This window comes from Bacteroidia bacterium (assembly GCA_040880525.1).
Classification (GTDB): Bacteria; Bacteroidota; Bacteroidia; order CAILMK01; family JBBDIG01; genus JBBDIG01.
In genome coordinates this window covers 1-115343 of the sequence record JBBDIG010000026.1, presented here as the reverse complement: position 1 = coordinate 115343, position 115343 = coordinate 1, and the positions used below count along the sequence as shown (strand labels likewise).

94 protein-coding genes and 1 pseudogene (1 of these 95 running past the window's edge) are annotated in these 115343 nt (G+C 45.6%); 60 read left to right on the top strand and 35 right to left on the bottom strand.

The genetic code is table 11. The features are described 5' to 3' along the window. The 3 genes in view from WD077_07800 to wecB are tightly spaced (at most 53 nt apart) and all read left to right on the top strand, a layout consistent with a single transcriptional unit that may run on beyond the window. A protein-coding gene (locus WD077_07800; protein MEX0967126.1) for a formyltransferase family protein crosses the window boundary here: on the top strand, window positions 1-748 show its 3' portion. It extends 50 nt beyond the left edge of the window; only the last 748 of its 798 coding nucleotides appear in the window; its start codon lies beyond the left edge, outside the window; it ends in the stop codon at window positions 746-748. Further along, window positions 745-1872, top strand: coding sequence for a DUF354 domain-containing protein (locus WD077_07795; protein ID MEX0967125.1), 1128 nt, complete (start codon window positions 745-747; stop codon window positions 1870-1872). Before WD077_07800 ends, WD077_07795 begins: the two co-directional genes overlap by 4 nt. Window positions 1873-1925: 53 nt before the next feature. Further along, entirely contained in the window at window positions 1926-3059 is a 1134-nt protein-coding gene (gene wecB, locus WD077_07790) for a UDP-N-acetylglucosamine 2-epimerase (non-hydrolyzing) (protein ID MEX0967124.1), read from the top strand. A 208-nt stretch (window positions 3060-3267) separates the two neighbouring features. On the opposite strand, the gene WD077_07785 is transcribed toward wecB, so the two are convergent. Continuing rightward, the gene (locus tag WD077_07785) at window positions 3268-3651 is read right to left on the bottom strand and encodes an RNA-binding protein (GenBank protein ID MEX0967123.1); all 384 of its coding nucleotides are present in this window, start codon (window positions 3649-3651) and stop codon (window positions 3268-3270) included. A 126-nt stretch (window positions 3652-3777) separates the two neighbouring features. Beyond that, window positions 3778-5568 carry an ABC transporter ATP-binding protein gene (locus WD077_07780; protein MEX0967122.1) on the bottom strand — a complete coding sequence of 597 codons (1791 nt, stop codon included), beginning with the start codon at window positions 5566-5568 and terminating at the stop codon, window positions 3778-3780. Window positions 5569-6251: 683 nt separating this feature from the next. Here WD077_07780 and WD077_07775 point away from each other — a divergent pair. Next, complete coding sequence (locus tag WD077_07775) at window positions 6252-6431, top strand: hypothetical protein (protein MEX0967121.1); 180 nt, start codon at window positions 6252-6254, stop codon at window positions 6429-6431. Between the two features lie 752 nt (window positions 6432-7183). Here the strand turns inward: WD077_07775 and WD077_07770 are convergent. From WD077_07770 to WD077_07755, 4 genes are all read right to left on the bottom strand, one after another. Further along, window positions 7184-7714, bottom strand: coding sequence for a hypothetical protein (locus WD077_07770; protein MEX0967120.1), 531 nt, complete (start codon window positions 7712-7714; stop codon window positions 7184-7186). After that, the gene (locus WD077_07765) at window positions 7704-7928 is read right to left on the bottom strand and encodes a hypothetical protein (protein ID MEX0967119.1); all 225 of its coding nucleotides are present in this window, start codon (window positions 7926-7928) and stop codon (window positions 7704-7706) included. The genes WD077_07770 and WD077_07765 overlap by 11 nt, the downstream gene beginning before the upstream one ends. A gap of 175 nt (window positions 7929-8103) precedes the next feature. Continuing rightward, complete coding sequence (recJ, locus tag WD077_07760; GenBank protein ID MEX0967118.1) at window positions 8104-9813, bottom strand: single-stranded-DNA-specific exonuclease RecJ; 1710 nt, start codon at window positions 9811-9813, stop codon at window positions 8104-8106. 180 nt (window positions 9814-9993) lie between these two features. Then, window positions 9994-10221 (bottom strand): hypothetical protein, encoded by a 228-nt coding sequence (locus tag WD077_07755; protein ID MEX0967117.1) that lies wholly within the window; start codon window positions 10219-10221, stop codon window positions 9994-9996. On the opposite strand from WD077_07755, the gene WD077_07750 reads away from it, so the two are divergent. The 6 genes from WD077_07750 to WD077_07725 all read left to right on the top strand — a co-directional run bounded on the left by WD077_07750 (window position 10221) and on the right by WD077_07725 (window position 15975). Beyond that, complete coding sequence (locus tag WD077_07750; protein ID MEX0967116.1) at window positions 10221-10424, top strand: DUF4160 domain-containing protein; 204 nt, start codon at window positions 10221-10223, stop codon at window positions 10422-10424. The two genes, WD077_07755 and WD077_07750, sit on opposite strands and share 1 nt — an antisense overlap. 9 nt (window positions 10425-10433) lie before the next feature. Then, a complete protein-coding gene (locus WD077_07745; protein MEX0967115.1) occupies window positions 10434-10670 on the top strand; it encodes a DUF2442 domain-containing protein in 237 nt (78 codons plus the stop codon). Window positions 10671-10737: 67 nt separating this feature from the next. Further along, complete coding sequence (locus WD077_07740) at window positions 10738-12384, top strand: T9SS type A sorting domain-containing protein (GenBank protein ID MEX0967114.1); 1647 nt, start codon at window positions 10738-10740, stop codon at window positions 12382-12384. Continuing rightward, window positions 12353-13336: a T9SS type A sorting domain-containing protein gene (locus WD077_07735; GenBank protein MEX0967113.1), complete on the top strand. Its 984-nt coding sequence runs from the start codon at window positions 12353-12355 to the stop codon at window positions 13334-13336. Before WD077_07740 ends, WD077_07735 begins: the two co-directional genes overlap by 32 nt. A gap of 316 nt (window positions 13337-13652) precedes the next feature. Then, window positions 13653-14579 (top strand): methionyl-tRNA formyltransferase, encoded by a 927-nt coding sequence (fmt, locus tag WD077_07730; protein MEX0967112.1) that lies wholly within the window; start codon window positions 13653-13655, stop codon window positions 14577-14579. Between the two features lie 76 nt (window positions 14580-14655). Then, window positions 14656-15975 carry an SUMF1/EgtB/PvdO family nonheme iron enzyme gene (locus WD077_07725; protein ID MEX0967111.1) on the top strand — a complete coding sequence of 440 codons (1320 nt, stop codon included), beginning with the start codon at window positions 14656-14658 and terminating at the stop codon, window positions 15973-15975. Window positions 15976-16097: 122 nt separating this feature from the next. On the opposite strand, the gene WD077_07720 is transcribed toward WD077_07725, so the two are convergent. Beyond that, window positions 16098-19343 (bottom strand): T9SS type A sorting domain-containing protein, encoded by a 3246-nt coding sequence (locus tag WD077_07720; protein ID MEX0967110.1) that lies wholly within the window; start codon window positions 19341-19343, stop codon window positions 16098-16100. Window positions 19344-19850: 507 nt separating this feature from the next. Beyond that, window positions 19851-22469 carry an alanine--tRNA ligase gene (gene alaS, locus WD077_07715; GenBank protein MEX0967109.1) on the bottom strand — a complete coding sequence of 873 codons (2619 nt, stop codon included), beginning with the start codon at window positions 22467-22469 and terminating at the stop codon, window positions 19851-19853. Between the two features lie 162 nt (window positions 22470-22631). On the opposite strand from alaS, the gene WD077_07710 reads away from it, so the two are divergent. The 7 genes from WD077_07710 (at window position 22632) to WD077_07680 (ending at window position 31759) form a co-directional block, all read left to right on the top strand. Continuing rightward, on the top strand, window positions 22632-23951 hold the full coding sequence (locus WD077_07710; protein ID MEX0967108.1) for an alkaline phosphatase D family protein: 1320 nt from the start codon (window positions 22632-22634) through the stop codon (window positions 23949-23951). 126 nt (window positions 23952-24077) lie between these two features. After that, window positions 24078-24752 carry a response regulator transcription factor gene (locus WD077_07705; protein ID MEX0967107.1) on the top strand — a complete coding sequence of 225 codons (675 nt, stop codon included), beginning with the start codon at window positions 24078-24080 and terminating at the stop codon, window positions 24750-24752. A 147-nt stretch (window positions 24753-24899) separates the two neighbouring features. Continuing rightward, a complete protein-coding gene (locus WD077_07700; protein ID MEX0967106.1) occupies window positions 24900-26147 on the top strand; it encodes a T9SS type A sorting domain-containing protein in 1248 nt (415 codons plus the stop codon). Between the two features lie 99 nt (window positions 26148-26246). After that, window positions 26247-27149 (top strand): CbiX/SirB N-terminal domain-containing protein, encoded by a 903-nt coding sequence (locus tag WD077_07695; GenBank protein ID MEX0967105.1) that lies wholly within the window; start codon window positions 26247-26249, stop codon window positions 27147-27149. A 5-nt stretch (window positions 27150-27154) separates the two neighbouring features. After that, the gene (locus WD077_07690; GenBank protein MEX0967104.1) at window positions 27155-28534 is read left to right on the top strand and encodes a 4Fe-4S binding protein; all 1380 of its coding nucleotides are present in this window, start codon (window positions 27155-27157) and stop codon (window positions 28532-28534) included. After that, window positions 28531-30801: a TonB-dependent receptor gene (locus WD077_07685; protein MEX0967103.1), complete on the top strand. Its 2271-nt coding sequence runs from the start codon at window positions 28531-28533 to the stop codon at window positions 30799-30801. The genes WD077_07690 and WD077_07685 overlap by 4 nt, the downstream gene beginning before the upstream one ends. After that, complete coding sequence (locus WD077_07680) at window positions 30791-31759, top strand: HmuY family protein (protein MEX0967102.1); 969 nt, start codon at window positions 30791-30793, stop codon at window positions 31757-31759. Before WD077_07685 ends, WD077_07680 begins: the two co-directional genes overlap by 11 nt. Window positions 31760-31937: 178 nt before the next feature. Here WD077_07680 and WD077_07675 read toward each other — a convergent pair whose 3' ends face one another. Next, on the bottom strand, window positions 31938-33182 hold the full coding sequence (locus tag WD077_07675) for a competence/damage-inducible protein A (protein ID MEX0967101.1): 1245 nt from the start codon (window positions 33180-33182) through the stop codon (window positions 31938-31940). Window positions 33183-33240: 58 nt separating this feature from the next. Next, the gene (locus tag WD077_07670; protein ID MEX0967100.1) at window positions 33241-35883 is read right to left on the bottom strand and encodes a putative LPS assembly protein LptD; all 2643 of its coding nucleotides are present in this window, start codon (window positions 35881-35883) and stop codon (window positions 33241-33243) included. A gap of 168 nt (window positions 35884-36051) precedes the next feature. On the opposite strand from WD077_07670, the gene WD077_07665 reads away from it, so the two are divergent. The 6 genes from WD077_07665 to ftsY all read left to right on the top strand — a co-directional run bounded on the left by WD077_07665 (window position 36052) and on the right by ftsY (window position 39836). Beyond that, window positions 36052-36840, top strand: a complete 789-nt coding sequence (locus WD077_07665) for an N-acetylmuramoyl-L-alanine amidase (GenBank protein MEX0967099.1) — start codon at window positions 36052-36054, stop codon at window positions 36838-36840. Between the two features lie 276 nt (window positions 36841-37116). Further along, on the top strand, window positions 37117-38100 hold the full coding sequence (locus WD077_07660; GenBank protein MEX0967098.1) for an MlaD family protein: 984 nt from the start codon (window positions 37117-37119) through the stop codon (window positions 38098-38100). Window positions 38101-38190: 90 nt separating this feature from the next. Then, window positions 38191-38430 carry a 50S ribosomal protein L28 gene (rpmB, locus tag WD077_07655; GenBank protein MEX0967097.1) on the top strand — a complete coding sequence of 80 codons (240 nt, stop codon included), beginning with the start codon at window positions 38191-38193 and terminating at the stop codon, window positions 38428-38430. A 3-nt stretch (window positions 38431-38433) separates the two neighbouring features. After that, window positions 38434-38616, top strand: coding sequence for a 50S ribosomal protein L33 (rpmG, locus tag WD077_07650; protein ID MEX0967096.1), 183 nt, complete (start codon window positions 38434-38436; stop codon window positions 38614-38616). 8 nt (window positions 38617-38624) lie between these two features. Next, on the top strand, window positions 38625-38774 hold the full coding sequence (locus WD077_07645; GenBank protein MEX0967095.1) for a DUF4295 family protein: 150 nt from the start codon (window positions 38625-38627) through the stop codon (window positions 38772-38774). 81 nt (window positions 38775-38855) lie between these two features. After that, window positions 38856-39836, top strand: a complete 981-nt coding sequence (gene ftsY / locus WD077_07640; protein MEX0967094.1) for a signal recognition particle-docking protein FtsY — start codon at window positions 38856-38858, stop codon at window positions 39834-39836. A gap of 13 nt (window positions 39837-39849) precedes the next feature. On the opposite strand, the gene WD077_07635 is transcribed toward ftsY, so the two are convergent. From WD077_07635 to WD077_07625, 3 genes are read right to left on the bottom strand one after another with little or no spacing between them, the layout of a single operon-like run. Continuing rightward, on the bottom strand, window positions 39850-40773 hold the full coding sequence (locus tag WD077_07635; GenBank protein MEX0967093.1) for a lysylphosphatidylglycerol synthase transmembrane domain-containing protein: 924 nt from the start codon (window positions 40771-40773) through the stop codon (window positions 39850-39852). After that, window positions 40742-41698, bottom strand: a complete 957-nt coding sequence (locus WD077_07630; GenBank protein ID MEX0967092.1) for a glycosyltransferase family 2 protein — start codon at window positions 41696-41698, stop codon at window positions 40742-40744. The genes WD077_07635 and WD077_07630 overlap by 32 nt, the downstream gene beginning before the upstream one ends. Then, a complete protein-coding gene (locus WD077_07625; GenBank protein MEX0967091.1) occupies window positions 41695-43308 on the bottom strand; it encodes a glycosyltransferase family 39 protein in 1614 nt (537 codons plus the stop codon). The genes WD077_07630 and WD077_07625 overlap by 4 nt, the downstream gene beginning before the upstream one ends. 248 nt (window positions 43309-43556) lie before the next feature. Between WD077_07625 and WD077_07620 the strand changes: the two genes are divergently transcribed. From WD077_07620 to WD077_07580, 9 genes are all read left to right on the top strand, one after another. Further along, window positions 43557-45251 (top strand): T9SS type A sorting domain-containing protein, encoded by a 1695-nt coding sequence (locus WD077_07620; GenBank protein MEX0967090.1) that lies wholly within the window; start codon window positions 43557-43559, stop codon window positions 45249-45251. A gap of 351 nt (window positions 45252-45602) precedes the next feature. After that, a complete protein-coding gene (locus WD077_07615) occupies window positions 45603-48398 on the top strand; it encodes a Calx-beta domain-containing protein (protein MEX0967089.1) in 2796 nt (931 codons plus the stop codon). Between the two features lie 193 nt (window positions 48399-48591). Then, a complete protein-coding gene (locus WD077_07610) occupies window positions 48592-49293 on the top strand; it encodes a phosphoribosyltransferase family protein (GenBank protein MEX0967088.1) in 702 nt (233 codons plus the stop codon). 139 nt (window positions 49294-49432) lie between these two features. Then, window positions 49433-50800 (top strand): right-handed parallel beta-helix repeat-containing protein, encoded by a 1368-nt coding sequence (locus WD077_07605; protein ID MEX0967087.1) that lies wholly within the window; start codon window positions 49433-49435, stop codon window positions 50798-50800. A gap of 11 nt (window positions 50801-50811) precedes the next feature. Then, window positions 50812-51450: a hypothetical protein gene (locus WD077_07600; GenBank protein ID MEX0967086.1), complete on the top strand. Its 639-nt coding sequence runs from the start codon at window positions 50812-50814 to the stop codon at window positions 51448-51450. Between the two features lie 10 nt (window positions 51451-51460). Continuing rightward, window positions 51461-52054, top strand: coding sequence for a DUF3575 domain-containing protein (locus tag WD077_07595; GenBank protein MEX0967085.1), 594 nt, complete (start codon window positions 51461-51463; stop codon window positions 52052-52054). Between the two features lie 60 nt (window positions 52055-52114). Next, on the top strand, window positions 52115-53095 hold the full coding sequence (locus tag WD077_07590) for a Gfo/Idh/MocA family oxidoreductase (GenBank protein ID MEX0967084.1): 981 nt from the start codon (window positions 52115-52117) through the stop codon (window positions 53093-53095). Window positions 53096-53118: 23 nt separating this feature from the next. Beyond that, window positions 53119-53952 (top strand): hypothetical protein, encoded by an 834-nt coding sequence (locus tag WD077_07585; GenBank protein MEX0967083.1) that lies wholly within the window; start codon window positions 53119-53121, stop codon window positions 53950-53952. Continuing rightward, the gene (locus WD077_07580) at window positions 53945-55363 is read left to right on the top strand and encodes a sugar transferase (GenBank protein ID MEX0967082.1); all 1419 of its coding nucleotides are present in this window, start codon (window positions 53945-53947) and stop codon (window positions 55361-55363) included. Before WD077_07585 ends, WD077_07580 begins: the two co-directional genes overlap by 8 nt. A 74-nt stretch (window positions 55364-55437) precedes the next feature. Here WD077_07580 and rimM read toward each other — a convergent pair whose 3' ends face one another. The 4 genes from rimM to WD077_07560 form a co-directional block, all read right to left on the bottom strand. Continuing rightward, entirely contained in the window at window positions 55438-56001 is a 564-nt protein-coding gene (gene rimM, locus WD077_07575) for a ribosome maturation factor RimM (protein MEX0967081.1), read from the bottom strand. 9 nt (window positions 56002-56010) lie between these two features. Then, window positions 56011-56604: a 30S ribosomal protein S16 gene (locus tag WD077_07570; protein ID MEX0967080.1), complete on the bottom strand. Its 594-nt coding sequence runs from the start codon at window positions 56602-56604 to the stop codon at window positions 56011-56013. A gap of 169 nt (window positions 56605-56773) precedes the next feature. Then, window positions 56774-57154 carry a DUF3276 family protein gene (locus WD077_07565; protein ID MEX0967079.1) on the bottom strand — a complete coding sequence of 127 codons (381 nt, stop codon included), beginning with the start codon at window positions 57152-57154 and terminating at the stop codon, window positions 56774-56776. 69 nt (window positions 57155-57223) lie between these two features. Next, on the bottom strand, window positions 57224-59320 hold the full coding sequence (locus WD077_07560; GenBank protein ID MEX0967078.1) for an HDIG domain-containing metalloprotein: 2097 nt from the start codon (window positions 59318-59320) through the stop codon (window positions 57224-57226). 98 nt (window positions 59321-59418) lie between these two features. On the opposite strand from WD077_07560, the gene WD077_07555 reads away from it, so the two are divergent. The 8 genes from WD077_07555 (at window position 59419) to WD077_07520 (ending at window position 67398) form a co-directional block, all read left to right on the top strand. Next, window positions 59419-60603 (top strand): acetyl-CoA C-acyltransferase, encoded by a 1185-nt coding sequence (locus WD077_07555; GenBank protein ID MEX0967077.1) that lies wholly within the window; start codon window positions 59419-59421, stop codon window positions 60601-60603. Between the two features lie 63 nt (window positions 60604-60666). Next, window positions 60667-61608 (top strand): hypothetical protein, encoded by a 942-nt coding sequence (locus tag WD077_07550; GenBank protein MEX0967076.1) that lies wholly within the window; start codon window positions 60667-60669, stop codon window positions 61606-61608. Between the two features lie 183 nt (window positions 61609-61791). Continuing rightward, the gene (locus WD077_07545) at window positions 61792-62523 is read left to right on the top strand and encodes an NYN domain-containing protein (GenBank protein ID MEX0967075.1); all 732 of its coding nucleotides are present in this window, start codon (window positions 61792-61794) and stop codon (window positions 62521-62523) included. Window positions 62524-62667: 144 nt separating this feature from the next. Continuing rightward, complete coding sequence (locus WD077_07540) at window positions 62668-63246, top strand: RNA polymerase sigma-70 factor (protein MEX0967074.1); 579 nt, start codon at window positions 62668-62670, stop codon at window positions 63244-63246. Between the two features lie 56 nt (window positions 63247-63302). Next, the gene (locus tag WD077_07535; GenBank protein ID MEX0967073.1) at window positions 63303-64352 is read left to right on the top strand and encodes a FecR domain-containing protein; all 1050 of its coding nucleotides are present in this window, start codon (window positions 63303-63305) and stop codon (window positions 64350-64352) included. A 4-nt stretch (window positions 64353-64356) separates the two neighbouring features. Beyond that, window positions 64357-66045 carry a hypothetical protein gene (locus WD077_07530; GenBank protein ID MEX0967072.1) on the top strand — a complete coding sequence of 563 codons (1689 nt, stop codon included), beginning with the start codon at window positions 64357-64359 and terminating at the stop codon, window positions 66043-66045. Between the two features lie 62 nt (window positions 66046-66107). Next, window positions 66108-66317 (top strand): hypothetical protein, encoded by a 210-nt coding sequence (locus tag WD077_07525; protein MEX0967071.1) that lies wholly within the window; start codon window positions 66108-66110, stop codon window positions 66315-66317. Window positions 66318-66714: 397 nt separating this feature from the next. Further along, entirely contained in the window at window positions 66715-67398 is a 684-nt protein-coding gene (locus WD077_07520; protein MEX0967070.1) for an FkbM family methyltransferase, read from the top strand. A gap of 34 nt (window positions 67399-67432) precedes the next feature. On the opposite strand, the gene WD077_07515 is transcribed toward WD077_07520, so the two are convergent. Continuing rightward, the gene (locus WD077_07515; GenBank protein MEX0967069.1) at window positions 67433-68092 is read right to left on the bottom strand and encodes a TylF/MycF/NovP-related O-methyltransferase; all 660 of its coding nucleotides are present in this window, start codon (window positions 68090-68092) and stop codon (window positions 67433-67435) included. A 301-nt stretch (window positions 68093-68393) separates the two neighbouring features. Here WD077_07515 and WD077_07510 point away from each other — a divergent pair, with 301 nt between their 5' ends. Continuing rightward, on the top strand, window positions 68394-69596 hold the full coding sequence (locus WD077_07510) for a hypothetical protein (protein ID MEX0967068.1): 1203 nt from the start codon (window positions 68394-68396) through the stop codon (window positions 69594-69596). Window positions 69597-69763: 167 nt separating this feature from the next. Here the strand turns inward: WD077_07510 and murF are convergent, their stop codons facing one another. From murF to WD077_07495, 3 genes are all read right to left on the bottom strand, one after another. Next, window positions 69764-71050, bottom strand: a complete 1287-nt coding sequence (gene murF / locus WD077_07505) for a UDP-N-acetylmuramoyl-tripeptide--D-alanyl-D-alanine ligase (protein ID MEX0967067.1) — start codon at window positions 71048-71050, stop codon at window positions 69764-69766. Window positions 71051-71145: 95 nt separating this feature from the next. Further along, window positions 71146-72273 carry a ferredoxin--NADP reductase gene (locus tag WD077_07500; protein MEX0967066.1) on the bottom strand — a complete coding sequence of 376 codons (1128 nt, stop codon included), beginning with the start codon at window positions 72271-72273 and terminating at the stop codon, window positions 71146-71148. Window positions 72274-72431: 158 nt separating this feature from the next. Further along, window positions 72432-74189, bottom strand: coding sequence for a long-chain fatty acid--CoA ligase (locus WD077_07495; protein ID MEX0967065.1), 1758 nt, complete (start codon window positions 74187-74189; stop codon window positions 72432-72434). A 248-nt stretch (window positions 74190-74437) separates the two neighbouring features. On the opposite strand from WD077_07495, the gene WD077_07490 reads away from it, so the two are divergent. The 4 genes from WD077_07490 to WD077_07475 all read left to right on the top strand — a co-directional run bounded on the left by WD077_07490 (window position 74438) and on the right by WD077_07475 (window position 78672). Then, a complete protein-coding gene (locus WD077_07490) occupies window positions 74438-75082 on the top strand; it encodes a response regulator transcription factor (GenBank protein MEX0967064.1) in 645 nt (214 codons plus the stop codon). Window positions 75083-75095: 13 nt separating this feature from the next. Then, window positions 75096-75518: a hypothetical protein gene (locus tag WD077_07485; GenBank protein MEX0967063.1), complete on the top strand. Its 423-nt coding sequence runs from the start codon at window positions 75096-75098 to the stop codon at window positions 75516-75518. Window positions 75519-75631: 113 nt separating this feature from the next. Then, complete coding sequence (locus tag WD077_07480; GenBank protein ID MEX0967062.1) at window positions 75632-77596, top strand: tetratricopeptide repeat protein; 1965 nt, start codon at window positions 75632-75634, stop codon at window positions 77594-77596. 128 nt (window positions 77597-77724) lie between these two features. Continuing rightward, the gene (locus WD077_07475) at window positions 77725-78672 is read left to right on the top strand and encodes an NAD(P)-dependent alcohol dehydrogenase (protein ID MEX0967061.1); all 948 of its coding nucleotides are present in this window, start codon (window positions 77725-77727) and stop codon (window positions 78670-78672) included. 66 nt (window positions 78673-78738) lie between these two features. Here WD077_07475 and WD077_07470 read toward each other — a convergent pair whose 3' ends face one another. Beyond that, window positions 78739-81387 (bottom strand): DUF5686 and carboxypeptidase regulatory-like domain-containing protein, encoded by a 2649-nt coding sequence (locus WD077_07470; GenBank protein ID MEX0967060.1) that lies wholly within the window; start codon window positions 81385-81387, stop codon window positions 78739-78741. A 256-nt stretch (window positions 81388-81643) separates the two neighbouring features. On the opposite strand from WD077_07470, the gene WD077_07465 reads away from it, so the two are divergent. The 4 genes from WD077_07465 to WD077_07450 all read left to right on the top strand — a co-directional run bounded on the left by WD077_07465 (window position 81644) and on the right by WD077_07450 (window position 85371). Beyond that, the gene (locus WD077_07465; GenBank protein MEX0967059.1) at window positions 81644-83569 is read left to right on the top strand and encodes an alpha/beta fold hydrolase; all 1926 of its coding nucleotides are present in this window, start codon (window positions 81644-81646) and stop codon (window positions 83567-83569) included. A gap of 249 nt (window positions 83570-83818) precedes the next feature. After that, a complete protein-coding gene (locus tag WD077_07460) occupies window positions 83819-84223 on the top strand; it encodes a rhodanese-like domain-containing protein (GenBank protein ID MEX0967058.1) in 405 nt (134 codons plus the stop codon). Between the two features lie 46 nt (window positions 84224-84269). Further along, window positions 84270-85160 carry a sterol desaturase family protein gene (locus tag WD077_07455; protein MEX0967057.1) on the top strand — a complete coding sequence of 297 codons (891 nt, stop codon included), beginning with the start codon at window positions 84270-84272 and terminating at the stop codon, window positions 85158-85160. Continuing rightward, window positions 85144-85371, top strand: coding sequence for a hypothetical protein (locus WD077_07450; protein MEX0967056.1), 228 nt, complete (start codon window positions 85144-85146; stop codon window positions 85369-85371). The genes WD077_07455 and WD077_07450 overlap by 17 nt, the downstream gene beginning before the upstream one ends. 12 nt (window positions 85372-85383) lie before the next feature. Here the strand turns inward: WD077_07450 and WD077_07445 are convergent, their stop codons facing one another. From WD077_07445 to WD077_07435, 3 genes are read right to left on the bottom strand one after another with little or no spacing between them, the layout of a single operon-like run. Beyond that, window positions 85384-86703, bottom strand: a complete 1320-nt coding sequence (locus WD077_07445) for a TlpA disulfide reductase family protein (GenBank protein ID MEX0967055.1) — start codon at window positions 86701-86703, stop codon at window positions 85384-85386. A gap of 19 nt (window positions 86704-86722) precedes the next feature. Continuing rightward, window positions 86723-87628: a hypothetical protein gene (locus WD077_07440; GenBank protein MEX0967054.1), complete on the bottom strand. Its 906-nt coding sequence runs from the start codon at window positions 87626-87628 to the stop codon at window positions 86723-86725. A 3-nt stretch (window positions 87629-87631) separates the two neighbouring features. After that, the gene (locus WD077_07435) at window positions 87632-88174 is read right to left on the bottom strand and encodes an RNA polymerase sigma factor (GenBank protein ID MEX0967053.1); all 543 of its coding nucleotides are present in this window, start codon (window positions 88172-88174) and stop codon (window positions 87632-87634) included. Between the two features lie 144 nt (window positions 88175-88318). On the opposite strand from WD077_07435, the gene WD077_07430 reads away from it, so the two are divergent. Further along, window positions 88319-88906 carry a YdeI/OmpD-associated family protein gene (locus tag WD077_07430; GenBank protein MEX0967052.1) on the top strand — a complete coding sequence of 196 codons (588 nt, stop codon included), beginning with the start codon at window positions 88319-88321 and terminating at the stop codon, window positions 88904-88906. A gap of 167 nt (window positions 88907-89073) precedes the next feature. Here WD077_07430 and gltX read toward each other — a convergent pair whose 3' ends face one another. The 7 genes and pseudogenes from gltX to WD077_07395 all read right to left on the bottom strand — a co-directional run bounded on the left by gltX (window position 89074) and on the right by WD077_07395 (window position 99000). After that, window positions 89074-90600 (bottom strand): glutamate--tRNA ligase, encoded by a 1527-nt coding sequence (gltX, locus tag WD077_07425; GenBank protein ID MEX0967051.1) that lies wholly within the window; start codon window positions 90598-90600, stop codon window positions 89074-89076. A 221-nt stretch (window positions 90601-90821) separates the two neighbouring features. Further along, window positions 90822-92105, bottom strand: coding sequence for a lysophospholipid acyltransferase family protein (locus WD077_07420; protein ID MEX0967050.1), 1284 nt, complete (start codon window positions 92103-92105; stop codon window positions 90822-90824). A gap of 197 nt (window positions 92106-92302) precedes the next feature. After that, window positions 92303-92731: pseudogene (gene rhuM / locus WD077_07415) on the bottom strand (RhuM family protein). Between the two features lie 257 nt (window positions 92732-92988). Next, window positions 92989-93453, bottom strand: coding sequence for a ribonuclease HI (gene rnhA / locus WD077_07410; protein MEX0967049.1), 465 nt, complete (start codon window positions 93451-93453; stop codon window positions 92989-92991). A gap of 50 nt (window positions 93454-93503) precedes the next feature. Beyond that, window positions 93504-96752, bottom strand: coding sequence for a M1 family metallopeptidase (locus tag WD077_07405; protein ID MEX0967048.1), 3249 nt, complete (start codon window positions 96750-96752; stop codon window positions 93504-93506). Window positions 96753-96873: 121 nt separating this feature from the next. Then, the gene (locus WD077_07400) at window positions 96874-97962 is read right to left on the bottom strand and encodes a mannose-1-phosphate guanylyltransferase (GenBank protein MEX0967047.1); all 1089 of its coding nucleotides are present in this window, start codon (window positions 97960-97962) and stop codon (window positions 96874-96876) included. A 72-nt stretch (window positions 97963-98034) separates the two neighbouring features. Continuing rightward, window positions 98035-99000: a KpsF/GutQ family sugar-phosphate isomerase gene (locus WD077_07395; GenBank protein ID MEX0967046.1), complete on the bottom strand. Its 966-nt coding sequence runs from the start codon at window positions 98998-99000 to the stop codon at window positions 98035-98037. 412 nt (window positions 99001-99412) lie between these two features. Between WD077_07395 and WD077_07390 the strand changes: the two genes are divergently transcribed. Then, window positions 99413-100129 carry a hypothetical protein gene (locus WD077_07390; GenBank protein MEX0967045.1) on the top strand — a complete coding sequence of 239 codons (717 nt, stop codon included), beginning with the start codon at window positions 99413-99415 and terminating at the stop codon, window positions 100127-100129. 4 nt (window positions 100130-100133) lie between these two features. Here WD077_07390 and truA read toward each other — a convergent pair whose 3' ends face one another. Next, on the bottom strand, window positions 100134-100892 hold the full coding sequence (gene truA / locus WD077_07385) for a tRNA pseudouridine(38-40) synthase TruA (protein ID MEX0967044.1): 759 nt from the start codon (window positions 100890-100892) through the stop codon (window positions 100134-100136). 53 nt (window positions 100893-100945) lie between these two features. Then, window positions 100946-102145, bottom strand: coding sequence for an acetyl-CoA C-acyltransferase (locus WD077_07380; protein MEX0967043.1), 1200 nt, complete (start codon window positions 102143-102145; stop codon window positions 100946-100948). Window positions 102146-102277: 132 nt separating this feature from the next. On the opposite strand from WD077_07380, the gene WD077_07375 reads away from it, so the two are divergent. The 3 genes from WD077_07375 (at window position 102278) to WD077_07365 (ending at window position 103983) form a co-directional block, all read left to right on the top strand. Beyond that, the gene (locus tag WD077_07375) at window positions 102278-102784 is read left to right on the top strand and encodes a DUF4293 domain-containing protein (GenBank protein MEX0967042.1); all 507 of its coding nucleotides are present in this window, start codon (window positions 102278-102280) and stop codon (window positions 102782-102784) included. Between the two features lie 177 nt (window positions 102785-102961). Then, window positions 102962-103519: a YceI family protein gene (locus WD077_07370; protein ID MEX0967041.1), complete on the top strand. Its 558-nt coding sequence runs from the start codon at window positions 102962-102964 to the stop codon at window positions 103517-103519. A 29-nt stretch (window positions 103520-103548) separates the two neighbouring features. Next, complete coding sequence (locus tag WD077_07365; protein ID MEX0967040.1) at window positions 103549-103983, top strand: nuclear transport factor 2 family protein; 435 nt, start codon at window positions 103549-103551, stop codon at window positions 103981-103983. A 12-nt stretch (window positions 103984-103995) separates the two neighbouring features. Here WD077_07365 and lepA read toward each other — a convergent pair whose 3' ends face one another. After that, window positions 103996-105783: a translation elongation factor 4 gene (lepA, locus tag WD077_07360; GenBank protein MEX0967039.1), complete on the bottom strand. Its 1788-nt coding sequence runs from the start codon at window positions 105781-105783 to the stop codon at window positions 103996-103998. Window positions 105784-106183: 400 nt separating this feature from the next. On the opposite strand from lepA, the gene WD077_07355 reads away from it, so the two are divergent. The 6 genes from WD077_07355 (at window position 106184) to WD077_07330 (ending at window position 115244) form a co-directional block, all read left to right on the top strand. Further along, on the top strand, window positions 106184-111469 hold the full coding sequence (locus WD077_07355) for a PKD domain-containing protein (GenBank protein MEX0967038.1): 5286 nt from the start codon (window positions 106184-106186) through the stop codon (window positions 111467-111469). A gap of 85 nt (window positions 111470-111554) precedes the next feature. Beyond that, a complete protein-coding gene (locus tag WD077_07350) occupies window positions 111555-112142 on the top strand; it encodes a TetR/AcrR family transcriptional regulator (GenBank protein ID MEX0967037.1) in 588 nt (195 codons plus the stop codon). Between the two features lie 64 nt (window positions 112143-112206). Next, window positions 112207-113205: a 1,2-phenylacetyl-CoA epoxidase subunit PaaA gene (paaA, locus tag WD077_07345; protein MEX0967036.1), complete on the top strand. Its 999-nt coding sequence runs from the start codon at window positions 112207-112209 to the stop codon at window positions 113203-113205. 49 nt (window positions 113206-113254) lie between these two features. Further along, window positions 113255-113626, top strand: a complete 372-nt coding sequence (locus tag WD077_07340; GenBank protein ID MEX0967035.1) for a 1,2-phenylacetyl-CoA epoxidase subunit B — start codon at window positions 113255-113257, stop codon at window positions 113624-113626. After that, window positions 113619-114386, top strand: coding sequence for a 1,2-phenylacetyl-CoA epoxidase subunit PaaC (gene paaC, locus WD077_07335; GenBank protein MEX0967034.1), 768 nt, complete (start codon window positions 113619-113621; stop codon window positions 114384-114386). Before WD077_07340 ends, paaC begins: the two co-directional genes overlap by 8 nt. Before the next feature lie 246 nt (window positions 114387-114632). After that, window positions 114633-115244, top strand: coding sequence for a hypothetical protein (locus WD077_07330; GenBank protein MEX0967033.1), 612 nt, complete (start codon window positions 114633-114635; stop codon window positions 115242-115244). Window positions 115245-115343 lie beyond the last annotated feature (99 nt).

Below are 115343 nucleotides of genomic sequence, written 5' to 3'. Positions count from 1 at the left end.
TTTTAAGGAAATACTGGAAAAGCGTCACAATGACGTGGTTGGCCTGGCAGTGCCGCAGGGAGACCGGCTCACCATCGGGAAGAACCGTAGCAAAACCACCTACCTCCTCAGCCTGCTGCTGATTATGGGACTGCCAAGCTTTATGAAGTATTCGCTGATTACGTATGGCTATAAGCTGAAAAAGAAGCTGAGCGGAAAAGTGCCGGGCGTAAATGACCCGTCCATTATTGCGGTGGCTAAGGAATATGGCATTCCGACCCATGAAATAAAGACACCCAACAGCAAAAGCTTCCGTGCAATGCTGCGGGAGTTGAAACCGGATGTGATTATTAACCAGAGCCAGAGCATCATCAAGAAGGAACTGTTGGAAATCCCCACGATTGGCGTATTGAACAGGCACAATGCGCTTTTGCCCAAAAACCGCGGAAGGCTTACACCATTTTGGGTAATGAAAAAAGGAGAGAAAGAGACCGGGGTTTCCATACATTTTGTGGATGAAGGCATTGATTCGGGACAGATCGTGGTGCAGGAAAAATTCCCGGTAGAGAAAGATGACACGTTTAATACGATTGTAAGGAAAAACTATACTTTGGCAGCTAAGGCCATGCTCAAGGCATTGGATGTGCTTGAGCGGGGAGACTATAAATTATTGGATAATCCTGATGATGCCGCCACATATAATACGGTACCCACTTTTAAAGATGCATTGCAATACCGGGCAAGCCGGCTAAAAAAAGCTTTCTCATGAAGATTGTATTTCACCTTGCCCACCCAGCCCATTTCCATCTGTTTAAAGAAGCTATCCAGGACCTGCAAAAGCGTCATGAGGTGATGATCACCTACAATGAAAAAGACGTTTTGGAGAACCTGCTGGCAAGTTCATCGCTGAAGCAGTACAGCGTTAAGATCAAGGCCACTACCAACACCTCATCTAAGCTGGGGCTGATGACGCAGTTCCTGAGCAAGAATCTGGGGTATTACAAAACGGTGAAGAATTTTAGACCAGACCTTATGCTGGGGACTTCCATTATTATTTCGCTAATGGGGAAGCTTCTGGGCAGACCGAGCGTAATTGTAAACGAGGATGATTTTGATGTGGTGGCAAAAACAGCCAATGTAGGGTATCCATTCGCCAATTATATTCTTTGTCCGCACGTAGTACGTACCACACGTTTTGATACTAAGTCGGTGAAATATAAAGGCTATCATGAACTGGCGTATTTGTCACCCAAATATTTTCATCCAGACAGAAAACTGATTGAACCGCTATTTGATGGCCAGGAGAAATATTTCATTTTACGCTTTGCCAAACTAACGGCACACCATGATGAGGGTAAAACCGGTATGACCCCTGAACTGACCGAGCGCATTATTTCGTTGCTGAAACCACGCGGCAAGATCTATATTACCTCCGAACGGGAGTTGGAGCCGCAGTTTGAGCCATACCGCATTTCTATTGATCCCATGGATATGCACCATGCCATGTATTTTGCGAGCATGTATATTGGCGACAGCCAGACAATGGCTGCGGAGGCTGCGGTGTTGGGCACACCATCCATCCGCTTCAATGATTTTGTGGGTAAGCTAAGTTACCTGGACGAGCTTGAGTTTCAGCACCATCTTACCTTTGGCATTCCTACCTCTGAACCGGAGAGACTTGTGAGCCAGGTTAAGGAATTATTGAACATTCCCGATATAAGGGAAATATGGGCTAAACGAAGACAGGAAATGCTGGCCGAAAAAATTGACGTTACAGCCTTCATGATCTGGTTCATTGAAAATTACCCAAAAAGTGCCCAGCAAATGCTGGCCGACTCGCACACCCAGAAACAATTTATGGAACAACCGGCAACTTTCCAGATCGCAAGCTGAACCGGGGTTGCAGAAGTCAAATTGTTTTTTCCTAAAATTTAAAATTCAATATTTTGAAAAAGATCATCTCAGTAGTAGGGGCACGGCCCAATTTCATCAAAGTTGCTCCGCTTCATAAAGCATTCGTTAAAAATCACTCGCAGAAGGTTCAACACCTCATCTGCCATACCGGGCAGCATTTTGATAAAAAGATGAGCGACATATTTTTTGAGCAGCTCGGATTACCGAAACCGCATTTCCACTTAGGAATAAGCGGAGGCTCCCACGCACAACAGGTAGCACAGATCATGATGGCTTTTGAAGAAGTGCTGCTGAAGGAAAAACCTGACCTGGTGCTGGTAGTGGGTGATGTAAATTCAACAATGGCCTGCACTGTGGTAGCTTCCAAGCTGCAAATTCAGGTGGCGCATGTGGAAGCCGGACTACGCAGCTTTGACCGAACCATGCCCGAAGAGATCAACCGGATGGTAACCGATGTTCTCGCAGATTATCTTTTCGTGACCGAACCGAGCGGAATGAAGAACCTTGCGAATGAAGGAATCAGCGATGAAAAAGTATTCTTTACGGGCAATGTAATGATTGACAGCCTGGTTGCGCTTACACCAAAAATTGACGCTTCAGAAATTTTCGACCAACTGAACATTAAGCAGGGTGATTACATCCTCGGAACCTTTCATCGTCCGGCCAATGTGGATGATCCTGAATTTTTGCAGAAACTGGTAACCACGTTAAATTATCTGGCAAAATTTAAGAAACTGATTTTCCCAGCTCACCCACGGACCACGAAGCACATGAAAGCGAATGGGCTTTATGACAAGCTTGACAAAAATGTGATCTTGACAGAACCCATTGGCTACATTGATTTTCTTGCCCTGGTAAAACATGCTGACCTGATTGTGACTGACAGTGGCGGCATCCAGGAAGAAAGCACCTTTTTGGGTGTGCAGTGCATTACGGTACGGGACAACACTGAGCGACCCGTAACGGTGGATCTGGGGACAAATCAACTGATTGGGACCAACCTGGATGCGGTGAAGAAAGCGGCTGAGGGGGTGCTCTCAGGCAATCGCAAATCCGGCAGAGTGCCGGAATTATGGGATGGGGAAGCGGCTGGACGAATCACGGAAATTCTTGTGAATGTATTGACAGGCAATGCGAAACCTGCCAATAGCACAGTTCGCGTTTAGTGTTTGCAAAGATTCCCCGCCGATTTCCCACGGCTTTGAAAGCAAGATAGTGCAAAGCAAAAAAGGCTTTTACCAGCCAGTGCCGGTAAAAGCCTTTAAGAATTAATTTGTAGGTTATTTCAGAAATTGTTTGAAGTTCTCCCTCAAACTTTTCCTGGCCAGATCACTTGCCGCAAAACTTAGCAGCAAGCTCCTATCGCAAATACGATTAGTATCTTCTGTCGTTGCCGCCTTTGTTGTAGCCACCGCCACCACCGCCTTCTCTGCGGCCATAGCCACCGCCACCACTGCCGCCACGGCTGCCACCGCCACCGTAGCCACCACCACCACCGCCTCTGCGGCTGTCGGGTTTCCTTTCTTCGGCTTTGTTGACCACGATTTCACGGCCTTGTACTTCAGAGCCGTTCAGTTCTTCAACTGCCCTTTGTGCGTTGTCGTCATCGGGCATTTCTACGAATCCAAAACCCTTGCTTCTGCCAGTGGCTTTGTCTGTAATGATCTTCGCTGATGATACTTCACCATACTGTTCAAATAGTTCCTGCAGTTCGTTTTCTCCTAAGGAGAAAGGGAGGCTGCCACAAAAAATGTTCATTGTAAATGCGTTTACGGAGTTAAAAATATATACGAAGATAATTCTTCTTATATGAGAAATTACAAGTTGACAATTTAGTTCATAATTTTTTTCGTTTACTGACGCAATGAACGAGGAAAACACCTGTCAACCCCAGCTTTCCTGATTGGTTTCAACAATATCTGTCTCATGTCCGGAACTCCGCTCTCCTATCTGCTGGCGCCACATGGCATAATATAATCCCTTCTTGTCCAGCAAATCCAGATGCTTTCCGGACTCTACGATCCTGCCCCGCTCCAGCACATGGATCTGATCTGAATGCATTACCGTGCTCAGCCGGTGGGCAATGAGAATTGTAATATGATCCTTGCGCTCTGAAACATCACGTATGGTTTGGTTGATCTCCTCCTCAGTAATAGAATCGAGCGCTGAGGTAGCTTCATCAAAAACCAGGAGCGTGGGATGACGAAGTAATGCGCGGGCAATGGAAAGCCGCTGCTTCTCACCGCCCGATACCTTTACGCCTCCTTCCCCAATCACGGTATCCAGCCCTTTATCAGCACGGGCAAGTAAATTCTGGCAGGCCGCTTTATTCAGCACTTCCAGAATCTGGTCATCGGTAGCATTGGGTTGAACGAAGAGGAGGTTTTCCCGGATCGTCCCTGAAAACAATTGTGTGTCCTGTGTTACAAAGCCAATCTGTTCCCGCAATTCCTCCAGGCTCACAGCATTGTAGGAATGGCCATTGTACTTTATATCGCCTTCTCTGGGATGATAAAGCCCAACTAGCAACTTTACTAAAGTGGTTTTGCCCGACCCTGAAGGACCCACAAACGCTATGGTCTCACCCAGCCTGGTGCTAAATGATATTCCATTCAGGGCCGGCTGGCGGGCAGTTTGATGCTGAAACACAACTTCGCTGAATTCAAGTTCATTCACAGCCTCCAGCTTCACCGGCTTCGCTGGCCTGGGTTCCACCGGAGATTCGATAATTCGTTTGAAGTTAGCCAGTGAAACCTCCGCTTCACGGTAAATATTGATAATATTACCCAACTCCTGCAATGGCCCGAAAATGAAAAATGAGTAGATAAAAAGTGCGAAAAACTGCCCGGTGGTAATATCCTCTGAGAAAATGAGAAACAGCATAAAAAAGAGGATCACATTCCGCATCAGGTTTACAATGGTGCCCTGGATGAAACTGAGGCTGCGCAGATATTTCACCTTCTTTAATTCGAGGATGAGTATTTTATCGGTGGTGGAATTGAGGCGGGTGATTTCCTGCTTGCTAAGTCCCAGGCTTTTCACCAATTCAATGTTCCGGAGCGATTCGGTTGTACTTCCGGCAAGCGCGGTGGTATCCCCCACTATTCGCTTCTGTATTTTTTTGATGCGCTTGCTCAGCACCGAACTGAGATAGCCGAGTATGGGGATCATGGAGAAATAAACGGGGGCGATGACCCAATAAACATTGATGGCATAAACCACCACGAAAATGATCCCCACTAGAGAGGTAAAAAGTACATTGATCATCGCGGAGATCAACTTCTGAACATCCTCCCGCACTTTTTGGATAATTCCGAGCGTTTCGCCACTGCGCTGGTCTTCAAACACCTGATACGGCAATTCCAGAGAATGGCGAATTCCATCATTATAGATCTGCGCCCCCAGTCGCTGGGTAATGGTATTCACATAAAAATCCTGGAAGGCCTTGGCAATTCGCGAAACCATAGCAGCACCCATCGCCAGCAGAATCAACAAACCCGCTCCTCTGATAAATTCGTCAACAGTCTGATCACCAAAATCAGTGACATAGCCATCAATAATGCGCTGGAATATGAGCGGATCAATAAGAGAGAAAAGCTGATTGACGGCTGCCAGGAAGAGAGCCAGGAGTATAAGTTTCCAATAATTGCGGAGGTAGGAGAGAAGTAGCTTCATCTCATTTTGAATATGGCTGATGGGTGAAATTCAATCCGGGCGGCATGGCACAAATCCTACCACCCGGCCAGCGTTAATAAAAGCTGCTTCAATTGTCAGTTCCAGGCGTGTTGCCATAGACAAGAACAGCAACATTGGCAGAAAACCACAACACATAAAAAGGCCCGCAATGAAGCAGGCCGTGCTATTACAAGAAGGAAAATTTCGTTACTACTTTTCGGAAGCATTGTTTTCCATGCTCATTTCAAGCTTTTTAAGTTCAGCCAAAGACAACTCTACTTCCACCAGCGTTTTGGTAAGGCTCACCAACATGGGTTTTGCTTCGCTCTGTTGGGCTTATTTACCACAGGGGAGATTAGGTTGGAACCAGCCGGGGCAATCTACCCCAAGTCTTTCCTTTGCCTCCCGCAGTCATAGAAGCTGCACAGCCTTCTTGAACCAATAATGCCGATAACAGAACAGCGTTTCGATGACAATAGCGAACAACTTCAAACCCTATCTGCTGATGACATGATTGCACGCAAAAGATCTCACGCAAAGACGCTAAGGCGCAAAGAAAATATGCTCTGCGGCTTTGCGCTTTTGCGAGCAATAAAAAACTTAGCGCCTTTACGCCTTGGCGAGAAATAAAAACACTATTCATACACATCTTGCTTCAGTTGGGTTAAGAAGCCTTCGAGGACTTGCGGGATAAGTTTAACGACCAGAAATCAGGTACCAGCTCTACTGGGTATACTTTTTTTGCCGGTACCTTAATGGCCAATTCAGAAAAGAAAATTGAAGACCGTTCTATCCAACAATATGATGAAGCCATTCAGGGCTATGAAAAGAAATTGAGAGAAAACCGGGAAAAGCCCTACTAACGTATTTCGTTACTTGGCAGAGCGAAAATATTGGATAGGAAATTTTAATCGGAATTAGTTCTAATTACACACCCATACTCTACACACACTTCTTAATCACATTGACCTTAAAAATTATGATCAACCAACTATCCCTGGCAACATTATCATCCATCTTCATTTTAGCGCTATTGGCTGTGTTTGCTCTAACTTGGATAATTTACAGGATCAAAAGGGTTCTTTTTTATGGCGCAGGCCGTTTTCACAATATTGTTCTCTTATTGTTTTCTTCAACTATTTTGATTTTGAGTGTCATTCAACCGTATATCCTTGAATATTATCCCCGATTTGATTCACCACCCTACAAATCCTATTTGACTATTAATCCAGCAATAAGTTATCTAACAAGAATAAAATTCATCTATTGATGCCGCCCGGGCCGTAAAGTCAAAGGTATCGCCCAATTCAACAGGTAAATTCTCAACATAGAACAGACTATCATGATATATACCACATGTCCTGTAGTAAGATAGGATTATAGTGCTTGCCATCAGAATACCAGGCTTCGATCAAGTGATTTAGATCTTGCATTCGGGTTTGTTGAATTCAACCCCTTACTCCTATGCTGAAACGATTTAAATCCGTGGTATCCGATCTCTGCCAAAACAAAGGTGTTACAGAGCAAAAAAGTGTAATGAGTAGTGGAGCTATAAACTGATTTTTCATCCACGTGCTTAAAAAAAATCTATTGGTAAATAACCAACTTCCTTAGGTTAATTTCTTTTAGTGGCTTTGAAATTTAACTTGGTAGCATCCTCTTTACTTTGGGTCCGGATATTATAATATTCCAACCGGCAGTTATATTGATTGCCCCCTATCCATTCCAATCGTAGGAAACATTGGCTAGAATTATATACAAAATAACCGAATTTATATCCAAAGGATGCATCGGTTACACTAATCCCATAAACCTTCTTATAGCCCTTGGGAATGTTGTCAAGATAGAAATAGGGAGTAGATGATAAGCTGTCGTTGAACTCGCGAAAGATCGTAAATGTCCAGGTTTTTGTGGGATCATCCGGATCGGCAGCATCGAAATGAAAAAATTCATCGACTCCCGGTATAAAATCACCTCCTGAGTAATCCACTCTTACCATATTCTTAGTTACTGTATCCACACCATCATCATCGTAACAAGGATCGTAATTATCACATTCAGGAAACCTTGGGTCATCGCATTTATTGCAGCCTGAAAAACCGACCCAGGCAACACATAACCAAAAGAGAAAATACCTATTCATCATGGCTTTCAATTTTCCCCAGAAGAAGCAAAAGTTGCTTTTCCAATGCTTCAATCTTCTTTTGCTGGGCAATGGTGTAAAGTGTCAACTCCTCAATCTCCTGCTGCTGCATGGTCTGCATTTCAACTTCATCAAACCTTTCTTCTAAAACCTCTTGCTCTGCAGGCATACCCGGCAAATGTTTGTTCAGTTCCAAAGGTGATACTAATAAGTCCATGTAATAAATGATATTAAAAATATTTCTGCGAATCAAAGATCAGAAAAAAAGAACTTGAAGAGGCGCTGATACTTCGTTGTTCTCCAGAAGGAATATGCCAATGCCCAAGAATATTCATGACTTCGCGTTTCCACATTTAAAGGTAATAACCAGATGTGCCAAAAAATTACACGCTTCATTCCACCCCCACCTGCACATCCTTCAGGTTCAATTGCAGCGACACCTTTCCGTTCCACTCATTTCTTTCCAGCGTAAAACAAATGTCGTAGTGGGGCGCGGTGGTGATTTCATCGAGCAGAATTCCCATCTTAAAACCGATGGCGCTGAGGTGGCGGCCCCCGCCCGTATCAATACAAAGCTTCAGGTGTTTGTCGCCCACCAGCTTTGGCGGGTAGCGGTTTTTTACCTGGCGGGCCACAAATACGGGGCGCATGTTTTCGGGGCCAAACGGGCCGAACCTGTGCAGCGTTTTAAGCAACCGATGCGTTAAATCCTTTGTTTTTACTTCCGCATCAAATTCTATTACAGGAACCAGTTGTTCCCCGGTGATCTGCTTCGTGACCACCTCTTCAAAACGATCGCGGAACTCCTCAATCCGTTCCTTCTTTAGCGTCATGCCTGCGGCTGCGCGGTGTCCGCCAAACTGCTCCAGCAAGTCGCTGCAACCCGAAATTGCTGTGTAAAGGTCGAAACCGCGAACACTCCGTGCGGAGCCTACTGCCATTCCATTCGATTCGGTGAGCAGCACCGTAGGCCGGTAGAAGTGCTCAATGAGCCGTGAAGCAACGATACCAATTACTCCTTTGTGCCAGGCAGGGTTAAACAGCACGGTGGACTTTCGCTGCATCAAATCTGTGCTGCATTCTATCACCTCAATGGCCTCCTCCGTGATGGATGCATCGTAGCTCTGGCGGAGGGTATTCTTGTCGTCCACTATTCTCGCAATGGCCAACGCCTCATCAATATCTTGCGAACAGAGCAACCGCACGGCTTCATTGGCGTGGGCCATTCTTCCCACGGCATTTATGCGCGGCCCAATCCTGAAGACGATATCGCCAATGCTAAGCGGAGGCAATGTGCCGCTTATCTCGAGCAGTGCCTCCAAACCGGGGCGTGGGCTATGGTTCAGTATCTCAAGGCCGAAATGGGCCAGAAGGCGGTTTTCGCCTGTGAGGGGAACAATATCAGAGGCGATGCTCGTCACCACCAGGTCCAGGTAGCGGTGTATCTGGTCGTCAGGCAACTGCTTTTCTGAGAGCGCCTGCACCAGCTTGAAACCAATGCCGCACCCGCTAAGCTCTTTGTAGGGATAAGGGCAATCCTCCTGCTTGGGATTGAGTATCGCCACGGCACCTGGCAGTTCCTCGCCCGGGGTATGATGGTCGCATATTATAAAGTCAATGCCCAGGCTTTTTGCGTAATCAACTTTTTCTACTGACTTTATTCCACAATCCAAGGCAATGATCAACCCGATGCCATTGTCGTTTGCATAATCAATCCCTTGCGTGGAAATGCCGTAACCTTCCTTTTGCCGGTCCGGTATGTAATAGGTAATTTTCTCAGAAAATTGCGAAAGAAAAGTGTAGACCAGGGCCACCGAGGTTGTGCCGTCCACATCATAATCGCCATATACCATTATTGGATGATTGCCTTGAATGGCGTCTGCGATCCGCTCCACGGCCCGCTCCATGCCCTTCATCAGAAAAGGATTGTGGAGTGCACTGTAATCTGGCGTAAAATATTGCCGAGCCTCCTCAAAACTTAGCAGGTTGCGGTGCGCGATGAGGGTTGATAACAACGGCTTTATACCCAACTCCCTGCTGAGTTTCTCCACCAGCAGTTTATCGGGTTCCGTTTTAGGTATCCATTTCTTTTTAAGGAGCACGGTGGGTGTTTTAGGTTAATAAACTATTTGATTTGGCACTTTTGAATAAGGGGCAATAAAGATACAAAGGTTATAGTTTTGCCGCAAACCGAAGCCATGCGCATTACATTCGTTGGTACAAAACCATAGGCCTCCCATTGTCATGGGTAACGATAGCGAGAAAACATAGTTGGTTCGGAATCATGGCTGAAGGTCGGTCAGGTACGCCAGGATTTCTCCCGTTGGTAGAAATGACAAAAAGGTTGTGGCGAGGTAGGTAGCCGCGTAGGGTACGAGCGGATGCTCGCACCAGATGTGATTTTGAAAATACAAGTAAGCATTTCCTAAAAATTTGTATGAGCGGCTCCCTCCATAGATCAGGAAGTTGCTTAAATTTGAAAGGCCAGTGCAACTTACCCTGCGGGACAATGCCCACGATTAAGACTAAAAATGGTTTCAGGTTTTTCATTTACGCAAACGATCATCCTCCGGCATCTATTTATGTTGAAAAGGATGGCGAGACAGCAAAATTTTACCTGGCGCCCATTGAAATTGAAAGCTCAAGGCGTTTCAATGCATCAGAGCTTCGCAAAATTCGGGTTTTTAGAGAGGAGGATTTTGAAACATTTTAAAACCATGGAATGAATATTTTAATCATTAAGAAATCGGCCAATGACGCAGGACTTAGCTTCACAGCGCATAAAATGATTATTGAGCTTGAGGACGGGCGCGAACTATCCGTGCCGCTGGAATGGTTTCCAAAGCTTCGCAATGCTTCTGCCGAGGAGCTGAATAATTGGCGTTTTATTGGAGGAGGGGAAGGAATTCACTGGCAGGCCTTGGATGACGATATCTCTGTCGGTAATCTACTGGAGTAGGTAAAGCCACAGAGGGACTGAATATTCTGATCTTTTGTCTTTTCTTCTTTAATAAAATTACCTGGCTGTGAAATATATATGGGTTTTCTTATTGTTCTTTAGCCTCAATGCAAATGCTCAAAACACTTGGTTTAAGTTGTTGCCTGGGTGGCGAGCCAATAATAATGAAGTATCAGGAGACACATTAATTACATTATGTCCAGGAGATGTTGGATTTAAGCTGATAACAAATATAAACTACTCTGATTTAAATAGTGGGGAACTATTATATACCGACACATTAGATTATGCCGTAATTTCAGGAGACACACTAACTAGTAATGAATACCGTACACCCTGGTTAAGTTATTACGATTCCCAAACCCATGTTTTAAGTTTAGGCTTCGCTTATCTGGATTCAATTAATAACGGGTTAAAGTGGCAATCTTCAATCTTTGCGGCTAATCCATTCAGGAAGCTCCCTTACATGTTAAACCATGATACATTCGACACTAAGATATTGCAGTATACGAAAATTAATGATAAATTTTATGCAATCGTAAATTGGGAGCAAAAATTTGGGAGTTTAGGCTCTACATATAGCTATAAATTATTACGATTAGAGGAAAATGAAGATCCAATACTATTAAAACAACAAATAACCAATAAAATATGTGCAGGATGCCATGAGGTAGAGTTTGACCGGGTGAAAAGTGACAATCAGGATAAACAAAATATTTTTTTGTTGGAATACGATCAGTGGGATTTTGCAGGAGGCCCCCAATCCTGGCAGGCGGACGTTACCAAAATGGATACTGCTGGCAATACCATCTGGAAGTGCCGGCCCAATAACAACGACAGTGTGAATACCACCCTTTTCCAAATGGTGCAAAAGTCGGATGGCAACCTGATATGTGCCTGGAATAATTTTTATCACCCACCCCATAAACATCCCACAAAAGATAACCCTTATGTGGATGTTAATGACAGTGCAACGGTATGGTTTGCAGAAATAGATTATATTACAGGGAAGGTGCTTTGGAGGAAAAATATCAGAAAATATTTAGCCTCACGTAAACCCGACACGGCCCCCGACAGGCACCAAAGCGTTTTCATTTATGACGCCCAGTTGGTTTCTAATAATAGTATTGTTTGGGTGGGTCGGAGATTAAGGGTGGATTGGCCTGCCCCTGTCTATTGGAAGTATTTGCCGGTTATCTTTAAAACGGGCCTTTCCGGCAATCCTATCTGGTATCGTGAGTATGAAATGTATCCCGGAGACACCGGGGACAAAGGCATGCAAGTCTACAGTTTTACCCAAACACCTGACAAGGGTTTTATTTTAACAGGTGAATACCTGAACTATGGAGGCCAGCTTACCAATGGCGAGTTCTGGCAAAAGGCGGCCATCCTGAAACTGGACAGCTTAGGCTGCCTGCAGCCCGGCTGCCAGCTTGCAGACGGCATTTCTGAAACACCCCGACCACAGCAGCTTTGCCGTGTGTTCCCCAATCCGGCCAGCCAGCAGATCAATATCGTCTTCCCGGAAAACCAGCCATTTAATTGGGAAATACGGCTCACGGATGCAATGGGCCGATCGTCAGCAGCATCGCCAGCAGGTAGCTTCCGCCATTCCATTCCTACCGCCCATCTTCCCCCGGGAATTTATTTTATACACCTTAAAAACTCAAAATCCAATCATTATGAAACGCATAAGATTATTATTAGCCATTAGTTTTTTGCTGCTCTCTTTTTCTGCCAATGCTCAAACCTTCTATAAGGATAGCACCGTTTGGTATGTATTCAGGTATCAACCAAGTATTTCACCGGGTAGCAGCTATTTTCCTTCATTTTATAAAGAAGAAATCAAGCTCGATTCCATCTCGGCCCTAAATGAATATTATAGCGTTGTCAGGAGGCCATTTACAACTACCTCACATATAGAAGATTCTCTTACTTATCAATTAAGAGTGAGTGATTCGGTAATATATTTTAACGGGGATATATACGTAGACTTTGATTCAATACAAGCTTTTAAAAACCTGAAAATATTCGATTTCAAGCTTGAGAAAGATGATACAATAGAAATTGCCATTCCCGGTTGGTGGAAGTGCAATTATCTTATAGATAGCATTACGTTTGATCCCACTGGAATGCCACTATCGTCTAAAAGATATTTTTTTCCCCAGGGTAGGATTAATTCCGGGCCATGTAATTCTTCCATGTCTTTCAGCAATCAAAGAATTTCGATGAGCAGCATAGGCTTTGATACCGGCCTGCTACCATTCCGTATTAGTGGTATAGGTCCTGCTGAAGAGCTTAATCTTATTTCCGCCTGTCACAAAAGTGAATTGCTCTATGGTGATTCCGTAACTTATTTCTACCACGGTTTTACTGCTTTTTGTGATGAAGATTCCGTTGCGGCTCTGGCGGAGCGGATAGTTCGTGACGATATTGAGGAAACCGTAGTAAAAAAAATTACTGTTTTCCCCAATCCTGTTTCAGAAAAAATCCATGTCAAAAACCTTTCACAAGCCCAGTACGAAATATTTAATGTTTTAGGAAAAAGGGTAAGGGCCGGTAATTATGAAAATGAGATTAACGTTGCGGAATTAAAGCCCGGAATATTTGTGTTAAAAATTACACGGGACGGCACTGATTATTTCGGCAGGTTCATTAAACAATAATAGAAGTAGTCTAACCGGAGGCTGTCCACGCACGCCAGGATTTCTCCCGCTGGTACCCATGACGGATGTTGTAAAGGCACTCAGAATCAGGCTCTTTCTTGGCTCAGTAGCGTAGGGTTTAAACCCTACGCTACTGAGTGTGTAGGCACATGCATCCTGCCAGACCTGTCATTAAATCTTTCATTTTTAATGCCTTAAAATAAATACTCGAAATGACAGAAAGCGGGTGGTGGGGTGGATGGATGGAACGTAAACGGGAAAATGTTTAATTTCTAAGAAGATACAAAGGTTATAGTTTTGCCGCAAACCGAAACCCATGCGCATTGTATTCGTTGGTACTCCTGATTTTGCCGTTCCTGCCCTTGAAGTGTTGCTGCGGCACCGCTACCCGGTTGTGGGCGTTGTTACTGCGCCCGACCGCCCCGCTGGTCGCGGCCTGGCTTTGCAGGAATCAGCGGTAAAGAAATTTGCCAGCGCCCACGAGTTGAATATCCTACAGCCCACCAACCTCAAAAGCCCGGAATTTCTGAAAGAACTGCGCGCTTTAAATGCCGACCTTCAAATTGTGATCGCATTTAGGATGATGCCGGAAGCCATGTGGGCCATGCCCCGGCTGGGAACGTTTAACCTGCACGCTTCCCTGCTGCCCGATTATCGTGGGGCAGCGCCAATTAATTGGGCAATTATTAACGGGGAAAAAGAAACCGGCCTTACCACCTTTTTTCTGAAACATGAAATTGACACGGGCGATATCCTCTTCCGCGAGCGACTGGAAATAGGCCCCGAAGAAACGGCTGGCGAACTTCACGACCGCCTCATGACGAAAGGCGCTGACCTGGTGCTGAAAACGGTGCAGGCAATTGAAGGTGATACATTGAAACCCACGCCCCAGCATTACACGGGAAATGAGAAGAAAGCACCCAAAATTTTCAAAGAAGATTGCCGTATAGATTGGGGCAGGCCGCTGGAGGAGGTCCATAATTTTATCCGTGGGCTTAGCCCGTACCCCACCGCCTGGACGCATCTGGAAGGTAAGATGTTTAAGATTTTTATTGCCAGAAAGGAATTGGCAGACCATGATCTTAAACCTGGGACAATCGCTACGGATGACAAGCAATATTTAAAAGCGGCAGTAAAAGGTGGTTTTATTAATATAATTGAAGTGCAGTTAGCGGGAAAGAAAAGAATGGACATTGGAGGTTTTTTAAGAGGATATACTGACCGGTTCACGAGATTTCAATGACGTAGAGACGCAGAATTCTTCGTCTCTGCGTCATTGAAATCCTTAACTTTCCCGCTTAATTCAAAATTCCAATGCTATGAAATTGTCCGTTAGAATTCTGTCAACCCTTGTCTCATTGCCCCTTTTGATGATGAGCTGCACGCAGGCATACCAGGTCAATAAACCCACAAAGGAGGAAAAGAAGGAACTGCGGGAAATTGCTTCCACCATGAAGAAGCAGAACAGGTCTTTAACCAAAGAAGCCCGTGCCTATTTTGAGGGTATGCGATATATCCCGGCCGGCAGCTTTGTAAAGGGTTATCAAAAAGGAGAGCTAACAGCAGATAAGAATGATACGACCCTGATTTTAGGAATCACGCCTGCAGAGCAAAGCGTTGCCGCCTTTTACATGAGCCAGCATGAAGTGACAAATGGAGAATATCGGCAGTTCGTGCATTGGGTTCGTGACTCAATTGCCCTTACGCTGCTGGCACAAAAGGATCCTTCCTATTATGCCGATGCGGATAAAAAGACTCTGGACTGGCAGCGCAGAAAAGAACTGTGGAAGGGAAATCCCGTACATGATGAAGTACTTGCTTCTATGTTGAGGGATGACGTTCCGGAGTCCAAAGGCAGAATGCTGAGCTATAGCGAAATGCGCTACAGTTATACCGAGAGCGGAGAAGCCGTGAGCATCGTAGCTTATCCTGATACCCTGGTGTGGATCAAGGATTGGAAAAAGGCCGTCAATGAACCAATGGCGCACAGCTACTTCGGGCATGAAGCGTATAATGATTATCCTGTGATTGGAGTGACATGGCAGCAGGCAAACGCCTATTGCCGCTGGAGAAGTGTTCAATTCCGGCATGCCGCGGCTAAAGGACGGGATGCCGGAGCACTCAGAGAATTCAGGTTGCCCACTGAGGCAGAGTGGGAATATGCAGCTTTGGCACAAATAGGTCAAGTCCCGGAACAGAAGTCCTTCAAACGCATTTTTCCCTGGGATGGTGTTGACACCCGCGACAATAGTGGCAGGTACAGGGCAAATTTCGGTAACATCGTGGCACAGAATGGCCTCACGCTGAAGTGGTACATCGAGGATGGGGGCCTTTATCCCGTTGCTGCTAAGCCACAGCGCAGCACCTTTAAAACTTACCGGCCCAATGATTATGGGCTCTATAATATGGCCGGCAACGTAGCCGAATGGACTTCCGATATTCCTTCCACCGAGACCCAACTACCTGAAGTCGTGCAGCATAATTCACACGTTCTATATAAGAACCCACAGCCCCGCATCGTCAAGGGCGGCTCCTGGGCAGATGGTCCGGCCTACATGCTCTGCGCCAGTCGCGAAGCTTTTTCGGAAGATCGCCCCAGCAGCAGGATCGGGTTTCGGGTCGTGATGGGGGTGGAGTAACGGGTAAAGACATAGTGAAATAATATAAAATATTTGATCGTGACTATATCTCAACTTTTTTAACTCCGGTGAGCTGACTTTTGTAATGCGCGCCTCCTGAAATAATTCAGTTAACCGCTTTGTTACTGCACCACAACCTTCACCACAGCTCTTTCTTTATTTGAATTGAATATTTCCAAAAAATAAATTCCGGGTGCCAATTCTGATACATTGCCTGTAAAGTGATCATTAATTAATTCAAGTTGCAGGACTTTTTTTCCAATTGCATTTTGAAGTTCGACAGTGTGCAACAATGTTCCGTTTTGGGGTATAGCGGTCAAGGTACCGCTTACTGGATTCGGGAATACTTGCACATTGCGCATCCACGGCATTTCATTGGTGGAAAGCGGATCAATGATCACTTGTAAAGTATCCGTATTCCAGCAGCCATTGGCTCCGGTGCCTCGCGCAACTACAAGATAATTGCCTTGACCCGTAGGATAGGTGTGCAGCGGGTTTCGCTGGACAGTATCATGGCCATCGCCAAAATCCCAGTGAATGCCAGCAAGCGAATCCGATGAAGTGAGATTGAATTGCATGCTATAAGTTGAAACCGGAGTAACAGTCGCCATAATTTGCGGACGGGGCAAAACCTCAATTTCCGAAGTATCGCTGTTTGCGCATAAACCTGTATAGGAATAGATAATCTGATGTTTTCCGGTACCTGCATTTGAGGGCATAAACCAATTGCCCACGATGCCCGGCCCAGTCCATGTGCCACCTGCCGGCTGACCAGCAAGAGCAAGGGGTGGTTCGTTAATGCATATAGCGGTATCGGCCAAAGCATTCACCTCCGGCAGGTCATGGACGGTAGCCAGCAGGCTATCTGAGCTTGAACAGCCCGCTGCATTTGTGAAGCTATAGGTAAGGTAAAAGCTTCCCAGACCTGAAAGTGAAGGATAAAAATTTCCTGACACTACAGAGGAGCCCGACCACGTTCCGCCCGCAGGTTGAGGGCTTAACGGCACAGGCCAGCCGTCTTTGCAGGCGGATAAACCATTGCCTGCATTTACCTGCGGTACTGCGTGTACTGTTGCCCAAAGCGTGTCGCGGCTTACGCAACCATTGGAATCTGAAAAAACATACCGGAGTGGATGTATACCAGCCCCTGCAAATTGCGGATAAAATATACCTGAATTAACAGCCTTTCCGGTCCAGGCCCCACCGGATGGTTGTCCTGTCAGCTTCACCGTATCTTCATTTAAGCATCGTGAAAAATCAGCTTGCACAGTAATGGATGTTGGCTGATGCACGGTAACCCGGATTGTATCAGAAGCCATACAGGAGAGAGAATCGGTTACTGTGTAGACCAATTCGGAAATGCCCACTCCGGCCTGAGCCGGGCTGAAATTCCATTGTACTCCTGAACGGATCACACCCGGACCCGACCAGACGCCCTGGACCGGGCTTCCGCCAAGCATCACCATTCCCGAATTTTCGCAAACATAAAAATCCTGGCCTGCCGAAACCACAGGGTCAGGGGCTTTGGCCAGCCGAACGGAATCTGTACTGCTACAACCATTCGTGTCTGAGTAGGAATAATAAAACCAGTCTCCGAAAGTGGCATGAGCAAGTTCAAGCATGTTGTTGCTAACTCCGGGGCCGACCCAATTGCCCCCTGCGGGTGAGGCAAAAGGCGCAAGATCAATTGTATCGGAGACACTGCAAGTCTCCAGCGGGCTGAGCGTTAGTGCAGGAGGTGCCAGCGTATAAACCATAAGTTGATCACTGCCTTTGCAACCCACCGAATCGGTTACTTCCAGAGTAATGCTTTTTAAGGTTGTTATTTTTCCCTGATATATTTCCGAAGTCAGAGAATCGGGCAGCCACAGATACTCATACCCCCCATTTCCTGTGAGTACAGTAGGCACGAGGAATGCCCAGCCATTCCAGCATACAGCCGTATCAGGCCCCACTGAGACCGTAACTTTCTGATAGTGAGGAATAAATACGCTATCGGAGAAAATGGCGGAACATGAATGATGCTCCGCTTCCAGATAAAATGGCTCCCATCCTCCCGAATCAAATTTATGTGTATGATTTTCCCCCTCTAAAGTAAAGGTATCAACTCCCCAAGTGTAATCCATATTGGGCAAAACGGGGGCATCGAGCTCTACCTGGCCACATCCGAGTGCCCGGGCCGAATAGGTTACGGCCGGCATGGAATCCAGATTAATATGCAAGTCGCCAAAGAACAAATTATTGACGGGGCATGCATTATCTTTTGCAATGATTCTGATATTGTATCTTCCGGGTGCGGTGTTTTTGGGAATCCACTCCAAATGTCCATAGACAGAATCGCCTGAACCGGTGTAGGTGATAGATGCTCCCGGCATCAGACCCGAATGCAACACGCGTACGGTATCGGCTGAATCTCTGTCGGTTATAAGAAAATCAAAGTTCAGTGTATCTCCTTCGCATACTCGGGCAGATGATGTTCCGGAAAATCTCGGAGTCTCGTTACCACCAGGAGAATTTATTACAATTTGTTGCCACTCGCGCCTGGTACTCCCAATTTTTATCCCATTCCGGTATTCAGTTACTTCCGTGGCAAACCAGGTGGATTGCTGTTGCATAGGTCTGAACATGAGATCTCCTGATTCGGGCCATAGATATAAGCCCCGGCAAAGTTGTAGAGAGGGCGGGCCAGGAAACGGTATCCCTGTATTTAAGGGCCAATCATAACTGTAGAGACTGTTATAGACAAGGGGGGAAACAGAATCCTGTAAGGACGGCACAAGAGAATATACCAGTGAATCACCATCGGCATCAGTACCCTGGAAATTATAAATATAACATTGGCCGGATACTATTAAAAACTCCGGATCATTTTCTAATACCGGGGAACTATTAATAAATGTATCGCAGGAATTTATATCACAAAAAGTATAAAGAGGACCGCTAGTATACGAGTCACCACTTCTGCAACATTCACTAAAACTTACCCTGAAGCTGCAACCGCTCCGGGAAGAAAGATCAATGGTATCTTTATAAATATGCTTTTCAATGCCATAAGCAAAAGTTGAAGTATCTAATTGACAGCGGTTTTGAACGCTGGTACATTGCCCGGTTACATCCGCTGAAAATATTTTGTAAAGGGAAACAGTGTCAGTAAAAGCATGCGCGACATCCGTACCCTGCAGCTTCACTTCTATGGTATCACCGAGCGCAGTACCATTACAATCCGTAAAAATGATGGCCGTGATTTCAAAAGAATCATTCCCCAGCGATTTCCATCTAAGTTCTGAGCTTAGTATCGTTGCAGCACTGGCTTGCATCGAGGCCGCTATAAACAAGAATAACAGGAACAGTTTGTAGATAGGATTCATGGACTATTTCGTTAAAGGATCAAGGTGTCAACACCCATCTCAAACAGCGGGCTGTAGCACATTAGTTTCATACTTCGAAAGTAAGGTGAAGAAACTTATCCGGCATTAGAATTTTGCGGCTCAGTGACAGCCAGAAACTACACCCTGTATATATCGGCCCGGTTCAATGGCCATTATTTTATTTAATTTTATCAGGTTTTAATTTAAATATTTTAAGCTTTATGTCTTATTAATAAAATATAAAAAACAATGTATTATTTAAGCACGAACTTAGATGTGTTTTGGTTAATCAGGCGCGGCTATCAAACCTACAAGGTTTTTGGAAACCTTGTAGGTTCTGGCGTAGTATCATACCGTTTGTAACTAAAGTGGCAATTTACTTAATTGAATTTTTGCTTTGTTTATCCCAGTGGCGCCCTCATGGAAAGAGAAGGATTAGATGCAAATTCACCAATCCATAACGAGAAGCAAATGCAGGCATACTCTGCCAGAGACGGCATAATGACATCAGTCGCCACCCACCATCTCCCGTCCCTGGGCAAGAGCCCGATCCACACCTTCGGGATCTTTGCCTCCGGCTGTAGCAAAAACCGGTTGCCCTCCCCCACCGCCTTTTATTTCCCTAGCGATTTCGCGGATGATATTTCCGGCATCGAGGCTCTTTTCTTTTACAAGTTCATCAGGAATTGCCAGCCAGAGATTGGCCTTGCCTTCAGTCCCCGCTCCCAGGAGGATTACGGTGTCTTTCAGTTTGTTTTTTAATTCAAAAACCAGATCCTTGACGGCATCTACGTCCGCTCCTTCCAGCTTCTCGCAGATAATCCGGTAGTTGCCGTGCAGCGGTTTCACTTGCTTTTCCAGCATTTCGCGCAGCGTACCTGCTTTTTCTTTTTGCAAAACTGCCAGTTGTTCCTGTAGCGTTTTGTTTTCATTCTGAAGATTCTCCAATGCAGGAATCAGCTTTTGCGGGTTCTTCATGGCAATATATGCGCTGGCCAGTTCATCCTCTTTATTATACATCCATGCCTCGGCATAGCGACTTGCCACCGCTTCAATTCTGCGCACTCCGGCTGCCACAGCACTCTCACTGCGAATGCGAAACAGGCCAATACGGCCGGTATAGCCAACATGAATTCCTCCGCACAATTCCACCGAATCACCAAACGTGATGACGCGCACGGTTTCGCCATATTTTTCGCCAAAGAGCGCCATTGCCCCGCGCTGTTTCGCTTCTTCAACGGGAACCGCCCGTTCTTCCTGCAACGGAAGGTTAGCCCTTACCTTTTCATTAACGAACTGCTCTACCTGCCGCAGTTCCTCATTTGTTACTTTATTAAAGTGTGAAAAATCGAAGCGGAGATAGTTATGCGTAACCAGTGAACCCCTTTGCTGCACATGCGTACCCAGGATGCTGCGAAGCGCCTGGTGGAGCAAGTGTGTGGCGCTGTGGTGGCCGGCAGTATCCAGCCGTTTGGGTTCATCCACGATGGCCGTGAATTTCTGCTCCGGATTTTCGGGCAGTTGATCCACTTCATGCACGATCAGTTCGTTCTCGCGATAAGTGTTGCGAATCGGCAAGCTGTACCCGTTGCTGCTGATAACGCCCGTATCGCCTACCTGACCACCGCCTTCAGGATAGAATGGCGTTTGGTCTAAAACGAGTTGGTAAAATTCCTTGTTTTTCTGCCTTAGCTTGCGGTAGCGCAATATGCTCACCGGGGCCGCCAATACATCATATCCCACAAACTCATTGGATCGCTGATCATTCAGCACCACCCAATCGGTTTCTTCTTTAGCTGAAGCTGTCCGGGAGCGGGATTTTTGTTCTTCCAGTTTCGCTTCGAAACCTTTTTCATCTACATCTTTTCCGGCTTCTATTGCCATTAACCGGGTAAGGTCAATGGGAAAACCGAATGTGTCATAAAGCTCGAATGCAAAAACACCTTCGATCATTTTTTCATGGCGCTTCTCTACATATTGATTGAATAGTTTAGTACCAACCGCCAGTGTCTTTAAAAAACTCTGCTCCTCCTCCTTTATCACCTTCTCAATAAAATCCTTCTGTTTTGCCAACTCCGGGAAGACATCGGAAAACTGCGATGCCAACACCTCGCATAGTTCAAAGAGAAATGGCTCTTCCGCACCGAGATAGCGGTAGCCATAGCGCACAGCCCTGCGCAATATCCTGCGGATGACATAGCCTGCACCGGTATTTGACGGCAACTGCCCGTCAGCAATGGTGAATGAAATCGCACGGATATGATCGGCCACCACGCGCATAGCTACATCCACCATTTTGTCTGCGCCATACTTTTTCCCAAAGCGCTGTTCCAGATGGCGGATCAGCGGAGTAAATACATCACTGTCATAGCTGGAGGTTTTGCCTTGCATCACCATGCAGAGCCGCTCAAAGCCCATTCCGGTATCTACATGCTTTTCCGGCAGATTTTCCAGCTTCCCGTCTGTGCGTCTGTTGAACTGGATAAAGACCAGATTCCATATCTCGATGACCTGCGGATGGCCCTGGTTTACCAATTCGCGGCCTGGGACTTTACGCTTCTCCTCCTCCGTTCGCACGTCAATATGAATTTCAGAACTGGGACCGCAGGGGCCTGCATCGCCCATTTCCCAAAAGTTGTCGCGCTTGTTACCCATTAGGATCTGCTGTTCAGGCAGCAGCTTTTTCCAGTGATCCAGCGCTTCAGAATCGGGAGCAAGACCTTCTGATTCATCGCCTTCAAAAACGGTGGCGTACAGATCCTTTTCCGGCAGTTTATACTCTTTCGTCAGCAGTTCGAAAGCCCAATTGATCGCTTCTTTCTTAAAGTAGTCGCCAAAGCTCCAGTTGCCCAGCATCTCGAACATGGTGTGATGATAGGTGTCGAAACCCACTTCCTCAAGGTCATTGTGCTTGCCGGAAACACGCAGGCATTTCTGGGTATCCGCCACCCGCCTCGCTTCGGAATCCCGGTTTCCCAGGAAGATGTCCTTGAACTGGTTCATTCCCGCATTGGTAAACATCAGCGTAGGGTCGTTCTTCTGCACAATGGGCGCTGAGGAAACTACCTTATGGTTTTTGCCTTCGAAAAAATCGAGAAACTTCTGGCGGATTTCGGCTGACTTCATATTTTGTTGTTGGATTATACGCGGCAAAGTTCAGGAAAATTGAGGCTCCGGGCATTTGTGAAGTTTCGGACTGCGGAGGAAAGTTTTCATCTTTTACTTATGAATTAAGAATTAATACACAAATAACCCACATCCGTTAGTTTCGCATCTTAAATTACAGGCATGTACAAACTACCTTACCTTTTTCTGTTTTGGGCGCTGTTGCCGGTTTCGCTAATGGCGCAATCCGATCTCCTGAAATCCGGCCCTATGGTGGGCTATTCCGAAATGAGGGAGGTGGCCGTATGGGTGCAAACTGCCGGACCGGCCGATGTATTTCTTCGCTACTGGCAGGCAGAGGATAGCATGGCCAGCCTCCGCACCAGGCGCCTCAGCACAGCGTATGAAGAAGCGTTTACCGCTGTTTTCCAAATTCCGTTTCTGGAACCGGGCAAAACTTATCACTATGCCCTATTCATTAACCGGAAAAAAATCAGCCTGCCGTATGAAACGTCCTTTCAGACGCAGAGCCTGTGGCAATGGCGAAGAGACCAGGATCCTCCGCAGTACACGGTGGCGCTGGGAAGCTGCACCTATATCAATGATTCGGCTTATGACCGACCCGGAAGGACTTATGGAAACGACTATCAGGTTTTTACATCCATCCATAAAAAGGACCCCGACATGATGCTGTGGCTGGGAGACAATGTCTATTTGCGGGAGGCCGACTGGTATTCACGAAGCGGCATCCTGGACCGATATACCCATACCCGTTCCACGCCTGAAATGCAGCCGCTCCTAGCTTCTACCCATCACTACGCAATCTGGGACGACCACGACTATGGACCCAATGATGCCAACCGCAGCTTTATAGGCAAGGAGCAGACATTGGAGGCGTTCCGGCTTTTCTGGCCCAACCGCATTAGCGGTTTGCCAGGCGCAGAGGGCGGCATTACAAGCCAGTTCCAGTTTGGCGATATTGATTATTTCCTGTTGGACAACCGCTACTTCCGCAGCCCGAACAGGCGCACTACGGGCCAGCGCACCATCCTTGGAAACGCTCAGATTGAATGGCTGATTGACGCCCTGAAAACCAGCCGCGCTCCTTTTAAGATGGTAGTGATGGGCGGACAGTTCCTCAACACGGCAGCGGTGCATGAAACATACTCAACTTTCCCCGAGGAACGCCAAAAGCTGCTGGAGCTCATCGTGGAAGAAAAAATACCGAATGTGGTGTTCCTCACAGGCGATCGCCACCACACGGAACTCAGCAAGCTGGACACGGCAGGCATTACTATTTATGATTTTACGGTATCGCCTCTTACATCGGGCCCAAATACCAACGTTACGGAAGTGAACCGCCACAGGGAAGAAGGTACGCTGGTACAGGAACGTAACTTCGGGATGTTAACTTTCTCGGGAGCTTTCCGTGAGCGTCAATTGAAAATGCAGATATTTAATTCGGAAGGAACGCTGCTGTGGGAAAGAACAATTGCACAGTAAGTGACATATTTTAAGATCCATTCCCCGTTTTAAAGAACGCATTTGCCCTCCTCGTTAAAAATATTAAAATAATAATCTTATCAAATATTGTCTATTTAGAATCTTTCTAAATAGTTTTGAACCATCTTGGAAGGTCTCACAATTATACACGCAGATTCCCGCCCCCTCGCACGCCAGGGGTTGAAGGCAGTTTTAAGCAAAGGTGGCGGCATTAGCTTCATCAGGCAGATCCCTGACATCTCGCAACTGATGAAGGAAATAGGCGCTGCTATGCCGGCCCTGCTCATTATGGATTATCAGCAGCCACCGCATTTTACGATGGACGATCTGCTACGGATCCGGTCAAAGTTTCCCAATCTCAAAATGCTGGTGATTTCAGCGGACGATAATCAGGACTCCATTATGAGAGTACTTGAGGCTGGTGTGAGCGGATACCTCACATTTACCTGCGATGAAGAAGAGATCATTAATGCCGTATTTTCCATTGCTAAAGGACAAAAGTTTTATTGTAATAAAATCATCAACATCCTGATGGAGCGCAGCTTTTCTCCACAGGAAGAGGATAACTGCGCACCCACAAGCCTTACCGAGCGGGAAATAGAAGTGACCCGCCTCATTGCAAAGGGTTTTACCAATAAAGACATTGCCCGGCATCTTTTCCTGAGCATTCATACCGTAAGCACCCACCGCAAGAATATCCTCAAAAAGCTGCAAATCCGCTCTGCCTCTGCGCTGGTAATGTATGCCGTGAATGCCGGCATCGTAAAACCCGAGGATATCGAAGCTCCTGAACAACACTAAGCTACCCTCTTTAAGGTATCCTGCTACCTCCTTTACGTGATCTTGAAAAATGCCCTGCGAGAGCGATTGTGAGGAGCGCTTTCCCATTCTACATTTGCGCTTGTTTAGAATTATTCTAAATAAAATCAAAAAACGCAAAAACACAGAATGAAACGCTCCACTTGCCTGATCCTTTTCTTTCCATTTCTAATCTCTCCTGTACTCGCACAACCGATCTCAGATTCTATCGCAATGGGAGCAGGTTATGGACAGGATTCCTATTACAGCCTGAGCCAGGGCGAAATTGCCATGGAAGACAATACCAACTGGGACCTGGCTTTTGATGTAACCAATCAGGGATCATCAATCCGCGTAAACAGCGCGACCAGGACCGAGCTATACCTGTACTCAAATGGAGATACTGCCGACTGGAACAGCCCTGATACCAGCGGAATGGCAGCGTGGCCGCAACTTTATGACAGCGATACTTCATGGAGCCTGGGCGCATTTGAAGCCACACTGAATGGCACAGATCCCTTTGACATTGGCTGGGGCATTTATAATCCAATAAGCCACGTGGTAAAAGGTGATTCCATATATCTGGTTAAAGTGGCTTCAGGCTGGAAGAAATTATGGATACAAACGCTCCTTAACGGCAGCTACAATTTCCGCTACGCAAATATTGACGGAAGCGATGACCGCACCGCTTCATTAAAGAAAGCAGACTTTGCTGACAAAAACTTCGGGTACTACTCCCTGGCTGATCATCAGCAGGTTGACCGCGAACCGGAAAAGCAATCTTATGACCTGATCTTTACCCGGTACATGACGCAGGTGGCGCCAGGTCTTTATTACAGCGTTACCGGTGTATTGCAGAACATGGGCGTAACAGCAGCAAAGGTGCATCCCGTAAACGATCCTGAATATTATACAGACCACAGCGCCCATACACTCAGTACCAGCATCAACACCATCGGCTACGACTGGAAACGTTTTGACAACACAACATTTGAATATATAATAGAAGATTCCTTGTTGTACTTCGTGAAGGATACGGAAGGCAGCATCTGGAAAATGATCTTTTCCGGATTTGGCGGAAGTGCAAATGGCAAGATGTATTTTCAGAAAGAACTTGTGCTCCGGACCGGTCTAAAGGAAAATTTCAAAGCTGAAGAACTGCAAATTTTTCCGAATCCGTCAACTGCGGGTCAGGTAAACATTATTCATCCTTTTGAAGGAGAAAATGCGGAACTGCAGATATATGATCTTGCCGGCAAAATGCAGTCATCCACGCGGATTGCGGGTGCTGACTGGGCGGCTTTGCAAATAAGCACACACGGGCTGAGGCCTGGAATATATCTGGTTTCGCTCCGGAGCCGTGGCCACGTCTTTACTCAGAAACTATTCATTAAATAGTAGCAACCCAAAAATAGTAGCAACCCAATAATGGAAATGTCCGGTCAGTAAATCTGATGGACATTTCCATTTTAAAAATCAATTCAAAAAAGCCAGAAAATGAAAAAACTTATCATTCTGATTATGCTCGTGGGAATAGTTGCCGGGGCATGCAAGCAACAACAACCTGAAGAAACTTCAGCTAAGGGAAAAAAAGTGGGGATAGTGCTGGTGAATCATGGATCGCATTCTGAGATGTGGCGCGATATGCTGGTGGACGTTGAGGAAACCGTAAAAGCAGAAATGCTGAAAAATCCAAGAATCGCGGATGTACGTACAGCTTTTATGGAATACAATGAGCCGTCAATAGCCACCCGCCTTAAAGAATATGATGAAGAGAACTATGACGAAATCGTGGTTGTGCCTATTTTCCTGACGGTCAGTTCGCACTATTCTCATGACATCCCTGTGATTTGCGGAATAATGAATGACCAGAAAATCCGTGAAGAACTGGCAAAAGAGAAGATCGAAGTATATAAACCCAAAGCCCGCGTTACGGTAACTCCTGCACTGGACTATACCACGCTGCTCAAAAAGAATGTGGAGCGCAGGGTACGTGCCTTGAGCAAAAACGCCCAAAACGAGGGAATTCTGCTGGTGGCTTATGGAGACGAGCAATACAACCAGCAATGGGAAAAAATGGTGGAGGATATTGGCAAATACCTGAAAGTAAAAACCGGCCATGAGAGCATTGCCTACGCCTGGTGCGGACACCTGGTGAACTATTCTACCTCCCCGACAAAAGACGGTATAACCAAACTGTTTCAACTGGAAGACGAGGTGCTGGTAGTGCCGGTGCTCGTGGCCAACGATCCCTATTTCCAGAACGACATTATTCAGAAGGCCGTAGATGAAGTAGAGAACTCCGGCAGGGTGCACTACGTGCAGGATGCCATTCTGCCCGATGACAACCTGAATAAATGGGTAGTGCAGATTTCCAATGAAACCGTAGAATCGCTTTAATAAAGGTGCCCGTTAATTTCATAAGGCAGGAAAAACTGAAGCTCCTGGCCACACTTGCCGTTGCTGGCTTTTTCATGTTTTTCTGGATAAACGGGCCTTTGCTGCAAGACCTTCAAGTAATTAACCTGGAACAGGAGGAGACTGAATTTTCCAAACCCGGACTGGTGGGTGAGAGAGCCGAGCGCCAGAATTTCGGAACCATTGAGGATGAAGAAACCAAAGGCTTTGGCCACGGCCTCATCCTGGATAAGCCGGTGAACAGCGAAAATGCCGGGATAATCGTTTCTCCTGAGAATGATGCGAATGCCACGGGCGAATTCGTGGAGCAATTGCTCGAACATGCAAAAACCATTTTAGGCAACGAAAATCCTTTGCAGCTCAAGTCCAGCGATAATTTTTATTACGTGAGTGCAGAAGGAAATGACAAGTTGCTGTACCTGGAAAGCAAAGGAATTATCAATGATATTCATGGATATGCCGGGTTGATAAATGTGGGCGTAGTGCTTAGCAAAGACGGGACATTGCGCACGGTCCATCACGTCTCATCCAAAGAAACGGAAAGCTACCTGCAGCGCATGAGCAACCGGGGCTATTACGAGCAATACCAGGGTTTACCTTTGGAAAAGGAGCATCTGGTGGATGGCGTTTCGGGCGCCACCATCACCTCAGAAGCCATCGCCAAAACCGCCACAGCGCTGATCCATGAAGCAGCACCAGAGCCGCTTTTCTCTTTTGCCGCTCTGGAGGATGCAGAGGGCTTTGCAGTAGAGGCCGGGCTAAGCTTATGGTGGGTCGCCCACATTCTGGTTATTCTCTCCATTTTCATTTATGGTTATCAAAAAAAATGGCGGAAGAGCAAGCGCGGGATCATCATCCTGAGTATTATTTCGGTCGCTTATATTGGGTTCTTTCTCAACAATTCATTCACCTACATCTCCTTTTTACATCCTTTTATCGGAACTACGGTTTCATCGCTCACCGGCCTGTATGCGCTGTTTGTACTGCTGGGCGCTATTTGGGGTAAAAACACATACTGCAAATACGTTTGCCCTTTTGGAAACGTGCAGCGGCTGCTCCTGCAGATGGCTCCAAAAAAGGCAAGCACCAAATTCTTTATTCCGAATAAATGGGTAAAAAGAATTCGCGGAGCTCTTGCAATCGTACTGATAGTGGGAGTTTTGCTGGGGTTGCGAAGTTGGAGCAACTATGAGCTTTTTCCTGATCTGTTTGGGCCTGACTTCCTCGCTATGTGGTTTTTTGTGGCTATTGGCGTTGTGTTGCTCAGCGTCCGGTATCCAATGCTTTGGTGCCGCCTCCTCTGCCCTACCGGCTCGGTGCTGGACTTTGTTTCAGACAGTGTAAATTATAAACCAAAGAAAAAATGAGGTTCAGCCTTTTTTTGCTGCTGATGTTCACCGCAATCCGTGGTCATAGCCAGACAGTGATCACGGTGATGGATGATTTGGGAGAGCCGCTGCCTTTTGCTCACGTGGTCTACTCAGGAGTCGCAGGCGCTGCATCCGGCATGGCGATCACGGGTGACTCAGGTACGGCAATAATTCCTGAAACCTTTACCCGGCAGCACCCGGTATTTAGTATTGAAATAACATATATCGGATTCTATAAAATAACGGATACGCTGCCGGCCGGAGCAAAGAAAAGCTACCGGATGCAGCCTTCAGCGGTGGCATTGAACGGCATGATCGTGACAGCGCAATATGCCCCGAACAGCCCCGAAAAGGCGGTTCACAAGGTGAAGATCATTGACCGGAAAAAGATAGATGCACAGGGAGCCATAACGCTGCGGGATGTGCTGCAAAACGAGCTGAACGTCCGGATCTCGCAGGATAATGTGCTGGGCAGCAGCCTCAGCATCCAGGGTATTTCCGGACAGAATGTGAAGATATTGATGGATGGCGTTCCCATCACCGGACGGTTGAATGGCAATATTGACCTCAGCCAAATCAATCTGAATAATGTGGAACGCATTGAGATTGTGGAGGGGCCGCTCTCCGTAAACTATGGAACGGATGCCCTGGCCGGAACCATCAATATCATTACTAAAAAAGGCAGCCGTAGCGGGCTCTCTGCCGGAGCCAACACCTACTACGAAACAGCCGGGCAATACAATGCCGATGCAAGGATAGGCTGGAGCAAAACAAATTACGGTTTCGATTTTTCAGGCGGGCGCAATTATTTTGATGGCTGGTCGCCCAATGATCCACAATTGCAGTTTCCTGAAAAACGCCTTGCAGACAGCAGCAGAGTCAGGGAATGGAATCCAAAGGAGCAGCATTTTGTCCAAGGCCGGTTTCGCTACAAGTTAAAGAAGTTCTCCTTCTCCCCCTTTGGCGACATATTCACCGAAACCATCACTAATCGCGGTGCGCCCCGCAAACCCTACCGCGAAACAGCTTTTGACGACTACTACAACACCAGGCGCGCAAATGGAGGCTTGCAACTCTCCGGGAAAATTGGCAGGCATAAAAACATCAATGTGCTGGCATCTCACAATAATTTCAGAAGGATAAAGAACACCTATTTTAAGGACCTTACCAACCTGGAGCAGGAACTTTCTCCCAACCCGGATGATCAGGATACCTCACAATTCATCAACTGGATGTCCAGAGGGAGTTTCACTACTTCCGCAGACAGCGTAAAAGTGAATTTTGAGGCTGGGTATGACCTGAACCTGGAAACAGCCCGGGGAAAACGCACCGGCAGGGAGAAGCAGGAAATGCTGGATGCAGCACTGTTTGCAAGTGCAGAATACCGGCCCATCGAACCGCTCACTTTCCGGCCCGGCTTGCGCTATGCCTATAATTCAACTTACAATGCACCGCTGGTTCCTTCTATTAATGTGCGGTACAAATGGCGCAAATCCACCTTCCGTGCTTCGTACGCACGTGGATTCAGAGCACCTTCTCTCAAAGAATTATATTTTGAATTTGTAGATGTAAATCATAATATTCTTGGCAATGCCGCATTGAATGCTGAAGAATCGGATAACCTGCAATTGAATATTGTATGGCAGCAGGTGAAGGGACAGCGAATCCTTAAACTTGAAAGCGGAGGCTTCTGGAATGACATCCGAAACCTGATCACGCTGGCGCAAAACGGAAGCGGGACAGAATTCACATATATTAATATAGGCCGCTTCCGAACATTTGGAGCGCAGGCCGGTGCAGAATTAATGACGCGGCACCTGAAGCTGAGCGCTGGCGCCTCCTACACAGGGCGTTCCAACGGCATTTCCGCTACAGAAAACGTCCCGGATTTCAGTTATTCGGGAGAAATTCGGGGCAGCATGTTATATCACTTCGCGAAAATACGCACCAATGTGGCTGCCTTTTATAAATACACTGGCGCTTTGCCCGGTTTCGCAATGGATGATGAGGGTGATATTCTCCAAACGCGCATAGGCAGCTACCATCTTATGGATCTGACTGCCTCACGGACTTTCTGGAACAAGCGGCTGACGTGGACTCTGGGAGCCAAAAATCTGCTGGATGTGCAGGATATTGCTACCACCGGCACTTCCGCAGGTGTACACTCTACAGCCAGTGGTAACGTACCCGTTTCCTGGGGCCGTTCATTTTTTACCGCAGTTAAATTTGATCTTAATTTTTTCTCTACATCTCATGAAAAATAATTCTCATTGGATCATCACAATCGGTTGGTTGACTCTTTTCAGCGGTTGCGACAAAGGTGAATTGCCTGTTCCTGCCCATGAACCTGGCGATGTAATTACCGCCTCTGTAAATATGGGAAGCGATTACAGGTATCAGGTATTTTACGATCTGGAAACCAACTCGGTGGTAAGCCGGAATTTAAGGACTGACTGGGACCTGGGTTTTGAGGCTTCAGAAACGGGTTGGCACATTGTGCTGAATTCTGCACGCGCAGGGGCAGCGGCCAGGGCAGCAACTACGGATTTCGCAGCCGTTACCAGCCATCAGAATGCAGCATGGGCCTGGGACGATCAGAAAGGAAACCTTGACAGCACAGCCATTGGCGACTGGCGAAATTCTTCCACCGTATATATTATAGACCGGGGATATGACGAAGCTGCAAACCACACCGGCTATCGAAAAATAACTTTTGAAGAAGTAACCGAAACACACTACACTTTCCGCTACGCAAACCTGGAGGGCAGCGGAGAGAAAACCTTATCTATAGAAAAGGATCCGGAGGTGAATTTCATAAGCTTTTCATTTGATAAAGATGAGGTCGTACCCATAGAACCCGGCAAGCAAGAATGGGATTTGTTGTTTACCCAATATATTCATGTATTCCCCGGAAATGTGGCCTACCTGGTTTCAGGAAGCCTCATAAACCGGAATAAAGTGCAGGTTGCGGCAGAAAGTACAATGGATTTTAATGAGATCAGCTATGACGATATTGCCGGGTACACGTTTCAGGATTCAATAAACAGCATAGGCTACGACTGGAAATATTATGACTTCGATCTGGCTACATACATTATCCGGCCTGAGCTGAACTACGTTATTCACACCACAGCAGGCCGGTATGTGAAATTACACTTCATTGATTTTTATTCATCCACCGGAGAAAAGGGAGTTCCGGTATTTGAAATGCAACATTTGTAATAACGGCTCATTTGCCAGGGGCACTAGTATTTAGCACCTGTTCATCCTTTAGGTAAAAGGTTTGAGTTAATTGTGTTTTTGCCGTCACTAATAATTTGGAATAAATGAAAATAAGTTGTTCTTGGTTTTGGTTTATCCGTATTTTCAGAATAAACGTTATTAACCAAACTCATCTTTATTATTTCCCGATATTCAAATAAGGCTTTAACATGATGAGCGCCATATTAGCGCTTAATATAATATTCTGCATCCGGTCTTTATTAAAATGAAATTCCCTGATCTCGACATGGTCTTTTGTTCCGGCACCGATAAAAACGGTTCCCACCGGCTTTCCCTCACTGCCGCCCGCAGGACCTGCAATCCCGCTGGTGGCCAGGGCTATGTCGCTGTCAAATATCCTTAGCGCACCCAGCACCATTTCTCTCACGGTGGGTTCGCTAACGGCTCCGTATTTTTCAAGCGTTTCGGCTTTTACGCCCAGCACGTTCTGCTTCACCTCATTGTGATAAGCCACGCAACTTCCTTTAAAATAGGCGGAGCACCCCGGAATGCTCGTGAGCTGATGGGCCAGGTAGCCACCGGTACAGCTTTCAGCGGCTGATACTGTTTTTTGCGAGGTAATTAATCCGCGGCTCACCATTCGCGCAAAATTGTCCTCGTTTTCTCCGAAATAATATTGAGACGCAACCGATTTCATTTTACCGGCCACTTCGGATAAAGCGCTGGATATTCTTTCCTTATCATCACCAGAGGCTGTAATCCTGATCTTAACGTAGCCGAGGCCAGGCAGGTAGGCTACTGTAACATCCCTGGGCAGGGTGGCCTGAATTTCTGCCAGCATCGGGGCAAGATCTGATTCGCCAATGCCGGTAAAAAACAACTTATGATAGCGGATATAATGATCCGGTAATTTACTTCGCAGCAACGGCATAATGTGGTGCTCCACAAGGAATTCAGTTTCGCTGGGAACACCCGGCAGCGCCACCACGATTTTACCTGCTTCCTCGAACCACAAAGCAGGCGCGGTTCCCACCGGATTTATAATCGGTCTTGCCTTTTGAGGAATAAATGCCTGCTGCCGGCTGAGCGGATTTACCGGCTTATTTCTCTTTTCAAAACGCGCCTTAATGCTGCTGTATACCGCTTCATTAAATATCATTTCGCAATTGAAGAAACCGGCCAGTGCGGTGGCGGTAATGTCATCATGCGTAGGGCCGAGGCCGCCAGTAGTGAGTACCAGATCTGCGCGGCTCAGTACCTCGCCCAGGGCTTCGCTGATGGCTTGAGGATGATCTGCCGTTGTGGTAATGCGGTTGACGAACAGCCCCATTTGCGAGAGTTGCCGGGCTATAAATCGCGAATTGGTGTCCTGGGTTTCACCGTTCAGTATTTCATCTCCTATGATGAGGATTTCGGTTTTCATGCGAGATTTATATTAAAAAAAGCGATGATCCTTTGAAAAAGAGACCGTGGCAAAATTATCAAAAATCGCGTTGTGTCCTTCTTTTGTCAAGCTTCAGGTCGCTGAGGATCGTGCTTTTTACCCGCAGTACAAAATAGTAATTTCGGTAAGGGCCAATTGGCGACCAATTGAAGAGCATTTCCCAGCAATGCAGATCCCTGATAATTTTAAATTCAGCATACGCCACCTGCTTATTTTCAAAATCATAATCACCCCTTACATTTATTTTCCATTTGTCTGTAATATTTACATCTCCTGTAATATTTAAAGTTTGCGTTGTATTTTTTTCTATTAAAGTTTTTGAATATCTGAACTGATATCCAAATGTTAAATTCCACGGAACGCTGAAGTCTGCATAATAGTCGTAATAATCATAATAATAAAGCGATACATCAGTATCAGGCAAACCCCGCCTGTCCTCCCGGTCGTTGTTCCTGGGATTGAGGCTGGCATTAAATGAAATATCAAAATTCGTAAGCCGTCCCAGCTTACCGGTTTTATCCCATTCATAAGCCTTTGAAATTCCGGAACTGTCATCCCGTATAGCGTAAGGATGTATAGTGGCATTGGACTGGACAGTATAGTTCTCCAAAAAATTTGTATTGGCACTTAACCTGAAAGGCGCCAATTGATGGGAATCAGCCAGGAAATTGTATGAAGAGTTAATATCCAGTGATCTGAGAAGGACAATTTTCTTGATCGTTTCGCCTGTATCCGTTTGAGATTTTACTTTCATCTCAAAGTTATTATTTAATTTAAATATTAATGAGCCCTGTTCGCCCTGTGCAGGGTAAGAATGAACATTAGATTGATAAAGTGAATAAGTAACACTTTCCCCGGCCTCATTTATATAGTTTGCATAATATCCATAATTTGACCGAGCAAAGTCTGGTTTATAACTTAACGAGACTTCGGGAGTTGCTACATGCCGCATCTGGGTAATTCCAAGTTTATTAATTTCATAAAATCCATATACCAGGGTGGTCAAGGAAAGATTGACATTATAGGAATGCAGGTCATAAAATCCTTTTTCTGCAGAGGAAATAAGCGTATCCCGCGCAGGATCATAGTTGATGCGTTCCCGGTCAAAATAAAGAAACCCGTTGTAGGAGAATGAGGGATTCAGCCTAAAATATTTCATCACTTTAATACTGGTGGATAAAGGAACTGAATGCTGAAAACCCTGCCGGAAATCGCGAAAAACGGCAGGTGAAAAATCCCTGAAAATTGTGTCTTTGGTTTCAATTTCATTTAAATATGAAAGCCGGTAAGTAAATCCCAGCGACTCATACCACTTTGGGCCACCCACCGGAGTTTTCCTTTTAAATGGCGTGACCCGGTTCATTGTTAAAGTAACATCAGGCAGGGTAAACCGGACATCATTCACCGTGTCGGGAAATGTATGTTGTGAATGGTTTAAAGATGAGGTTAAATGAAAAGGGGTATTGGCAAAATCCTTTGAATATGAAATGCTGGAGTTGACCTCACTGCGGAGCAGTTCATTCGTATTAATGGAAAGCTCCTTGTCAAAATCGCTGCTGGTGGCAAAATTGACGTTGCCGGAAAAGTTTGAGTTGGGCCGCGCTTTAGGATCCTGAACATGCGTCCATTGAATGCGGTAAGATCTGTTCTGGCTGAAGGTGGGGGTTTCGCGCACGCCTTCAAATAATACGGCTTGCTCCAGATCCAGGTTTCCGCGGTACTTGTAGCGCTTCGCATATTTGGTGCTTAACGCCAGCCGGTAATCGCCCTGGGTATAGATATCCCCGGTGAGTGCGAAGTTGAGGTAATCATTCAGTGAAAAGAAAACCCCACCGTTGTTAAAGAAAAAGCCCCGGGTAGTTTCCCCATAAGCCGGAATGATGATCCCGCTGGTTTGCTTTTGCTGGTCGGGGAAAAACCCGAATGGAATGGCCAATGGAAGAGGAACGTCTGCCACCACAAGGTTGGCCGGCCCCGTTACGATCTGCTTTCCGGGCATTACCTTGGCTCTGCCGGTGGAGATATAGTAGTGCGGATGTTCAAGGTCGCAGGTAGTGTAGGCCGCATGGCGAACGTACAGCACGTCATTGCTGTCCTTCTTCGCCTCCTCTGCATGGAGGAAGCCTTCGCCTTCCTGCGTTATGATCTCATAGCTCTTTCCCTTTTTAGTATCAAAATTATAGGCCATCCGTTTGGCCTTGAATTCCCTTGCGCCTTCTATAAAGACCGGGTTGCCCGTTAGCACGCCCATGCTGTCTTCCACTCCTTCAGCATACACTGTTGCACTGTCCAGAGTCAGATAGATATGAGCCGCCTGCAGTTCAATCTTTTGATATTTCACTTTGGCGTTTCCATAAAAATGCACCCTGCGTTTCTTCAGGTCGTACCGGATGGAGTCGTCTGCCGAGTAAGGCACGGGTGAATCAAATGCTGAAGAACTAAGGTCCAGGGAATCCTGGAAGGTTGTGTCCCTTCCCAGGCTGTCAGCACCAAAGTCCAGCGTATCGGGCGGAATCGTGTCAGGAGGAAAGGACTGGTAAATTTGCACGGGAAACGTAGCGTTGGTAAAGAGCTGAGGGGTAAGTATACGCTCCCCTTCTTTCCCCTGTGCAGGAGCAACGATGAACAGGATCAGGTTAATAACAAAAAGTGTGGATAAGTTGGCCGGGCAGGAGTTCAAGCTATTTTGTTCTTATAATAATTTTGCTATGTTTTTTGAATATTTGGTAAGCGTATCATATTAGCCAAAAGAGCCGGTTGTGCCTAATATTAATGGCATTTCAAAAAATTCTGTAACTGTGGGTTAATTATTGTTTTTCCAGATGCAAAGAAAAAAGTAAACGTTGTCATGAGAAGAATATTCCCGGTGTTTTCATTGATCTGCGTCTTTTTCCTGCTGTCCTCTTTCGGGAGTTTGAATGATAGCAAATACTATGTCAGAACGGTGGTAATAGATGCCGGCCATGGTGGCCATGACCCCGGATGTCAATATGCCAAAGTGCAGGAAAAGCAGATCGCCCTGAATGTTGCGCTGAAGCTGGGCAAAATTATCCAGGAAAATATTGAGGATGTGAAGGTGGTCTACACCCGCGATAAGGATGAATTTATCGAACTGAATGAGCGCTCTGCACTGGCCAATCGCCACAATGCCGATGTATTTATTTCCATCCATGTAAACTCAGCCGCCAGCAAATCAGCCATCGGCACTGAAACTTATGCCATGGGATTGCACAAAAGTGATGGCAACCTTGACGTGGCAAAACGGGAAAACTCGGTGATCCTCATGGAGGAGGATTATTCAACAAAATATGACGGCTTTGATCCTAATTCTCCTGAAGCGCATATTATTTTTTCCCTGTACCAAAATGCGTATCTCAATCAAAGCCTGAACCTGGCCTCCAAAATTGAGCAGCAGTTCAGCGAGCGGGTAAACCGCCACAGCCGGGGCGTGAAGCAAGCAGGATTTATTGTGCTCTGGAAAGCGACCATGCCCTCGGTGCTGGTAGAGACCGGTTTCATTACGAATGACAACGACAGGAAGTTTCTTGAAACCGATCTTGGACAGGTTTACATGGCTTCTGCCATTTACCGCGCTTTTAAAGATTATAAAGCAGAAATGGAAGCCAGCGATAATTGATTGCCCGGCAATTCCCGGCAGGGCTGCTTACCCGGAAATGTCAAGTGGAATTTGCTTTATGCGACTGGCAACTTATGATTTCAATCCACATGAATCTTCGTTACTTATCATTTTTCGCTGCGTCAATGATCAACCAAACCGGGCAAACTACGTTAGCAGTAAAAAATATAGCAGAGATCATGTAGCCAGCATTCAGAAAAAGTCCGGTTCATTCCTTCTATATACACCGGAATACCTGCTTAAACTTTTCCTATTTTTGACCAAATTTTCCACACTATGAAACTTTCTGATGAATTCAAAATAGGTGTGTTGGCTGTCGTAGCTCTCACCATTCTTATTTTGGGTTTTAACTTTATTAAAGGAAATGACCTTTTTAAAAGTACCAAAAAGCTATACTCCTCTTATCAAAAAATTAACGGCCTTTCAGTTTCTGACCCGGTGTTTATGTACGGCTACCAAGTAGGAAAGGTGGAGAGCATTGAAGTGATCGAGTATGGCGTCAATCCGCGTATTCTGATTTCTTTCTCCATCCGGGACGAGGCGAATATTGCCCATAATTCGGTTGCCCGCATTTTCAGCACTGACCTGCTGGGAACCAAAGCCCTTGAGGTGGTGCCGGGCGAAAGCATGTCGTTCGTTGAGGATGGCGACACGATTGCCGGAGATATTGAAGTTAGCCTCACCGAATCTATCAATGAAGTGCTGAACCCGTTGCAGCAAAAAACCGTAAGCCTGATAGGCAGCCTTGACTCGCTCCTCGGAATTTTTCAGGAGGTACTGGATACCAACACTAAGGCCGATATTGAAGGCAGCTTCAGGAGCATAGCGCAAACGTTGAAGAATGTGGAAAACACCACCAGTACCTTTGACAGGATGGCTACTTCCGAATCGGTGAAGCTGAGCAGGATCCTGACTACGGTAGAGCAGATCTCTACAAAGCTGAACTCAAATCTGGATACCTTTACCATCATCAATAATAACCTTGCGCAGATCAGCGATTCCCTTGCTGCGACCGACTTTAAAGGAACCGTGGAGCGGGCTTATGCAGCATTAGAAGAAGTGGAAGATATTCTGATAAAAGTCAACAATGGCGAGGGCAGCCTGGGAATGCTCGTAAATGATCCCAAACTCTACCAAAACCTGGAAGCGGCAACCAGAGACCTGGATAATCTGGTGCTGGACATTAAAAAGAATCCGCATCGTTACCTTAATTTTTCAGTGCTTTCCTTTGGCGGTGGCGGTAATAATAAGGATAAGTAGGCATTTCCCTCAGGCTGTTATCAGCTTCAGAATTGTTTTGTTGATCTCAATATATTTGCAGATATTTGCACCCCTAAAATCAGCGATGTTATGTCCAGAGTTTGTGAATTGACAGGTAAGAAGGCAATGTTTGGGAATAAAGTTTCTCACTCCAATAGTAAGACCAGGCGCAGATTTTATCCCAATCTGCAGGATAAGAAGTTCTATATTCCGGAATTGAAGAAAACCGTAGCCCTGCGTATTTCCACAAAGGCAATGCGCACCATTGACAAAAAAGGGATCTACAACTTCATCATGGAACTTGAAAAGAAAGGCAAGAAAATACTTTAAGAAATGGCAAAAAAAGGAAACAGGGTGCAGGTAATCCTCGAGTGCACGGAACAAAAAACCACAAGCATTCCCGGTACCTCACGCTATATCACGACCAAGAACAGGAAAAATACTCCTGAGCGCCTGGAATTGAAAAAATACAATTCCATCATGCGTAAACACACCGTTCACAAAGAAATTAAATAAGCGGCACTATGGCTAAGACGATATCCAAAATGCAGAAGAAGGGTGCGAAAGACTGGGTCAAAGTGATCGTGTCTGAAATATCACCCAAATCAGGAAAATACACGTTTAAGGAGCGAATCATTCCAAAAGACATGGTAAAGGAATATGTTAAAAAATAACAACCATCTTCTGTCATAAAAAAGCTTCCCAGTGATTAGGGAGGCTTTTTTTATTTATGAACCCGTGTAAACACAACGTTTATGTTCGATTTCTTTAAAGGAAAAAAGAATAAGCCACGACCAGAAGAAGGCGAAAAGAAAACGCTGGATGAAGGGCTGGAGAAAACCCGGTCTACATTTTTCAATAAACTGGGAAAAGCTCTGGCAGGGAAAACTACCGTTGATGTAGAATTCCTGGATGAACTCGAAGAAATTCTGGTGCAGGCAGACGTAAGCGTAAATACCACCATCAAGATCATTGAACGCCTGGAAACGCGGGTGGCAAAAGACCGGTACCTCAATTCTGCAGAATTGAATAAGCTGCTGAAGGACGAAATATCAAAACTTCTGGCAGAAAACAATCAGCCGGTATACCGGGAGTTCTCCATTCCTGCAGACAAAAAGCCTTACGTGATCCTTGTGGTGGGTGTGAATGGCGTAGGCAAAACCACCACCATCGGTAAGCTGGCACATCAGCTACAGGCACAAGGTTACAAGGTTTTGCTGGGTGCGGCTGATACATTCCGGGCTGCAGCCGTAGATCAGATAAAGATATGGAGCGAACGTGTTGGCGTACCGCTCATCAGCCGCGGCATGGGGGCCGACCCGGCAGCAGTAGCTTATGATTCTGTGCAATCCGGATTAAGCCAGGGAGCGGATGTGGTGATCATTGATACCGCAGGCCGCCTGCACAACAAGGTGAACCTGATGAACGAACTCAGCAAGGTAAAAAACGTAATGAAAAAGCTCATGCCCGATGCGCCCCACGAAATTTTGCTGGTACTGGATGCATCTACCGGGCAAAACGCCATCGAACAGGCTAAACAGTTTATGGCCGCAACCCAGGTAAACGCGCTGGCCCTCACCAAACTGGATGGCACGGCAAAAGGTGGCGTGGTGATCGGAATTATTGATCAGTTTCAAATTCCTGTAAAGTATATTGGTATAGGCGAAAAGATGCAGGACCTCCGCGTATTCAACCGCGAAGATTTTATTGATTCCCTTTTTGCAGGGAAGGTGTGAGGGACTGTAAATTTTATTCTATGATCCGGGTCCCTTCTTTTGTGTGCAAAGATCCTGGCAGATTCTTCACCTCTTTCTTTATTTTGGGCTGCACAAATGCACCTGACAATGAGAGCAGTGCAGCAATGGCAAAGAAGAGCAACGAAATGGAAATAGCTTCCGCCTCACTCGTGCCGAAATAAACAGCACCGTAGTAAAAGACAATTTCTCTGATGCCAATGCCCCCAAAACTTATGGGCAGAATAGCCGCAATGGAAGCCACCAGAAAAAGCAAGAGGTAGGGAGGCCACGCTTCCCACGGAATGCGGAGCGCCAGGAGAATAAAAAAAACCGATACCAGCACCAGCCCCTGAACCACCAGCGAATAAACGCTGATCTTTAATAAGGACGACTTCACTTCCCTGAACAACCTTTTCATCACCAGCCGGTAAATGAGGAAGCCAGTCGGAATAGCCGCCAAAGCCAGGATACCCCAAACGGGATCAGGCGATACAAACGGGATAAGGATAGCAATCATCATTAACAGCAGCATAAGACCATTGAGCCGGTCGTGAAAGGCAACCTTTACCAATGGTTTCCAGCCTGCTCTGTATTGCCGCTTCAGCAGGATCACTTTGTAGCCATCGCCTCCTATACCGCCCGGCAGGAACAGGTTGTAAAACATACCCGTAAGGTAAATCCTGAAATTAAACAGGAAACCGATCCTGATCCCAATGGCATTTAGAAATATCATAAAGCGGATGGAGGAAAATACCTGGGATAGAAACAGCATCCAAAGTGCAGCAAATAAAGCCCACCACTGTGCTCCCTTGATCGTTTCCCAGAGTTGCTGCGTGTCCAGCTTATTCATGACCAGATAAAGCGCCAGCCCTGAAACAACGACCTTGACCGCTATTTTCAGGTATTTATTCCACCCCGGCTTTCTTTTCTTTTCCAACAAACGTGTTTCTGATTTTGTAGGTCTTTTTATTTTGGGATTCGTAGTAAGTACGCATTAGCAACTCTGTGATAATGCCGGTAGTGATGAGCTGAAATCCGCCCAGCGTGAGCAGCAGTCCCAGAATGAGCAGCGGCTTTCCCCAAATGTCCTGCCCGGCAATTTTAAGGGCTGCGAGGTAGAGGTTAATAAAAATTCCCACCACCAAAATTATAAATCCGGCTACGCCAAACAGGTGCATGGGCCGCACCAGGTATTTCTGAAAAAACACGATGAGGATCAGATCACTGATCACTTTGAATGTACGGCTAAGGCGATATTTTGACTGGCCATATTTACGCGAACGGTGATTCACGGGAACTTCCGTAATGCGCGCGCCCTGCATAAAGGCCAGCGCAGGAATGAAGCGATGCAGTTCTCCATACAGGCCGAGCCCGCGGGCAATGTCCACCCGGTAAACTTTCAAGGTGCATCCATAGTCGGTGATCTTGACGCCCGTAAGCCAACGAATGAGGCTGTTGGCCAGGCGGCTGGGGAGCTTACGGCTCAGCATTTTATCCTGCCGGTTTTTGCGGTATCCCGCCACCAGGTCCCATTCCCCGTCTTCCAGCTTTTTCAGCATTGCCGGAATATCGTGCGGATCGTTCTGAAGGTCGCCATCCATCGTCACGAGAAACTCCCCTTCAGCCGCATCAATACCTGCAGCCATCGCAGTACTCTGTCCATAGTTTTTGGTCAGTTCTACAAGCTTCACCCGGTGATTTGCCTCTCTCCGGATGTTGGGACGCGTTCGGTCGGTAGAGCCATCATCCACAATCACGATCTCATAATCAAACCCCTGAAGGGCCTGGTGTATCTCTTCCAGTAGCGGCTTTATGTTATCCTCTTCATTTAATACCGTAATTAATATTGAAAGCTTTTTCATGGATACATGCAGGGCTCCTCATATTTCACGAGGAAAAAAGTCGTGTTTTGGGGAATTGAGTGAAAAGAATGAATAAGTTGATGCGGACAATCGTCAATAAATCTTTGTGTTGAAATGTAAAAGGAAGTGGTATCGCGATTTGCACTTCCCGGCCCGTACCGGACGATCGTCTTATTCTCCCGCTGAATGTAGTATCTGATGTCCAGGTCAGGTCCGATAGGGCCTACAAATTTAACGTCCCTGCCTTCGGAAAGTCGAGCGATTACGATTCCTTCCTCTTTAAACCGGCTTTCAGTTGCGTTGGCTTGCCGCTCCGGCAGCACAAACCAGTTAAACCCAATGCGCCCGATGAGCAACACCATCACGGCAATAATCAGCCGCTGCCGGGGAATTTTTATAAACGCCCAAACCAGAAACGCTGCTCCAAGAAATAATGCGATGCTTTTGCCATAACGATACGGCACCTCCACCGGCAATTGAAAAAAGGGAACAAGTAAGGCCAAGGTGATTGCAGAAATCAAAACAAAGAGAAGGGAATGAAGCACCTTGGTTCGCTTCCGGTCTTCTTCCCGGTATTGCACATAGAACCAGCAGATAATGGTGAAAATAAGCGGGTAAAGCATAAAAATGTATCGAGGCAGCGTTTCGGGCGACAACCAATACACCCAGATATTGGCAAACAAAACGATGAAATTGAATTGCAGAAAATCATGCTTCATAACAAGGCGCCAAAAGCCACGCCTTGCAGCATAAATTACCAGCAGCGACCAGGGCAGGATGTGGTAAAGTGTATCGAAAGGAAAAACAAACAGGTGCAGGAACGATTCGTACCACTCCTTCTCGAGCACCGTGCGCTGGCTGGATTGTGTCCACAGCGTGGTTAGGTATGCTTCAAGTGAATTATACTGATGATAAACATAAAAGTAAGTACCTACCACAAGCAGGAAGAGCAAGAACCCGCAGATGTGCTGAATGGAAAACAGGCGTTTAAAATCCTTTTTAATAATAAAATATGCAAGCAAAGTAAAACCCTGGAAAACCAGTGATGGAAGGCCTTTGGAGAGAAAACCAATGGAAACCAGCCCATAAGAGACCAGGAAAAGAAACCACCATTTTTCCTTGCGAAACCCCTCATAGATGACGATAAAACTGGCGTAGGTTACGAGGGAATAAAAGAGGTCAATATGCCCGAGCATGGAAGCGTAAACCACCATTCGGCCGCAGGTCACCGTAAGCAATGCCGCAAGAAATCCTGTTTCAAATCCCAGGTGCTTTTTAACGAACCAGAATATGGTGAGGCCAAATAACAGCAATGGCACCACCGAAGGCAGCCTGACAACAAGCTCTGAAAAACTGCCAGTGAGTTGAAACAGTCCAGCAAGTATCCAATTATAGAGCGGAGGCTTGTTGTAGTAGAATTCACCGCTCATGGTAGGCGTAATGTAATTGCCGGAGATGATCATTTCCAGCGACACCATTGCCCGTATAGATTCATCCGCGAGGAGCGGCATCAACCCCAGATTGATGAAGAAAGCCGGGATGAGCAGCAAAACACAAATACCCCGCAGAACTGCAGGCCGCTGCGCCAATTCCGCCCAAAGTTGTTTCATTCCCATTGTTGGATGTTGCCTGCGAAATTAGGGGTTGTTATTCTGCCACCACGGATTCCAACGACTTGTATCTGGTATTGGAAGCTTAATTTATCTCGTTCTTCTTTCGCCTATTCAAGCCCACATCTTCCTATTTCAATGATTCCATTTTTCAGAACTATGAAAAATTCATTATCCACTTGTGAAATTTTAATATTAAACCCACTGGCCTTAGCTATATTCGCTGTCCATTTTATAACACAGAATCCATGAAAGCCTTTCTAATAGCTACAATTACTTTTTTTAATTTAAGTATTGGGGTAGCATTAGCACAATGCCCTGGCGGTTGGTTGCAAACCATTCAAAAAGCAGACAGAGCAGCCATGTTGAGCCAATCCACCACAGACGACTCCGGCAACTTTTATATAGCCCTCAGCTTCTACGATACTATTCGCGCAGGTAACCTGACCCTGGCTGCAACGGGGGACGCACGGCAATATCAGGATATCGGACTCATAAAAATTGGAAAAGATGGCAACCCAGCCTGGGCGATCCAATCATATCTCCAACCCCACCTATTTGTGCGGCATGTAGAAGTTGACAAGGATTTTAATATTCATCTGATTGTTTATAGCAACGCAACGTCCGTTCAATTTGGCGGAATACAGGCAGGTACGGATACTACAGGGGCCATTTACCGGGTGCTTATTCGTCCTGACGGATCCGTCAGCAGCATTGTCCCTTTGATCCAAAGGGGTGATACGGGAGGTTTGATAGCTATACCCAGCTATAATTTCGCAAGCGATGGAAGAACAGGCCTGCTTTTTAACTCCTTTATGCATGAGGCGGTCATCGGACAGGACACTCTGTTTAGCAATGCAAATTCCTGGTTCCTTGCTGCTTTTGACCAGACAGGCCAACGGATATGGGTAGTGCAAGGTGGGGAAGCTGAAACCATATTTCCAGGCAGCATAGTGGTTGGCAAAGATGGTTCTGTATATTTAAGCTTCTCTTTTTTCGGAAACCTTGTCCTGCAAAATGGGGACTCTATCATCAACAGAACACTTTTCGAAGGATCAGATGTCGGGGTTTCACGATACACTGACGATGGGAATTTGCATTGGACAAAAGCTTTTACGGGATTGGTAGATGAAACCGTTATTTTAACCTATGCGGATGATCATGGAAATTTTTATGGATCCCTAAGTAATCTTTTGGATCCCTACTGGAATGATACAATATTTGAGGATGATGATGAAAACATGCAGTTTGTCCGGATTGACAGCATGGGGAATGTCCTTGATCGCCTCAAACTTTATGGCCAGAATATATTTTTAGGGGGGACAGAAGGCTATAAGAATAATCGCCTTCTTATTTCGGGTTCATATAAAGATTCTCTGGAAGTAGCGGGCTTTACGTTTTCTTCCTATCCTCAAAATTTTTCTGACCCGCGGAAAGGTTTTCTGGTGATATTGGATACTGCTTTCCATGTGCTGAATTCAATAGAACTGAAATCCAGCAAGCATATTACTGTAGCTAAACCTTATGTATCAGATAATGATCATATCTATATATCTGGTGGATTTAATGAAAATCTTGATCTTCCTTCCACCCAATTATCAATGCCCGGCCAATGGGGATCATTTGTATGGAAAACCTGCATGCAGGAATTGACTGCCATCAAGGAGCCTAAAATAAAACGCCATCAGCAAAAAGCTATTGATTTGGTTTGCATTCCAAATCCGGCATTGCATACAACCTCCATTGAAGTGCCTGACGGTAAAATTTCTTCTGTTGACGTTTTCGATTTGACTGGCAGGCCCGTGCTTCACATTCCTCTACCGAAAGTAATCTCCGGCCGCATAACGTTGGATGTAGCCACATTGCCAAGAGGGCTATACACCATATTAGTAGCCTCAGAGAATGGCAGATCCGTTGGGCGGTTTGTAAAAGATGGGCTGTAGTGAGTTTGGAAATATTCACGGATGGTTTGATTTAACATCTCTATTGTTCAGAATATCGGGGTGGCCATACCGGTAGCCTTCCAGAAGGAAATTGAAAACACATATTGGATAGACCACTGTAAAAAATCGTGTGAGTCATTTAGCCTTTGCTAACCTTATCCTTCTCTCCATGATTTTGAAGTATTTCTTCGATCTTGTTGGGCATTGACAAAAACTCCCAAAGAAATTTTAGAATTCACACAACCCTGTCTTTAGTTTCCTGTTTGTAAAATTATCTGTGTGGTAAAGTGGTGGTAATCTACCGCTAATAAGTTTGCACACTAAAAATAATTCACAGTAAACCAAAAAACAATGACGAGAAGAATTTTGACAATTGCGGTGATGGCATTTAGCATTGCCGCATTCACCGAAGCACAGGCACAGGTGATGATCAACAGCTTGAACACACCTCATACCCAGGGCTTTAATAGCCTTGCAAATTCTGGTACTTCCAGTTCGCTCCCCACCGGGTGGGCCATAACTGAATCAGGATCCAGCAGTGCGGCTGATGGCTCTTATGAAGCAGACAACGGCAGCAGCGGTGGCGAAAACATCTATAGCTATGGAATGACAGGCAACAGTGAACGTGCGCTTGGCAGCCTCGCCAGCAATACCCTCGACCCTTATTACGGAGTAGAGTTTAGCAATAACACGGGTGCGGCCATTAATTCTATAGAAATAAGTTTTACAATCGAATTGTGGAAGATAGGCAGCACAGGCCGGCTGGATACGATCCTGGTTGCCGCCAGCCCTTTCTTTGCCGGAGGCCCTTTAAATTCCGGAATCTGGGTAAATGTGGATACGCTGGTAAGTCCCCACAACGATAGTGCAACGGGAGTACTCAATGGAAACCTGCCTGATAATCAAACGCGGGTTTCAGTGACGGTTAGTCTTCCTTCACCTATCCTGAACGGGCAGTCCGGCTGGTTGCGGTTTGAGGACATGAATATTACAGGTGCGGATGACGCGCTCGCCATTGATGATTTCCAGATTATAGCCAGAGATGCCAGCGGACCACCGATTGCGGATTGTTCTGCTCCATTTTTCTCTGAGTACATTGAAGGCAGCGGAAACAACAAGGCCATTGAAATTTACAATCCTACATCAGCCACGCTTGATCTTAGTGATTACAAATTATACCGCTTTAATAATGGTGCAACTTCAGCCAATGATTCACTCCAATTAACGGGAATGTTAAACTCAGGCGATGTTTACGTAATTGGAAATCCTTCTACAAGCGGACAGCCGGTAGATCCCGTTATTATAGCGGAATCAGATACGCTCCACTCTATGACTTTTTTTAACGGAGATGACGCGCTAATTTTAGTTGATGTAAGCACAGGAGATACGCTGGATATTTTTGGAATCCTGGGCCAGGACCCCGGAGACTTCTGGAATATTTCCGGTGGGACTACGCAGAATTATACGCTCGTACGGAAATCTTCGGTGGAACGGGGAACCACTGACAGCCTTACCTGGAAATATGACTGGGATGTGCGCAGCCAGGATAACGTCACCTTCCTGGGCAGACATACCAGTGATTGTGTCGCTCCTCCTCCCGGATCTGTTATCTCGTTTGATTCCAGAACCACAACCCTCACGGAACGGCAGGATACCCTGGATATAGAAGTAACTATTACCAACCAAAGCAACAATGCGATCACCGTGGATGTGGCGTTGGATGGTTCAGGTACTACGGCTACTCCGGGTGCAGACTTTAACTTTACTCCGCAAACCCTAACCTTTCCTGCTAACACAACCACCTCGCAGTTTGCGGAAGTCATAATCATAGATGATATGAGCTATGAAGAAGTGGAAGAGATCGTTCTGTTGCTTCAGGATCTCTCCGAAGGATCATTTGGCGATTCGGTGCATACCATCACCATTAACGACAATGAATATCATCATTACACCATTGATACGGCTGACAACGTAGATGCAATGGGCAATTATATCCATTTTGGTGAAAGAATAAGGATTAGCGGAGTTGTAACTTCTGACAATTTCAGTACAAATGATTATTTGTTTGCCATTTATGACAGGACTGCCGGGATGCATATTTATTCAGAGGAAAATTTGAATTATTCAGTTACCCGTGGAGACAGTATCGTGGTATGGGGCAAGGTGGACGAATTTCGAGGCCTGGGCCAGATTGAAGCCGATTCCATTGATCATATATCATCAGGAAATGCCTTACCAGATCCTATGACAATTAAGGAACTTGGAGAAAATACCGAAGGTGAAATCGTTAGATTCAGAAGGGCATGGCTGGTAAATCCTGCTCAATGGACAAGTGCCGGTGCCGGATTTAACGTGGACGTTACGAACGGAAGTGATACGATCGCTATGAGGATTGACGATGATGTAGATCTTTATGATGATCCCGCCCCGATGGATACTTTCATCGCCATTGGCATTGGAGGCCAGTTTGACGGGAATGATGGTGATGGTTTGCTGGACGGATACCAATTCCTGCCACGGGACGTAAATGACATCATTTCCTTCACCGATCCCACCATTTCTTTCTCTATTGATTCTGTAGCCTACCAGGAAGCGGACTCCAGCATTGATATTATAATCACGCTCACCAATGAAAACGACAGGGCCACATCGGTAGAAGTAGACCTCAGCAGTTCTTCCACTGCAAACAGCGGAACAGACTTCGATTTCACACCAACGTTCGTTACGTTCCCCGCCAATTCCAGCACATCTCAAACTGTGACGGTGGAATTGATAGAGGATGCCATGACAGAACCGAACGAGACCATTGTCCTGGTCTTGAGAAATCCTGATAACCACGCCAGCCTCGGAGACTCAGTGATGATCGTCACTATTATTGATGACGATCCGATTGGAATGGAAGAAAAAGGCTTGCTCAGCAATATTTCTATCTATCCCAATCCGGCCAACGATATACTGACGCTGGAAGCCAGTGAAAACCTGGATGTGGTACGCCTCACCAACCTACTCGGCCAGCAGGTGATGGAGTTGGTGAATGTGCAACCGGGCGCCACCATGATCAATATAGCCGATCTGGAGAAAGGTGTCTACCTGCTCCATGTTTCGACTAAGGATGGCACTGCCACCCAGAGATTTATTAAGAAGTAAGCTTCAAAAGGTTCTTAATTGCAAACCCCGGAAGGCAATGTATGCCCTTCCGGGGTTTCTTTTTTTTGCTTAAAAAAACATATAAATAGGTCAGGTATAGCGTAGCCTCTTTTTTATAAAATTCAATTTAAAATTTTCAGTGTTTTAAAATATGAATGCACTGGTTTCCAGGTATTCTGCATACTTTCGGTAAATGCAAGCCAAAAGCTTCTTTTACTCCGTTTACCGCGATGTCCTTGATTTATTTTATCCGCGGCTATGTGCAGCCTGCGATGACGTTCTGGCTGCGGATGAAGGTTTCATCTGCCTGAACTGCCGCTTCTCACTGCCCGAAACCGGATTTCATAACGAACAATATCATGAACTGGAAAAAGTATTCTGGGGCAGGGTGAATATTAAGTATGCCCTTGCTTTCTACTTTTTCAGGAAAAGCTCCAAAGTGCAGCACCTGCTCCACAATATTAAATATAAAGAGCAGAAAGAGGCTGCAGTGGAGGCTGGCCGCTGGTATGGATCGCAGTTGCTGCAAGATGGCTTTTCATTCGACTGCATAGTGCCGGTGCCGCTGCATGAAAGGAAACTCCGTGCACGGGGATTTAACCAAAGCGCCTTTTTCGGCCAGGGCATGGCGGAAGGGCTCGCAATTCCCATGGATACGGATTCGGTGATGCGGGCGATTTTCAATCCTACACAAACCAAAAAATCACGCTATGCCAGGTGGAAGAATGTGGAAGATATATTCCGGCTGCAACCCGGCCATGAACTGGACAACAAACATGTGCTGCTGGTAGATGATGTGGTAACCACCGGCTCCACGCTGGAGGCTTGTGCCCGTGCAGTATTACGCGCCAATGGTGCTAAAGTGAGTATCGCCACGCTGGCCTATGCCGGTTGATTTTGCTTGCCGGGTGCAACCTATCTTGTTCGTTACTGCATCTGTTGGCCTGTACGATAGGTTGTATTCACGTCAAAGGCCTTTATTTTGCAGCCGGCTTTTCCCATATCCTCAATTTGAAACTGACCTACATATTTGCATGAAATATATTCTGTTCCTGCCTTTGCTTTTTTCCCTCCTTTTTCTGTCCTGCCGCAAAGAAGATAATATCACCACCGATCCCAATGCTAAGCTTACGTTTAATACTGACACGGTTTTATTCGATACCGTTTTTACTTCGATAGGCTCGGCCACCATCAATTTTAAGGTGTATAACCTGAATAAAAGGAATGTTGAAATTGAAAGAATATTCCTGGCAGGTGGCGGTAGTTCAAAGTTCCGGGTAAATGTGGATGGCGAACCCGTACTCAGTACCGGCCCGGCCATTCTTGAGGCCGGAGACAGTATGTATGTTTTTGTAGATGTGAACATTGACCCTGACAATTCACTTAATCCTTTTATCATAAAGGATTCTCTGGTGTTTCTTACAAATGGCAATATGCAGGACGTTAAGCTCGTAGCTTGGGGACAAAATGCACATTTCTTCCGCAGCACGGCCATCGGTTGCGATACCACATGGACGGAAGGATTGCCCATCGTTATCTATGATTCGGTGCTGGTGAAGGCCGGCTGCAAACTCACCATAAGGGAGGGAACCAAAATTTACGCCCACAACAATGCCGGCATCTATGTGCGGGGAGTGCTCGAAGTAAGAGGAACCCTGGACAATCCGGTGATTTTCCAGGGAGACCGGCTGGAAGATTATTATAGCGAAGTTCCGGGCCAGTGGCTGGGCATCCTGTTGCTGCCTACAGGCGAACAGCACAGTTTTGAGCACGCTGAGATAAAGAATGGTTCCATCGGCATTACAGCCGGATTTAATCCTTATAATGATACACTCTTTCTGAATGCCTCCGGCCTCAGTGTAAAAAACTGTATCATTCAGAATATGACGGGATACGGCATCCTGGCTGTTGCCTCCACCGTAGAGGCTGAGAACGTACTGATCAATAACTGCGGCAGGAATGCCTTCATTACGAATTACGGAGGAAATTACAGCTTTACACACTGCACGTTTGCCAACTATAACTTTGTTTTTAATCGCAGGGAACCTTCAGTTATCATTGCTACGGATCCTGATGTGAGGGGTACAATAGTGGAAGCCCGGTTTGTAAACTGCATCATAGATGGCAGCCTGGATGATGAAGTAGAATTAGTTGACCATAATGTTGCAGATTTTGATGTTAATTTTGACCATTGTCTGATAAAAACGCTGAACACCGGACAGTTTGCCGGCAGTAACCTTTTCAACCTAGATCCCGGCTTTGTGGATGCATTTGAATATGATTATCATCTGGACACTGCCTCTCCTGCTATTGATGCAGGAAAGGATGCCGGCATTCAAACCGACCTGGAAGGAAAGCTTCGCGATCAGCAGCCGGATATAGGCGCTTATGAATTTAACTAACCAACAAAACGATGAAAAGACAATTCTCACTGAGCCTTTGCCTGCTCGCCATTCTTGTGGCTGCCGCTCCGCTCAAAGCCCAGATGGTGGAGGAGCGACTTGGGCGAAACTTTCTTTATGCAAGTCCCTTTCACTTTTTTGACGGAAATGTTTACCTAGGGCTGGAACGATTTAATAAAACCTATCAGAGAAGCTTTGTGCTGAACACGGGTTTTGTTTCAAAAGCAAATGATAAGCGCACAGCAGGAATTCTGATCCAACCCGAAATACGGAAGTATTATCTGAGTAATTTTTTAAATAATGATACTGCCGGCATTGACTGGAAATTAAAGGGTGTATATGCCGGGATTTTTCTGCACTACAGTTATCTCCATGAAGATTATCGTAAGGAATTTCAAACTCCAACTCATACAACTTTTGAATATATAAACGCCCAATATCAGTCTTATGCGATTGGTACTTCGCTGGGGCTGGTTGCAAGCATTTATAAATGGCTGCACGTGAATTTCTATGTGGGAGGCGGAATAAAGTTTACCGATATTAAGGACCCGGATCCTACACTTGCGGAAGAAGGCGATGTTCCGTTAACTTCGCCAGCGTATGAGGGTATTTTCCCCCGAGTTGGTGCTCAGATAGGTATTAATTTTTAATATTAAAAAAATGAAAAACTTAATAATCATCACCTGTATATTTCTTGGAATCAGCACGGGGACATTGCAGGCACAGGAAAATGAAGTGTTCGAAACGAATAAGGATATCATCCGGCTTTATCCTCAATATTTTATCACCACAACGTTTTATGCCGGTTACGAGCGCATTCTCTCATCACGCCACAGCCTCGAACTGGATGCCGGCATTACTTCCGGCACCCTTCAGCAGGAAAAACACGAGGGCTATATGGCGGAACTGAAATGGCGGATATTTTTTAACAGCCTGATGGACTTTATGAGTTCAAACCGCCAGCGAGGCTATATGTCAACTTTTATAAATTATCAGGCGCTCACCACGAGCGATTCAAGGCCTGAGCCCCTTGAGGATAAAGCGGACTATCACATATATGCCGGAGGTGTAACTTTTGGCGTACAAATTTTTGCACTGGCCAACCTCAATATTGATCTTTATATAGGAGGTGGCGTTCAATACAGCACCAGCACTAACGCAAACCAGATTTACGAGCCGGTGCTGAACTTTCTGGAGCCGGCCTACAACGGACCTTATCCAAAAGCCGGCTTCTCTGTGGGATTAGGATTGTAACCGGCCTTCCCCGCTTTTTCATCACCCGTTCATCTGCTACTTTTGCGGAAATCCATCCCCATGTTGAAAATAGGTGTTTTAGGAGCCGGCCACCTCGGCAAAATTCATATTCGGTTACTCAAAGAAGTAAAGGAATTCCAGCTTACCGGATTCTTTGACCCTGATGCCATCCAGGCTGCGGCCGTGTCTCAGGAGCTTGAAGTAAAGGCATTTGACAGCATTCACGAACTCATCAGGGAGGTGGATGCCGTGGATATTGTAACGCCCACACTTTCCCACTTTGATTGCGCAAAACTGGCACTTGATCACGGCAAGCATATTTTCATAGAAAAACCGCTTACCAACACCATTGAGGAAGCGCGGGAACTCATGGATCTTGTAGAGGCATCATCCATCAAAGCACAGGTGGGCCATGTGGAGCGGTTTAATCCCGCATACCTCGCCATTGCGGATTATGATATTCAGCCGAAATTCATTGAGACGCACCGCCTTTCTGAATTCAACCCGCGCGGTACAGATGTATCAGTGGTGCTGGATCTTATGATCCATGATATAGATATTGTCCTCAGCCTCATCAAATCGAAGGTGAAGGCCATACACGCCAGCGGAGTTCCGGTGATCAGCGAAACGCCTGACATTGCCAATGCCCGCGTGGAATTTGAAAACGGCAGCGTTGTGAACTTTACCGCGAGCCGCGTTTCCCTCAAAAAGATGCGGAAAATGCGAATGTTTCAGAAAAACGCCTATATCACGCTGGACTTCCTGACGAAGAAAGCTGCGATCTTCAAGATCTCAGAACTGGAAGAAGGGCAATCACCCATTGGTTTTGTAATTGATCCGGGCGAAGGGAAAGCACGCAAACAGATAGCCTACAGCCAGCCACCTTCACCAGAGGTAAACGCCATTAAAATGGAACTCGAGAAATTTGCTGCGGCCATTATAAATGATGAAGTGCCCGTTGTAACCGTTCGGGATGGTTATAATTCCCTGAAACTGGCCCATCAAATTCTTGAGAAAATAAACCATTATTCTTTTACTTAATGATGGATGCCTCAAAACTTTTTTTGTTATTAATATTAGTTCCCGTCCTTTTTCAGGGTTGCGAAACCATTAATCCCGCAGAAGAGATCCCGTCCTACATCCGGATAGATTCAGTGAGCCTGGAAACCACCACGGGGCAGGGAAGCAACTCCCACAACATCACGGATGCGTGGATGATAGCCCAGGGAAAATCTGTGGGTGTATTTGAACTCCCCGCGCTTTTCCCGGTGCTGCCTGCCGGCCCAAAGGAAATTGTGGTGCAGCCGGGCATCAAGGAAAATGGTATTGCCAATACCAGGGTGATCTATCCATTTTACCAGCCTTATCAGGTCACATTAAATTTGGATCCAACGGATGTTGACACCATAAAACCGGTATTCAAGTATACATCTACCACACAATTTGGATTTATAGAAAACTTTGATGGCGTGGCGTTGAATTTCAATGCCACTAACAACAGCCAGTATCCCTTGGCCCGCACCGGAGATCCGGCCCATGTATTTGAAGGCGATTCTTCATTACGCATTACCTTCGATGCCGGTGAGCAGCTATTTGAAATGATGACTACGGAACTGTTTAATTTGCCTCGCGGCAGGCCCATATTCCTGGAAATGGATTTTAAGTGTGAAGCTTACGTTACCGTAGGAATTTTTGCAGAAAGCCAGGCCCAGGCGATACAGCAGCCCTTAGTGGTATTGAACCTGACGGACGTTTGGAAGAAAATCTATATAGAAGCAGGATCCCTGATTTCAGGCTATAATGATTTTTATTCCTTCCGGATTTTCATAGGAGCACAGTCAACTGCCGGGGGACAAAGCATTACGCTGGATAACATAAAGCTGCTGTATCTTGAATAGGGTAAGGGAAGTCATAAAGTACGTAATTGCAGATTACCTGGCTTCAGCCCTCGCTTGGGGGCTGTTCTATGCTTTTCGCAAGATAGTGGTGGAACCAGAGAAGTATGGCTATGAAGTGCCCATCTTCGATTTCGACCAGAACTTTTATCTGGCGATGCTTTTCATCCCGCTCTTCTGGATCTCGCTTTTCTGGCTGGTGGGAAGTTATAAAGGCATTTACAGGAAATCGAGGCTCCGCGAACTGGGGCTGACATTGGTGGTGGTTTTCCTGGGCACAATCCTGCTGTTTTTTCTGCTGCTGCTCGATGATGTGGTGCCCTCCTACCATGCCTACCGCTCCACTTTTCTTGTGCTTTTCCTGCTACAATTCGGGATTGTCAGCTTTTTCCGCATCTTTCTGCTTACCCGCCTGAAAAGGAAGCTGAAGAGACGCATCATTGGTTTTAACACTTTATTGGTAGGCAATAACCAAAAAGCCCGGGGCCTCTACGAAGAACTGGAAAGCGAGAAATTTTCTCAGGGATATCACATTGTTGGAGCGGTAACCATTAATGAGGATGATGGAGATGCGCTAAACGGTCTGGTGCCCACGTTGGGCAATTATTTCGACCTGAAGGAGCTGATAAAGCGGTACAGGATAGAGGAAGTAATTATCGCCATTGAATCATCACAGCACGAAGACTTGCGAAAAGTACTCACGATCCTCGAAGGCGAAGGGATCATCATTAAGGTGATTCCTGATATGTATGATATCCTTGCCGGCTCTGTAAAAATGAATTACCTCTTTGGGACGGCACTTATAGAAATACGCCCGGAAATAATGCCGGAGTGGCAGAAAAACCTGAAGCGGATCCTGGATTTTGTTGGGTCGGTGCTCATCCTCACCATCGGATTTCCTGTGTTTTTAGCGCTGGCCGTGGCGGTTAAACTCTCATCCAAAGGACCGGTCTTTTACCGGCAGGAGCGCATCGGCCAGTATGGAGAGCCGTTCTACATTCATAAATTCCGCACCATGTATACGGATGCAGAAAAGGCTGGCCCCCAGCTCTCCAGCGAAAAAGATCCGCGGATCACCTCCCTGGGACGGACCTTGCGCAAATACCGGCTGGATGAACTGCCACAGTTCTACAATGTGTTGATTGGCGAAATGTCGCTCGTTGGTCCCCGGCCTGAGCGGCAATTCTTTATTGATAAGATCGTGGAAACCGCCCCACATTACACGCACCTGCTAAAAGTGAAGCCCGGCATTACCAGTTGGGGCCAGATAAAATATGGCTACGCAGAAAATGTAGACGAGATGATAGAACGGCTAAAATTCGATATCCTCTATATTGAAAATATGTCTCTGGCAATGGATATTAAAATTCTCTTTTATACACTGGTTATAATTTTAAAAGGAAAAGGGAAATAGAGTTTGGCTATTGGCTTTTAGCTGTTGGCAACTGGCAATAATCAGTAATTTATTTAATCCCCAATTAATATTTATTAAATTGGATCCGTTCCCGTGTTATTTAAATTTAACAGATCATCAGGATAATTTGCGGTGATCCTTTTGTTTTCAACATCTGTTTCCACTATAAAATCCTCGTGCAGAGGCAGCAGCAATTCCTTCCCCGCTTCAACTTTTACTTTTATTAATGAATGCAATGAATTCTCCATCACCTCCTCAATGATGCCTAATTCATCACCATTTAAATTAAATAAGGCAAAACCTTCGAGATCAAAATTTTCAGGCTGTTGCTGCAACTCCATGGGCAAGTCGTGAATGGGCAGCATAAGTGCGTGAGAGCGCAATTTCAGCGCATCTTCCGGTGAGTCCACATCTTCCCATTTCAGGATGGCCGTCTCCTCTCCCGCCATCGTAAGAGATTCCATAAAAAAAGGAACCGGTTTTTTCATTATCTCAATGAAAACAAACCGGTTCCCTTGTTCTATAGCTGATTTGAGAAAATCCAGTACTGCGGCAGCCGCAGTAACCTTCACCGCTCCCTGGTGGCCGTGAGGCTTCAGGATGGTCCCAACCCGGAGATATTCCTTAGGATGGAACATTTAGCAACATTACTCTTTCTCTTTATTTTCAGCAACTTCATCAGCACCTTCTGAGGAAGCAGTTGCTTCTTCTTTAGGAGCCTCTTCTTTAGGAGCTTCTTCTTCAGGGGTCTCTTCTTCTGCCGGAGCCTGGCTTTCTATTTCGGCCATGCGCCTTGCTTTTAGCGCCTCCGCGCGTTTCTCTGAAACCTTCGCTTCACGATCCAGGCGCTCTATTGCTTCCTTCTCTGTTTCTGTAGCAAGCCTTTCCACTTTGCTTTCCACCTGGGTTTTCTTCTCATCCATCCAGGAGTTCCACTTTTGGTCGGCATCTTCTTGGGTTAATGCACCTTTGTCAACACCCCGCTGGAGGTGTTTCTTGTACATAATGCCTTTGTATGAAAGAATTGCACGGGCAGTATCCGTGGGTACAGCTCCTTTTCTGAGCCAATCCAGCGCCTTCTCCTGGTCAATATTGATAGTGGCAGGATCAGTGGTGGGATTGTAAGCGCCCAGGCGCTCAATGAATTTACCATCTCTGGGTGCACGCGAATCGGCCACCACTATGTAGTAGTAAGGCAGCTTTTTACGTCCGTGTCTTTGCAGTCTGATTTTAACTGGCATAAGTCGAAATTATGTGTGTTAATTTTTTAAGGGTGCAAAGGTGGTGAAAAAGGAGCTAATGAGCAATATGGACGTATCCTATAAATTTTCCCCAGAAACCCAAGGCTTACTTACTACCCTCGCATCAATGTCATCATATCAGGAACGGCAGCCATCCCGCAGCAGTGGTTCATTTCACCTGATCGTCAGGGTACTCATCCTGTTCAATGTCTGAATCTGGATAACCGGGATCATCTTCGTCTCTGTTATCGAACTTTTCATAATCGAATTCTGGAAGAAGCTCCTCTTTAATGTAGCTGACTACTTCTTCGAGGCCCTCCGCAAATTTGTTGAAATCCTCCTTATAGAGGTAGAGTTTATGCCGGACGAAAATGTTGTCATGCTTCCTCTTGCTCTCTGTAATCGTTACATAATAATCGTTTGAAAGGTTAGCCCGCACATCAAAAAAATAGGTTCTTTTACCGGCTTTCACTCTTTTAGAAAAAACAATATCCTGCTTATCATTAGTTTTTCGCTTCTCCTCGCGGTTCCAATTTTTGTCGTCCTGCATCTGGTTTCATTTTTTTAGAATCATTCGTTTTATGTGAATGAGGGGTAAATATAAAAAATGAAACAGACTTTACAAGCCCTCGGCTGGTGTTTTACTCTCATCCGTTTCAGGATACTCCACTCTGATGTGATAAAGGCTGGACAACAACTTTTTGAGGCGCGACCGGATATGGCTGATCTCTTTAAGTGTAAGATCAGCTTCTGCCAGTTGGTGGTCGGCTATTTTATTATCAATTATTTTATCCACCAATTTATCAATCGTTCCTTCCTCCACCTGCTTCAGCGTGCGGGATGCGGCTTCAACGGAATCTACGATCATCACCACCGCCTGTTCCTTGGTAGAAGGCCGCGGCCCCGGATATCGGAAACCGGAATCAGTAGTTTCCTGGCCCACATTTTTGCGCAGGTAATTCTGATAAAAATATTCCACGCGGGAAGTGCCGTGATGGGTGCGGATAAATTCCATGATCTTTTCAGGCAATCCATAGCTTTTACCCATTTCATCTCCCATTGAAACATGCCTGATGATAATGCGTGCGCTTTCCGCTTCATCAAGGTAATCATGTGGGTTCTTCATAAATTTTTGATTCTCTATGAAATAACCGGGATTCTCCATCTTCCCAATGTCGTGATAGAGTGCGCCAACTCTCGTCAGCAAGGCATCTCCTCCCAATTCAGTGATTAATGTTTCGGCCAGGTTGCTCACCTGCAGGCTGTGCTGAAAAGTACCGGGTGCCTTGAGTGACAGCTTTCGTAGCAGTTTCCGGTTAATATCGCCCAGTTCGATCAAGGTAATATCTGACACCAGGCCAAATGCTTTTTCGTACGCATAGATGAGCGGATAGGCCAGCAACGTCAGGATAAAATTGCCGCCAAACCAGAGGTAACTATCCCACGGCATCGCATTGATCTCCACGCCTTGCACAAAGTTGATAGCGAAAAACGTGAGCAGATAACAAAGAAAAACCAGCATGGTGGAAATGAAAAACTGGCTGATGTAGCGAATCCGCAACATGCTCAGAACTGCCGTAAGCCCTGCCAGCGACTGGATCAATATAAATTCAAACGCATTGGGCGCTATGAGGCCCACGATCAGCACTACAAGCAATATACTGAGAAAAGCTGCCCGCGATCCGAAGAAGGCCAGGATCACGATCGGTAAAATACAATAGGGAATTACATAAATATTTAACGAAGGATTTTGAACTACATAAATGCTGATAATAATAAAGATGATGATATTGACCAGCGTGAGAATAGTATTGCGGTTGGTCTTTAGCACCACCGGCTCAAAAATATGGATGTATACCGTGTAAAGGCCGAAAATAAGCGTGATAAGAATGAAGTACCCAAGCAATATCTCAATGTTTCCTCCTTTGCTTATGCGCTGTTCATATTCGCGTTTAAGTGAAAGCAGAATTTGATATTTTTCAGGCGTAACGATATTTCCACGGGATATTATCTTTTCGTTCTCCTGCACCAGTCCGCGCGTAAGCGAAACGTTCTCCATGAGGTCCTGCAATGTGGCCTGGCTAAGTTGCTGATCGTAGTAAATATTATTTGTGATGGACGACAACAATGGATTCAGGAAATACTGCTTTTTCAGCAGTGTATCCTCCTCCACCTGCTCAGAGACATAGTTTCCGGCTTCCGTGATCGAAAGCAATTCCTGCAGGCTTCTATCTCTTGCCCTCCGGGTTTGCCTGTCAACCACAATCAACTTAAATTCGGGAGGGTTCCTGTTTTTCACCTGATTCTCTACAACGCCCTGCTCATATATTTCTTCGAGCAGTTTTTCTCCTTCTCTCAGTATCTCCTCACGCCTCTTTTGTACGGCCTCAGGTTCATCCTCCAGATTTTTATGAAGGGCATCTGCAAACGCCTCCAATTTATCCTTTACTATTTGCGAATCCCGCAAATAATAGGGTTTGAAATTTTCGCGAATTCCCTCACGCTCCAGTTCTATTTCTTCGGGAGACTTTTCGATGGGAAAATCAAAAGGCGCCAGAAGATCGTCATGAAGCCAGGGTTTCTCCTTTTCAAATTCATATTTAAACCGGCCCTTTTTAGGAATGATAAAAACGATGAGAAGGATAGCCCCAAGGATGAACAAATGCCGGATGATGAGTTTATGTCTCCTCCGGATGAAGGTCAGAAAGTTTTGCATATCGGTTTTGGGAACTGCGGTGTATCTTACCTTTGCCCGCTAAGCAGCGAAATTAGAAATTATTGCTTACCATCTATTAGAAAACAATTAAATTCAAAATGAAGAAAGAAGTTTATATCGTTTCTGCAGTAAGAACCGCCATTGGCAGTTATAACGGGGCGCTTGCCTCACTATCAGCCATTAAGCTCGGAAGCATTGCCATCAAAGCGGCCATCGAACGGGCGGGAATTAAAGCAGCAGAGGTACAGGAAGTATTTTTTGGAAATGTGCTTTCAGCTAATCTTGGCCAGGCTCCTGCCCGCCAGGCAGCCCTGGGTGCCGGCATCAGCAACACCACTCCATGCACTACCATCAACAAGGTTTGCGCTTCGGGTTCTAAGTCAGTGATGCTGGGCGTACAATCCATTTTACTGGGAGATAATGACGTGGTAGTTGCCGGTGGTACAGAGAGCATGAGCAATGTGCCTTATTATCTTGAAAAAGCCCGTTTTGGCTACAACCTCGGCCATGGCCAGTTGATTGACGGATTGGTGAGGGATGGCCTGTGGGATGTGTACAATAATTTCCACATGGGCAGTGCCGCAGAAATGTGCGCGGATGAATGCAGTGTGAGCCGCGAAGACCAGGACGAATACGCAATCAACAGCTACAAGCGCACGGCAAAAGCCTGGGAGAACCGCAGCTTTAAGGATGAAGTAATACCTGTGGAAATTGCCGGAAGAAAGGAAACGGTGACCTTTTCTGAAGATGAAGAATATCGGAAAGTAAAATTTGAGAAAATCCCGTCTTTGCGCCCGGTTTTCAAAAAGGAAGGCGGAACGGTTACGGCTGCCAATGCTTCTACCCTGAATGACGGTGCAGCAGCCATCGTATTGATGAGCCGGGAAAAAGCTGAAGAACTGGGCGTAAAACCCCTGGCTAAGATCATCTCTTATGCTGACGCGGCTAAAGAACCTGAACGTTTCACCATTGCTCCGGCTGAAGCCATCCAGAAGGCGCTGAAAAAAGCATCGCTGAGCCTTAGCGACATTGACTTCTTTGAGATCAACGAAGCATTTGCGGTGGTATCGGTCGCCAACAACCGCATACTGAATCTGGATCCGGAAAAGGTCAACGTATTTGGCGGAGCGGTTTCTCTGGGCCATCCGCTGGGAGCAAGTGGCGCCCGGATTTTAGTAACGCTCACCAGCGTGCTGAAGCAGAAGAAAGGCAAGTATGGCGTTATCGGAATTTGTAATGGCGGTGGCGGAGCATCAGCTATGGTGATTGAAAATTTGCAATGATCCTTGCCGGCCTTTATCAGTGCAGGCACATAAGTTGTAAAATCAATAAAACCCCACATTTCCGTGGGGTTTTTATTTGATACCATGATTTTGCTTTTTATGCTGAAATATTTTCTGATCCCATTCCTTTTTATTCTTCTCACCACACGGGCTGTTCACGGACAAGCCGATTTTCCTGAAGAACTTTCACAGCCCCAAACTGACAGCCTCATGAAATATGAGATGATGCTGAAAGAAATTGGCGATTCGATGCTGGGCGGGCAGTCAGAAGACGTACGGGCCAATGCGGTGATGAAGTATATTCCGCTGCTGGTGAAAACGCTCAAGTTTCGGGGCTCTTTCGATTATCCTTTCGATTCTCTGAAATTCATGAAAAAGCTGAAGCCTGAAGACCAGTCATTCAGAATATATAACTGGAATCTACAGTTTGACGACCAGACGTTCCGTTATTATGGGGCGATCCAGTTGGACTACAAAAACAGGCTTATGCTCTTTCCGCTGTTTGACCGGTCTGACAACATTCCTGATTCGCTGGCTGAAGACACGATCCTGACGCACGAAAACTGGTATGGCGCACAATATTATGCGCTGATCGAAGAAAAGCATAAAAGGCAAAAGTTCTACACACTGCTGGGCTGGGATGGAAGCACTCACATCAGCAATAAAAAGATCATAGATGTGCTCACCTTCAATGAGCAGGGATTGCCGGTTTTTGGAGCACCAATGTTTGAATGGGGGGAAGACACCGTAAAAACACGGGTGATCTTTGAATTCAGCAACCAGGCGGTAATGGCGCTGGATTACCTCCCGCGCCACAATATTATTACCTACGACCATCTCTCCCCGCCTGACGAAAAAAGCAAGGGCAAGAAATTCACCTACGTTCCGGACGGATCATACGATTATTTCATCTACAAACGCGGGAAGTGGATCAGAAAGGAACTTCTTTTTGAAACCTATAAAAAGAAGATCGAAATGGAAGATTTCCAATATAACACGCGGTAAACTTCCACCCAGCCCCAGATACCGGTTTTTCGGGTTTCGATTATAAACAGGAAATTACCCTGACAAACAAGGTTCAGGTGATTATTAAAACATGAAAAAAAGGAAGCCGGAAAACTTCCAAACCGTCTCAACCTTTTACATTGGCGGAAATTTATAATTAAAAAGAAAAATAATTAAAAGAAAATGAAGATAGGAATATACATAGATGCTGCAAACCTTGCCTATAGTGGTGGCTTTAATATGCGTTATGATGTTTTAAAAGATTTTTGCAGCATTGGCGGAGGCGAGTTGGTCCGGCTTAACACATACATTTCTTATGATGCGCAAAAAGCTGAGCAGGATAAAGAATATCGTGAAAAACAGGATTCGTATTTCCGGATCGTCCGCCACTTTGGATTCAAGATCCTGAGAAAAGACGTGAAGTGGTACACCAATGAGGAAGGCGAACGCTACGGAAAAGCCAATGCCGACCTGGACCTTGCCGTAGATATGCTGATCCAGTCGCGCAATCTGGATAAGGTTTTCCTGCTGAGCGGTGATGGAGACTTTAAGCGCGTAGTGAAGGCTGTGCAGGATAAAGGCGTTCGCGTGGAACTGATCGCCTTCAACAACATTTCCGGTGATCTTATCAGCGAATGCGATCATTACATTCCCGGATTCATCATTCCCGACCTTCTTCCAATAAAACATCCCGGAAAAAATGGCGAGCGCTATCGTGGCATCTGTTACAATGTGGAGGATAAGTTCTCCTTCCTCCGGTATATTAATGCCGATTTTGGCTATGAAGAAGTATTTGCACACCTAAGTGAACTCCGCAACAATAAGAACTTCTACCTCGACCGAATTTATGAGTTCAGCGTGGATGAAGGCCCGAAAGGCCCGGTGGCAAAACGTATCGTTGAGGTAAAGTTTTAAACCCGGTGGTATTCCTGTGAACGCGGGCTATCTCATTATACGTCATCTGGATAGCCCAGTGAAATATTCATAAATCACCACAACGGTTTTAGCATAATTCCGGGGGAGACGATATTACCTTTGCAGCCCTTTTTCAGAATCAACTTGCAAACCGTCACTTCTACCCCACTTTTTCAGCAGATCAGCGCTGGCAACAAGCAGGTGTTTGAGCAGCTTTTCCGGAAGTTTTATGAGCCACTGTGCCAGTATGCTCTGAAAATCCTGAAAGAACCCGCCCAGTCAGAGGAAATAGTACAGGATGTCTTTTTCCGTATTTGGGAAAAACGCGGGGAACTGAACATTGAAACTTCGGAAAAATCCTATCTCTACCGTGCGGTGCATAATAGCTGCCTCAATCATCTGAAACATTTGAAGGTTCGACAGAAATATCAGGCAGATCAGCAGGTTGGCGAAATGCCGACAGAGGAGATCGCTGACCATGAACTGGAAGTGCGCATCCGGGAAGCCATAAGAGCATTGCCGGAAAACCAGCGGCAGGCATTCGAACTCAGCCGGACCGAAGGCCTCAAATATTCGCAAATTGCTGACGAAATGGGCATCTCCGTAAAAACAGTGGAAAGCTACATTAGCAAATCGCTGAAACACATGAGGCAGCGCCTTGCAGACTATCTTCCATTTGTGGCCCTTTTTCTTTTATGGATTAAAAAAATCATAACGCTGTAGGGTTAGCCAGTTTTCAATTGTCTTTAAGATAAATAGAGGCGGTAAAGAAGATTTGAATGAATGATTGTTTTGAAAATATTGAGTTTGAAGAACTGCTGTCTAAAGTTGTAGCCGGAGAAGCAACCCCTGCTGAGCAAATCCTTTTTGAGAAGGAGATTGCCGTATCTGACCAGAGAAGAAGGCAGTATGAACGCTCATTGATCATTTGGGAAAAATCACATAATGTTTCTTCCGGCCCCCAATTTAATACCGATGCTGCCTGGCTCAAGCTGGATTTGCGGATAAAGGCTTCTGAGGGCGGCAGCAACATTCGCAAGCTTGGATCTTCACAACCCAGCGAGAAAGTGGCTCAGGAAATCTCCCGGCATCGATCGCGCAGAACCTGGTGGATTGCAGCTTCCGTTACGCTGCTGGCCGGAATTGCGGTACTTATTTACCTTATTTCTCAACCCACCGCTGCTCCAATTACGCTGACGGCCACATCAAGCAAAGTGGAGAAAACGCTCCCTGACGGCTCTGCTGTTGCCATAAATGCAAATTCTTCGCTCACCTACCCGGCTGAATTTGCCGGGAACCAGCGCAAAGTGAGCTTAAAGGGAGAAGCATATTTTGAGGTGCAACCTGATGCAAACAAACCTTTTATAATTGAAGCGGATCAAGCGCTTATCACCGTTCTGGGAACGGCTTTTAATGTTGATGCAAAAAATGAACGGGTGGAGGTTCAGGTGGCTGAAGGCGTTGTTAAGCTTTCATCTCTTAATGCTGATACACTTTTCGTGCTGCTGAAAGCAGGTGAAACCGGAATCTACGACCGTAAAACAGGCAAGGTTGAAAAAGGGGGCAGGCTGACCGAAAATGATCTGTTCTGGAACACCGGGAAACTCGTATTCGAAAATATGTCGCTGGCCGAAGTTGTGAAAGACCTGAACCATGCCTACGGCAGCAACATCAGCCTGCAAAACGATTCACTGGCAGATTGCAGGCTCACCACCACTTTCCGGGACGATTCTCTGCCGGATGTATTGCGTGTAATTGCACTGACACTGGAGTTGCAAGTAATTTCCGGATCCAATCAAATTCTGCTTGACGGAAAAGGTTGCCATTAAAACCATGAAATCTCACCTCCTCAACTCCCTTCTCTTCTTTCTGCTCGGAACTGCATCTGTTCTCAATGCTCAGGAACCAATTCTGGAACGGAAGATTACACTGGAAATCAGCAACCTGCCATTGAAGCAGGCGCTGCAGAGCACTGAATTGCAGGGACTATTTAGCTTTTCCTACAATCCGGCCGAGCTGCCGCTGGACAGCCCGGTTTCGTTATCCGTTACAGGGCAGCCAGTAAAGCTGGTACTGGATGCATTGCTGAAACGGCCAATGCAGTACCGGGTCAGCGGAAGCCATCTCATCTTGCTGCCGGTCCGGTCATTTGCTCAGGAAAAAAGCCGCTATATCATTTCGGGATATATAGAGAACAGCCGCACCGGAGAGCGCATTCCACATGCTACAGTGTATGATATAGATGGGAAAAATGTGGCGCTTACTGATCGTTCCGGCTTTTACGAACTCACCGTTTCTACCGAAAAAGAATTTTTAGGACTGGGCGTGAGCAAGCGGGCTTACTTTGATACGCTTTTGGTGGTAAAACCCGAAAGCCGGAAAGATCTGAACGTAAAGCTGCTCCCTCAGGATTCCTTGTCCCGCATTGAACTTCGCATGGTTGCACCGGAAGATATGGCACCGATAAAGGCCGTAGAGGATGTCAGAATAGTAAAGCTGATTGTGCCTGACCGTCAAATGCAACACTCGCGCAATATGCTTTCGCTCCTGAATAATGTGCCGATACAGATTTCCTTCCTGCCCGGCATCAGCACCAACAGCCTAATGAGCGGATCTCTGGAAAACGACCTTTCCATTAATGTGCTGGCCGGCTACTCCTTCGCGGTCAAAGGAGTGGAGGCTGGCGGTTTTCTAAACATTGTGCGACAGCACGTTACGGGAGTGCAGGCAGCCGGATTTGGGAACGTGGTAGGCGGGCGATTGCTCGGTTTGCAGGCCGCAGGATTCTTCAATAATCTGCGCGGGTCATTTTCCGGGGTGCAGGCAGCAGGTTTCAGCAACGTAACGCTCGATACCATTCGCGGGCTTCAGGCCGCAGGTTTTTCAAATGTTGTAAAGGGAAAGATCACAGGCGTGCAGGCAGCCGGGTTCTCCAATGTCAGCACACAGGACGTGGACGGAATGCAGGTTTCCGGATTTTCCAATATTGCCGCTAAGGATGTGAATTTCTGCCAGGCCAGTGGCTTTTTCAACTATGGAAGAAAAATTCAGGGAGCACAGATAGCAGGTTTCAGCAATGTGGCTTCAGGTGATGTGGCCGGTGTGCAGGTTAGTGGATTTGCGAATATTGCCTCCAAAGATGTAGCCGGTGTACAGGTAAGCGGGTTTGCAAATATTGCCGCCAAAGATGTAGCTGGAACGCAGGTAAGCGGATTTGTTAATTATGCGAGAAAAGTATCCGGGATGCAGATAGGTTTCCTCAACCTCAGCGATAGCACGGCAGGTCTTGCCCTCGGTTTCCTGAGCTTTTCACGCCACGGCTTCCATGAATTTGAACTCTTTACGAATGATGTGATGCACTCCAATCTTGCTTTCAAAACCGGGGGAGCCGGCATTTCTACAATATTATTACAGCCGGCCTCACCATCAGCACCGATTCATTTGTCCATCCCTGGTACAACGCCTGGAGCTTCGGCTACGGATTTGGTTCTGAATTCAAATTATCAAAACGATGGGCACTAAATCTGGACGTCACAGCTAATCACCTGAATGAACGCAAGGAATGGCTGGATGCCCTGAACTTGTTGAGCCGCTGCAATACCAACCTAAATTTTTATATCACCAACCAACTCGTGGTGAATGCAGGCCCGGCCCTCAATGTACTCGTCTCTCAATACCAAAATGATGATGGACGGTTTGCCTCGCGATGGGCACGTTCGCCTTTTTATGAAAGGAGCGGCAACCGGACGCAAGTGCAAATGTGGATAGGCTGGCATGCCGGTTTACGCTTATAATCCCACCCACTATATTTCTCCCGGCAGTTGACCAACCACAGCCTTTTTTGCAACATCAAATTTGCCGGATTCGCTCGCCCCATACAGGATGACCGCTGGGAACGCTTTCCTTCAGGACAAAATCAGTTGCCCTGTCCTTCAGGACAGGGTAAAAAAGAAAGAGTTTCTTTAGGGCTTCAGCCCTTTTTGTACCAACGGGTTTCCCTGAAAGCTTTAAAACCCTGCAAGCGACTTAGAAACCTCGTTTGAAGAAGATTTACGAAAACTAAAATGAAGTTTTCAGCAAATGATTAGTTCGAGATCAAAACGTGAATAGAGCAGTCCGAAAACCTTATAGCTAAATTTTTCAATTATTAGATTTGCAGAGATTCACTTAATTGGCATAATTATAAATTAAATGATCAATCTTCTCAAAAGGCTGGCAAGTCATTTCCCGCAACGATACCAGCAGGAATTGAAGCGGCTGCATTTTCACAGAAAGATAAAGAAAGGTCGGTTCTATACAGAAGAGCCGGAGTTTTCAAGGCTCGCAGGATGGATAAAGGCCGGAGATTGGGTGCTGGACGTGGGAGCGAATATCGGCCATTATACAGTGCGATTTTCTGAGATTGCAGGTGCCACAGGAAGAGTGATCTCGCTGGAACCGGTGCCCGCCACTTTTGAACTGTTGGCAGCTAACGCTTCGCAATGTCGCCACCGGAATATAAGCTTGCTCAATGTAGCCGCCTCAACTGAAACGAAAATGCTGCAAATGGCAGTTCCAACATTTGATACCGGGCTTACTGACTATTACCGCGCAGAAGTAACGGAAGCGGGCGGGGAACTTTCAGTGATGTCAATTTCCATTGATTCCCTGAATATTTCACAGCCGGTCAGTTTGGTAAAAATAGATGTGGAAGGCCACGAGATCCATGCTTTAAGGGGAATGGCAAAACTCCTGAGACGCGACCATCCCCGCATCATCGTAGAAGGGAATTCTGAGGAAGTGGCCGGTTTCCTCAAATCACTGGATTATTCATTTGAAGAACTTGACAATTCTCCTAACCGCGTATTTTTTATTCCAAATAAAAATACGGATTAAAGCTGCCTGAACCGTACCGTAATCCGGAGCGAGATTATTTCATAAAAACCGCACTGCCACAATGGTCTGACAGCGGGAAATAAGGAACTTTAAATTCCTCACTGAATTCATGAACAGCCTGTTGCGTTCCTCTGTATTCGGCATTATTATAATCGTGTACGAAAATGTATCCCCCCGTTGCGAGTTTAGGATAAAAGAAGCGTAAACCCTCCAGGATCGGCTTGTAAAGATCCGTATCGAGGCTTACGAAAACGAAGGTTTCATCCACCTCAGCAGCCGTTTCAGGGAAGTAGCCTTTCCTGATAATGCAGTTATCCGGATTCTTCATTCGTAAAAGCACCAGTTCCACGTTCGTATCAGAGAAATCCTGCGATCCGTCAGAGAAATTTTCGTTGCGTTCTATTTCCACATCTTTCCTGTCAAATCCCTCAAAGGTGTCAAACAGGAATAGCTTGCGGTCAGGGAAAGCCCGTGAAATATCAGCCGCAAAATCGCCCCGGTACACGCCTACCTCAGCTACCGCCCCTTGAATGTTTTTTGCATATATCTCATTCGCACACAACTCCAATGAAGAAACCCGTACGAAGTCGCCATGTACATCCAGTTTTCGCTCGCGGCCCAAGTACATCATCTGCGGTACCAGCTCCCGTTTCGCCAGGTTAAAACCCTTGTAAATTGCCTTTTTTAAATTCATAGGTTGTGTTCAGGGCGACAAATTTACGGCAGATGATGAAGGAATATGAAGCAGTTTTGCTCTCTTAATTTGCACACAAAAAAAACCCATTATTAAATCCTGATATAAAAATCATAAACATGTATTTTTTCTTACATATCCAAACAAATATTTTATTTGATTTTGCAGGAAACGATCGTTAAGATTGCAATTTAAAAAACGCGTCAGATGCCTGAAAAACGACAATTTTGATGAACCTTTGCCTCAGGTTTCTGTTTGTTAATTCAGTTTTAAAATCATTTAATTAAATAAAATTTTAAGCATGAAAAGGTTAATTTATTTATTCACAGTACTTCTAATGGTATCTTCCTGTAAAAAAGACGATCCTGATCCAACTGATGAGGACCCCACACAGGCTATGAGAATTGAGGATGATGTTACCACCAATACAACCTGGGAGAACCGCGTTGACAACCCGGATGAACCTGATTATATCATCGCGAATAATATTAATGTAGATGCTGCGCTGGTGATTGCCGAAGGTGTGCGCATTGAGATGGAATCGGGCGTCAGTGTAGAGGTACGGTCCAGCGGCTCACTCCATGCCGCAGGATCTGCTACGGAGCCGGTGGTGTTTACCGGTGTTCAGGCCACAGCAGGATATTGGGACGTACTTGAATTCAATTCCAATAATCCTGAGAATCTGCTCAGCCACTGCCGCATAGAATATGGCGGAGGCAGCGTTACTTATAAAAACAGTATGGTCTGGTTGCAGAACAGCAACAATGCACAGGTAGGCATTGATAACACCACCTTCACCGGCAGCATGGGTCATGGATTATATGCAGAATCAGGAACTGAATTCTCCGCATTTTCGAATAATACTTTTTCTGCGAATGGCGCTGAGGGCCTGGCAATTTTCGCCAACCACATTGGCAGTCTTGATGAAACCAGCGACTACGACAACGAAAATGAAGCATCGTTTATCCTCGTAGGCGGAAGCACCTTTGCCTCAACCACCACCGTTCCTGCAACCAATGCTGCTTTCCTGATGGATGGCAATTTCGATATTGAAGCAGATGTGATAGTGTCTCCCGGCACCACATTTCGGATGGGAAGCTCGGCCAGCATTGAAGTACATTCCGATGGATCGTTGAATTGTGTGGGAACTGACGGGAATATGATCAGGTTTCTCGGAGAAGTGGAAACGGACAGTTATTGGGACGTGATAGAATTTGACTCCAATAATCCGCATAACAAATTTCACTATGTAGAGGTGGCCCACGGTGGCGGAAGCAGTACCTATGAGTATTCCAGCATTTGGCTGCAGAACAGCAACAATGGGCAACTCGAACTGCAGAACAGCCTGGTAAGAATGAGTGGCGGCTGGGGACTATATGTTGAAGCTGGCACCACCATCATCCCGGGAACTATTGTTGATCTTTTGAGCAGTAATACTTTCGAGAATAATGGGCTCAACTCCAGCAGCGACTGCACCGGGGGATGTGATATTTTTCTGCCTTAATTAGTCTATTTTTTAAAGGAGACCCGGTATCAGCAATGGTTCCGGGTTTTTTTTGGATTTGCTATTCGCAATTAAAAAAACAAAACTGTACCTGCAGTTTTCAATCAATCCGGAATTTACGGCTGACGAGCATTTTTATCCATTATTTAAATGATAGTTACAATTTTTTATTCAAACGCCTTTTCAAGTTGCTGGCCGCGGCTACCCTTTACGAAAAACAGCGCGTCATGGAACTGCTGCCGCTCCAGCCAGGCCTTTAACTTCCCGGCATTCGGAAAATGAATGCACTTCAGTTTGTTTTTTACTTTTTTAAATTCAGACCCGATAAGGATGACGGTTTGCAGGTTTATTTTCTTCAACAAATCCACAATCTCACGGTGCTCCTTTTCGCTTTCTTCTCCCAGTTCGTGCATGTCGCCCAGCACGACTGCCTTTCTGGGATGCGGGTGGTCACCAAAATCAGCCAGCGCTCCCTGCATACTGCTGGGGTTCGCATTGTAGGCGTCAAGGATCAGGGTGTTGCCTTTCCATTGCACCACCTGCGAGCGATTGTTATCGGGTTTATAGCTTTCTACCGCTTCTGCTACATCAGCCGGAGCTACTCCGAAATAATGACCGATAGCCGCCACAGCCAGGATATTCTGCAAATGGAATGAACCGAAAAGATGCGTTTGTACCTCCACCTTTTCCTTATTATAAAAATTAATGGCCACCTTCAGAAACGGGAACCGGTTAAGGATCTTTCCTTTATATTTTGATTTTGAACCGGTGCCATAATAAACTGCTTTTACGGAGCCGGCCAGCTTTTTCAATTCTTCGTCATCCTGATTAATAAAAGCGGTACCGTCATTTTCTTCAAGGAAATCATAAAGTTCCTTGTTGGCCATTTTCACGCCTTCAATACCACCAAAGCCCTCAAGATGATCCTTACCCACATTGGTTACGATCCCGAAATCCGGCAACGCAATTTCTGCCAGCAGGCGATTCTCGCCACGGTGATTTGCACCAAACTCGATGACAGCGATATCATGTTCCGGCCTGAGTTGAAGCAGGCTGAGCGGAACCCCGATGTGGTTATTGAGATTGCCGGGGGTGGCAAATACTTTCAGCTTTTTTGTGAGTATCCGCTGCAACAGTTCCTTCGTGGTGGTTTTGCCATTAGAGCCTGCAATTGCCAGCACAGGAAGCCGCATATTCATGCGATGGTATGTGGCTAGCTCCTGCAATGCCATCAGGGCATCTTCCACTAAGATGAATCGTTCGCTTTTCGCATACGCAGCTTCATCCACCACGGCATAAGCTGCTCCTTTCTCCAGCGCCTGGGCCGCGTATTCATTGCCATTGAAGGCCGGGCCTTTCAGCGAAAAAAATATACTGTCCGGAATGATCTTCCGGCTATCGGTGCTGACGGTGCCCCTTTGCTTATATAATTCGTAGAGAGAGGAAGTTGACATAATCCATTTTAGTTATTAAAATGCTACCCGGTAAAACAAAAAGGGATTATTTCTTTCCTTTTAATATTTGGATAAAGAATACCCTGGCTGCTCCCCTACTCATATTCCACCACTACGCCTGGAGTTTTCGGATGGCTTTGGCAGGTGAGGATAAAGCCTTCCTCCACCTCCTGGTCCGTGAGTCCCTCCCGCTCGTCCATAAAAACTTCCCCGGCTTTGCAGCGGGCACGGCAGGTAGTGCAGATCCCCATCTGGCAGGCATAGGGCGGATCGAGGTCCTGCCGCATGGCTGCTTCAAGAATGCTTTCATCTTCATCCACCTGAATGATCGTGGTCTCGTTGTTCAGGATTACTTTCACCTGATTTACCGGGCCGTCTGAAGGAAACTCTTCGTCATACAAACCGCTTGTTGCTTCCGCAGGAGCCGCTTTGGAAGTAGTTTTCTCCGGCTCACCAATTTCATCGGCCAGCGGTGTAGGGGAGGTAAAATATTCGATGTGTATCTTCTCCTTCGGAACATGCATTTCGCGCAGGGTGGCATTTACCTGCTCCATCATTCCCGTAGGGCCGCAGATGAAGAACTCAGCTTCTCTGGTGAGATCCATGTCTGTGCATTGCTTCAGCAATTCCCGCAACATGTCATGGTTGATCTGTCCGGTGAGGCCGCTCCATGATTCCTGGGGCATATCCACGATATGCGTGAGGCTGAAGTTATCGAACCGCTTCTCCAACTCCTCCAGTTGGCTTTTGAACATGATGCTGTGTTCGTTGCGGTTGCCATAGAACAGCCAGACACGGCTCTGCGGCTCTTCGGTAAGAATGGACTTTACTAGCGAAATTATAGGTGTAATTCCACTGCCGCCAGCCACCATGATGAAGTTGCGCCTGAAACTCTCATCCAGCGCAATGGTGAATTTGCCCATCGGAGGATAGAATTCCAGCATTTCGCCTGCGTGGAGATGATCGTTCAAATAAGTGCTGACCACGCCATCTTCCACCCGCTTTACGCCAATAGTGAGCGGATCGCCCATGGCCGGGCTGGAACAGACCGAATATGCCCTGCGGTGCTTCACATCGTGCTGCACCACCTGCACCGTGAGATATTGGCCGGGCTGATACCGGAACGTGCTCTTCAGCTCTTCCGGAATCTCAAACTGAATTGATACGGCATCCTTCGTTTCGCGGTTGATCTTCGCCACCTTCAGCTTGTGGAATTGTACCATTGGCTCCTGTTTTTGCTTGGAATTTAAATTTAAAAAACCGGGCGCAAAGATAGAAAGCAGAACAGACCCTTACCGCCAAAAGAGCCTGAAGTTTTGAGAAGTATAAAAGTGATGAAACTTTACAGGTAACAGGCATTATAAAAACTCCCGGCAATACCTCAATCCTTATAAATGTCCTCTATCAGCCCCGCATGAATCGCCATGATGACTTTTCGCTTCAGCTTCATGGTGGGTGTTAATTCTCCTGCATCAATGGAAAAAGGTTTCGGCAGTAACCGGAACTGCTTGATCTTCTCTGTTTGTCCCAGTTCGCTGTTGTAGCGGTCAATCTCCTGCTGGATCTTATCTTTCACGGCTTTGCTGCTGATCATTTGTTCAGGCGAATTGCACAGCACGTTATTTCTCGCGCACCAATCCTTCAGGTAGGTAAAATCCGGAATGATGAGCGCAGCCACAAATCTTTCATTCTCCCCGATCACCATCACCTGCTCAATGAAAAAGGATTCGCTGATCTTGCTTTCCAGCGGCTGCGGAGCCACATACTTTCCTCCGGAAGTTTTGAAGATCTCCTTCAGCCGGTCGGTGATTTTCAGGTATTTGTCATCTACCATTCTGCCTACATCCCCGGTATGGAGCCAACCCTCGCTGTCAATAGTCTCGGCTGTGATCTCAGGTTGGTTGTAGTATCCCATCATGATATTGGGACCCCGTGCGCATATTTCGCCATTTTCCAGGATCTTCACCTCCACACCGGGGAGTACCGGTCCTACTGTTCCCAGCTTAAAATCGTTCTTGCGGTTTACTGCAATCACGGGCGAACTTTCCGTAAGGCCGTACCCTTCTCTCACGCCTATGCCAGCCGCACTAAATACCCTGGCCAGCCGCATTTGGAGAGCAGCCGCACCCGTGACGATAATTTCGATCTCCCCGCCTAACGCCTCCTTCCATTTGCTGAAAATGATCTTCTGCGCCAGCTTCAACTGGAAAGCGTACAAGCCACCGTTTTTCCCCTCGTCATCATATTCCAGCCCCAGCTTAACGGCCCAAAAAAACAGGGCACGCTTCACACCTTTCAGCTCCAATCCTTTTTTGATGATCTTTTCATAAACCTTTTCCAGGAGGCGCGGCACGGCAGTAAACAGGTGCGGTTTCACTTCCTTCAGATTATCACCTATGGTTTCCAGGCTCTCGGCATAATATATTGACACACCCCTGTACAGGTAATAGAAACAAACGGTGCGTTCAAAGCTGTGGCATAGCGGCAAAAAGCTGAGTGCCCTGTGGCTGCGGTCAAAAGGAAGCACCTCCGCCACACCTATGAGATTGCTGATAATGTTGTTGTGGTTCAGCATCACCCCTTTGGGATTCCCCGTAGTTCCGGAAGTATAAATGATGGTAGCCAGACCCTCAGGTTTCATCTGCTGCCTGCGTTTTTTCAGTTCTTCTTTACCGCTATCCTGTGCGGCATCCGTCACTTCGCTCCAGTGGCGAGCACCGGGTATTTTATCCAGTGTAAAAATATGTTGCAGGTCAGGTTTGCGCATTTTCAGCTTTTCCACCTTTGCCAGCAGTTCCTCATTCTCTACAAATACGATTTTCACTTTGGCGTCATTAAAAATAAACACCTGGTGCTCCTCGCTTAGCGTAGGATAAATAGGAACTGTGATAGCGCCTGCCGTCATGATCCCGAGATCAATGAAGTTCCATTCCGGACAATTATTCGCGATAATGGCTACTTTATCTCCGGGAAGTATGCCCTGGGCCAAAAGCCCCAACGCCACATGCTCTACGATGTCAGCACATTGCCGGGTGCTGTATGTGCGCCAGGCACCTTCTTCTTTGGCTGCAATACATATTTCATGGGAGCCTTCCTCAAGCTGGTGCGGCAAAATGTCAATGAGTAGTTCGGGATGCATAGTATCAATTTTTTAAACAAGGTTGAAACACGCTCTAAAAATAAGGAAAAACAACATAGCCTGACTGACCTGACGTTTTCAGAAATTTTATATCCCCATTTTCAGGGATGTCTTTTCACTGTTTGCAGGTATTTAAATCAACGTTCGGGCTGCGGATATTTGATCGCGTAAGGTGCAGCTATTTACTCCTTTTGTTTAATTCTCCCCATATTACTATCCAAAGCCTTAACCAATAGCATAATATAACAATGATCAAAGTATGGATTGTAGATGACCATATAATTTTTATTAATGGCATTAAAAATTTGCTGAATGGCGTTAACGATATAAAAATTACAGGCGAGGCACTGAATGGCCGGGAAGCGGTTGACCTTCTGGATAATCAGGAACACCCGGATATAATCCTGATGGACCTGAAGATGCCCGTGATGGATGGCCAGGAAGCTACCCGGCTGGTGAAACAAAGAAACCCTGAAATCAAGATTATTATGATAACTATGCATCTTGCTCCCGAAACGGTAACCCCGATCCTTGATAGCGGAGCCAATGGCTACATGATGAAGAATACGGGCAAGCAGGAATTAATACAGGCGCTGCATCAGGTTTCAAAGGGAGATCCTTATTTTTCCAACGAAGTGGCGAGTGCATTGGTGGCCAGTTACCGGCTTAGCGAGCAAGCCAAAACTGAAAAGGAGCAGCCCATTGAACTTACAGGACGTGAACAGGAAGTGCTAAAGCTCATCCTTGGTGAACTTACTACCTCCGAAATTGCTGCTCAACTCGGGTTGAGTCCGCATACCGTTGATACTTATCGCAAAAACCTGCTGGTGAAGGTGAACGTGAAAAATACAGCAGGACTGGTGAAATGGGCATTAAAAAATAATTTCCATTAAACAACTACGAAAGATGAAAGCTAAAAAAGTAGCAGGCGTAATACTTGGCGCAGGGGCCCTAGGATATGCAGCAAAAAAAATCTTTTCTCAATTTCAATACAAAAACTCCAATCTTATGAACAATGAGTGTTATCCGCCCGAAGATTATGTGGAATGGTGGCCCTATTTCGAATTCATCAGTCCGCTGCAAGTAAAAATTCACATGAAGGTTCCGTTAGAAAATCCCGGACATTCTGCGTCCGTCAATCCGGCCACTGCGCTAAAAAATTACCATGAAGTTGACATCCAAATGACCGGGACCGATGGCCAATTGACCGACTATAATTTTACTGTAGATTTTACAGGACAAACCTCTGCTGTTGTAATGGCTGTGGTAACCGACAATACAGGTAAAAAACGTGGAAAGCAGGTTTCTTTGAGTAAATATGGCAATTAGAATCTCCTTGTAGCCTTTCCAGCTTCTGACTATTTTGACCACATCTCAAATGTCCAATGTTTAATTCCAGTCCAAGATTAAAAGGGAGCCTTTGTTTCTTATTTTTGATTTGGATGGCGGCCGGCAGTAACGCTGAATCTTCCTTGCTGATCACTGAGGCCGCCAAAGATTCGCTGTACCGGAAAAACCCGGTGGAACTGCTTAGCCTGCTCCGCGAAGCGCCTGAGAAAAATATCAGGGATGATATCACATGGATTGTCCGTACGGCATTGCGGTTAAATGAGGACAGCATTGCCAGAGTCTATCTTCTCCAGGCCATGCACCTGGCTGAAATTAACGAAGGTGTCTCAGCCTTTGCCTTGTCCCGGCTTGCCTATTTGGATTTCCGGAAACAGGATTTTATATCCGCCAGGAAAGGACTGGATAAGGCTTTGGTAATATATCAAAAAGAATCAGACACTAATGGAATTGCCTATTGCAAATTGGTCCGGGGGCAAATTTATATGCACCTTCAAAAAAGGCCCGAAGCATTGGAAAGCTTTTATGAGGCATATAAACTGGCAACCTCTCCTGAAATCCGGCATTCAACGTTGCTGCAGCTAGGCCAGTTGCACCATCACACCAATGATACCAATGCGGCTGAAAACTTTTTCTCACGGGCCCTTGATTTCGCAACCCGGCAAAAAGACAAAGTAGCTAAAGCAGAAAGCTATGCTGCCATGGGAATTCTCATGCTGAAGGTCGGGGATCATGAAAAGGCAATGGATTATTTTTCTATTGCTAAAAATATATTCCAAGAATTAAACCTGAATAAAAAGCTGGTCGTGCTTCTTTTAAACTGGGGCAATTGGCATGAGATCCAGGAAGAATATGATAAAGCCCTGGAATATTATGAAGAAGGCTTGACGTTGAGCAGGCAATACCGGTATTATTATGCAATGGGAGAATTATATAACAATATTGGCAACTGTTTTTATTTTCAGGAACAGGATGAATTAGCTAAAGAATACTATTTAAATGCCTGGGAAATTGCCAATAAAAGAAAAGATCTGCGCATAATGGCTGCGGTAACCTTTAATCTACATAATGTATTTGCTTACCTGGGCCAGCCGGATAGCGCATTGCATTATTTACGCCTGAACCTTGTTTTTTCAGATTCAATATTGAATGAAGAAAAACAACGGGCAGTGGTGGAACTCCAAACCCAATATAAGACTAAAGAAACGGCAGACAGCCTTGTGATTGAAAGAAAGAAAGCAGAAATATCAGCCCTGCATCTTTCTGAAGCTAAAATGAGAAACAAGCTTTTCTCAGGCGGTACCGTTCTCTTTTTTCTGCTGGCTATTGCCACTTTTCTGTATTTTAATCAGCGAATGAAACATAACCGCACGATTGCCGAACAAAAGGAAAAAGAAAGCCGGCAACAGGTGCTTGACCTGATCCGTAAAAATGAACTGCTACGGATCAATGCGCTGATGGAAGGGCAGAGCATTGAGCGAAAAAGGCTTGGGGAAGAGCTGCATGATAACCTCGGGAGTATGCTGGCTACCGTGAAATTACGATTTGCCGCCCTCAGCGATAAGATAACCCATGAAGCTGAATACGATGCAGCAACAAACCTGCTTGATGATGCGTGCCGCGAAGTCAGGAAAATTTCGCACAATCTGGTGAGCGGAACCGTAACCAAATTTGGATTGGTCGCTGCCGTCAGAGAGTTGGCTGCCACCATTGACGAAAGCGGAAAGGTGGGGCTTAAGGTAATTGTGAACGGCAGGGAAAAGCAGTTGGAGAATGGCCGGGATGTAGCCATTTACCGGATCATTCAGGAACTAGCCAGCAATATTATCAAACATTCCCGTGCTAAATTGGCCACCATTTCCATCAACTACAGCGCAGATTCGCTGAATCTCATCATTGAGGATAACGGAGTGGGCTTTGAGCCCGGCTCAGAGAATACCGCATCAGGCATTGGACTGAAAAACATGAGGGATAGAGTGCAGGCACTGAACGGCAACATAGCCATAGATTCCACCCCCGGCAGCGGCACCATCATTCTCCTTGATCTGCCCATTTCATAGCTTCGGAATTCTTCCTGCTGTTACATTAATTGCAGGTTCATTATCATCATTATTTTTCTTCATTCTCTGCACAAAAGAGAGTTGAGATTGTTAAATGAAACTCAATGATAATGAACAAAAGCAAACCTATGAAAGCAGTATTGATAGATGAATATGGCGCCCCTGAAGTATTGAAGGTGCAGGAAAAAGATATTCCCGAACCGGGTGAAAAAGAAGTCCTGGTGAGAGTAAAAGCAGCCGCTGTAAATCCGGTGGACTACAAAGTGCGACAGGGAAAATTGCGGCCCCTCAGCGGCAAGGCAGATCAAAAGCCGCTGGGTTCCGACTTCGCTGGCGAGGTGGTGCGTACCGGAAAGAAAATAACCCGCTTTGGCGAAGGCAATGCAGTCTTCGGGATCGTACGGTCGCTGAAAGGCGGAGCGTATGCAGAATATGTTACTGTTCCTGAAGATCAATTGATCCTGAAACCTGATAACATAAGTTTTAATGAAGCAGCCGGTGCCTCAATGGCAGCATTGACGGCCCTGCAGGGTTTGCGTGATGAAGGCAAGATCAAAAAAGGCATGAAGGTGCTCATCAATGGTGCATCGGGCGGTGTGGGTTCCTGCGCGGTACAAATCGCAAAACACTATGGAGCTACTGTAACGGGCGTATGCAGCACCGCCAATCTGGAAATGGTAATGGCGCTCGGTGCCGATGAGGTGATAGATTACAATAAAGAGGACTTTTCAGAAAGGAAAAATACCTGGGATATTATTTTTGATGCTGTTGCGAAAGAAGGATATACCACCTGCGCACCGGCACTTGCCTCTGATGGCGTTTACATTACTACGCTTCCAAAGCCGCAAGCCATAGTGCTTCAGTTGCTGAGCAAAGTGCTGCCCGGAAAGTCGTGCAAATATTTTATGATGAAACCCAATCATCATGATCTTGATGAGGTGCGCGCATTGCTGGAAAAAGGTGCGCTCAAAATCCCCATCGCGAAAACCTACCCGCTTAATGAGATTTCAGAAGCGCATAAGCACAGCGAAAGTGGCCATGCAAACGGTAAGATCATTATTGAAATGCCGGAATAGTGATTTTTATTACCAAATAATAGCGTTCAATTCCAGGCAATAATTCTGTCCGGACTCCCTGTTCTGCTAATAATCCCACTTCCTTCTGTAATCATTGTAAAAGGAGAATCCGAATTTCCAGGTGAGTTGCGGGAGTGCGATGGTATTTTCAGATGTAACGGCATAGAAACCCGCACGGAATAATTGCTTCTTAATCCGGAAGATCCATTCCAGGCCGCCAAATATTTCTCCGTGCCGGAAATCATTTTGCTCCGGAATAGCCAGGAAGCCAGCGCCACCGGCAAGACCTAGGTGCGCTTTGTTCAGCAACGGAACTTTATTGAAGAGATAACCCTGGTCATGAAAAATACCGTTGAGCCGCAGAAACGGCCCGGAGGCGCTCAGCGTTGGCCCGAGCAACTGAAACGAGGTGAGTGGATTGGAGAAGAGGTATGGATCCGATCCGCGGAAATACCGGTATTCTATTACGCGCAGGCTCTTTTTATTCAGGAATGTACCGGCCAGGAAATTCCAGGTGCCAAACCCAAAACGCTTTAATTGCACTTCATGGTTTACCCCGGCTTCCAGATAATCAAAATTCACCTCGCTTTGGAACAGGCCATTTATCCCTTTCCGGTAGCGGAGCGAAAACTCCGGGTAATCAGAGCCGGTAATGATCTTTTTATTCCGCTTGATCATATACTTCTGGCCGGGCCGGTATTTCAACTGAATGCTCACCTCCGATTTTCTGTAGGATTTGAAATCCACCGGTTCATTTAAATCTCCATACAAAACCTCTGACCATTCGTCATGCTGCATATTCGTCAGCGGATCCATCCGTCCATATTCCAGCGTAACTTCACCGAAAAGCCCGTTCACTATTTCCATTCGCTGCGCAACGCTGATGCTGCGTGACCGCACATAATTCGCCCGGCTAAATAGTGTGCTCAGCGATGCATAGTTGTTTACCACTTCATAGTTATCGCCAACATCAATATAGGTACGAACAAACTTGAGCGGCACATAAGTCAGTCCGGCTCCAAGCTTTCCTTTCACATCCTTGTTCGCAAAACCATAATCCACGAACCCGCGGGTTTCCAGCAGGAAATCATTCTCGAATTCTTTGCTGAAACCTCCGCCCAGCCTGTGCCGGTAGCCACCTATGCCGAACGGATTGAGTTGCGCCACCAGCGGATCAATATTGTAGCGGATGCCCTTCCTGTGGTTCTGGTGATAAATTCCCATTAAAAGGAAATCCCATATATCAAGCTTATTTATTTCTGCATCCAGCGAATCAAGGAAAGCATCGCTGATCAAATAGTCCCGTGAGCTGTCCGTTTCTGCGATATACTCAATCTCATTGGCTCGCAGCGAAATGGGTCTTACATCTTTCCACCAGGCGGAATCTTTGTCAAAAGCCGTAACATCATAAGCCTGTATCTCATTATTAAAAAAGCGGGGCGGAAATACGGTATTCAGTTCATAATCAGTGTGAGTTACCAGTGTATGGCCTTTTCTCAAATCGCTTCCGTCCTTTATGGTATAAATGAATTCACGACTCACGGGCATGGATATTCCCGACTGCAAGGCTGCATATTGCTGCTTAATGCGAAAATCCCGGCAATACATCAGTGCTTCCGGATTAATGGAAAAATCCACTTCCTGCAACATCCAGGTGGAATCTTCCACGAGCATGAAACCCGAGAACAAAGCCTCACCGGGAAAAAGCGGGATAACGTTGATTTTGTAAATCTTTTTTCCGTTGCTGTCAATAAACGAAGAATCAAGGCTGAACCTGTAGCTGAGCTCAGCCGTAGCCGCCAGGGGAGATAGCAGTGGTTTTTGGCTCAGCAGGGGCGCATGGATAAGGTTTCGCGAAAAGTTAAAATCCGCACTCCACGGTTTAAAAGTGATGAGGTAAGGATCTTCGTACTGCCGGCCAACCCCTGCTATATCAGGCTCCCCATAGCTAAACCCTACGCTTACGCTCCTGCCACGATAAGCTGGCATCACATCCGAGAAATCATTCCAGGCTTGCGTTATAACCTTATATTTTCCCGGTTTCTGGTAATTTGTTTCCTCCACTGATTCAATCAGCCGCATCTTCCTAATCTTACTCAATTGGGCTCTTGCGCGGTCCATCACGGTAGGCTCCTTCTCTTTCTTCTTTTTCTTTTTCTCCTTCTCGTCCTTCTCGTCCTTTTCCTCTTTTTCCTCTTTCTTATTATTATCCTCAACTGCGGTTTCGGTGGTATCTTCTTCTGCTTTTTCGGCAGGTTCGGGTTTTTTTATTTCCACCGTTATTTTCTGATAGGTCTGGCAGCGGTAATTCTCCACAGCGTCAAAATCATTCCGGCTCTTTTTCCGGGCCAGCCGCATGATCTCTTTACCGCGGTCCACATACGCTGCAGTTACCACAGCCTCTCCCAGGTTCAGTGCCGATTCCTCCAACTGTACGTTCAGCACCAGCGTCTGCCCTTCTGCCAGGAAAACCGTCTCCTCATGCTGCCGATAGCCTACTGCACTAAAAACTACTGCGTGCTCACCGGCCCGCAGGTTCAGCAAATAATTTCCAGAAGCATCACAGGAGGTTCCCTGGGTATTGTTCTTCAGGTACACGTTCGCATAGGGAATGGGCGCGCCTGAAGTATCCGTTACTAAACCCCGCAAGGAAGCTGCATCAGCCGGAAGGCCAATCAAAAAGACGTAACATACGATCAGAAGGATATTTCGCACTGGGATAAATTTACCGATGTTCTATACGCTACGGGCGAAGGAACGATAAGTTACAACTTGTTTTAAAAAAATCCTGCATATTTTAAAATAGAAAACTGTTAAAATAATTTAAATAAATATAATTTTAAATAAATAATTTAAAACACAAACACAATCCATTATCATCTAAAATTTTTCGGTAAATTTAAATGTTGAATACAAAGAATTGCCTAAACTTGAACTGAAAATTAACTTTATTCATTTAACCAATTCAAACATGAAAAACTGGATTTATGGTGGCATCGCATTGCTGGCCACTTCATGCTCATCTCCGCAGGAAAAGCAGGAGGTGCAACAGACGCCCGTGCTACCTTCTCAACATTATACAATAGAACAATTCATGGACAATGCCTCAGTTTCCGGGGGCAGTTTTTCTCATGATGAGTCAAAGATACTTTACTCCACGGATGTCTCCGGAATCTATAATCTCTACACAATTCCTGTATCAGGTGGAGAACATACACAGATCACGGACTCCGACAGCAATTCGTTTTTTGCAATTTCCTATTTTCCAAAGGATGACCGAATGCTATTCTCCAGTGATGATAATGGCAACGAAATCTACCATATTTATCTGCGCGAAGAAGACGGTACCATCCGCGACCTTACTCCGGGAGCCGAAGCACGCTCATCTTTCTTCGGTTGGAGCAGGGATAAGAACAGTTTCTTTTTCCAATCCAATAAGCGCGATTCCAGATTTATGGACGTATATGAAATGGAGCTTGAAAACCTGGAGGCTGAGTTGATCTATGAAAACAGTGAAAACCTTCAGGTCTCGAAAATTTCTGATGATAAAAACCATCTTGCCCTCGTAAAGCCAATCACCACCAACGATAATAATCTTTATCTCTACAACCGCAACACAAAGGAGAAAACGCAGCTAGACCAGGAGCAGGCCGGATACACTCCGGTATATTTTAGCCGCGACAATAGGAGCCTTTTTTACACCACCGATACAGGTGATGAATTCGCTTACCTGATGCGGTATGACATGGAAACAGGCGAACGTGAAAAAGTGGCGCAAGAAGATTGGGATATCATGTACGCCACGCTTTCAGAATCGGGCAGATACAGGGTCATTGGCATAAACGAGGATGCGAAAACCGTGGTAAAAATTCAGGACCTCGAAAATGATGAACCCTTAGAATTTCCAGATGTGGCCGATGGGGAGATCAAATCCGTGCGCTTTTCAGCGAGTGAAGAAAAAATGCTCTTTTATGCGGGTACGTCCAAATCCACCTCGAACATGTATGCACATGATTTTAATACAGGAGAAACGACCCGGCTCACCAATACCATGAGCCCGCAGATTGACCTGAACGACCTGGTGGAAGGAAAAGTAGTGCGCTATCCATCATTTGACGGCACCGAGATTCCTGCGATATTCTACATGCCGCACCAGGCAATTGCAGACAGCCCCGTGCCTGCAATGGTTTGGGTGCATGGCGGGCCGGGAGGTCAATCGCGGCTGAGCTACTTCCCTCTTATTCAATATTTAGCAAACCACGGCTATGCAATCCTGGCAGTGAACAATCGCGGCAGCAGCGGGTATGGCAAAACATTTTTCAAAATGGATGATCGGCAACATGGTGAAGGTGATCTGCAGGATGTAATTGAAGGCAAGAACTACCTGGCTGGCCTTCCTGAAATTGACAGCAGCAAAATCGGCATCATTGGCGGTTCGTATGGCGGTTTTATGACGATGGCGGCTATGACTTCCGCGCCCACTGAGTTTGATGTAGGGGTGAATCTCTTTGGCGTTACAAACTGGTTGCGTACCCTGCAAAGCATTCCGCCCTGGTGGGAATCATTCAAGCAGGCGCTGTATGAAGAAATGGGCGACCCTGCCACCGATTCAGTCCGTCTCCACAGGATATCTCCGCTATTCCATGCAGAGAAAATTAAGCGGCCGCTCATGGTACTCCAGGGCGCCACTGACCCACGCGTGCTCCAGGTTGAATCGGACGAAATCGTGGATGCTGCACGCCAGAATGATGTGCCGGTAGAATATGTTCTTTTCGAGGACGAGGGACATGGCTTCGTAAAAAAGGAAAACCAAATTGAAGCTTATGGTAAAATCCTCACCTTTCTGAACACCTACCTGAAAGGCGAAGAAGAAACAGCAGCCGGAGCGAAGTTGTAGACCGTTTCCCTTTGGCGATTGGCATTTTGCTAATGGCTAATGCAGGACATGTGGAGGGATCGAAGAACATTCCACTGCGAACTCTCCGGATATGGTGGATGAGATAAAGAAAACAAGGTTAGCCCATCGTACTTTGCTTTACCAGCGGTAACCGGAGTGGACAAGCTGCAAGCTTTTTGAAATCAAAAGATGTAGCTTGCGAAAATGGTAGAAGCCGGCCACAGAAAAATAAACTTAAACAAACAGACCATGAATTCAATATTAAAAACATTATCCGCAGTATTAATGGCTACTTTCCTCTCGTGCTCCGGGCAGGCCCAGCAAGGACAAGGAAAGGCCGAAAACATTTCCACAGCGGCATTCAGCCAGATGATTGCACAAACAGAAGGCGTGCAGTTGGTTGACGTACGAACACCGGGCGAATGGGAAAAAGGTACACTGGCAGGCGCCCGCAGAATAAACTGGATGGGCAACGATTTTGAAATACAGGCAGCCAAACTGGATACGTTGAAGCCCGTCCTGATCTATTGTGCTTCAGGAGCCCGTAGCAGTAAAGCCATCCAAAAATTAAATGCGATGGGTTTTCAGGAAATTTATAATCTTTCAGGCGGCATTAAAGCGTGGGAAAAGGCCGGCCTCGAAGTAGTGAAATAATTATAATTATCATAAAAAGTCTGCAACTGCGCTCATAAAGTTTTAGATGGAACGCTATTTCAATATATTTCTTGATTCTTATTCCGGATACTGGAATTACCTGAAGGGGGAAATTCTGGATCCGGGGTTCCATAATTACTTTTATTGGCTGATCGGCATTTCACTTATCGCGTGGCTTTTGGAGATCATAATTCCGTGGCGGAAAAAACAAGGCATTTTTCGCAGGGATTTCTGGCTGGATGGTTTTTATATGTTTTTTAATTTCTTCCTTTTCTCGCTTATTATTTACAATGGTATTTCAAATGTTGTTGTAGAATTTTTTAACGACCTGCTTGCACAGATCGGAATTACAAATATTGTAGCAATCGAAGTGATGGAGTGGCCGGTGTGGTTGCAACTTATCACGATGTTCGTTCTGGCCGATTTCATCCACTGGAACGTACACCGCTGGCTGCACCGGGTTCCGTGGCTTTGGCAATTCCATAAGCTCCATCATTCGGTAAAGGAAATGGGCTTTGCTGCGCATCTCCGCTTTCACTGGATGGAGACGGTTATTTATAAAAGCGTGCAGTACATTCCGCTGGCCATGATCGGCTTTGGGCTTGACGATTTTTTTATTGTGCATATCATCGCCATGTCCATTGGCCACCTGAACCATGCAAACCTCGGCTGGAATTATGGCCCGCTGAAGTACGTTTTCAACAACCCGCAAATGCACATCTGGCACCATTCCCGGAAAATACCTGAAGGCCACCGGTATGGTGTAAATTATGGCATCAGCCTCAGCATCTGGGATTATATTTTCAGGACCGCAGCTATACCGCATGATGGCCGCGACATCCAACTCGGCTTTGATGGAGACGAGGAATATCCTGCAGATTTTGGCAAACAAATTATTTATCCTTTAAGAACCAGGAAAAATGAAAACGCTGAATAATTGGGTCATCATTCTCTTTCTTTGCTTCACTTTGGGACTAATGCCCTACACGCCAGAACCCCATCTCTGGGGCAAAATCAAATGGATAGCCGGGGGCGCAGTGGGAATGCAATTCACTGACTGGATGGACTTCCTCATGCACGGCTTTCCGTTTCTGCTGCTCCTCCGGCTGGCGAGCATGAAATTGTACGGGAAAATAAAAGCTGCCTGAAAATTTAGTTATTTAATTCTTTACAATTTCCAGGATATCATCTTCCCTGATCTGTGTAGATTTCTTCAACACTATACCTTCAGGGGATATCAGGTACATCGTAGGAAAGACCGTAATATTATAACTTTTCACAAATTCATCTGTATATAAAAGCTGTTGCCAGGCAAGGCTGTCAGTTCGTATGGCATTTTTCCATTCCTCCAAATTCTGGTCATAAGCAATGCTTACAAACTCAATGGGCAAACTATCCTTCATCTCATAATACATTTTCACCAAATGTTTATTGTAGAAACGGCATGGCGCACACCAGCTCCCCCAAACGTCAAGCAATATGTATTTTCCATTTAGTTGCGGAAACTTATGCGATATGCCATTGGTATCCACGAGTTCAAATACAGGTGCCGATTTCTTAACCAAAGAATACTTCACTGAATTTAATCTCGATTCCAATGATGCATTGTTAACATAATCAGGATAAGTTTTCAGGAATTTTTCAAGGGTTGTAATATATTGCCTCCGTTCATTTTCAGAAGCTTCCGCATCATCATAATAATAAAAACTCCTGCTTTTCATATCCAGGTAGATTGGGAAGGGGTACATTGCTTCTCTTTTTTCAATTTCTGATAACATAGTATGAAATTGTGGGGAATAGTTGGAATCCTGCTGACCTTGCTTGAGGGAGTCAACTATGTTTTTCATATTATAATCAACTATGACTTGATTATACCACATCATGCCCGAATACGCTTGTTCATTTTTAGGAAGTGCAACAAGATCGTCCATTTCATAAATATCATAGATGCGTTCCATTTCCCGCGTTACCATCAGGTTCATATAAAACAGTTTAAAAGATTTGGCCGCCACTTTTGCCAAATCGTCACCTCCCAGGAAAGTTATAAGGCTGTCCTCCATCAGGTTAAAAGTGGAATCAGTATCTCCATACTTATTTCTAAAGATCCTGAAAAATGTACTAGCGTGCTCATAGCTATTTTCTGACAGAGGCGAAACACCTGTCAAATTCCAATCGCCTGTTTGCGCATTAATTTGTACATCAATGGTGTCACTTTCAAAGAGAAATAGCTCGTAGCTTGATTCCAGGGAATCATCTTCGTAAGACAGCATCATTCGCGTTGGTACCGGAAAACTTCCTTTAATTGAAAATTCACCGGAGCGATTTATTTTTGCGTATACCACATCCGGATTGGCTGTGGTATACGCTGTAAATTTTGCCTCACCATTTGAATTTGAGATTTTTCCTGAAATTAAAAATTCAAAAGAATAGGCATTAAGAGAAAAAAAGAAGGCAATTGCAATTAAGATGAAAATTTTCATAGCTAATGTTTTTTGTTGGCTAATTGGGAATTTGAACAATGATACCCCCGGCACCAAAAGCAAGCTTCTGCTTCCGTGATAAATGAATTGATTTTTTGTTGAGACCCTTAACGAGGATAGCCCCCGAGGCCACAGAAGAATGAAACATCAGGCGGTTAGGGGTTTCTTCCTTTATCATACAGCGCGATTCCTGATCGTTATCACACAAGAGTATTAGTGTATCACCGATATTTACATCAACATACTCAGATTCAATAAAGGGTATAAAACGAAATTCACCCCGGTTGAAGGTTGTTTGCACTTTACCATCCGAAAGTACATTTATGCTTATGTTCTCTTTTTTGCCGAAAAAGTAAACTGCTGCCCGGTCTCCCTGCTTCGGGTCTAAATCAAAATGGCGGCTGAATAATAATTCCTTCCGGTTATTTATTAATAGTTTGACACCAATGCTTTCTTTATATTGAGATCCTACCGAAGAACGGAAGTTGTACCATTGATTGGGAATATAATATGGATTTCCGGTGTTCATAGAATTATCCCTGGGAAAAGATGTTGCTCCTCTATCCTGAAGTTCATTTTCCGAATCCATATTTCCATCCGGTGAATCCCCCTGTATTGGGTTTATCACAAAAACAGGTTCCTGATTATTCTCCGCAGAATCAAGGACAGCTAAAGTTTCCCTGACATCAGGAGACGCGACTTCAGTTGCATGGTATTCATAATACGCCCAAACGCCAAGGCCGACAATGAGCAAAACCGAGAGCGAACCAACGGCCCATATAGCCAACTGCTGAAGTGAAACCGGCCCTTTGGTTTGGACTAGTTGATCACGAAAAATGATTTCCGCAGCCTTATCTACTTCCATTACTTTGGGGGCATCACGCACTGCGGCAAAGTACTTCTCCAGAATATCAGGATGTTCCATCTTCTATCTTCGATTGGTTTCTTTGTCTGTCAATATCTGTCTCAATTTTTCCCGGCCTCTTACCAGCCGCGATTTCACAGCCGAAAGGCCACAGTTCTGGATTTCTGCAATCTCTTTTATTGAAAAACCAGAGATCTCAAAAAGCACTATTGCGTCCTTCTGTTTTTCCGAAAGCTGGTCGAGTGCCTCTGAGAGGATATGGACGTCCACTCCTGCAGAAGGCTCCTCAGCACTCTGTTCATTCCTGGCCGTCACTTCCTCAAGGCCCGATGTTTTTCTTGCCTCCCGGTAATACTTCATTCGCACCCTGGAAGCAATCCCAATCAGAAAACCTAATATGGCCGCCCTGTTCCGCAATCCTGGAAAGCCCTGCACTGCTGCCAGGAGGGTTTGGGCCAATATTTCCCGTGCATCATTCTCATTGCCTGTTGTGGCCAAAACGTACTTCTCTACTTTACTGTGAAGCGGCTTATACAAACGGAAGAATTCTGCATTCCTGCTTGCCTTTCCGGCTGTATCAGTTCCTGAATCTTGAAGCTCCAACAATCGCCTTTCTTTATAAGTGCTTTTAGCCCGGGGAAAAGTCGCAAATGAATTGAAAATAGTTCAATACCTTAAAACATTTGTATCCTGAAGCCACTAATTTTGGCAGGAGAAGTAATTTTTCTTTACACGAAATTTTCCGGGTTAATGAAAACTATAGATGGATACATCGCCAAAAACAAAACATGGGAGGAAGCGCTGATTTTCCTTCGCAGCATTCTTCAGGAAACCGAATTACAGGAAACCGTAAAATGGGGCATGCCGGTTTATGTAATTAATAATAAAAACGTACTCGGAATCGGGGCTTTTAAGTCTTATGTGGGTTTGTGGTTTTATCAGGGCGTTTTTCTGAAAGACAGGCAGAATAAGCTGGTGAATGCGCAGGAAGGCGTGACTAAAGCTATGCGTCAATGGCGTTTTAACTCGTTTGATGACTTACGGGCCGATGCCGACCTGGTCCGTGAATATGTAGAGGAAGCTATCGCCAACCAACTTGCAGGAAAAGAATTGAAGCCGGAAAAGAAGAAACCACTGGAAATGCCCGCAGGATTTAAGCAGGCGCTGGCTAAGGATGCAGAATTAAAAGATGCCTTCTCACGATTTACCCCGGCTCGCCAAAACGAATTCATCGAATATCTGCTACAGGCAAAGCGGGAAGAAACCCGCAAAAAAAGGCAGGAAAAAATAATTCCTTTAATAAAGCAGAATATCGGCCTCCACGACAAATATAAATAAGATCAAAACCCTTAGTGATACTTTGTGCCTTCGTGTCTAAAACCCCAATAAAAAACCTTCGTGCTACTTCGTGTCATAGTGCCTTTGTGTCTAAACCTTTACATCTCCACCTAAAAAAACCCTTCGTGTCATAGTGCCTTTGTGTCTAAACACGTTTGGATCCCGCACTATTGAAGCTGCTCAATTGCAGCATCCAGCCGCTGCACGATCTCCTTTTGCCCCAGTAACGAGATCATCTCGAAAATAGCCGGGCCATAACTGAGGCCGGACACGAGTACGCGAAACAACTGCATATACTGGCCGCCCTTTACCCCCATGTTGTCAGCCGTGGATTTGTAGGTATTCTCAATATCTTCTGCTGTGAAATGAGAAAGGTTGTAAAGATTCTCCTTCAGCCGGACGAAGAATTTCAGCGCTTCAGCATTCCATTTCTTTTCGATCACCTTTTGATCATACTCTTCAGGAGCCTTAAAAAAGAAACTGCCCATTTCCCAAAATTCATTAATAAACGAAGCCTTTTCCTTGATGAGGGCACATGCTGCTGCAATATATTCCATCTCAGGATCTACGCCCTGCTCACGAAGAATTGGCCTGAAGCTGTGAGCCAATTCCATATCGTCTTTATGGCGCAGGTGCTGCTGATTGTACCACCGCGCCTTCTCAGGGTCGAATTTCGCCCCGCTCTTGCTCACCTTCTCTATAGAGAAAGTATCAATCAGTTCATCAATCGAGAATACTTCGCGGTTATCTCCCGGATTCCAGCCAAGCATGGCCAGGATATTCACCATAGCTTCGGGGAAATATCCGCTTTCGCGGTAGCCGGTAAAGGTCTCCCCGCTTTCAGGATCTTTCCAGTTGAGCGGAAACACTGGGTATCCACCCTTTGCGCCATCCCGCTTGCTGAGTTTTCCTTTGCCGTCCGGCTTCAGAATGAGCGGAAGATGTGCAAACTCCGGCATCGTCTCCTCCCAGCCCAGGTAGCGGTAAAGCAGCACATGCAGCGGTGCGGAAGGCAACCATTCTTCCCCCCGGATGACGTGCGTGATCTTCATCAAGTGGTCGTCCACAATATTGGCCAGATGGTAGGTTGGCATACCATCACTCTTAAACAGCACTTTGTCATCAAGCTGTCCGCTCTGCACCACAACCCAACCTCGGATCATATCTTTTAACCGTACTTCTTCCTTTCGCGGCACCTTAATCCGAATCACGTAAGGATCATTGTTCGATAGCCTCGCTTTCACTTCATCAGCAGGCAGCGTAAGGGAATTTTTCATGTATTCGCGGCTCACGTGGTCGTATTTCGGGTTGGGAACCCCCGCCTTGCTCATGCGATCCCGCATCTCTTCCAAATCTTCCGGAGTATCAAATGCATAATAAGCCGTGCCTTCCGCGATCATTCTTTCTGCGTATTCTTCGTAATGTTCCTTTCTTTCGCTTTGGCGGTACGGCCCGAATGGCCCAGAAGCGTCCGGTCCTTCATCCGGATGGATGCCTGCCCAATGCAGCGCCTCCCGGATATATTCTTCTGCACCCTTTACGTAGCGGTTCTGGTCAGTATCCTCTATCCGGAGGATGAAATGTCCTTTATTCTTTTTAGCAAACAAATAATTGTAGAGGGCCGTCCTGACACCTCCAATATGCAATGGCCCGGTAGGGCTGGGCGCAAATCGTACCCTGACTTCTCTGCTCATTTTCCTGGCTTTTAAATGGGTTCACAAAGGTAAGCGCTGCCTGCGTTTACCGGTTTCCGCATAATTTTAAATATTCTGTTTAAACTTTATAATCTCAAATAATTAATCCTGCTATTTAAATAATGTTTTGATTTTTGGAATTTAATAGCAGGAGAAAAATTTACTGGCAGGAATTCTATGTAAATAATTTCCTGATAATTTTTCATGACAAAAATGGCTGGTCAATCTTTAGCCAACGTTTTCAGGATAAACTGCTTCAACTGATTTCTCTGCTCCGTGAGTGTCGCAACAACTTCAGGCTGCTTTTTCAATAAGATTGCGTACCGGCTCCTTGCTGATGCCAGCCTGAATATGCGCCTATACCGGGGAAAATATAATCCGCTTAGCGAGAAAAGGATGGCAGTGACACCCAATGGCCATGAAACGTAAAATGACATAATACCGATAATGGCAACCCATAACAGGTAGAGAAGTAATCCGAGGACGAGATGTACAGGCGCCAGGAATTCGGGATCCTTAACCTTGCTTGCGGTAATTTGTCCCGCCACGAAAAACGGAGGGAACGCAAAAAATGCGCTCACCAGAAAGAGCGGGGCTCCGATCAGCAGTTCAAAGGTTGGTGAAGCAGTCCCTTTAGGGAAATGAGAATCAGCCAACCTGCATTCTCGTAATAAATCAGTGTATTGCACGGCTGTTTCCTGCAATTCGGCCAGGACGGTAGCCGGAATTTCCCTTAGCCGGCTTGCCAGTGCCTGTTGCTGCCTCAACCGTTCCGGATCATGTGGATTCCACTTATCGGTTTCCTCATTTCGATAAATCCGGAACAGAAGCTCGGCCAGCAGATCCTGCGCGGGATTGTGGATCTCTACGATCAGCTTACGGAGTTCTGCCGCCAGTGTCTCATTAAATTTATTGATGGCTTTGGCCGGGTTGTCTGTATATTCACCCTTTAAGTCCCTGACAGGAATGGGAGGGCCAAAAGCTACCAGCAGTTCGGAGAAAGAACGTTGCGCCTCTGAATAAGTAAACCCGGCCGGTACCACCTGTAAGTCAAGCTGCCACTGCCGGGACTGCTCTGCACCGAATGATAAGCGGGCAACTCCTTTCTTTAGCGGTCTCAGCCGTTTTTCTATCAGGCTCAAGCCCTCCGGAAAAATGAGGATCGCTCCGCCTCTCGCCAGTATCTCATAGCAACGGGCAAATACCTCTTCGTTCTTGCTGAGGTTATCCGGCCCCTCCTGTTGTCTGTAAATGGGTATAACCTTCAGCAAACCCAGCAACCAAGCCGCGAAAGGAGAAGTGAACGCATCGGACCGGGCAAGATAGTGGACAGGCCGTTTAAGCTTAAATCCCATAACGATGCCCTCCATGAACGTATTAGGGTGATTGGAAGCGATAATAATCGGTTTCCGTTCAGGCACGTTCGATTCATTGATCCAGTACAATCGGCTGAACCAAAAGTGTAGCGACCATTTAAGGAAGAATTGAAGCAGCCGGTAGAACACGTGTGGGTATTTAGCGGACTATGGTATGAGCTGCGGATTGCAAGGCGATTCCATCACTAAAGCCGTGTTCATCCACGGTCAGAATCAATCCGACTTTCAAAGCGGATTTTATGTCTTCTCTTTTGCACCAATCAGGAAATTTCGCTTGCGAGTTCTCTCTCATTTCCTTAACCATTAATAATTAAGCACTAATCATTCTTTTTAAGTTTTTTAATATCCACATTGAAATAGTTCATTGAACTGCCCGACTTAAAGCGGTCATCATTAAGCGTAAAGCCTTTGATGATATATTCCTTTAAACGCTGGGTTGCCCAAATTCGGAATTGAGTACCTTGAACAGATTTTACACGATAGCCTACCGAAATGATAACGTCTAAATTGTAAAAATTGGTAGCATAGTTTTTACCATCTGATGCAGTTGTTCGGAAATTCCGAACAACTGAATTTTTATCCAATTCTCCTTCTTCAAAAACATTTGTAATATGCTCGCTAATAGTAGCTTTAGACTTCTGAAACAGATTTTGCATCTGTTCTTGGGTTAACCAAACAGTTTCCTCCTCTAAGCGAACATCTATCTTGATGTTGCCGTCTGGATTTTGATAAATCTGGATTTCGCTGCTCACAATAATAAATTGTTAATAAGTTTCTTCGGTGGATTTCATTCTGCTACAATTTCATTTTCAGGCTCCATTTTCATTCTCAAATTCTAGCGACCAATATTTTCTGTGATGAAGTATCCTTTTAAACACATCTAAATATGACGTTCTCACAACTTAATGACGGAAACTCAAATCTACTGGTTCCTGCAAATTTTCAGGGTGATAAAAATTTAAGTTTCAAAATATTAGCTCCTATCCTTTCAAATCATAAATTTTTCTTTGGCTCAAATTCCTTGCTCGTATCCAAAGTCTGTTTCAAACGCGGATTGTGCTGCTGCGGTGGTGGCTAATTCATCACAGCGCTCATTTTCAATATTGCCGGCATGGCCCTTTACCCATCTGAAAGTAACTTTATGCTGCGGATATACCTTCAGGAATTCCTGCCACAGGTCTGGGTTTTTCTTGCCTTTGAAATTTTTCTGTTGCCATCCAAAGACCCATTTTTTCTCAACCGCATCCACCACGTACTTGCTGTCACTGTAGATGACCACATTTAGGCCCGGCCTCTTCAGTGCCCGCAATCCTTCTATTACGGCAAGAAGTTCCATTCGGTTGTTGGTGGTTTTTTTAAAGCCCTTGCTCAATTCTTTCCGTAACGTGCCGTATTTCATGACGACACCGTAACCACCAGGTCCGGGATTATTGAGTGCAGCACCATCAGTATATATAACTACAGGAGGATTGGCCATTTGGAATTTCAGTTTTGATAGGGTTGAGAACCTGCGGGAAAAGGACGGTTTTAAAAAGCCCGGCCCACTCCAATTACGTATCGGAACTGGAAATTCTCTTCCACTGCCGGAGTGTGGCTCAGGAAGAGCGGAAAATCCACGCGGATGTGGAGAGGCGATGCTTTTTCAATGTTAAACCAGTTGTGGATCGAAAAAACTGCACCGATCCCCGCATCGGCCCGTGGCTCCGCAAATTCAAGGCTTTCGCCAATGTCATTATAGTTCATCACCCCAACATCAGCAAATAAATAAGGGGTCATGCGCAGGAATTTTTTCAGCAGTGGCGGACGAATGGGAAACCAATTTCCAAACTCCACCTCAAGGTTCAAGGCAGCGCCTGTAAATCCTTTGTAAACGAGAAAGATATTCGTGTCAGGATCAGCGTGTGGCGCCAGATAACCGCTGTAGCCGCGCAGGTTCAGTCCTCCGCCATGGTGTAGGTGGTTTGTTTCAATGCCGTATCCCAACCAATCATCCGGGAAGAAACCGCGTGATCGCATGTATTTGTCATCCATCAGGTCCACAGGGCTGGCTCCGGCCAGAAAGAGCATGGATTCATCCGGTTGCCGCGTACCTCCGGAATGGGAGGCAAAGAGGCGGTTTTTAATCCAGAACTTTTGCCAGTAAAAGCGATTTTGCCATTCTGCCCGTGCCGTGTAGTAGTTATAATCCTTCGTAAAAATAGAGGTTTCTACACCAGCGGTTACACTGCCGTTGCCTTTGGTTAAAGCATAATTTTTCCGGTAGTCGAGCGAGAGGGCTGTATTGTTATTCGCGGGCTGCCATTCGTCAGGATAAATCAGGTAATCCAGATCGCTGGAATCCGGTCGCAACCAGGTGTTGATGGAGAGGCTGAGGCTGCGCCCTTTGTGCAGATCGCGCTCCAGGCCAATGTTGCCACCGGTGAGTCCATCCAGGTGTTTCAAACCCAACTTCAGCTTCAGGGCAGGGTCTATACTCAGCAGTTGTGTTTCATATTTAAAATTGAAAGAAAACTGATCCTGCCATTCGTCATGAGCGACTGTCTCGAAAGTATCTCTTTTTAATAATCCTGTATTGTACCAGGCCGTGAGATGGAATTTATTGAGGATATTTTGATACCCGCCATTGAGGTGCAGACCGGCCTTTATTCCATCCACGGAATTGTACCATACATCTGGTCGCCAATTCATGGAGTAATGTTCCCAGTCAGGTGGCTCATTATATGGTTTTTCAAATTGCAACTCTGTGTTGCATGATTTCTTGTTGTCCGGTAGGTATACATCAGCCATCCGGTGGGAAGGATCAATCTCTACATCATCAATTTTTTCATTCATGCTTATTACGGCTTCGTATTCAGGATTCAGCTTTTCACCCCATCCAATCCATCGCGGGAGTATAAAGGCATTGGTCTCCTTCTCGAACCAACTATTGGGAATATAAAAGTCATATTCAGTGCCCGACTTACCCGTCACACGCAGATCAATTGGCATCTGCATTTCTGCTTTCCGCTTAAGTTTAATTCTGTATACATAGATCTCTGTATCAACATTCTCTCCTTCCGGTAATTCCGCTTTCACCTCTTTCTCAAGGCTCCGGTCGCGGCTCACGCTCTGGATGGCGTAGTCAATATGCTTGTTGGTGGTCCACCATTGGTCGAAAAACCAGTTGAGATCAACGCCTGTAAAGCTGATGACTGAATTGCGAAAATCCTCGAAATAAGGATGGGCGATTTTCCATTGCTCCACATAATTCTGCATTGCCCGCTGAAAAAGATCATCTCCCAGCACATATTGAAGATTGTAAAGCATTGTGCCGGTTTTATAATACACATGGCCATAGCCGCCACCGTGGCGGATAGCTCCGCCAAAATCATCACTATGGGTATTCAGCACTGCATCCCGGTTCAGGATCGCATCCCGCAGGTATGGCCCATAGAGGCGCGCCATTTTGAATTCCTGATTCTCGAAATTTTTCCCTGCCCATTTCGGACGTCCATAAGCCGGACTATTACCATCAAGTTGCTCCAGGCCCCACACCGTGAGGAATTGCGTGAATCCTTCATCCATAGAAGCACGATATGTCTCGTTATTTCCCAGCATCCCGAAGAACCACATGTGTCCCACTTCATGTACCAGCAAACTGTTATAGGAAGGTTCCCTTCCTCTGTCCAGCGTCATCATGGGGTATTCCATTCCGTCTTCGGCATCTGCCACGATAATTTTCGGCCAGGCGTAGAGGCCAAAATCCCGTGAAAATATCTGGATTATGCGCGAAGTGTACTCGGCTGCACCCTGCCATCCGGCAGCATTTTGCTCTCTGGCAAGTGCCACTGCCTTAATATCGTTCCACTCCACTTCTGCAATACGGTAGGTGGGATCTGCCGTCCAGCCAAAATCATGGACATTGTTGGCAAAAAACCGCCAGGTCTTGGTCTGTCCCGAATCCACCGGAATAATTTCGGAAGGCATGGAACCAAAGGGTTTATCCTTAAAATTAGAAATATCCAGCTTTTGCCTCAGCGCTTCAGGGAGCAATTCATCGCGGTTCAGCAGCACTCCTGTACCATCCACAATGTAGTGGCTGGGAAAAGTCAGGTCCACCTCAAAGGTTCCGAAATCGCCATAGAACTCACGGCCAAGATGCTGGTCCGTGGTCCAGCCAAATTTGCGGTCGTAAACCGAAATACGCGGATACCAGTGGACACCATTATAATGTTTTGACCCGTCTTTGTTAAAGAACATTTTCATCCTTCGCCTGACGCTTCCTATATCAAAGAAAGTGGCGAATTCAATATCGAACGTAACGGAGTCATTCGGGAGCAGGGGCTGCGGCAGTTGAACGCGCAGGATGGTATTATCCAGCTCGGCCTGCACTTCCTGCCCGTTGGCTTCCAGCTTTTGTATGGTAGTGCCATATCCTTCGCTCTCATAGAACCCATACCGGATATTCACTTTATTATTTCGCTGAAGCTTGTCATAATAAGCGCCCGGCTGAAATGCATTTTGGTACAAATGAAAGAAGACCTCGTGCAGCGTATCAGGTGAATTATTATAATATGTAAGCTCCTCTGTTCCTGAAATAATATTTAGCTGATCATTCATTTCTGCCTTAATCCTGTAATGCACATCCTGCTGCCAATATCCGGGATGTGGCATTTTGTTCTTCCAGTAAAGACTATTAGCAGGATTGCGATAATTCAGCAGATAATTACTGCTTTGGCCAAAAACAGAAAATGAGCAGATCAGTACCAGGGCAATTACAAGCAGACTTTGTTTCATTTTTGAAAATTAATGTCGGGTTAAAACTAAATTTTTGAAAAAGTGATCGGTGTCGGGTAAGAAAACAGCAAACCAGTCATAATACCAGCTTAGCTACCAATTACTATAATATTGAGAAGCTTTAAGTGAATTTACCATTGTACTTAAGCTTAAGCTCATTGACGATGTGGCGGATTTCCTGTTCACGACTGCGCTCTGTGATGAGCAGCAAATTATCGTGCTCCACCACGATCAGATTCTCTACTCCGTTGAGGGCTACCAGCTTGCCGTCCGGCACCATAACGAGGCTTCCGGAACTGTTGCGCAAATAAACATGATCTCCTTTAACCACATTTTGCTGGCTGTCCTTTTTCATCAGCGTGTATACAGCATCCCATGTTCCTACATCGCTCCATTCAAATGTTGCCGGCATCACGTATACGTTGTCAGCCTTTTCCATAATGCCGTAGTCAATGCTCACAATGTTGCTGGTTTCGTAGGTTTTGGCCACGAAAGCCTTTTCCCCTTCTGTACCATATAATTTGCTGCCTTTGTTAAATGCCTCCTGAAGCTGCGGGAGGTGTTTATTAAAGGCATTTTCGATGGAACGGGCACTCCAGATAAAAATCCCGGCATTCCATAAAAACTCCCCGGTTTGCAGGAAGTATTCAGCCATTTCGCGGTTGGGCTTTTCTGTAAAGGTTTTTACTTTAAAAAAACCCTCTTTATTCCGGTCATCATGAAACTGGATGTAGCCGTATCCCGTATCCGGGCGGGTGGGCTGGATGCCCAGCGTTATCAACACGTCATTATTCGCTGCAAATTGTAAGGCTTTATGAATTGAGGTTTCAAACTTTGTTTCATCCATAATAAGATGATCAGAGGGAGCCACCACCATAGAAGCATCAGGATTCTTCAGCTTAATGTGTTGCAGCGCAAAAGCGAGGCATGGGGCCGTATTTCGCGCCATGGGTTCTCCCAAAATCTGGGTGTGACCGATTTCAGGCAACTGGCGCTTAACAACTTCACGATAGCGCTCATTGGTAACGATGTAAATATTTTCAGTCGGGCAAATGCTGCTGAATCGCTGAAAGGTCTTTTGGAGAAGTGTGCTCCCGCTGCCCAGCAGGTCGTGGAACTGTTTAGGATGTTCCTGCGTGCTCATGGGCCAGAATCGGCTGCCAATCCCTCCTGCCATGATCACCGCAAAGTAATTTTTATTCAATTTCACTTTGTTTTAATTGAGTTAGCTGTGTTTTTAAATAGGTAGCTGTCAATTCATATCTGCGGTATTTTAATTTGTTCAAATAAGTCCTTCGCGGTTCAGGTCATGAAAATGAACCATCCCAATATACCGGTTATGCTTCATCACAATCAATTGCTGAACTTTGTTTTCGCGGATAATCCTGAGTGCCCTCACTGCGAGTGCATCATGCTCAATGGTGTGGGGATGAGGCGACATGATATCCCTGGCTGTTACCTTCGTAAGATCGGCATTTTTCTCCAGCATTCTGCGTAAGTCGCCATCCGTTATCATTCCCTGAAGTTTTCCATCTTCCATTACGGCCACGGCCCCCTGTCGTTTTGAGGTTATTTCGAGGATGATCTCCTGCAGGCGGGCGTTGGCTTCGATTTCCGGTTTCAAGTTCTGATCGGTTATATCTTCTACGCGCAGGTAAAGACGCTTGCCGAGCGCTCCTCCCGGGTGGAAGCGGGCAAAGTCCCGGCTTCCAAAGTCACGGATGCTGAGTAGGCAAACCGCGAGTGCATCACCCATCGCCATTTGAGCTGCAGTGCTGGTAGTGGGAGCAAGGTTATGAGGACATGCCTCCACTTCTATTGTCGTATCCAGAATGCAATCAGCCTGCTGAGCCAGGTAAGAATCCGGGGCGCCAACCATTGCTATAAGGTGATTTCCCCCTATCTTCAGCAAAGGCACCAGCACTTTTATCTCTGCCGTGTTACCGCTTTTGCTGATAATAATCACGACATCATCCTGCTGTACGATGCCAAGATCGCCATGCACTGCATCAGCCGCATGCATAAATACTGATGGTGTGCCAGTGCTGTTGAGGGTAGCCACAATCTTTTGAGCAATCAATGCACTCTTTCCAATACCAGAAATAATGACACGGCCTTTGGAATTGTAAATAAATCCCAGCGCGCGGTAAAAGTCCTGATTGATAGCCTTGCGTAGGTTCAGAATTGCCTGCGCCTCATTATCAAGAACACCTGTTGCGATCCGGGAAATTTCTTCGTATGACTTCATTAAAACCGGAAAATGGATTTTTGGGCAAATATAACTGATAGCTTGTAGCTGCATGATTTGCCGTGGAAATGCGATCTGCAAGATCAACTATGCGTACAGGCTGGTACTGAACCTGAACAAATCCATTGCAAGGGCTGCAATCAAGGTCGGAAATTTATTCATTTTTCAGGCAATTATTGGATCACCACATGAATTGCTTACAATTTGACTATACCAAACTTTTTTGATTTTAAATGAATAATCATATCTTTCAAGCTGCTCTCGAATAGCACGTTACACCTGTGAAGAATTGATTGACCCATATTGGTAAACATAGAAAAATAAGAACATAGAAAACTTATACGTTAAATTGGGACAGCAAATTCATGGATTTATTTGTTAATTACTATTAAAAACTAAAAGGGAATATCAGATGAAAACGCTATCAGAAAACTGGTTTTTTGAGGGAAGAGTAGATTTTGAGTATAAGAAATATATTCTTCTGGCCTATTTACAGGAAGTGGACAGGAATTTTTCGCTTACCAAATTATACCCGCACTTAGCACTGCTTGTGCAGCAATATGCCAATCTAAACAAGTTCCTGGAAGAAAAGCGGGAACTTCAGGATCAGTTTCCGACTGACCTGGAGAAATTTGATTCAAAGCAGTTCAGGCTCATCTATAAGAAAGTGATCAATGATGATGACTTAATGGATGAACTGGAGGCGATCGTGGATTTTTCCAGAGGGAAGATCAAAAGCTGCCTGGAAGAGGGTAAAGAGATCTATGAATTTATTGAGAAACACATTGCGTTCTCTACGGTGGGTCTCGTGCCGCTTGATCTGGAATACGGGCTGCTGCTCTTCCGTTGGGGGAAAGACAGCACGATGCGGGTGTACCGCTACAAGGTTGGGCTGTTTGAAAGCTTCGGTGAAAATTACCGGACGATTGCCACACAATTTCTGCGTGCGTATGAAAGCACTTCCTATGCACCCGGCCTTAAAGTTAAGGAGAGCGTGATAAAGGAATTTGCCCTGGAACAGCCGCCTGCCACTTATCTCTTCGAGTCTGAATTCGAGTTGCCGATGGAGGAAACTTACCTGCCCATCGCCAAGCGGATGCTGGCAAGGCACATCACCATTGCGGCCTGAGCATTCAAGGTTGCGGTTTCACTGTTTGGAATATTCCCTCAGGATAATCCACACGGGAAAGATAGAGGCCGTCCGGCTCTAAGGCTCTTTTGCTAAGGTGCCTGTCTTTGCTTTTTAGTATATCGTGGAAACGTTCCAGAGGCATTTTATCTGCCCCGGTTTCCAGCATCGTTCCCGTCAGTATACGCACCATGCTGCGCAGAAAACGATTAGCTGAAATAGTGAATACGTACACACCTTCCGAATACGTCCAGTGAGCTTCTGTTATCTCGCATATCGTTGTCTTTGAATTTCCTCCCGTTTTGCTGAACGCTTTGAAGTCGTTGTACTCAAGGAGCAACCGGGCCGCAGCATTTAGTTTTTCAAGATGCAAAGGGTAGTAATAAAAAGTAGCCAGATTGAGCAGAAACGGATTTTTTACAGTAACAACCTTATACTGATACGTGCGGCTAATTGCGGAATATCGTGCATGAACGTTGTCTTCCACCTGATATAGCCGCTTTGCAAGGATGGTTCTGGGCAGGAGAAAATTCAGCATAGTGGGAAAGCCGGCTTCAAGGGATTGTCCTGTTTCAAAATGCAGAAAGAACTGCCTGGCATGAACACCTGTATCGGTTCGTCCGCAGCCGTTACAGACGATAACTTCACGGAGCTTGGTGCTGATCGCCTTTTCCATGACCTCCTGCACCGTCATTGCGTTCTTCTGCCGCTGCCATCCATGAAAACCACTGCCGTTGTAAGCTATTTCAAGAAAGTAGCGCATAGAGAAATTCCACGGAAAAATGAGGCTTTGATAGACACAAAAGGGATCAGCTTTTATAGCTTTTCATAAATCACAGCTGCGCCCTGACCCACGCCTACGCACATGGTGGCAAGGCCGTACCTGGCGTTTTGTCGTTTTTGCATTTCGAAAAGCAGCGTAGTGGAAATGCGTGTCCCGCTACAGCCAAGGGGATGGCCCAATGCAATGGCTCCTCCGTTTACATTCACCTTATCAGGATCCAGTTCGAGATCGCGAATACACGCCAGCGACTGAGCAGCAAATGCTTCATTCAGTTCTATCAGGTCAAGATCCTGAACCTTGAGGCCCGCCCGTTTCAGCGCTTTTTGGGTAGCGGGGACAGGACCAATGCCCATGATATGGGGCGGAGTTCCGGCCACTGCCATGCTCACTACGCGCGCCATTGGCTTCAGGTTGTATTTTTTCAGTACATCATCATTAACGATCAGGGTAACTGCCGCGCCATCATTTATCCCGGAGGAATTTCCCGCAGTCACTGTTCCGTCTTTTACAAAAGCAGGTTTCAGGCTCGCCAGTTTTTCAACAGAGGAAAGGCGTGGATGCTCGTCTTTTTCCACCATGATGGATTCGCCTTTGCGCTGTGGAATCTCCACTTTTATCATTTCCTCCTTAAACCTGTGTTTTTCATGCGCCTGTTGATACTTCTCCTGGGTCCGGTGTGCAAATTCATCCTGCGCTTCGCGGGTTATATTCCATTGGCTGGCCACTTTCTCAGCCGTTTCGCCCATCGCATAAGGAAAATACATTGAAGCCAGGGTCTTATTCGTGAACCGCCAGCCAATGGATGTATCATATATCCTGGGATTGCGATCAAACGCAGCTTCCGGTTTGGCCATAACGTAAGGGGCGCGGCTCATGCTTTCCACACCACCTGCCAGGTAAACATTGCCATCTCCGCACATCAGCGCACGTGAGGCATCCATTATAGACTGCAGGCCGGACGCACAAAGGCGGTTTACGGTAATGCCTCCCACTTCAACCGGAAGGCCTGCAAGAAGCAGTGCCATCCGCGCTACATTCCGGTTATCCTCGCCTGCCTGATTTGCCGCTCCAAAAACTACATCCTCAATTTCATTTACATCTAAACGAGGATTCCTTTGTATCAACATTTTAATGACCAGCGCGGCCAGATCATCAGGCCTTACAGAACTAAGTGCGCCTCCATATTTGCCTATTGGCGTTCGGACGGCATCAACTATATAAGCGGTTTTCATTACGGTTTTTTTTGGATGGCAAAGTTACCGGATTTCTGAGCACTGACCGGAAATGCTGCTCATGGCTGATTGCGTAAAGTTCTTGGCGATGTAACAGGTTGGTGTAATTTCGCGGCAAAAAATCCTGAAACAATGATCCAGCGAATCCAAAGTCTTTACCTTCTTATTGCCGCAGTGCTTGCCGCATCTGTCCTGGCATTTGACATCTGGAGTGGCGAGGTAGCTCCTGACGCAAACCAGGGCATAGAACAGGTTGTGATTCTGGACGCCTCTGAAATGGTGATGGAAACCACCGGCAATACCGAAGCCGAGGCTGATATGGTTGTTCAAAACACATTCTGGATTGCGCTTTTATGTGGTCTCACCACCATCCTCGGATTCATTGCAATTTTTCTTTACAAGAACCGCAAACTTCAGAACACCATCTCCCGTCTTTGCATGCTGCTCCTTACGGGGGTACTTGTGATTATATTCTTCTATATTGATGAAGGCAAAGCGTATTTTCAGAACACTGACTATGAAAGCATGTATGATGTGGCGGCCTTCCTGCCCATTGCGAGCATTGCTTTCTTCTTCCTGGCTACTCGCGCCATTACGGCTGATGAAAATTTGGTCAGGTCTTCCGAACGGCTGCGATAGCTTTTCAGCCTCCATTGCTCGGTACAGGCGGATTTCAATTGAAAAAGCATCATCCTAATTCAGATAATATTAAATAAATAAATTGATCCGTGTATCTGAATTTTTAATTGAAATTTTCTATTTGTAAATCCATCATAAAGTAAGAATATTGACAAGCAATAATGTAAAACTGAATTTATGAGCACTTATAAAACAATATTATTACTTGTAATGGTGATCCCCTTTTCTGGTTTCCACCTGAAAAAGCAGGAAAGCGGGCAGTTTAAGTTTTCACCCCAGGAAAGTACGATAACCTGGAAAATTATCGGAGACGGCTACGAAGGCAAAATCGGGCTGGCACGAGGAAGCATTGACATTGACTATGGCCGGCTGAATGCCCTGGATCTTAAACTGGACCTGGATGAGCTTTCCGTTGTCATCCCTGAAAAAGAGAAAAAGCAACAAAAGATAATCAAAGACCTTCGGGCGGAGAAAAACCTGAATGCGGAATTGCATCCGGACATAAGCTTTAAGCTCACTAAAGCGAGCCAGAAACCAGACGATGAAGGATGGAGCATTTTTGAAGTCACTGGCAGGCTAATCATTAAAGGAATCTATGAGGACATAACCTTCCCGCTGATGGTAAAAATTGATGGCGAACAGGTTACAGCGACAGGCCAGTTCTCTGCCCGTGCTGCACGCTGGGAACTAAAGGAAGATATTTATTTTGCTCTCGATCTTCATGGAAGCCGCTAGTGCGAAAGAAGAGGCGTAACCGTATTCAAATGAAATATTTCTATTTACTCCTATTGTTTTTAATTCCACCCCTTATGGTTTCCGGCCAGGAACTAACGCCTGAGGATAGGAGCCAGATCCTTGAGACCATGAAACAACAAGAGCAATGCTGGAATAAGGGCAATCTGGAGTGCTATATGGAGGGTTACTGGCAAAGTGATTCCCTTCGTTTTATTGGTAGCCGTGGCCTGACTTTCGGCTGGGAAACCACGCTCAACAACTATAGGCGATCTTATCCCGATGCTGCCGCAATGGGCTACCTCACATTTGAAATCTTAAGTGTCGAAGGAATCGGCCCGCACCATATTTTGGTCTTAGGCAAATGGGCTATTGAGCGCCCGGATGGAAATCTCAGCGGCCACTACAGTCTTATTTGGAAAAAAATCAATGGAGCATGGAAGATCATTGTGGACCATTCCAGCTAACGTCTGTTTTTGCTAATCAATTTTAAGTACAGCCAAAAAGGCAGTTTGAGGAATTTCTACATTCCCAACCTGCTTCATGCGCTTTTTACCCTTCTTCTGTTTTTCCAGCAGCTTGCGTTTCCGGGAAATATCTCCCCCGTAACATTTGGCCGTTACGTCCTTGCGCAAAGCACGCACGGTTTCACGGGCAATGACCTTAGTTCCGATAGAAGCCTGGATGGCAATCTCGAATTGCTGGCGCGGGAGAAGTTCCCTGAGCTTTTCGCAGATTTTCTTGCCCCATTCATAAGACTTATCGCGGTGAAGAATTGCAGAGAGCGCATCCACCGGTTCGCCATTCAGTCGAATATCCAGCTTCACCAGATGGCTTTCGCGGTAGCCAAGCGGATGATAATCGAAGGAAGCATAGCCCCGGGAAATGGTTTTAAGTTTATCATAAAAATCAAACACGATTTCCCCAAGTGGCAATTCAAAAGAGAGTTCTACACGTTTAGAAGAAAGGTAAACCTGGTTTTTGATAATGCCCCTTTTTTCGAGGCAGAGGCCCATCACCGGCCCTACAAAATCTGATTTGGTAATGATGGAACTGACGATATAGGGCTCCTCCGTCCGTTCTATCCGGCCAGGGTCGGGCAAATCAGATGGATTGGTAACTACATGCATTTTGCCGTCAGAAGTGAAAACATGATAGCTCACGTTGGGGACGGTGGTAATGACGTTCATGTCAAACTCACGTTCCAGACGTTCCTGTATAATTTCCATGTGCAGCATTCCCAGGAACCCGCACCGAAAACCAAAGCCAAGCGCCACAGAAGTTTCAGGTTCCCACGTAAGAGATGCGTCATTCAATTGCAGCTTTTCCATGCTTCCCCGCAGCTCCTCAAAATCCTCCGACTCTACAGGATAAATGCCGGCAAAAACCATTGGCTTCACGTTCTCATAGCCCTGGATGGCTTGCTTACATGGATTCTTTACAGAAGTTATCGTGTCTCCTACTTTTACTTCCTTTGAAATTTTGATCCCTGAAATAATATATCCCACATCTCCGGCTTCAATTATCTTTTGAGGCATAGGTTTGAGGCCAAGATTGCCAATTTCGTCAGCATGATATTCCTTGCCTGTATGAACAAACTTCACGGCTTCGTTATGCCGGATCCTGCCGTTCATCACACGGTAATAAGCCACAACACCCCTGAATGGATTGTATACCGAATCGAAGATCAGAGCCTGTAGCGGTGCTTCAGGATCCCCTTTTGGTGCAGGAATGCGCTCAACTATTCCACTAAGAATATCATGAACGCCAACACCTGTTTTGGCGCTTGCAAGCAAAATGTCTTCATCAGCACATCCCAGGAGTTCAATGATCTGATCTTTTACTTCCTCTATCATGGCTCCAGGCAAATCTATTTTATTGAGCACAGGAATTATTTCCAGATTATGTTCCAGAGCTAAAAAAAGATTGCTGATAGTTTGTGCCTCAATTCCTTGCGCTGCATCTACTACCAGCAATGCACCTTCACAAGATTTAATAGCACGCGACACTTCATAGGAAAAATCCACATGGCCGGGAGTGTCAATAAGATTTAAGGTATATGATTCGCCCTTGTATTCATAGTACATCTGGATGGCGTGGCTTTTTATTGTAATTCCCCGCTCGCGTTCCAGATCCATATCATCGAGTACCTGTTCTTTCCGGTCACGGTCAGTTACAGTATTGGTATATTCCAATAGGCGATCAGCTAATGTGCTCTTACCATGATCAATATGTGCAATGATGCAGAAATTCCTGAAATTCTTCATAAGGCAGCAAAATTACATCATTTGACCGCTCCAAACACGGCTGTTAAAGGAACTCCCACAATGCTCTCTAAAGTCATAAAAATATAATTAATCCAATTTCTGACACAGCAAGAATATTTTTTTTGACCATAAAATACTTTCTCTTTTTTCTGAATAGAAATTTTATCATCTTTGGTGCCGAAGGATATAGTTTTATATCTTCTGAATTATCGGAAAACAACAAGATAAAGCGAACACCGGGGGGTACAACTCGCTTTTATTTAGGTGAATGCATTTGGAACAATCGCCTCCTTTTTGCACTGTTATGCAAAAAAAGCCGTATTTCAGGATCGCAGAGAGAACAAATAGAGTTTTCTATTATTTGAGGGACAAATGGCCGTAATGCAAGATGTTGCATTAAATGACACTAAGAAGAGAGGGAATGGATAGTAAGTGGCGCGTGTTAATTGTATGGATAGGACTTCTACTTCACCTGACGGTAGAAGCACAGATAACTGCTGATTTTTCAGTTTCTAATACCCAGGGATGCAGCCCTTTAACTGTAAATTTTACGAATCTTTCTACCGGCCCGGTCACCAGCCATCAGTGGTGGTTTGGAAACGGCAACCAAAGCTCGCAATCAGATCCCAGTGCTATATATTATTCGCCCGGTGTATATGATGTAAAACTGGTGGTTTCAAATGGCCTGGTGACTGACACCTTTGAAATGAAAAATGCCATAACCGTGTTCGCGCCTCCTTCAGCATCTATTACGGCCAGTCCCACTTCAGGATGTGTTCCCTTGCCGGTAAACTTTACGAGCAGTTCCACTCCAGGTTCGGCACCTATTTCTGCTACAATTTTCGATTTTGGTGATGGCACAGTAGATACTTCATCGAGTTCCTCCCATCACTATAGAACTCCCGGAAGCTATTCCGTTATCCTGATCGTAACGGACACTAACGGCTGTAATCATACAATAACCGAAGATAGCCTGATCTATATAAAACCTTTACCCAAAGTCAGGTTTACCGCACAAAATTCCACCGGCTGTTCTCCTCCTCTCCAGGTGAACTTTTCCAATAACACTACCGGCAGTGGAAATGTAAGCTTTAAATGGTTTTTCGGTGACGGAGATTCCAGCACTGCCAAAAATCCCACCCATTCCTATACCTCAGATGGAAGTTTTAATGTTTCACTGATTGCGACTGACACCGCAGGTTGCAGCGATACGTTAACCAAAAATGCACTGGTAACAATTGAAAAAGAAGAGGCGAAATTCTCATATACTCCATCTAACGGGTGCAAGCCCTTGATCGTGAACTTTACAAATACCTCAAGTCCCGGTGATCCGGGCAGCCACTATTTTTGGGACTTTGGAGATGGTGACACTTCAACTGCCAAAAACCCAACACATACCTATACAGCCTCTGGTTCATATTCTGTTAAATTAAGAGTAACAAATGCTACCGGCTGTATGGATTCAATTGTTAAAAGCAACATTATCAACGTCTTGTCTTCTCCGGCCGTTAATTTTTCCGCCAATGATACCGCAGGGTGCAGGCCGCCATTGACAACAACTTTTACTGGAAGCCCCACCAATGGAACATCATACCTCTGGGATTTTGGAGATGGTGATACCTCACATCAAAAAAATCCTCAACATATTTTCGATAGCACGGGAAGCTATAACATCAAGCTAATTGTGACCGGAAGCAATGGCTGCACTGACACATTGATAAAACACGACTATATAAAAGTATTACCGCCTGTTGCTAAATTTAATGTATCACCTGGTAATGGTTGCGTGCCACTGAATGTAGTATTTACAGATAACTCAGTGACTGCGGATGCCATTATATCGCATGAATGGGATTTTGGAGATGGCGCAACTTCAACTCAGAAAAACCCGACAACAATTTATTCAAATGTGGGAGATTTTCCTGTTAAGCTTACAATTACAACGGCTGATGGCTGTGTTGATTCTGCTTTTTATTCATCCGTAACAGTTGGTGATAAGCCTTCAGCAGACTTTACGGTTGATAAGCGTGCCGGATGTATCGAAGATATGAAAGTTGAATTCACCAACTTAACGAATATAAATGCTACCGTTCTGGCTGATACCTTTTATTGGGATTTTGGAGAAGGAGGCACCTCGTGGGATACTGATCCTGGCTATGATTATGATATAGATTCAGGATTTTATACAGTTACCTTAGTTGCCTGGAGCAATGGATGCCCGGATACAGCCGAGAAGATTGATTATATAGAAATATACCCACCGTATGCTCGTTTTTCGATAAAAAGAAATATTTGCCATGCTGACTCCATCGAATTTATAGATGCTTCAGTGGGTGCTACTTCATATTATTGGATTTTTGGCGATGGTGATAGTTCGACCCAAAGCAACCCATCCCACCAGTATCCCGGCCCCGGAACGTATGAAGCACAACAGATTGCTTATAACTCCGCCTATAATTGCTCTGACACCGCATTCAGACCCATTACAATTGATCCTCCTGTCTCCCTGGATTTTGAAGCTGACAAGCAAACAGGTTGTGCACCATTACATGTGAGTTTTACAGGCATCAGCAGTCAATCTGCTGTATCTTTTGTGTGGGACTTTGGAGATGGGACAATAGATTCTGCGGAATCCCCAACTCATATTTATGAAAATCCCGGAAATTATACTGTCACCATGAGTATAATTACTGAAGACAGTTGCGTAGAAAAAATAACTAAAACCCACTACATTTCCATCAAAGGTCCTGATGCAAAATTCAGCACTTCGCCCAAGATAGGTTGCACTCCGCTGCTAGTATCAATTTCTGATTCTTCTACTTCTACTGCACCCATTGTCAGCCGTTTCTTAAATTTAGGAAACGGGAATTCCCAAAACTTAACTTCCCCGGTATTTCAATATGAATATATAACAGCCCCGAAAAACCAAAGGGATGGGTTTACTATTTCTCTTATTGTAGTTGATAGCCAGGGATGCAGCGATACGGCCCGGCAAATTATTCGCCCCCTGAAGCCAGAACCTTCGATCACTCCGCTTCCTGAGCCAAACTGTTCTACTCTGGATATGGTCCTCAATCCTGCCTCTTCAGATACCAACGGCTTAGGACCCTTTCAATATTTATGGCGGCTTGGAAGTGGGCAAACATCTACTGATACTGCACCTGTTCTTAATTTTAATGTTTCAGGAACGCGCCAGATCACATTGATCGTTACAGATAGTTTTGGGTGCATAGATTCTGTTACAAAACAAATAGAAGGTACATTAAAACCATTGAAAGCAAATTTCGGAGCTTCACCTTTAAGCAAAAGCTGCCCGCCACTACAGGCTACATTTTTTAACACCTCTACTGAGGGATATGCGCCTATCACAAAATACGAGTGGGATTTTGGCGATGGCACACATTCCACCCGGAAAAATCCAAGAAAAATATATTTAATTCCTGGACGGTTTTCTGTAAAACTGGAGATTACCGATTCAATCGGGTGCAAAGATTCACTTATAAAGACCGATTATATTTCCCTGGCCGGACCAGAGGGGAGCTATTCCTTCGATACACTGGAAGGCTGTGTTCCTTTAACTGTAGAGTTTTCAGCCGAAACACAAAACGCCAGAACGGTTACCTGGGACCTGGGTGATGGCTCCATCAGAATAGGCGACACCATTCAACATACTTATAATGATGCCCGTACATTTATTCCTTTGCTGATACTGAGCGACAGTTTTGGCTGCACTTACGTATTGCCCCCTATTGATTCAGTGCACGTTTTTGAACATCCGGAAGCCGCGTTTAGCGTATCGGGTGCGTGTTTTGGATATCCTACATATTTTACCGATGAGTCCATTGCAAATGCGGACAGCATTACTTCCTGGAAATGGGAATTCGGAAATGGCGATTCCTCCTCACAAGCGGCTCCTGCCTACATTTATGATTCCTTAGGATATTATGACGTTACACTTATTTCTACCAATAATCATGGGTGCAGCGATACTGTAGTTCAACGAATTAAAATTGGTGGTGTGGGCGCAAATTTCATTACAGAAGACAATACTTATTGCGTGAATGCTGATGTTAAGTTTATTAATAATAGCATCGCTGATACTATTATCACTCAATACAAATGGTCCTTTGGAAACGGGGACAGCTCTTCAGCAGAAAATCCGGTCCAAAGATTTGGTAATTCAGGGCCTCTGGATGTAAAACTAGTGGTTATTGACGCTTTAGGCTGCACAGATACAAGCATCAAGAATAACCACATTTTAATTGGTGATACGGTGCCACCTCCGGCTCCTGACGTATTTCGCGCTACAGTTTTAAATAATTTCACAATACAACTGGATTTTTCAAAATTCAAAAAAAATGATTTTGTTAAATATGTTATTTATATGGCCAATGGTAATGGAAATTTTATTATTTATGATTCTATATTTAATATAAATGATACCTCAATTCAGATTTCAAATCTTAGTCCATTAGATAATTCCTATTGCTTTAAAGTAAACGCTGTAAACGCCTGCGATTTGGAGGCCCCACCAGCAAGCCTGGAAACGCATTGCACGGTGGAACTCACCGCCAGACCAGGCATTCGACAGTCTGTTCTCTCCTGGAATCATTACACCGGATGGGACAGTGTAGCACATTATGTAGTGCTGCGCGAAAACCTCAACGCCCCCGGCAGGTTCGATAGCCTCGCTGCCGTCCCTGGCAATGTCAATTTATTTATTGATAGCAATATTATTTGCTATGCTGAGCATTTTTATAAAATAAAAGCAGTTGAAAAAGGTGGTGGTCGCCAAATTTCCCTTAGCGATACCAGCGGAACCGAGCCGGTATATATTCCTGATCTTCCTGATCCGGAAGTGGTTTCGGCAACTGTAGTGCAGAATAAACATGTGCAGGTATCATGGAAAATACCAGCAGCTGAACCGTTACGTGAGGTCATAATACAGCGCTCTGCAGAAGGTATCAATTACAATGACATTACGGCTCCCCTGCCCCCGGATATTCAGATATTTACTGACACTGATGTAGATGTCAATGCCAATTCCTATTGGTACCGCGTCCAATACCTGGATAGTTGTGGTGATCTTAGTGACTTTAGCAATATTGGCAAAACTATCCTGCTGAAAGTTGACACCAACTTCGAGTCAAAACCGCGGCTTAGGTGGACCCCTTATCAGGAATGGGCTGAAGGAGTAAAATATTACGATATTGAGATTAAGGAAGAGGATGGCAGCTTTACTCAACTGGCAAAGGTGGATGGAGATGATAGTATCTTTACTGACGGCATCAGCAGTATCAACAATCGTCCATCTTATTGCTACCGGGTTGTTGCCCACAGAGATGGAACTGTAGACCATCCAAATCAGAATATAAATATTACAAGCACATCGAATGAAGCCTGCGCCCCCATTCGTTCTACGATATTTGCCCCCAATGCCTTCTCACCCAATGATGATGATCATAATGATCACTTCCATGTAAAGGGCACTTATATACTAGAATATAATATTAAGATTTTCGACAGGTGGGGAATGCTGGTTTTTGAATCCAATTCATTGGAAGACCAGTGGGATGGTAAATTCAAAGGATCCATTCTGCCTGATGCCTACGTCTATATTATAGATGCACAGGGAGCCGATGAGAAAAAGTGGGTGATTAACGGTATGGTGACGATCGTGCCGTAGGCACCTAAAAGGCTCTGTTTTGCTCCAATTGTCCCTAATTTTAATTTACAGAAAAAGGCTAAATATTTGCTAACGGTCGTTAGGTATGGCTGAAATAATGGCACCCCGTAAAACCCAGATCTACACGATCGCAGAGAATCTTTTTCGCGAAAAAGGCTATTCTGCTACCTCTATGCGCCACTTGGCGAACGAAATAGGGATTGAAGCTGCCAGCATTTATAGCCACATTAAAAACAAACAGGAAATTCTCCGTAGCATCTGCTTCAGGATGGCGGATGAATTCTTTGCAGAGATTCACCAAATTGGCGGCCAATACCTGGCCCCTGAAACACAACTCCGGGAATCAATTAAAGCACATATTCGGGTTATTACAAAAAACGTTAATGCCGCCTCTGTTTTTTTCCATGACTGGAAATTTCTTGAGGAGCCAGATTTATCGCATTTCAAAGCAATGCGCGAACAGTATGAAGATCATTTTAAACAAATAATAAACAAAGGAATATCAACAGAAGTATTTTCTGCAACAAATCTCTCTTTTACCACAAGAACATTTTTAGCCGCGCTCAACTGGACATACGAATGGTATACTCCGGAGGGAAATTTATCGCCTGCTGAGATAGGAGAAAATCTGGCGGATTTACTGATGAAAGGAATTCTTAAACCGAAAAATTAAAATAATAAGATTTGTATTAAATTTAAGATACAAATTAAATTTTTCACCTAAAAAACTAACAATTATGTACGGAGGAGGCTATATTTTCCAGGATGATAAAGAAAAACTAAAAGTACAACCGGTTGAGGAAGAAGATCCTAAACTGCTTGATGCTTTTGAGGCGAAAATTGATGCTGATGAAAAGATCGAACCGAGAGACTGGATGCCGGCTCAATACCGAAAACAACTGATTCGGATGATAGAGCAGCATGCACATTCAGAGATCATCGGCTCCTTGCCCGAAGGTACCTGGATCACCCGTGCCCCCGGCTTCAGACGAAAGCTTTCTATTATGGCCAAAGTTCAGGATGAAATCGGACACGGCCAGTTGCTTTATAGCGCTGCAGAAACTTTAGGTAAGCCCCGCGAAGAAATGATCAATGATCTTCTTACCGGGAAATCGAAATATTCTAATGTATTTAATTATCCGGCTGAAACCTGGGCGGATGTCACGGTAATCGGATTTCTCATTGACGCGGCTGCAATCGTAAATCAAGTGATCAATTCGAAGGGTTCGTATGGTCCCTATTGTCGTGCACTTGAACGGATTTGCTATGAAGAATCATTTCACCTGAAACAAGGCCACGATGCCTTTGTGGCCCTCGCTACCGGAACTGAAAATCAGCGCCAGATGCTACAGGACGCCCTAAACCGCTGGTGGAAGCCAATTATGCACTTCTTTGGACCTCCCGATAAAATGTCAGTTCATACGGAAAAGCTAATGCGCTGGAAAGTAAAAATGGCCACCAATGATGATATGCGCCAACAATTTCTCAATACTTATGTCCCACGGGTTTGGGAGTTGGGCCTCACGTTACCTGACCAGAATTTGAAGAAAAATCCTGATAGTGGAGAATGGGAATTCAGCGACCCGGACTGGGATGAATTTTATGAAGTAATCAAAGGGAATGGCCCCTGCAATCATGAACGCCTAGCAGTACGCTCCTGGGCTGAGGAGCATGGCCGTTGGGTTCGAAAGGCTTTGCTTGATCCGCAGGAGAAATATGTAGTTCCTTTTGCGTAAAATGAAAAACACATTAATATCTTTTGGTACCTCAAAATTTAATTAAAAAATGAAAGAAATTTCTTTCGACCCAAGAGTGAACCGGTTGAATTTGCCGGAGAGCGAAGTATCATTAAGTCCGATGGATAACTGGCAGACTTATGAGGTGTTTCATCAAAAAAAACGAGGGGAACAGCATAAGCATTCCGGTATTCTGCATGCTCCAAACGGGGAAATGGCATTGGTACTGGCGAAGGAGCAGTTTGGAAGACGCGGACAAACTTCTAATATCTGGGTGGTTAAATCCACCGACATTTTTGCTACCTCCTATGATGATACTGATATGTTCTCCACTACCCCCGAAAAAGTTCATCGTGAACCAGGAGAATATAAAGTACGTGAGAAAATAGCGGAATACAAAAAGAAAAAACTCAATGGATGATCCCAAAAAAACACAGGCACTGAAGGAGCTTCTGTATAAAATGGCAGACGACCAACTCATCATCGGGCATCGTAATTCAGAATGGACGGGTTTGGGACCCGTGCTTGAAGAGGATATTGCGTTTTCTTCGATAGCTCAGGATAAAATCGGCCACGCCAGGAATATTTATACGATCCTTCATCAACTAGGAGAGGCTGAACCTGACGAAATTGCCTTTCATCGCACAGAAAAGGATTTTCGTTGCTGCCATTTGGTAGAGATGCCCATTGGCGAATATGATTTCAGCTTAATTCGTCACTTCCTTTTTGACCATTCAGAACTGATTCGCTTCAGTATGTTGGCAGGCTCCAGTTTTCAACCCCTTGCAGATTTGGCTATAAAATATCGTGGAGAGATAAAATACCACGTTTTTCACGCCAATACCTGGGTACAGCAATTGGCCAAGGCAAACGAAGAAAGCCGGGGGCGCTTGCAATCTGCCCTCAATGATGCATTTCCTCTCGCCTTAGGAATTTTTGAGCAAAGTGAATATGAGGATATTATAATTAGTGAAGGCATCTTTGAAGGGGAAGAAGCCTTGAAAGCCAGTTGGTTGAAAACCATCACCTCTGCATTGAAATCAGCAAACCTGGAAATACCGAAAGGTGATTTTACGGAACCTTCCATTGGTGGACGGAATGCTTACCATACTGAGTATCTCAAGCCAATGCTTACTGAGATGACTGAGGTTTATCAACTTGACCCACAAGCTGAATGGTAAAAGGTTAGATTGACAGAGGGCATTGAAGAAGAAACGCTAAGCAGAAGTAAATTATGGTCTCCTATAATCTCTCATTTCTTATTTTTCTGAGGAGCACAATTATTTTCACAGAAATTTTTTAATGAGGCTAAAAAATGATTAATTTGGATGGGTATCCGCAAAACTTAAGTTTATATGATTCGCCTAGTCCTTTGCTTCTGCTGCACATTAACAGGTTATTCCGCAACTGCCCAAACGGTCGACTCCATGAAGCATCAACCAGCGCACAATCAACTAGGGATCAATGCTCATTTTCTGGTGCAAACCCTTATAAGCGGTGATGATGCCCGGCCTAGTCTCGAAGTGATTTACAAAAGGCGGTTTGAAAGATATGCCTTTAGAGTAAGCGGTAGCTATGGACGTGTAGGCCAATATCTTCAAGGCTACTATGCCAATCTTGATTCAATTAGCACCCAAAGAGTTCGTACGGTAAAGGAAGGGAATATCAGTCTTCGTTCAGGAATTGAATTCAGACAAAATTTTGGATCCGCGCAAGTCTATTATGGCTCCGATATATATTTAGGTAATCACTTTGGCTATTTGAGAAGAGATTCACTTGATCGTAATGGAATTGAAAGTGCCACACTGGAAGAAGTTCGAGCCAATATTATTAGCTGTGGCGTCCAACCCTTTTTCGGCATTGAGGTGCCACTATCTGATAACCTATCAATCGCTTTCGAAGGAGGTGTGAAAATTTTATATAACACCTCTCGAGTCACTATACTTAATAATCATGGAGTAGAACGTAGAAACAGCCATTTTTACGACATGGATTTTGATCCGTTTATAGAACGAATAGTTTTTTCTTACCATTTCTGAAATTCCAACTCTATAACTCCCACGATTAAACTTTACCTGAATTCTTAAACCCTAACCTGGAATTCAGTTACGTATTATACGATTTGGATACCAAGTTTG

What these genes read in the sequence shown, in the direction of transcription:
- WD077_07785 (MEX0967123.1), bottom strand. Translation starts at nt 3,651, where the DNA reads ATGAACATTTTTTGTGGCAGCCTCCCTTTCTCCTTAGGAGAAAACGAA.
- WD077_07720 (MEX0967110.1), bottom strand. Translation starts at nt 19,343, where the DNA reads ATGAATCCTATCTACAAACTGTTCCTGTTATTCTTGTTTATAGCGGCC.
- WD077_07480 (MEX0967062.1), top strand. Translation starts at nt 75,632, where the DNA reads ATGGCGGCCGGCAGTAACGCTGAATCTTCCTTGCTGATCACTGAGGCC.
- WD077_07615 (MEX0967089.1), top strand. Translation starts at nt 45,603, where the DNA reads ATGACGAGAAGAATTTTGACAATTGCGGTGATGGCATTTAGCATTGCC.
- truA (MEX0967044.1), bottom strand. Translation starts at nt 100,892, where the DNA reads ATGCGCTACTTTCTTGAAATAGCTTACAACGGCAGTGGTTTTCATGGA.
- WD077_07535 (MEX0967073.1), top strand. Translation starts at nt 63,303, where the DNA reads ATGAATGATTGTTTTGAAAATATTGAGTTTGAAGAACTGCTGTCTAAA.
- rnhA (MEX0967049.1), bottom strand. Translation starts at nt 93,453, where the DNA reads ATGGCCAATCCTCCTGTAGTTATATATACTGATGGTGCTGCACTCAAT.
- murF (MEX0967067.1), bottom strand. Translation starts at nt 71,050, where the DNA reads ATGTCAACTTCCTCTCTCTACGAATTATATAAGCAAAGGGGCACCGTC.
- WD077_07365 (MEX0967040.1), top strand. Translation starts at nt 103,549, where the DNA reads ATGAAATATTTCTATTTACTCCTATTGTTTTTAATTCCACCCCTTATG.
- WD077_07440 (MEX0967054.1), bottom strand. Translation starts at nt 87,628, where the DNA reads ATGGAACATCCTGATATTCTGGAGAAGTACTTTGCCGCAGTGCGTGAT.
- lepA (MEX0967039.1), bottom strand. Translation starts at nt 105,783, where the DNA reads ATGAAGAATTTCAGGAATTTCTGCATCATTGCACATATTGATCATGGT.
- WD077_07490 (MEX0967064.1), top strand. Translation starts at nt 74,438, where the DNA reads ATGATCAAAGTATGGATTGTAGATGACCATATAATTTTTATTAATGGC.
- paaA (MEX0967036.1), top strand. Translation starts at nt 112,207, where the DNA reads ATGTACGGAGGAGGCTATATTTTCCAGGATGATAAAGAAAAACTAAAA.
- WD077_07620 (MEX0967090.1), top strand. Translation starts at nt 43,557, where the DNA reads ATGAAAGCCTTTCTAATAGCTACAATTACTTTTTTTAATTTAAGTATT.
- WD077_07485 (MEX0967063.1), top strand. Translation starts at nt 75,096, where the DNA reads ATGAAAGCTAAAAAAGTAGCAGGCGTAATACTTGGCGCAGGGGCCCTA.
- rimM (MEX0967081.1), bottom strand. Translation starts at nt 56,001, where the DNA reads ATGTTCCATCCTAAGGAATATCTCCGGGTTGGGACCATCCTGAAGCCT.
- WD077_07680 (MEX0967102.1), top strand. Translation starts at nt 30,791, where the DNA reads ATGAAAAATAATTCTCATTGGATCATCACAATCGGTTGGTTGACTCTT.
- WD077_07600 (MEX0967086.1), top strand. Translation starts at nt 50,812, where the DNA reads ATGAAAAGACAATTCTCACTGAGCCTTTGCCTGCTCGCCATTCTTGTG.
- WD077_07770 (MEX0967120.1), bottom strand. Translation starts at nt 7,714, where the DNA reads ATGATGAATAGGTATTTTCTCTTTTGGTTATGTGTTGCCTGGGTCGGT.
- WD077_07595 (MEX0967085.1), top strand. Translation starts at nt 51,461, where the DNA reads ATGAAAAACTTAATAATCATCACCTGTATATTTCTTGGAATCAGCACG.
- WD077_07745 (MEX0967115.1), top strand. Translation starts at nt 10,434, where the DNA reads ATGAATATTTTAATCATTAAGAAATCGGCCAATGACGCAGGACTTAGC.
- WD077_07510 (MEX0967068.1), top strand. Translation starts at nt 68,394, where the DNA reads ATGAAAAGGTTAATTTATTTATTCACAGTACTTCTAATGGTATCTTCC.
- rpmG (MEX0967096.1), top strand. Translation starts at nt 38,434, where the DNA reads ATGGCAAAAAAAGGAAACAGGGTGCAGGTAATCCTCGAGTGCACGGAA.
- WD077_07765 (MEX0967119.1), bottom strand. Translation starts at nt 7,928, where the DNA reads ATGGACTTATTAGTATCACCTTTGGAACTGAACAAACATTTGCCGGGT.
- WD077_07545 (MEX0967075.1), top strand. Translation starts at nt 61,792, where the DNA reads ATGAAGATAGGAATATACATAGATGCTGCAAACCTTGCCTATAGTGGT.
- WD077_07675 (MEX0967101.1), bottom strand. Translation starts at nt 33,182, where the DNA reads ATGAAAACCGAAATCCTCATCATAGGAGATGAAATACTGAACGGTGAA.
- WD077_07370 (MEX0967041.1), top strand. Translation starts at nt 102,962, where the DNA reads ATGAGCACTTATAAAACAATATTATTACTTGTAATGGTGATCCCCTTT.
- WD077_07665 (MEX0967099.1), top strand. Translation starts at nt 36,052, where the DNA reads ATGAGAAGAATATTCCCGGTGTTTTCATTGATCTGCGTCTTTTTCCTG.
- WD077_07460 (MEX0967058.1), top strand. Translation starts at nt 83,819, where the DNA reads ATGAATTCAATATTAAAAACATTATCCGCAGTATTAATGGCTACTTTC.
- WD077_07555 (MEX0967077.1), top strand. Translation starts at nt 59,419, where the DNA reads ATGAAGAAAGAAGTTTATATCGTTTCTGCAGTAAGAACCGCCATTGGC.
- WD077_07355 (MEX0967038.1), top strand. Translation starts at nt 106,184, where the DNA reads ATGACACTAAGAAGAGAGGGAATGGATAGTAAGTGGCGCGTGTTAATT.
- WD077_07725 (MEX0967111.1), top strand. Translation starts at nt 14,656, where the DNA reads ATGAAATTGTCCGTTAGAATTCTGTCAACCCTTGTCTCATTGCCCCTT.
- WD077_07735 (MEX0967113.1), top strand. Translation starts at nt 12,353, where the DNA reads ATGAAACGCATAAGATTATTATTAGCCATTAGTTTTTTGCTGCTCTCT.
- WD077_07450 (MEX0967056.1), top strand. Translation starts at nt 85,144, where the DNA reads ATGAAAACGCTGAATAATTGGGTCATCATTCTCTTTCTTTGCTTCACT.
- WD077_07695 (MEX0967105.1), top strand. Translation starts at nt 26,247, where the DNA reads ATGAAAAAACTTATCATTCTGATTATGCTCGTGGGAATAGTTGCCGGG.
- WD077_07455 (MEX0967057.1), top strand. Translation starts at nt 84,270, where the DNA reads ATGGAACGCTATTTCAATATATTTCTTGATTCTTATTCCGGATACTGG.
- WD077_07445 (MEX0967055.1), bottom strand. Translation starts at nt 86,703, where the DNA reads ATGAAAATTTTCATCTTAATTGCAATTGCCTTCTTTTTTTCTCTTAAT.
- WD077_07630 (MEX0967092.1), bottom strand. Translation starts at nt 41,698, where the DNA reads ATGAAAAAGCTTTCAATATTAATTACGGTATTAAATGAAGAGGATAAC.
- WD077_07530 (MEX0967072.1), top strand. Translation starts at nt 64,357, where the DNA reads ATGAAATCTCACCTCCTCAACTCCCTTCTCTTCTTTCTGCTCGGAACT.
- WD077_07625 (MEX0967091.1), bottom strand. Translation starts at nt 43,308, where the DNA reads ATGAAACAACTTTGGGCGGAATTGGCGCAGCGGCCTGCAGTTCTGCGG.
- WD077_07390 (MEX0967045.1), top strand. Translation starts at nt 99,413, where the DNA reads ATGAAAACGCTATCAGAAAACTGGTTTTTTGAGGGAAGAGTAGATTTT.
- WD077_07560 (MEX0967078.1), bottom strand. Translation starts at nt 59,320, where the DNA reads ATGCAAAACTTTCTGACCTTCATCCGGAGGAGACATAAACTCATCATC.
- WD077_07340 (MEX0967035.1), top strand. Translation starts at nt 113,255, where the DNA reads ATGAAAGAAATTTCTTTCGACCCAAGAGTGAACCGGTTGAATTTGCCG.
- WD077_07350 (MEX0967037.1), top strand. Translation starts at nt 111,555, where the DNA reads ATGGCTGAAATAATGGCACCCCGTAAAACCCAGATCTACACGATCGCA.
- WD077_07645 (MEX0967095.1), top strand. Translation starts at nt 38,625, where the DNA reads ATGGCTAAGACGATATCCAAAATGCAGAAGAAGGGTGCGAAAGACTGG.
- WD077_07660 (MEX0967098.1), top strand. Translation starts at nt 37,117, where the DNA reads ATGAAACTTTCTGATGAATTCAAAATAGGTGTGTTGGCTGTCGTAGCT.
- WD077_07430 (MEX0967052.1), top strand. Translation starts at nt 88,319, where the DNA reads ATGAAAACTATAGATGGATACATCGCCAAAAACAAAACATGGGAGGAA.
- paaC (MEX0967034.1), top strand. Translation starts at nt 113,619, where the DNA reads ATGGATGATCCCAAAAAAACACAGGCACTGAAGGAGCTTCTGTATAAA.
- alaS (MEX0967109.1), bottom strand. Translation starts at nt 22,469, where the DNA reads ATGAAGTCAGCCGAAATCCGCCAGAAGTTTCTCGATTTTTTCGAAGGC.
- gltX (MEX0967051.1), bottom strand. Translation starts at nt 90,600, where the DNA reads ATGAGCAGAGAAGTCAGGGTACGATTTGCGCCCAGCCCTACCGGGCCA.
- WD077_07610 (MEX0967088.1), top strand. Translation starts at nt 48,592, where the DNA reads ATGCAAGCCAAAAGCTTCTTTTACTCCGTTTACCGCGATGTCCTTGAT.
- WD077_07475 (MEX0967061.1), top strand. Translation starts at nt 77,725, where the DNA reads ATGAAAGCAGTATTGATAGATGAATATGGCGCCCCTGAAGTATTGAAG.
- WD077_07605 (MEX0967087.1), top strand. Translation starts at nt 49,433, where the DNA reads ATGAAATATATTCTGTTCCTGCCTTTGCTTTTTTCCCTCCTTTTTCTG.
- WD077_07330 (MEX0967033.1), top strand. Translation starts at nt 114,633, where the DNA reads ATGAAGCATCAACCAGCGCACAATCAACTAGGGATCAATGCTCATTTT.
- WD077_07520 (MEX0967070.1), top strand. Translation starts at nt 66,715, where the DNA reads ATGATCAATCTTCTCAAAAGGCTGGCAAGTCATTTCCCGCAACGATAC.
- WD077_07570 (MEX0967080.1), bottom strand. Translation starts at nt 56,604, where the DNA reads ATGCCAGTTAAAATCAGACTGCAAAGACACGGACGTAAAAAGCTGCCT.
- WD077_07685 (MEX0967103.1), top strand. Translation starts at nt 28,531, where the DNA reads ATGAGGTTCAGCCTTTTTTTGCTGCTGATGTTCACCGCAATCCGTGGT.
- fmt (MEX0967112.1), top strand. Translation starts at nt 13,653, where the DNA reads ATGCGCATTGTATTCGTTGGTACTCCTGATTTTGCCGTTCCTGCCCTT.
- WD077_07495 (MEX0967065.1), bottom strand. Translation starts at nt 74,189, where the DNA reads ATGCATCCCGAACTACTCATTGACATTTTGCCGCACCAGCTTGAGGAA.
- WD077_07565 (MEX0967079.1), bottom strand. Translation starts at nt 57,154, where the DNA reads ATGCAGGACGACAAAAATTGGAACCGCGAGGAGAAGCGAAAAACTAAT.
- WD077_07750 (MEX0967116.1), top strand. Translation starts at nt 10,221, where the DNA reads ATGCCCACGATTAAGACTAAAAATGGTTTCAGGTTTTTCATTTACGCA.
- rpmB (MEX0967097.1), top strand. Translation starts at nt 38,191, where the DNA reads ATGTCCAGAGTTTGTGAATTGACAGGTAAGAAGGCAATGTTTGGGAAT.
- WD077_07710 (MEX0967108.1), top strand. Translation starts at nt 22,632, where the DNA reads ATGTACAAACTACCTTACCTTTTTCTGTTTTGGGCGCTGTTGCCGGTT.
- WD077_07795 (MEX0967125.1), top strand. Translation starts at nt 745, where the DNA reads ATGAAGATTGTATTTCACCTTGCCCACCCAGCCCATTTCCATCTGTTT.
- WD077_07500 (MEX0967066.1), bottom strand. Translation starts at nt 72,273, where the DNA reads ATGGTACAATTCCACAAGCTGAAGGTGGCGAAGATCAACCGCGAAACG.
- WD077_07405 (MEX0967048.1), bottom strand. Translation starts at nt 96,752, where the DNA reads ATGAAACAAAGTCTGCTTGTAATTGCCCTGGTACTGATCTGCTCATTT.
- WD077_07780 (MEX0967122.1), bottom strand. Translation starts at nt 5,568, where the DNA reads ATGAAGCTACTTCTCTCCTACCTCCGCAATTATTGGAAACTTATACTC.
- WD077_07380 (MEX0967043.1), bottom strand. Translation starts at nt 102,145, where the DNA reads ATGAAAACCGCTTATATAGTTGATGCCGTCCGAACGCCAATAGGCAAA.
- WD077_07395 (MEX0967046.1), bottom strand. Translation starts at nt 99,000, where the DNA reads ATGAAGTCATACGAAGAAATTTCCCGGATCGCAACAGGTGTTCTTGAT.
- WD077_07465 (MEX0967059.1), top strand. Translation starts at nt 81,644, where the DNA reads ATGAAAAACTGGATTTATGGTGGCATCGCATTGCTGGCCACTTCATGC.
- WD077_07700 (MEX0967106.1), top strand. Translation starts at nt 24,900, where the DNA reads ATGAAACGCTCCACTTGCCTGATCCTTTTCTTTCCATTTCTAATCTCT.
- WD077_07375 (MEX0967042.1), top strand. Translation starts at nt 102,278, where the DNA reads ATGATCCAGCGAATCCAAAGTCTTTACCTTCTTATTGCCGCAGTGCTT.
- ftsY (MEX0967094.1), top strand. Translation starts at nt 38,856, where the DNA reads ATGTTCGATTTCTTTAAAGGAAAAAAGAATAAGCCACGACCAGAAGAA.
- WD077_07515 (MEX0967069.1), bottom strand. Translation starts at nt 68,092, where the DNA reads ATGAATTTAAAAAAGGCAATTTACAAGGGTTTTAACCTGGCGAAACGG.
- WD077_07590 (MEX0967084.1), top strand. Translation starts at nt 52,115, where the DNA reads ATGTTGAAAATAGGTGTTTTAGGAGCCGGCCACCTCGGCAAAATTCAT.